87 protein-coding genes, 2 tRNA genes and 1 pseudogene (2 of these 90 only partly in view) are annotated in these 115343 nt (G+C 70.0%); 50 read left to right on the top strand and 40 right to left on the bottom strand.

Annotation, left to right across the window (positions count from 1 at the left end; all coding sequences use genetic code 11):
- Together ACQ4L4_RS03495 and ACQ4L4_RS03490 are read right to left on the bottom strand one after the other, a co-directional pair.
- On the bottom strand, positions 1–1007 hold the 5' portion of the coding sequence (locus ACQ4L4_RS03495; RefSeq protein ID WP_431102802.1) for a hypothetical protein. The gene continues 475 nt to the left of window position 1, outside the view; only the first 1007 of its 1482 coding nucleotides appear in the window; it begins with the start codon at positions 1005–1007; its stop codon lies off the left edge, out of view.
- A 3-nt stretch (positions 1008–1010) separates the two neighbouring features.
- Positions 1011–2459: a putative bifunctional diguanylate cyclase/phosphodiesterase gene (locus ACQ4L4_RS03490; protein ID WP_431102801.1), complete on the bottom strand. Its 1449-nt coding sequence runs from the start codon at positions 2457–2459 to the stop codon at positions 1011–1013.
- 393 nt (positions 2460–2852) lie between these two features.
- Here ACQ4L4_RS03490 and ACQ4L4_RS03485 point away from each other — a divergent pair, with 393 nt between their 5' ends.
- The 4 genes from ACQ4L4_RS03485 (at position 2853) to ACQ4L4_RS03470 (ending at position 7357) form a co-directional block, all read left to right on the top strand.
- Complete coding sequence (locus ACQ4L4_RS03485; RefSeq protein WP_431102800.1) at positions 2853–4838, top strand: OPT family oligopeptide transporter; 1986 nt, start codon at positions 2853–2855, stop codon at positions 4836–4838.
- Positions 4839–5009: 171 nt separating this feature from the next.
- A tRNA-Arg gene (locus ACQ4L4_RS03480) sits at positions 5010–5086 on the top strand.
- 5 nt (positions 5087–5091) lie between these two features.
- Positions 5092–6735: a methyl-accepting chemotaxis protein gene (locus ACQ4L4_RS03475; RefSeq protein WP_431102798.1), complete on the top strand. Its 1644-nt coding sequence runs from the start codon at positions 5092–5094 to the stop codon at positions 6733–6735.
- Positions 6736–6796: 61 nt separating this feature from the next.
- Positions 6797–7357 (top strand): phospholipase D family protein, encoded by a 561-nt coding sequence (locus tag ACQ4L4_RS03470; protein WP_431102797.1) that lies wholly within the window; start codon positions 6797–6799, stop codon positions 7355–7357.
- Between the two features lie 98 nt (positions 7358–7455).
- Here ACQ4L4_RS03470 and ACQ4L4_RS03465 read toward each other — a convergent pair whose 3' ends face one another.
- Positions 7456–7740, bottom strand: coding sequence for a hypothetical protein (locus ACQ4L4_RS03465; protein WP_431102796.1), 285 nt, complete (start codon positions 7738–7740; stop codon positions 7456–7458).
- A 99-nt stretch (positions 7741–7839) separates the two neighbouring features.
- Between ACQ4L4_RS03465 and ACQ4L4_RS03460 the strand changes: the two genes are divergently transcribed.
- The 4 genes from ACQ4L4_RS03460 (at position 7840) to ACQ4L4_RS03445 (ending at position 13132) form a co-directional block, all read left to right on the top strand.
- A complete protein-coding gene (locus ACQ4L4_RS03460) occupies positions 7840–8694 on the top strand; it encodes a metallophosphoesterase (protein WP_431102795.1) in 855 nt (284 codons plus the stop codon).
- A 40-nt stretch (positions 8695–8734) separates the two neighbouring features.
- Entirely contained in the window at positions 8735–9667 is a 933-nt protein-coding gene (locus ACQ4L4_RS03455) for an SOS response-associated peptidase family protein (RefSeq protein WP_431102794.1), read from the top strand.
- A 253-nt stretch (positions 9668–9920) separates the two neighbouring features.
- Positions 9921–11492 carry a polyamine aminopropyltransferase gene (locus ACQ4L4_RS03450; RefSeq protein WP_431102793.1) on the top strand — a complete coding sequence of 524 codons (1572 nt, stop codon included), beginning with the start codon at positions 9921–9923 and terminating at the stop codon, positions 11490–11492.
- Positions 11474–13132, top strand: coding sequence for a flavin monoamine oxidase family protein (locus ACQ4L4_RS03445; protein WP_431102792.1), 1659 nt, complete (start codon positions 11474–11476; stop codon positions 13130–13132). Before ACQ4L4_RS03450 ends, ACQ4L4_RS03445 begins: the two co-directional genes overlap by 19 nt.
- Here the strand turns inward: ACQ4L4_RS03445 and ACQ4L4_RS03440 are convergent.
- The gene (locus tag ACQ4L4_RS03440) at positions 13129–13344 is read right to left on the bottom strand and encodes a Fic family protein (RefSeq protein WP_377155714.1); all 216 of its coding nucleotides are present in this window, start codon (positions 13342–13344) and stop codon (positions 13129–13131) included. The genes ACQ4L4_RS03445 and ACQ4L4_RS03440 overlap by 4 nt on opposite strands.
- Positions 13345–13512: 168 nt before the next feature.
- Complete coding sequence (locus tag ACQ4L4_RS03435) at positions 13513–13683, bottom strand: hypothetical protein (protein ID WP_377155716.1); 171 nt, start codon at positions 13681–13683, stop codon at positions 13513–13515.
- 101 nt (positions 13684–13784) lie between these two features.
- On the opposite strand from ACQ4L4_RS03435, the gene ACQ4L4_RS03430 reads away from it, so the two are divergent.
- On the top strand, positions 13785–14597 hold the full coding sequence (locus tag ACQ4L4_RS03430) for an acyl-CoA thioesterase (protein ID WP_431102791.1): 813 nt from the start codon (positions 13785–13787) through the stop codon (positions 14595–14597).
- 94 nt (positions 14598–14691) lie between these two features.
- On the opposite strand, the gene ACQ4L4_RS03425 is transcribed toward ACQ4L4_RS03430, so the two are convergent.
- From ACQ4L4_RS03425 to ACQ4L4_RS03405, 5 genes are read right to left on the bottom strand one after another with little or no spacing between them, the layout of a single operon-like run.
- Positions 14692–14943, bottom strand: coding sequence for a MoaD/ThiS family protein (locus ACQ4L4_RS03425; protein WP_088408244.1), 252 nt, complete (start codon positions 14941–14943; stop codon positions 14692–14694).
- 26 nt (positions 14944–14969) lie between these two features.
- On the bottom strand, positions 14970–16259 hold the full coding sequence (locus ACQ4L4_RS03420) for a molybdopterin molybdotransferase MoeA (RefSeq protein WP_431102790.1): 1290 nt from the start codon (positions 16257–16259) through the stop codon (positions 14970–14972).
- Complete coding sequence (gene thrC, locus ACQ4L4_RS03415) at positions 16252–17661, bottom strand: threonine synthase (protein ID WP_431102789.1); 1410 nt, start codon at positions 17659–17661, stop codon at positions 16252–16254. Before thrC ends, ACQ4L4_RS03420 begins: the two co-directional genes overlap by 8 nt.
- Positions 17658–18968, bottom strand: a complete 1311-nt coding sequence (locus tag ACQ4L4_RS03410; protein ID WP_431102788.1) for a homoserine dehydrogenase — start codon at positions 18966–18968, stop codon at positions 17658–17660. The genes thrC and ACQ4L4_RS03410 overlap by 4 nt, the downstream gene beginning before the upstream one ends.
- A gap of 27 nt (positions 18969–18995) precedes the next feature.
- Positions 18996–20222 (bottom strand): pyridoxal phosphate-dependent aminotransferase, encoded by a 1227-nt coding sequence (locus ACQ4L4_RS03405; RefSeq protein WP_431102787.1) that lies wholly within the window; start codon positions 20220–20222, stop codon positions 18996–18998.
- A gap of 166 nt (positions 20223–20388) precedes the next feature.
- On the opposite strand from ACQ4L4_RS03405, the gene ACQ4L4_RS03400 reads away from it, so the two are divergent.
- From ACQ4L4_RS03400 to ACQ4L4_RS03390, 3 genes are all read left to right on the top strand, one after another.
- Positions 20389–20763, top strand: a complete 375-nt coding sequence (locus tag ACQ4L4_RS03400; protein ID WP_431102786.1) for an Mth938-like domain-containing protein — start codon at positions 20389–20391, stop codon at positions 20761–20763.
- 205 nt (positions 20764–20968) lie between these two features.
- Positions 20969–21448 (top strand): peroxiredoxin, encoded by a 480-nt coding sequence (locus ACQ4L4_RS03395; RefSeq protein ID WP_067270239.1) that lies wholly within the window; start codon positions 20969–20971, stop codon positions 21446–21448.
- A gap of 384 nt (positions 21449–21832) precedes the next feature.
- Positions 21833–23566 carry a PhoH family protein gene (locus tag ACQ4L4_RS03390; protein ID WP_431102785.1) on the top strand — a complete coding sequence of 578 codons (1734 nt, stop codon included), beginning with the start codon at positions 21833–21835 and terminating at the stop codon, positions 23564–23566.
- A 96-nt stretch (positions 23567–23662) separates the two neighbouring features.
- On the opposite strand, the gene mdtD is transcribed toward ACQ4L4_RS03390, so the two are convergent.
- Complete coding sequence (gene mdtD / locus ACQ4L4_RS03385) at positions 23663–25126, bottom strand: multidrug transporter subunit MdtD (RefSeq protein ID WP_431102783.1); 1464 nt, start codon at positions 25124–25126, stop codon at positions 23663–23665.
- Between the two features lie 93 nt (positions 25127–25219).
- On the opposite strand from mdtD, the gene ACQ4L4_RS03380 reads away from it, so the two are divergent.
- Positions 25220–26068: an HAD family hydrolase gene (locus ACQ4L4_RS03380; protein WP_377155730.1), complete on the top strand. Its 849-nt coding sequence runs from the start codon at positions 25220–25222 to the stop codon at positions 26066–26068.
- Here ACQ4L4_RS03380 and ACQ4L4_RS03375 read toward each other — a convergent pair.
- Both ACQ4L4_RS03375 and ACQ4L4_RS03370 read right to left on the bottom strand, forming a co-directional pair.
- On the bottom strand, positions 26053–28047 hold the full coding sequence (locus ACQ4L4_RS03375; protein ID WP_431102782.1) for a M3 family metallopeptidase: 1995 nt from the start codon (positions 28045–28047) through the stop codon (positions 26053–26055). The two genes, ACQ4L4_RS03380 and ACQ4L4_RS03375, sit on opposite strands and share 16 nt — an antisense overlap.
- Before the next feature lie 112 nt (positions 28048–28159).
- Positions 28160–30055, bottom strand: a complete 1896-nt coding sequence (locus ACQ4L4_RS03370) for a propionate--CoA ligase (protein ID WP_431102781.1) — start codon at positions 30053–30055, stop codon at positions 28160–28162.
- A gap of 291 nt (positions 30056–30346) precedes the next feature.
- Between ACQ4L4_RS03370 and ACQ4L4_RS03365 the strand changes: the two genes are divergently transcribed.
- The 3 genes from ACQ4L4_RS03365 (at position 30347) to ACQ4L4_RS03355 (ending at position 33267) form a co-directional block, all read left to right on the top strand.
- Complete coding sequence (locus tag ACQ4L4_RS03365) at positions 30347–31525, top strand: NlpC/P60 family protein (RefSeq protein ID WP_431102780.1); 1179 nt, start codon at positions 30347–30349, stop codon at positions 31523–31525.
- Positions 31526–31690: 165 nt separating this feature from the next.
- On the top strand, positions 31691–33085 hold the full coding sequence (locus ACQ4L4_RS03360) for a hypothetical protein (RefSeq protein ID WP_431102779.1): 1395 nt from the start codon (positions 31691–31693) through the stop codon (positions 33083–33085).
- A gap of 106 nt (positions 33086–33191) precedes the next feature.
- A tRNA-Ala gene (locus tag ACQ4L4_RS03355) sits at positions 33192–33267 on the top strand.
- A 94-nt stretch (positions 33268–33361) separates the two neighbouring features.
- Here the strand turns inward: ACQ4L4_RS03355 and ACQ4L4_RS03350 are convergent.
- The 6 genes from ACQ4L4_RS03350 to ACQ4L4_RS03325 all read right to left on the bottom strand — a co-directional run bounded on the left by ACQ4L4_RS03350 (position 33362) and on the right by ACQ4L4_RS03325 (position 41089).
- Positions 33362–34657, bottom strand: a complete 1296-nt coding sequence (locus ACQ4L4_RS03350; protein WP_431102778.1) for an HD domain-containing phosphohydrolase — start codon at positions 34655–34657, stop codon at positions 33362–33364.
- Positions 34654–35550 (bottom strand): ATP-binding protein, encoded by an 897-nt coding sequence (locus ACQ4L4_RS03345; RefSeq protein ID WP_431102777.1) that lies wholly within the window; start codon positions 35548–35550, stop codon positions 34654–34656. The genes ACQ4L4_RS03350 and ACQ4L4_RS03345 overlap by 4 nt, the downstream gene beginning before the upstream one ends.
- Positions 35551–35559: 9 nt before the next feature.
- Positions 35560–36411, bottom strand: coding sequence for an HDOD domain-containing protein (locus tag ACQ4L4_RS03340; RefSeq protein WP_431102776.1), 852 nt, complete (start codon positions 36409–36411; stop codon positions 35560–35562).
- Complete coding sequence (locus ACQ4L4_RS03335; RefSeq protein WP_431102775.1) at positions 36408–36548, bottom strand: hypothetical protein; 141 nt, start codon at positions 36546–36548, stop codon at positions 36408–36410. Before ACQ4L4_RS03335 ends, ACQ4L4_RS03340 begins: the two co-directional genes overlap by 4 nt.
- A complete protein-coding gene (locus ACQ4L4_RS03330) occupies positions 36545–39553 on the bottom strand; it encodes an EAL domain-containing protein (RefSeq protein ID WP_431102774.1) in 3009 nt (1002 codons plus the stop codon). Before ACQ4L4_RS03330 ends, ACQ4L4_RS03335 begins: the two co-directional genes overlap by 4 nt.
- 63 nt (positions 39554–39616) lie before the next feature.
- Positions 39617–41089: a PLP-dependent aminotransferase family protein gene (locus ACQ4L4_RS03325; protein WP_431102773.1), complete on the bottom strand. Its 1473-nt coding sequence runs from the start codon at positions 41087–41089 to the stop codon at positions 39617–39619.
- Positions 41090–41748: 659 nt separating this feature from the next.
- On the opposite strand from ACQ4L4_RS03325, the gene ACQ4L4_RS03320 reads away from it, so the two are divergent.
- The 6 genes from ACQ4L4_RS03320 to ACQ4L4_RS03295 all read left to right on the top strand — a co-directional run bounded on the left by ACQ4L4_RS03320 (position 41749) and on the right by ACQ4L4_RS03295 (position 47427).
- Positions 41749–42201, top strand: a complete 453-nt coding sequence (locus tag ACQ4L4_RS03320) for an Hsp20/alpha crystallin family protein (RefSeq protein ID WP_431102772.1) — start codon at positions 41749–41751, stop codon at positions 42199–42201.
- A 30-nt stretch (positions 42202–42231) separates the two neighbouring features.
- Positions 42232–42663 (top strand): Hsp20/alpha crystallin family protein, encoded by a 432-nt coding sequence (locus ACQ4L4_RS03315; RefSeq protein ID WP_431102770.1) that lies wholly within the window; start codon positions 42232–42234, stop codon positions 42661–42663.
- A 508-nt stretch (positions 42664–43171) separates the two neighbouring features.
- Positions 43172–43909, top strand: a complete 738-nt coding sequence (locus ACQ4L4_RS03310) for an endonuclease/exonuclease/phosphatase family protein (protein ID WP_431102769.1) — start codon at positions 43172–43174, stop codon at positions 43907–43909.
- Positions 43906–45270 (top strand): cardiolipin synthase ClsB, encoded by a 1365-nt coding sequence (gene clsB / locus ACQ4L4_RS03305; protein WP_431102768.1) that lies wholly within the window; start codon positions 43906–43908, stop codon positions 45268–45270. The genes ACQ4L4_RS03310 and clsB overlap by 4 nt, the downstream gene beginning before the upstream one ends.
- A complete protein-coding gene (locus ACQ4L4_RS03300; protein WP_431102767.1) occupies positions 45267–46217 on the top strand; it encodes a lysylphosphatidylglycerol synthase domain-containing protein in 951 nt (316 codons plus the stop codon). Before clsB ends, ACQ4L4_RS03300 begins: the two co-directional genes overlap by 4 nt.
- A 97-nt stretch (positions 46218–46314) precedes the next feature.
- The gene (locus ACQ4L4_RS03295; protein ID WP_431102766.1) at positions 46315–47427 is read left to right on the top strand and encodes an alpha/beta hydrolase; all 1113 of its coding nucleotides are present in this window, start codon (positions 46315–46317) and stop codon (positions 47425–47427) included.
- A gap of 83 nt (positions 47428–47510) precedes the next feature.
- On the opposite strand, the gene ACQ4L4_RS03290 is transcribed toward ACQ4L4_RS03295, so the two are convergent.
- The 6 genes from ACQ4L4_RS03290 to ACQ4L4_RS03265 all read right to left on the bottom strand — a co-directional run bounded on the left by ACQ4L4_RS03290 (position 47511) and on the right by ACQ4L4_RS03265 (position 53067).
- Positions 47511–48494: an ATP-binding cassette domain-containing protein gene (locus ACQ4L4_RS03290; protein ID WP_431102765.1), complete on the bottom strand. Its 984-nt coding sequence runs from the start codon at positions 48492–48494 to the stop codon at positions 47511–47513.
- Between the two features lie 17 nt (positions 48495–48511).
- Positions 48512–49372: an aliphatic sulfonate ABC transporter permease SsuC gene (gene ssuC / locus ACQ4L4_RS03285; protein ID WP_431102763.1), complete on the bottom strand. Its 861-nt coding sequence runs from the start codon at positions 49370–49372 to the stop codon at positions 48512–48514.
- 1 nt (position 49373) lies between these two features.
- Entirely contained in the window at positions 49374–50555 is a 1182-nt protein-coding gene (gene ssuD, locus ACQ4L4_RS03280; RefSeq protein ID WP_431102762.1) for an FMNH2-dependent alkanesulfonate monooxygenase, read from the bottom strand.
- A 134-nt stretch (positions 50556–50689) separates the two neighbouring features.
- Complete coding sequence (locus ACQ4L4_RS03275; protein WP_431102760.1) at positions 50690–51673, bottom strand: sulfonate ABC transporter substrate-binding protein; 984 nt, start codon at positions 51671–51673, stop codon at positions 50690–50692.
- 88 nt (positions 51674–51761) lie between these two features.
- Positions 51762–52373, bottom strand: coding sequence for an NADPH-dependent FMN reductase (gene ssuE, locus ACQ4L4_RS03270; RefSeq protein WP_431102759.1), 612 nt, complete (start codon positions 52371–52373; stop codon positions 51762–51764).
- Positions 52374–52464: 91 nt separating this feature from the next.
- Positions 52465–53067 (bottom strand): TetR/AcrR family transcriptional regulator, encoded by a 603-nt coding sequence (locus ACQ4L4_RS03265; protein ID WP_431102757.1) that lies wholly within the window; start codon positions 53065–53067, stop codon positions 52465–52467.
- A gap of 202 nt (positions 53068–53269) precedes the next feature.
- Between ACQ4L4_RS03265 and ACQ4L4_RS03260 the strand changes: the two genes are divergently transcribed.
- Both ACQ4L4_RS03260 and ACQ4L4_RS03255 read left to right on the top strand, forming a co-directional pair.
- Complete coding sequence (locus tag ACQ4L4_RS03260; protein ID WP_431102755.1) at positions 53270–54271, top strand: NADP-dependent oxidoreductase; 1002 nt, start codon at positions 53270–53272, stop codon at positions 54269–54271.
- 83 nt (positions 54272–54354) lie between these two features.
- Positions 54355–55683: an outer membrane protein transport protein gene (locus ACQ4L4_RS03255; protein WP_431102754.1), complete on the top strand. Its 1329-nt coding sequence runs from the start codon at positions 54355–54357 to the stop codon at positions 55681–55683.
- 155 nt (positions 55684–55838) lie between these two features.
- On the opposite strand, the gene ACQ4L4_RS03250 is transcribed toward ACQ4L4_RS03255, so the two are convergent.
- From ACQ4L4_RS03250 to ACQ4L4_RS03210, 9 genes are all read right to left on the bottom strand, one after another.
- Positions 55839–56675 carry an ABC transporter ATP-binding protein gene (locus ACQ4L4_RS03250; protein WP_431102753.1) on the bottom strand — a complete coding sequence of 279 codons (837 nt, stop codon included), beginning with the start codon at positions 56673–56675 and terminating at the stop codon, positions 55839–55841.
- A complete protein-coding gene (locus tag ACQ4L4_RS03245) occupies positions 56672–57523 on the bottom strand; it encodes an ABC transporter permease (protein WP_431104861.1) in 852 nt (283 codons plus the stop codon). The genes ACQ4L4_RS03250 and ACQ4L4_RS03245 overlap by 4 nt, the downstream gene beginning before the upstream one ends.
- A gap of 133 nt (positions 57524–57656) precedes the next feature.
- Positions 57657–58688 (bottom strand): aliphatic sulfonate ABC transporter substrate-binding protein, encoded by a 1032-nt coding sequence (locus ACQ4L4_RS03240; protein ID WP_431102752.1) that lies wholly within the window; start codon positions 58686–58688, stop codon positions 57657–57659.
- Positions 58685–60235: an LLM class flavin-dependent oxidoreductase gene (locus ACQ4L4_RS03235; protein ID WP_431102751.1), complete on the bottom strand. Its 1551-nt coding sequence runs from the start codon at positions 60233–60235 to the stop codon at positions 58685–58687. Before ACQ4L4_RS03235 ends, ACQ4L4_RS03240 begins: the two co-directional genes overlap by 4 nt.
- Positions 60232–61041, bottom strand: coding sequence for a MetQ/NlpA family ABC transporter substrate-binding protein (locus tag ACQ4L4_RS03230; protein ID WP_431102750.1), 810 nt, complete (start codon positions 61039–61041; stop codon positions 60232–60234). The genes ACQ4L4_RS03235 and ACQ4L4_RS03230 overlap by 4 nt, the downstream gene beginning before the upstream one ends.
- A gap of 165 nt (positions 61042–61206) precedes the next feature.
- Entirely contained in the window at positions 61207–61881 is a 675-nt protein-coding gene (locus ACQ4L4_RS03225; RefSeq protein WP_377155778.1) for a methionine ABC transporter permease, read from the bottom strand.
- Positions 61874–62860: a methionine ABC transporter ATP-binding protein gene (locus tag ACQ4L4_RS03220; RefSeq protein WP_431102749.1), complete on the bottom strand. Its 987-nt coding sequence runs from the start codon at positions 62858–62860 to the stop codon at positions 61874–61876. Before ACQ4L4_RS03220 ends, ACQ4L4_RS03225 begins: the two co-directional genes overlap by 8 nt.
- Before the next feature lie 14 nt (positions 62861–62874).
- Positions 62875–64116 carry an acyl-CoA dehydrogenase family protein gene (locus ACQ4L4_RS03215; RefSeq protein ID WP_431102747.1) on the bottom strand — a complete coding sequence of 414 codons (1242 nt, stop codon included), beginning with the start codon at positions 64114–64116 and terminating at the stop codon, positions 62875–62877.
- A gap of 105 nt (positions 64117–64221) precedes the next feature.
- Positions 64222–64434: a hypothetical protein gene (locus ACQ4L4_RS03210; RefSeq protein ID WP_431102746.1), complete on the bottom strand. Its 213-nt coding sequence runs from the start codon at positions 64432–64434 to the stop codon at positions 64222–64224.
- Between the two features lie 155 nt (positions 64435–64589).
- Between ACQ4L4_RS03210 and ACQ4L4_RS03205 the strand changes: the two genes are divergently transcribed.
- The 7 genes from ACQ4L4_RS03205 to ACQ4L4_RS03175 all read left to right on the top strand — a co-directional run bounded on the left by ACQ4L4_RS03205 (position 64590) and on the right by ACQ4L4_RS03175 (position 72826).
- Complete coding sequence (locus tag ACQ4L4_RS03205) at positions 64590–65294, top strand: response regulator transcription factor (protein ID WP_377155787.1); 705 nt, start codon at positions 64590–64592, stop codon at positions 65292–65294.
- A 16-nt stretch (positions 65295–65310) separates the two neighbouring features.
- Complete coding sequence (locus tag ACQ4L4_RS03200) at positions 65311–66834, top strand: sensor histidine kinase (protein ID WP_431102745.1); 1524 nt, start codon at positions 65311–65313, stop codon at positions 66832–66834.
- A 339-nt stretch (positions 66835–67173) separates the two neighbouring features.
- The gene (locus ACQ4L4_RS03195) at positions 67174–68373 is read left to right on the top strand and encodes a maltoporin (protein ID WP_431102744.1); all 1200 of its coding nucleotides are present in this window, start codon (positions 67174–67176) and stop codon (positions 68371–68373) included.
- A 195-nt stretch (positions 68374–68568) separates the two neighbouring features.
- Entirely contained in the window at positions 68569–69822 is a 1254-nt protein-coding gene (locus ACQ4L4_RS03190; protein WP_431102743.1) for an ABC transporter substrate-binding protein, read from the top strand.
- 105 nt (positions 69823–69927) lie between these two features.
- On the top strand, positions 69928–70806 hold the full coding sequence (locus ACQ4L4_RS03185) for a carbohydrate ABC transporter permease (RefSeq protein ID WP_431102741.1): 879 nt from the start codon (positions 69928–69930) through the stop codon (positions 70804–70806).
- Positions 70807–70822: 16 nt separating this feature from the next.
- Positions 70823–71734: a carbohydrate ABC transporter permease gene (locus tag ACQ4L4_RS03180; RefSeq protein WP_431102740.1), complete on the top strand. Its 912-nt coding sequence runs from the start codon at positions 70823–70825 to the stop codon at positions 71732–71734.
- Positions 71735–71746: 12 nt separating this feature from the next.
- Complete coding sequence (locus ACQ4L4_RS03175; protein ID WP_431102739.1) at positions 71747–72826, top strand: ABC transporter ATP-binding protein; 1080 nt, start codon at positions 71747–71749, stop codon at positions 72824–72826.
- Here the strand turns inward: ACQ4L4_RS03175 and ACQ4L4_RS03170 are convergent.
- Positions 72741–73610, bottom strand: a complete 870-nt coding sequence (locus ACQ4L4_RS03170) for a hypothetical protein (protein ID WP_431102738.1) — start codon at positions 73608–73610, stop codon at positions 72741–72743. The two genes, ACQ4L4_RS03175 and ACQ4L4_RS03170, sit on opposite strands and share 86 nt — an antisense overlap.
- A gap of 241 nt (positions 73611–73851) precedes the next feature.
- Between ACQ4L4_RS03170 and ACQ4L4_RS03165 the strand changes: the two genes are divergently transcribed.
- The 10 genes from ACQ4L4_RS03165 (at position 73852) to ACQ4L4_RS03120 (ending at position 86157) form a co-directional block, all read left to right on the top strand.
- Entirely contained in the window at positions 73852–75942 is a 2091-nt protein-coding gene (locus ACQ4L4_RS03165; RefSeq protein ID WP_431104860.1) for an ATP-dependent helicase, read from the top strand.
- A 133-nt stretch (positions 75943–76075) separates the two neighbouring features.
- The gene (locus ACQ4L4_RS03160; RefSeq protein ID WP_431102737.1) at positions 76076–76570 is read left to right on the top strand and encodes a hypothetical protein; all 495 of its coding nucleotides are present in this window, start codon (positions 76076–76078) and stop codon (positions 76568–76570) included.
- A 5-nt stretch (positions 76571–76575) separates the two neighbouring features.
- Positions 76576–77079 carry a hypothetical protein gene (locus ACQ4L4_RS03155; RefSeq protein ID WP_431102736.1) on the top strand — a complete coding sequence of 168 codons (504 nt, stop codon included), beginning with the start codon at positions 76576–76578 and terminating at the stop codon, positions 77077–77079.
- Positions 77080–77210: 131 nt separating this feature from the next.
- Positions 77211–78248 (top strand): serine hydrolase, encoded by a 1038-nt coding sequence (locus tag ACQ4L4_RS03150; RefSeq protein ID WP_431102735.1) that lies wholly within the window; start codon positions 77211–77213, stop codon positions 78246–78248.
- A 157-nt stretch (positions 78249–78405) separates the two neighbouring features.
- Entirely contained in the window at positions 78406–78933 is a 528-nt protein-coding gene (locus ACQ4L4_RS03145) for a hypothetical protein (RefSeq protein WP_431102734.1), read from the top strand.
- A gap of 300 nt (positions 78934–79233) precedes the next feature.
- Positions 79234–81087 carry an ABC transporter ATP-binding protein/permease gene (locus tag ACQ4L4_RS03140; protein ID WP_431104859.1) on the top strand — a complete coding sequence of 618 codons (1854 nt, stop codon included), beginning with the start codon at positions 79234–79236 and terminating at the stop codon, positions 81085–81087.
- Positions 81088–81116: 29 nt separating this feature from the next.
- Entirely contained in the window at positions 81117–81764 is a 648-nt protein-coding gene (locus ACQ4L4_RS03135) for an MgtC/SapB family protein (protein ID WP_431104858.1), read from the top strand.
- 809 nt (positions 81765–82573) lie between these two features.
- Positions 82574–84946, top strand: a complete 2373-nt coding sequence (locus ACQ4L4_RS03130) for a hypothetical protein (protein WP_431102733.1) — start codon at positions 82574–82576, stop codon at positions 84944–84946.
- 157 nt (positions 84947–85103) lie between these two features.
- A complete protein-coding gene (locus ACQ4L4_RS03125) occupies positions 85104–85340 on the top strand; it encodes a hypothetical protein (protein WP_377155808.1) in 237 nt (78 codons plus the stop codon).
- Between the two features lie 118 nt (positions 85341–85458).
- Complete coding sequence (locus tag ACQ4L4_RS03120; protein ID WP_431102732.1) at positions 85459–86157, top strand: hypothetical protein; 699 nt, start codon at positions 85459–85461, stop codon at positions 86155–86157.
- On the opposite strand, the gene pdeM is transcribed toward ACQ4L4_RS03120, so the two are convergent.
- The 3 genes from pdeM to ACQ4L4_RS03105 all read right to left on the bottom strand — a co-directional run bounded on the left by pdeM (position 86115) and on the right by ACQ4L4_RS03105 (position 91488).
- Entirely contained in the window at positions 86115–86792 is a 678-nt protein-coding gene (pdeM, locus tag ACQ4L4_RS03115) for a ligase-associated DNA damage response endonuclease PdeM (RefSeq protein WP_431102731.1), read from the bottom strand. The two genes, ACQ4L4_RS03120 and pdeM, sit on opposite strands and share 43 nt — an antisense overlap.
- A complete protein-coding gene (locus ACQ4L4_RS03110) occupies positions 86789–89602 on the bottom strand; it encodes a DEAD/DEAH box helicase (protein ID WP_431104857.1) in 2814 nt (937 codons plus the stop codon). The genes pdeM and ACQ4L4_RS03110 overlap by 4 nt, the downstream gene beginning before the upstream one ends.
- Before the next feature lie 227 nt (positions 89603–89829).
- Positions 89830–91488, bottom strand: a complete 1659-nt coding sequence (locus ACQ4L4_RS03105; RefSeq protein WP_431102730.1) for an ATP-dependent DNA ligase — start codon at positions 91486–91488, stop codon at positions 89830–89832.
- 193 nt (positions 91489–91681) lie between these two features.
- Here ACQ4L4_RS03105 and ACQ4L4_RS03100 point away from each other — a divergent pair, with 193 nt between their 5' ends.
- A complete protein-coding gene (locus tag ACQ4L4_RS03100; protein ID WP_431102729.1) occupies positions 91682–94840 on the top strand; it encodes a response regulator in 3159 nt (1052 codons plus the stop codon).
- Positions 94841–94959: 119 nt separating this feature from the next.
- On the opposite strand, the gene ACQ4L4_RS03095 is transcribed toward ACQ4L4_RS03100, so the two are convergent.
- On the bottom strand, positions 94960–96060 hold the full coding sequence (locus tag ACQ4L4_RS03095) for a ligase-associated DNA damage response exonuclease (protein WP_431104856.1): 1101 nt from the start codon (positions 96058–96060) through the stop codon (positions 94960–94962).
- Between the two features lie 321 nt (positions 96061–96381).
- Here ACQ4L4_RS03095 and ACQ4L4_RS03090 point away from each other — a divergent pair, with 321 nt between their 5' ends.
- The 8 genes and pseudogenes from ACQ4L4_RS03090 (at position 96382) to ACQ4L4_RS03055 (ending at position 113230) form a co-directional block, all read left to right on the top strand.
- Positions 96382–100152 (top strand): response regulator, encoded by a 3771-nt coding sequence (locus ACQ4L4_RS03090; protein ID WP_431102728.1) that lies wholly within the window; start codon positions 96382–96384, stop codon positions 100150–100152.
- A gap of 35 nt (positions 100153–100187) precedes the next feature.
- Positions 100188–101393 (top strand): response regulator, encoded by a 1206-nt coding sequence (locus ACQ4L4_RS03085; protein ID WP_431104855.1) that lies wholly within the window; start codon positions 100188–100190, stop codon positions 101391–101393.
- On the top strand, positions 101393–104803 hold the full coding sequence (locus ACQ4L4_RS03080; RefSeq protein WP_431102726.1) for a response regulator: 3411 nt from the start codon (positions 101393–101395) through the stop codon (positions 104801–104803). The genes ACQ4L4_RS03085 and ACQ4L4_RS03080 overlap by 1 nt, the downstream gene beginning before the upstream one ends.
- Positions 104803–108918 (top strand): response regulator, encoded by a 4116-nt coding sequence (locus ACQ4L4_RS03075; protein ID WP_431102725.1) that lies wholly within the window; start codon positions 104803–104805, stop codon positions 108916–108918. Before ACQ4L4_RS03080 ends, ACQ4L4_RS03075 begins: the two co-directional genes overlap by 1 nt.
- A pseudogene (locus ACQ4L4_RS03070) lies at positions 108915–109358 on the top strand (response regulator); the annotation flags it as partial. The gene ACQ4L4_RS03075 and the pseudogene ACQ4L4_RS03070, both read left to right, overlap by 4 nt.
- A gap of 68 nt (positions 109359–109426) precedes the next feature.
- Positions 109427–110491: a S1C family serine protease gene (locus tag ACQ4L4_RS03065; protein WP_431102724.1), complete on the top strand. Its 1065-nt coding sequence runs from the start codon at positions 109427–109429 to the stop codon at positions 110489–110491.
- 111 nt (positions 110492–110602) lie between these two features.
- Positions 110603–111607 carry an LLM class flavin-dependent oxidoreductase gene (locus tag ACQ4L4_RS03060; RefSeq protein ID WP_431102723.1) on the top strand — a complete coding sequence of 335 codons (1005 nt, stop codon included), beginning with the start codon at positions 110603–110605 and terminating at the stop codon, positions 111605–111607.
- 165 nt (positions 111608–111772) lie between these two features.
- On the top strand, positions 111773–113230 hold the full coding sequence (locus ACQ4L4_RS03055) for a type II secretion system protein (protein WP_431102722.1): 1458 nt from the start codon (positions 111773–111775) through the stop codon (positions 113228–113230).
- 82 nt (positions 113231–113312) lie between these two features.
- On the opposite strand, the gene purL is transcribed toward ACQ4L4_RS03055, so the two are convergent.
- Positions 113313–115343: the 3' portion of a phosphoribosylformylglycinamidine synthase gene (purL, locus tag ACQ4L4_RS03050; RefSeq protein WP_431102721.1), read on the bottom strand. The gene runs 1995 nt beyond the window's last position; 2031 of the gene's 4026 nt are visible here — the last part of the coding sequence; its start codon lies off the right edge, out of view — the gene reads right to left on this strand; it ends in the stop codon at positions 113313–113315.

Genomic DNA, 115343 nt, shown 5'->3' with positions numbered 1-115343 from the left:
CCGCCGAACGAGGGGTTCTCCGTCGACCAGGCCTGGGACGCGACCTGCCAGCCGTGCAGCCGGCAGAGCTTCTGCATCTGCGTGACGCTCATCTGGAACTGGTCCGGACCCGTGCGCAGCATCGCGGCGACCGCGCCCGGGAACAGCGAGCCCGGGAAGCCGCGCCTGGCCATCTCGAACGAGGCATCGGTCCAGGTGTCGGCCCGGCAGTCGTCGAAGGCGATCACCGCGGCGGCACGGCCCAGCTGCTTGGGACAGATGAACAGCCCGCCCAGCGCGATCCGCGTGCTGACGGTGACACCGCCGAGTCGCGCGCCCGCATGCGTGATCGCCGTGATGTCACTCGGTTGCGCGGCGCCCACGGCCACGAAGTCCTCGATCGCAAATCCCAGCACCTGCCATTCGAGCGTGGCGTTCCAGTTCACGCGCGTGCATTGCAGGTAGTTCCCGCCGCTCGCGTTGACCGTCCCGCCGGTGTAGAGACGCACGCCCGCCGTGATGCTGCCCGGGCCGGACGCGCCGCCCGGCAGCACCTTGAAGGCGAGGTAGACGTTGCAGCCCGTCAGGTCGAGCGCGGCCAGCGGCACCGCGCCCGGGATCGCGGTGACGGCGCCGCCCGAGCCCAGGGTGATGAGCGGGCTCGTGCCCATGTTGGCCGGATAGGCGCTGGACGCGGTGTTGCCGATGTAGGGATCGGTGGTGTCGTTGGTCTTGGTCGCGCCGCCGGTCAGCGCGGTCACCGCGGCGGCGGCCGTCGTGAAGAGCCCGAGGTTGCGCTTCTTCGGCCAGAACGTCGGCGGCGGCGCGGACGGGCCGGAGATCAACGGCATCTCGAAGGCGCCGGCCACGACGTTCGGCGGCGTCAGCAGGGTTCCGGTCGACACCTCGGCCTCGAGCGCGTCGGCGGTCGGCGCGGGGAACGGCATCAACGAGCGCTGCTGCACGCCCACGACCTGACCGAAATCATCGACGACCCATTGCAGTTGGCGACGGGGGTCGTCGGCCATGGTTCAGCGCCTCGCCACGTCCAGCGGCACCGCCGCGGTCTCGACGAAGATCGACGGCCGGAAGCCCTCGGTGTGGCCGCTCGCGGCCTTGCCCGAATCCGAGGCCAGCACCTCGATCGCGAAGGCCGACATCGGCTTCGCGAACAGGAAGCCCTGCAGCTCGTCGCAGCCCATCGCGACCAGCTGGTCGCGTTGCGCGGGCGTCTCCACGCCCTCGGCGACGACCTTCAGGTGCAGCACCCGCGCCATCTCGATGACGGCGCGCACGATGGCCTGCGCCTCCACGCTGGTCGCCACGTCGGCGACGAAGCTGCTGTCGATCTTGAGCTCCTGCGCCGGCAACCGGCGCAGCGCGGCCAGGCTCGAGTACCCCGTGCCGAAGTCATCGATGGACACATGCACGCCCAGCGCGCCCAGCCGCTTGAACGCGCGTCCGGTGACGGTGGCGTGCTCCATCGCGACGGATTCGGTGATCTCGCAGGTGAAGCGCTCGGGCCGCAGACGGTGCTTCTTGAGGCCCTTCTCGAGCCGGAGGATGAAATCGTCCGAGCGCATCTGGTAACCCGACACGTTGATGGCCACGCGCATCCGCAGGCCCATCTCGCGCCAGCGCGCCGCCTGGGCAAGCGCGGTGTCGGCCACCCAGTCGCCGATCGCGTCGATCACGCCGTAGCGCTCGGCGACCGGGATGAAGCGCGACGGGCTCACCATGCCCAGCGTCGGATGCCGCCAGCGCAGCAGCGCCTCCACCGCGGTGACCTGCATCGTCTTCGCGTCCATCTTCGGCTGGTAGACCAGCTCGAGTTCCTTGCTCTTGATCGACTCGCGGAGCTCGCGCGCCATCGTCAACTCCTCGCGGAGTTCCTCTTCCTGCACCGCGTCGAAGAACGCATGGCCGTTGCCCCCGAGGCGCTTCACCGAGCGCATCGCCGTCTGCGCGCGCCGGATCAGCCGGATCGAGCTGCCGTGCTCGGGCGACATCGCCACGCCTACCGACAGCCCCGCGCGCATCGGCGTCGTGCCGATCACGACGGGTTGGCCCAGGCTCTCGAGCACCTGGCGCACCAGTGCATCGGTCTGCGAGGGAGGCACCTCGCTCCAGAGGGCGAACTCATCGCCCGCGAGCCGTCCGACCAGGGCCTTCTTGCCGCCGATCTGCCGCAGGCGCTCGGCGGTGCGGATCAGCAGGTGGTCGCCGAACTCCTTGCCGTGCTCGTCGTTGACGAGGCGGAAGCCGTCCAGTCCGATGTACAGCAGGCAGCCCTGCCCTTCGCGGCGTTGGAGGCCTTCCAGCATGGCGGCGAATTCATCCTCGAAGCGGCGCGCCAGCAGCAGGCCGGTGAGGCGGTCGCGCTGGCGCCGGCGACGGGCACGACCGAGCCGGCCCTGGACCGCCATCAGCAGCGTCAAGGTCAGCGCGACGCCCAGCAGGACGCCCAGGAGAACCCACATCAGCGTCAACAACGGCTCCGGAATCGGCAGGGGAAGTCCGCATGCTAGGCGCTGAATGCGCTTCCGTGCGATCTCAGCACCGGAATGCGGGGGCAGGTCTGACCAGCGGCGACCGGAGGGCGTGACGAACTCGGCGGGGGCCGGGCGTTGCGTGCGAGAGGGGCCGGCGCGGCGCGGCGTGCGCGCGACACCCCACCCGCAGGGGCGATAGGCGCGATGGGCAAGCACCGATAGGTGGAAACCCCATGCGCACGGACCTGTCAGCACGATGTCAGGCAGAGACAATGCGCGCTGTTTTTTTGTTTCAAAACAGCGCCTTTTTCCTGTTCTCCTGGTCACGAGCCGGGAGGCGGGCGGGGCAACGGGAACGAACCCGGAAAGATCGAGCACAGCATGGCGCTACAGCATTTGACCGACGAACAGGTGCAGACCTGGTCGCGCGCGCAGAAGGACGAGTGGTGGTTCAAGAACGTCTTTCGCGGCGACATGGCGCAGCTCTCGCTGCGCTCCGGCTTCACCGGCTTCATGCTGGGCGGCATCCTGGCGGCGACCTCGCTGTACATCGGCGGCAAGACCGGCATCAGCGTCGGCGTGGGGCTGACCTCGGTGATCCTGGCCTTCGCGATGTTCCGCATCTTCGCGACGCTGGGCTGGGCCTCGGACTACACGATCCTGGAGAACAACTGCACCCAGTCGATCGCGACGGCCGCGGGCTACGTGGTGTCGCCGCTGTTCTCGTCGCTGGCGGCGTACATGCTGGTGGTGGACCACATCGTGCCGTGGTGGCAGATGATGGTCTGGATGATCGTGATCGCGATCCTGGGCGTGCTGGTGGCCTTCCCGATGAAGCGGCGCTTCATCAACGAGGACCAGCTCCCCTTCCCTGAAGGCCGCGCCTGCGGCGTGGTGCTGGACTCGCTCTACACCGGCGAGGGCGGCGAAGGCATGTACAAGGCCAAGCTGCTGGCCAAGGTCGCCGGCGGCGCCGCGCTGTACCAGGCCGTGGTGAGCGACGGCTGGATGAAGCTGCTGCAGTTCAAGATCCTGCGCATGGACCAGTGGGCCGGCATGACCGAGCCCTGGACCTTCCACGAGCGGCTGGACCAGTACTACTACGGCCTGGCGGCCAAGGCCGAGATCTGGATCCCGAAGATCCTGGGCACCGACATCCGCGCCCTGGGCCTGCGCCTGACGCTGGACGCCGCGATGCTGGGCGTCGGCGGCCTGATGGGCATCGCGGTGGCGACGAGCTGCCTGCTGGGCGCCTTCGTCAACTTCGTGGTGCTGGCCCCGATCATGATCCAGGCCGGCGACATCGTGCAGCGCGTGGGCCCGACGGGCGCGCTGATCCCGATCTCGCGCGTGGAGATCGTCAACCAGTGGTCGATGTGGTGGGGCGTGGCGATGATGGTCGCGGGCTCGCTGACGACGCTGCTGGCCAAGCCCGACCTGTTCCTGTCGGTGTTCAAGGTCTTCAAGAAGAAGCCCGCGGGCAAGAGCGAAGGCAGCGACCTGCTGAACCACATCGAGGTGCCGCTGTGGATCTCGTACGTCGGCGTGCCGGTCTTCGGCGTGCTGGCGGCGTGGACCTCGCACGCGTTCTTCGGCGTGCCCTTCCTGATGGCGCTGATCTCGCTGCCGCTGATCTTCGTGCTGACGGTGATCTGCACGAACTCGATGGCGCTGACCTCGTGGACGCCCACGGGCGCGCTGTCCAAGATCACGCAGTTCACGATGGGCGCGATCGACCGGTCCAACCCGGCGTCCAACCTGGTGCCGGCGGGCATGACGGCGGAGATCGCGTCCAACGCGGCCAACCTGCTGAGCGACATCAAGCCCGGCTACATGCTGGGCGGCAAGCCGCGCCACCAGGCGATCGGCCACATCATCGGCGTGGTAGCGGGCGTGCTGTTCTGCGTGCCGCTGTTCTTCCTGCTGTTCGTGCCGAAGAACGCCGAGGGCGTGCGCACGACGGCGACGATCATCTCGGACCAGTTCTCGATGCCGGCCGCGGTGCAATGGCGCGGCGTGGCGGAGATCATCGCCAACGGCCTGCACAGCCTGCCGGCGTCGGCGCTGATCACGATGGCGATCGCGGCGATCTGCGCGGTGGTGATCGAGGTGATCAAGATGGCGACCAAGGGCAAGTTCCCGCTGTCGTCGGTGGCGATCGGCCTGGGCGTGGTGCTGCCGCCGGAGTCGACCTTCGCGATGTGGGTCGGCGCCATGATGTTCTTCGTCATGGGCAAGCTCTACAAGACGCCGGGCACCAAGGGCTGGAAGCGCTGGGTCGACGGCTGCGAGCCGATCTGCGCGGGCCTGATCTCGGGCGCGGCGCTGATGGGCATCGGCAACGCGATCGTCAACGTGCTGATCTGAGCTTGAGCTTATCGACAGTCGATCGGACAAAGATCGATATCGAACCATTCCACGGGCGCCGGTAACGGCGCATCGCATGGCACAATTCGGGCCCTTCGGCAGGCGTGGGAACGCCTTCCGAAGGGCCCGAAGTCATTTCCGGACGCGGGCCGTCGGTCTACCGATTTCAGTCTGCCCGTAGCTCAACTGGATAGAGCAGCTGCCTTCTAAGCAGCAGGTCGGGGGTTCGAGTCCCTCCGGGCAGGCCACATTCGTGCCGCAAGCCGGCCTTGTCACGATGTCGGAGCCAGCGCCGATCCCCACTGAGACATGTCTTGCCCCCCCCCGGAGATGCGACATGCTTAACAACCTGAGGATTGCGCAGCGGCTGGCCATCGGATATGGGGCGTTGCTGCTCCTCATCTGCGCGACGTTCATCGTGGCCGTCGTGCAGGCCAATCGCCTGGCCGAGGCCGCCGGGTACTACTCCGAGAACCTGGTGCCGTCCTATCAGTCCGAGTACAGCATCGACACGATGCTCCGGGAGCTCAGGGGTGCCGGGTTCCAGCATGTCCTTGCCTCCACGCCGGCGCAGATGGCATCCATCGAATCCAGGATTCAGCAGATCCGCGGCGACATCGCGAAGGAACTGCACAGGTACGAGAGCGATTTGATCTCCGATGACCAGGACAGGCGCCTGCTGGTCGCCACCAGGGACGCCATCAAGCGCTTCGACGCGGAGTGGGAGAAGGTCCTGCCGGTATCGCGACAAACCGCGGAGAACCCCTCGAAGACCGCCGAGGCCAACGCCATGATGCTGGGAGCGGCCGCCGACGCCTACAACGCCGCCGTCACGTCCATCAAGGCATGGTGGGACTACAACGTCTCGTTGTCCGAAGCGCAGACAAGGGCCGCGAACGCCACGCGGGACACCGCCTTCGTATCGCTGGGCATCATGGTCGTCGCCTCCCTGCTGCTGGGTGTCGGCGCGGCGATCATCACTTCCCGCTCCGTCGTCGGACCCGTCCGGAGAGCCGTGGAAGTGGCTTCCACCGTCGCGCGCGGGGACCTGACATCCAGGATCCTTGTTGAAGGCCGGGATGAGACGGCCCAGCTGATGGAGGCCCTGTCGACGATGAACACGAACCTGTTGGACATCGTCGGGCAGGTGCGGTCCAGCAGCAACAGCATTGCCACCGGCTCCGCGCAGATCGCCACGGGCAATGCGGACCTCAGCCAGCGCACCGAGGAGCAGGCCAGCAATCTGCAAGAGACGGCCGCATCGATGGAGGAACTCTCCAGCACCGTCAAGGCCAACGCGGACACGGCCAGTCGGGCGACCGAACTGGCGTCCTCGGCCAGCGACGCCGCCGAGAAGGGCGGAACGCTGGTGGACAGCGTCGTACAGACGATGCACGGCATTGCCGAGGCCTCCAAGCGGATTGCGGACATCACCGGGGTCATCGACGGCATCGCCTTCCAGACCAACATCCTGGCGCTCAATGCCGCGGTGGAGGCCGCGCGCGCCGGGGAGCAAGGCCGGGGCTTCGCCGTGGTGGCCGGCGAAGTCCGCACGCTGGCGCAACGCTCGGCGGAGGCCGCGAAGGAGATCAAGGTCCTGCTCGAGGTCAATGCGGAGAAGGTCCGGGTCGGCACTGCCCAGGTCGATGCGGCGGGCGCCTCCATGCGCGACATCGTCGACCAGGTTCAGACCGTCAACGAACTCATCCGATCCATTGCGCACGCGTCGTCCGAGCAGACCACCGGCATCGGCCAGGTCGGCGATGCGATCAGCCAGCTGGACCAGGTGACACAGCAGAACGCCGCGCTCGTCGAAGAGAGCGCGGCCGCCGCCGAGAGCCTTCGCGTCCAGGCGACCAAGCTCACCGAAGTCGTGGGCGTCTTCAAGCTCGCGTAGCGGGGGTGCCCGGGCTCGGCCAGAATCCCTCCACGAAAAACACGCGCAGGAGGAAAGTCTCTTGACACCGATCCGATGCCTGACGCTCGCGGCCCTGCTGTGCGTTCCCCTCACCACCTGGTCCGAACCCGAGATCCAGGTCGGCTTTTCACCCGAAGGCTCGGCACGCCAGCTCGTGCTGGAGACCATAGTCGGCGCCAAGGAGCGCATCCAGATCCTGGCCTATGCCTTCCAGGCGCCCGACATCATGCAGGCGCTCGTCGATGCGAGGCAGCGCGGCGTTCAGGTGCAGGTGGTCGTGGACAGGAAGCGCAACCAGAACAAGCCCAGCAAGAAGGCGATGGACTTCGTGACCAGCCGCGGCGTGGAGCTGCGCACCAACGACCACTTCCACATCCACCACGACAAGACGATCATCGTGGACGGGCACACGGTCGAAACGGGCTCGTTCAACTTCGCGCCGTCGGCGGAGACGCTCAACTCCGAGAACGTCGTGGTGATCCGCAACGCGCCTGAGATCGTCCGGCAATACCTGGCGCACTGGCAGTCGAGGTGGGACCTCGGCAAGCCCTATGACGCCAAGGCCTTCTCCGAGAAGTCGGCGTCACCGCCCGTGCCCTGATCACGTGCGCCGCAACTGCGCTGGAACGAGCGTGCGCGATCAGCGCCAGACCCCCCGCCTCATCGATCCCGGGTCGACAAGCCTCGCCGTCCGGCCGATCAATCATCGACATCCGGCAGGCTGGGCAGCTCCTGGTTCTCGTGCGCATTGAGCCATTGACCTTCGGCAACGGCCTCCGCGCGATCCGCGTCGCCCAACCGCCTCGCCGCCAGGAGCGCGATCAGCACGGCGAAGCTCCCGATCGTGTAGCAGCTGAATCGCTCCAAGCCAGTGGCCTGCATCGGAAACAGGTCCACGAGGCACAGCACCAGCACGAACGCGGCAGCGGCGAACACGCGCTTCCAACGTTGGTGGGATCGTTCCAGTTCCTGCAGGGTCTTCATACGTGGCCGCTCCAGATTCGGGCCGGATCATAGGGGCACCGCGGATCCGTCGATACTGTCCCTTCCCTCTTCGATCCACGACGTCCCCGACGCCTCTCGATGCTGCTGTCCGCGCTCCGCAAAGTCTTCAAGTTCCTGCTCGTCCTGCTGCTCGCCCTCGCCTTGCTGGCGGTCTGGGGATTCCTGATCGAGCCCCGCTGGGTGGCGCATCGCGAGATCGCCGTCGAGGTGCCCGGCTGGCGCGGTCCTCCAGCGCTGAAGGTGGCGGTCGCCTCCGACTGGCACATCACGCACGAGTTCAAGCACGTCATGACGATCGCGCGCGCCAACGCCATCGTCGACGAGATCAACGCCGCCAAGCCCGACGTCGTGCTGTTGCCCGGCGATTTCATCTACGGTCGCGGCGAGGACGGCACGACGCCGGAAGACGTGGCCGCCGTGCTCGGCCGCCTGCGCGCCACGCGCGGTGTGTACGCCGTGCTGGGCAACCACGACTGGTGGACCGACGGCCCGAGGTTCAGTCGAGCGCTGGGCGCGGCCGGCATCAAGGTGCTGCTGAACGAAGCGGTGCCGCTGCCCGACACCGACGTGTGGGTGCTGGGCATCGGCGACAGGACCTCGATGCAGAGCGACCCGGTCCGCGCCGCGCGCCAGTTGCCCGCCGGCGCCCAGGCGCTGACGCTGATGCATGACCCCGCCAGCGCACTCGCTCTGCCGCCGGTGCCAGGTCTTGCCGTGGCCGCGCACACGCATGGGGGTCAGGTCTGGATCCCGTTCGTCGGCTCCGCCGTCGCGCCGCACGGCTGGCCGAAGGACAAGACCCACGGGTGGGTGGACGTCGGCGGCCAGCCGGTCTACATCACCAGCGGTCTGGGCGTCAGCATCTATCCGGTCCGCATCAACATGCGGCCGGAGTGGGTGATGTTCAGCGTGAGCGGCACGGCCCGCGATTGAGGGAGGCCGTCGCCGCCATGCCGGCGCTAGCATCGCCGCCATGTGCTACAGCGCCCGCATCCGCCAGGAATGGAAGACCTTCTGCGCCCGCCTGGGCGTGAAGATCTCGCTGGCCGATTACATCGAGCTCTTCTGGGAACGCGCCGACGGCCGCAAGCTGCCCCTGCCCAAGACGATGGAGGCGATGTTCGCGGACCCGCGCACGGACGACGAGCAGCGCGCCTGGGACGCCGTCGTCCGCTACCGTGAGTCACGGACCGGGGAAATCGAGCAGGAGCTTTTCGAGCTGCGCCGCCGTGTCGCCGACGCCGAACGCAAGCTCGCCGCGAAAGCGACCAGGACCGCCGAGGACAGCCGGCGCATCGCCCTGAACAAGATCGACCAGCGCCTGCGCTGGCTCGGCGACCTGCGCCGCGATCTGCCGACCGAGGAACAGGACTCCCGCATCTACCCCGGCTGGTACGTGCCGGTCATCGTCATGGAGAACGGCCAACGCGTGCTCAAGCCGATGCGCTATCAATGCCGCCCTGCCGGCAAGCCCGCGTTCTTCGACACCAGGTTTCCAGGCACGTACAACGCGCGCCGCGACGGCCTCGCCGGCTTCTGGAAGGGCCAGTTCGGCGTGAGCCACGGCGTGATGGTCGCGGACGCGTTCTTCGAGATCGTCGAGCGCGACGGCCGCAAGGTGGTGCTCGAGTTCCGTCCGCAAGGTCACGGGGACATGCTGGTGGCCTGCCTGTGGTCCCGCTGGGAATCGCCGGAGGCGTCCGGCGAGCCGCCGCTCCTGTCCTTCGCCGCGATCACCGACGACCCGCCGCCCGAGATCGCGGCCACGGGACATGACCGCTGCGTGATCCCGATCAAGGAGGCCCACCTCGACGCGTGGCTGAACCCGCAAGGCGATGTGGCGGCCATGCAGCGCCTGCTCGACGACCGCGAGCGACCGTTCTACGAGCACCGGCTCGCGGCCTGATTGCAGGCCGGTGAAGAGCGCCGAGTTCAGCAGCAGGAGCAGCGGGGTAAGCAGCAGCACCGCGGGCACGATCAGGAGGAGCGTCGGCGGCAGCGACGACAGGTCGGGATGGACGACCTCCCGGTAAGCGACGCCCTGCATCTGCATCTGCATCTGCATTGCCACGGCGATGACGATGCCGTCGGCCGGCACCCGCCCGAGGCCGAGCGCCAAGGCTGAGACCACCCTCGCGCGCGTGATAGCCTCGCGCCCCATGTCTCAAGAGCCCACCGTCGACGACGCCCCCGCGCGCGCCTCGCTGCCCGAGGTGCTGCTGCTCGCCAGCGTCTTCGTCATCGCCGCCTGCGGGCTGGTCTACGAGCTCGCGGCCGGCGCGCTCGCGAGCTACCTGCTCGGCGACTCCGTCCTGCAGTTCTCGACCATCATCGGCGCCTACCTCTTCGCGATGGGCGTCGGGTCCTGGCTGTCACGCTACATCGACCGCCAGCTGATCGCGCACTTCCTGCGGCTGGAGCTGCTCGTCGGCGTCATCGGCGGGCTGATGCCCGCGGCGCTCTTCACCGCGCACAGCCTGCTGCCGCCATCGCAGGTCGCCGCCTTCCGCGTGCTGCTGTACGGGCTGGTGCTGCTCGTGGGCATGCTGGTCGGCCTGGAGATCCCGCTGGTGATGCGCATCCTCAAGCGTCACTTCCGGCAGCGCTACGCGCTCAAGGAACTGGTGTCGCAGGTGCTGACCTTCGACTACCTCGGCGCGCTGCTGGTCGCCGTCGCGTTTCCGCTGCTGCTGGTGCCCAACCTCGGGCTGGTGCGCACGGGGCTGTTCTTCGGGCTGCTGAACGTCGCGGTCGCGGTGTGGGCGCTGTGGCTGTTCCGCGCGGAGCTGCGCGGCTGGCGCTCGCACGCGCTGACCTGCGCGGTGGCGATCGGGCTGCTCGCCGCGGCGATGGCCGGCGCCGACCGGCTCAGCACCTGGGCCGAGGACCGCTTCTACGGCGAGCAGATCGTGTTCAAGGAAAGCAGCAACTACCAGCGCATCGTCGTCACGCAGGGCGCGGCGGGCACGCGGTTGTTCCTCAACGGCAACCTGCAGTTCCACTCGCGCGACGAGTACCGCTATCACGAGGCCCTCGTGCATCCCGCGATGGCCGCGCAGGGCGCGCCGCGCAAGGTGCTGGTGCTGGGCGGCGGCGACGGCATGGCGGTGCGCGAGATCCTGCGCTATCCGTCCGTCGAGCAGGTCACGCTGGTCGAGCTCGACCCGCACATGACGACGCTGTTCTCGACGATGCCGCTGCTAAGACAGCTGAACAAGGACGCGCTGCTGAGCCCGAAGCTGCACATCGTCAACGCGGACGCCTTCAGCTGGCTGGAGACGACCGACGAGATATTCGACGTCATCGTCATCGACTTCCCCGATCCGAGCAATTTCGCGCTCGGCAAGCTGTACACGGCCAGCCTCTACAAGATGGTCGACCAGCACCTGAGCGCATCGGGGTACGCGGTGATCCAGTCGACCTCGCCGCTGGTGGCGCCGCGCGCGTTCTGGACCGTCGTGAACACGGTGGAGTCGGTCGGCCTCACCGCGACGCCGTACCACGCCCACGTGCCGAGCTTCGGCGAATGGGGCTTCGTGCTGGCGAGCCGGCGTCCGTGGTCGATGCCGCGCCAGTTGCCGCCGGGGCTGCGCTTCCTGAGCATCGACGGCATCCCGGCGCTGATGAGCTTCCCGCCGGACATGGCGCGACCTGAAGGGCTCGAAGTGAACCGCCTGTCCAACCAGGTGCTGGTGCACGAGTTCGAGCGCGAATGGGGCAAGTTGCATTGAAGCGGCGTGACCTGCTGACGCGCACGCTGGCGGCCTCGCTGGCCACATCGCTGGTGCCGATGCTGTCGGCGAGCGGCCGCGACGCGCGGCCGCTCGCCGATCGGCTGGCCGAGCGCCTCGTGGAACTGCCCGGCGGCTGGACCGGCGCGAACTGGGAGCGCGGCCATCGGCTGCGCGGCGCCCTGCCCGTCTGGTCGGCGGCCACCGGCGCGCCCCAGCGCGCGCAGGTGCTGGTGCTCGGCGCGGGGATCGCGGGACTGGCCTGCGCGCGCCGGCTGCGACTGCAAGGCGTCGATGTCGCGCTGCTCGATCTGGAGGATGTCCCCGGAGGCAACAGCCGTGGGCATCGCATCGGCGCGGGCCCGGCGCTCGGCGGAGGGCTGCGCTGCCCGCTGGGCGCGCACTACCTGCCCACGCCGGGGCCGGAGGCCGTCGAGGTGCGCGCGCTGCTGGAGGACCTCGGACTCGCCCGCCAGGAGCACGGTCGCACCGTCTACGAGGAACGCTGGCTCTGCCACAGCCCGCAGGAGCGGCTCTGGTGGCACGACCAGTGGGTCGACGGGCTGCTGCCGCCGGCCGAGTCGCCGGAGGTGCAGGCGCAGTACCGCCGCTTCGGTGAACTGGTCGACCGGGCGCGGCATGAGGTCGGCTTCGCGATGCCGAGCACCCATCACGCATGGACGCCGGCGCACCAGGCGCTCGACGCGAAGACCTTCGCCGCGTGGCTCGACGAGCACCAACTGACCGCCGCGCCGCTGCGCTGGTACCTGGACTACTGCTGCCGCGACGATTACGGCGCCGATGCCACGCAGGTGTCCGCGTGGGCGGGGCTGCACTACTTCGGCAGCCGCCACGGCTTCATGAGCGGCGAGGAACGCGAGGCCGTGCTGACCTGGCCGCAAGGCAATGGCTGGTTGTCCGAGCGCCTGGCCGCGCCGCTCGGCGAGGCCTTCCACGGCGGACGCACGGCGCTGCGCGTGCGCGAGGAGCGCCATGGCGTGCAGGTGCTTGTCTGGAACGACAGGGACCAGGTGGCGGAGTTGTGGGAAGCCGATCAGGTCGTGATGGCGATGCCGCTGTTCATCGCGGCGCGGCTTCTGGAGCAGCCACCGCCAGCGCTGACCGAGGCCGCGAAAGGCATGCGCTACGCGCCGTGGCTGGTGACGAACCTGTTGCTCGACGCGCCGCCGCTGGAGCGGCTCGGCGCGCCGATGTCCTGGGACAACGTCGCCTACGGCGGCGAGGCCCTGGGCTACGTCAACGCGAACCAGCAGGACCTTGATCCGAGCCGTGGTCCGATGGTGCTGACCGCCTACCGCTCGCTGCGCGAGTCACAGCGCAAGGACCTGCTGCAGGACGACTGGCGCGCGTGGGCGGCACGCGTGCTCGCGGACATGGCGCCGATGCACCCGGACCTGCCGGAGCGGCTGCAGCGCATCGAGCTGATGCGCTACGGACACGCGATGAGCATTCCGCATCCGGGGCTGCGCGGGTCACAGGCGCTGACCGCGCTGCGCGAGCGCCCGCAAGGGCGGCTTCATTTCGCGCATGCGGATCTGGCGGGGTACTCGGTGTTCGAGGAGGCGTTCACGCAAGGTGAGGTGGTGGCGGCGCGCTTGACGCGCCGACCTCCTCGCTAGAAGCGCGGTGCGTGATGCAGCGCTTGCAGAATTTCAGCAAACCCTTTTTCGTCCAAGGATCCCTCCGCAACGCAAACCATAGCCTCTTCAAGTTGAAGACACCTCTGCAGGTCGATTCCCTCCCTGCCCAGATAGGTCAACGCAGCGACGAGGCCGGTCCTCTTGTTTCCGTCATTGAAGACATGCCCCCGAGCGACTGCCACCGCATACATGGCTGCAATCTCTCAAAGACATCTCCGATCTCTCCGTACTGAAGCCGGTGGCTGACGCGTGCCAGCGCACCGTCCAGAGAACCGACATCGCGGTCACCTGGCAAGCCACCCTCATTCAACAGGATGGACTCATGAAAGTCGCGGACCTCTTGTTCGCTGAGCATGACGTCATCGCTTGGCAAGGGCGCGAAGAACGTCGCGATGCACTTCCATGACCTTCTTCGCCGCAGCCATCGTCTCCGGATCGATACCCTCCCGCGGCGTCATGTGCTTGGCGGGATGCATGATCCGTTCCTTCAATGCCGGAATGCCGATCCGCTTCCTGATCGCTTCATCCATCGTCGTCCCTCCTGATGTCGTTGATGAGGGTCAGATCTTGCGTGAGGCCTCCTCGAGCGTCCATGACTCGGATCAGTAAGAATTGGCCTCAAGGAGCCCGCATGCCTCACGACCTCGACCAAGCCATCCTGCTCGCCCCTGCCGGCGGCCACCGCTTCGCCGGTGCGACGAATCCGGCCTACGCCAACATGGTCGGTCCGTTCGGCGGCACGACTGGTGCGGCGATGCTCAACGCCGCGTTGCTGCATTCGGAGCGCATCGGCGAGCCGATCGCGCTGACGATCAACTTCTGCAGCCCGCTCGCCGACGGCGCCTTCGAGGTCGAAGCCCGCCCCGCCCGCACGAATCGGTCGACGCAGCATTGGGTGCTCGAACTCACGCAGAACGGCGAGGTCGCCGCCACCGGCAGCGCCGTCTTCGCGCAGCGTCGCGAGACCTGGTCCGCGAAGGAAGCCGAGCTGCCCGCGGACGTGCCGCCCGCCGCGGAACTCCAGCCGCTGCCGAAGGTCGGCTTCCTGCCCGCCTGGGTCTCGCGCTACGACATGCGCTTCCTGCCCGGCTTCGGTCCGGGGCCGTTCGACGGCCAGGAGCAGCCGCACTCGATCAGCCGCTACTGGGTCCGCGACGAGCCCGCGCGCCCGATGGACTTCCCGTCCCTCGCCGCGATCTGCGACAGCTTCTTCCCGCGCATCTTCGTCCGCCGCCGCAAGCCCGGCGCGATCGGCACCGTCACGCTGACGACCTACTTCCATGCGGACTCGGTCATGCTCGCGCAGCAGGGCGACCGGCACGTGCTCGCGATGGCAAAGGCGCTCAATTTCCGCAACGGCTACTTCGACCAGACCGCCGAAGTCTGGAGCGACGACGGCCACATGCTGGCCAGCACGCACCAGATGGTCTATTTCAAGGAGTGAGGCGGCACTCGCCGTTGCGGCGATCAACGGCGACGTTCATCCGCCGCTCGGCCTAGAACGGCGGCCGAGCCCGTCCGCCGGATCGGTCACCGATTCAACCGCCCGTGACCGGCGGGAAGAACGCCACTTCCGCGCCGTCCTCGACGGGCGTGTCCTCGGGCAGGATCTGCTGGTTCAGCGCGCAACGGATCGCGCGGCCACGCGCCAGCGCCTCCGCGTGCGCCGCGTCGCTGGCGATCAGCGCATCGCGGATCGAGCCCAGCGTCGCGCCGGCGTGGTGAGGGAAGCGTTCGTCGGTCCCCAGGGCCTCGCGCAGCGAGGCGAAGTAGCGCACGGTGATCGTCATCTCGGGTCGATTCGTCAGGACAGCCGTCAGAACAGCTCGTTGAACGGAATGAAGCGCAAGACCTGACCCGGCGCCACCGTGCTGCCGGGCGGCAGGTCGATCAGGCCGTCGGCCCACGCCGCCGAACTCATCACGCCCGAACTCTGGTTGCCGAACAGCTGCAGCCCGCCCGCGTCGCTCAGCTTCGCGCGCAGGAACTCGCGGCGCTTGTCGGCCTTCGTCCAGGTGAACTCGGCCGGCAACGGCAAGGCGCGCGGCGTCAGCTGCGTCGCGCCCTGCATCCGCAGCAGTACCGGCCGCACGAACAGGAGGAAGGTCACGAAGCTCGACACCGGGTTGCCCGGCAGTCCGATGAACCAGGTGCGTCCGCCGGTGCTGGTCACCTCGCCGAACGCCAGCGGCTTGCCGGGCTTGATCGCGATCTGCCACAGGTCCAGGCGGCCTTCGCGCTCGAGCGCGGGCTTCAGGTGGTCCTCCTCGCCGACGGACACGCCGCCGGAGCTCAGGATCAGGTCCGCGTCCTTCGATGCCTCGCGCAAGGCCGCGCGGGTCGCCTCGAGCGAGTCGGGCACGATGCCCAGGTCGCGCACCTCGCACCCCATCGCCAGCAGCAGCGCGTGCAGCGTCGTGCGGTTGGAGTTGTAGATCTGGCCGGGGCCCAGCGGCTGGCCGGGCAGCACCAGCTCGTCGCCGGTCGAAAACAGCGCGACGCGAGGGCGCGCCGCCACCGTCAGCGCCGCCGCGCCGGCCGTCGCGGCCAGGCCCAGCGAGGCCGCATTCAGGCGCATGCCGGCACTCAGCACCGGTTGACCGACGCGCAGGTCTTCGCCTCGACGGCGGATGTGCAGGCCCACTGTCAGCGGCCCGTTGATGCGCACCTGGCCGAGGCTGCCCGCCACGCCCGTGGCATCGGCGATCGCCTCGCACTGCTCCTGCATCAGCACGGAGTCGGCGCCCTCGGGCACGGTCGCGCCGGTGAAGATCCGCGCCGCCGTGCCGGGTTGCAGCGGCTGCGGCACCGAGCCCGCCGCCACGCGCTGCGACACCGGCAATACCGCGCCTTCGCCGCCCAGCGCCGCGACGTCGGCCGCGCGCATCGCGTAGCCGTCCATGGCGCTGTTGTCGTAGGGCGGTACGTCCAGCGGCGAGACCAGGTCCTGCGCCAGCACGCGACCGCGCGCCAGCGGCGTCGTCACCGACTCGGTCCGCCCCAGCGGCGTGACCTGCGAGAGCAGGCGCTCCAGCGCCTCCTCCATCGGCATCATCGGCGCGCGCGGTGTGGCAGCGGCGCCCGGGACGTTCTTCGCGTCAGACATGGTCGACGATGAACTGCTTGACCTGTTCCACCGAGACCGGCATCACGCTGACGCGCTTCGGACGCGTCTCGAGATCGTCGAGCGCGGCCGGACGCGGCGGCACGATGCCGAGCGCTTCTTCGATGGTGACGGCGAACTTGGCCGGCAGCGCCGTCTCCAGCACCAGCATCGGCACGCCCGGCTCGCGCTTCGCGAGCGCGACCTTCAAGCCATCCGCCGTGTGCGTGTCGATGACGACACCGTACTGCTGATGGCACAGACGGATCGTCGCCACGCGATCCTCATGCGTGCTGCGCCCCGAGACGAAACCGTAGCGTTCGCCGATGCGGGCGCGCTCCTCGGCGGTGATCTCGAAGAAGCCCTTCGAGGCCAGTTCCTCGCCGAACAGCCGCTTCACGCGCGAGGCGTCGCGGTCCAGCAGATCGAACACGAAACGCTCGAAGTTGCTCGCCTTGGAGATGTCCATCGACGGGCTGGAGGTCTCCAGCGTGTGCTCGGCGCCGCGCGGGCGATAGACGCCGGTGCGGAAGAACTCGTCGAGCACGTCGTTCTCGTTGGTCGCCACGACCAGGCGCTCGATCGGCAGGCCCATCCGGCGCGCCACGTGGCCCGCGCAGACGTTGCCGAAGTTGCCCGACGGGACGGTGAAGCTCACGCGTTCGTCGTCGGTCTTCGTCGCCTGGAAGTACGCGGCGAAGTAGTAGACGACCTGCGCCAGCAGCCGCGCCCAGTTGATCGAGTTGACGGTGCCGATGCGGTGACCGCGCTTGAAGTCGAGGTCGTTGGACACCGCCTTGACGATGTCCTGGCAGTCGTCGAACACGCCCTGCACCGCGATGTTGTGGATGTTGGGATCCTGCAGGCTGAACATCTGCGCCTGCTGGAACGGGCTCATGCGGCCGTGCGGACTCAGCATGAAGACCTGGATGCCGGCCTTGCCGCGCATCGCGTACTCGGCGGCGCTGCCGGTGTCGCCGGAGGTCGCGCCGAGGATGTTCAGCGTCTCGCCGCGGCGCTGGAGCTCGTACTCGAACAGCTGGCCGAGCAACTGCATCGCCATGTCCTTGAACGCCAGCGTCGGACCGTTGGACAGCGCGACCAACGCCAGGCCCGGCTCCAGCGGCTTCAGCGGTGTGATCTGCGGCGTGCCGAAGACGGCTTCGGTGTAGGTCCGGTGCGCGATCGCCTTCAGGTCGGCGGCAGGGATGTCGTCGATGTAGAGCGACAGGATCTCGAACGCCAGGTCGGCGTACGACAGGCCGCGCCAGCGGCCGAGCGTGGCGGCATCGATCTGCGGATACGCGACCGGCAGATACAGCCCGCCGTCGGGCGCCAGGCCCTCCAGCAGGATGTCGCAGAAGTGGCGCTCGGCCTTGTCGCCGCGGGTGCTGAGGTATTTCACGCCAGCTCTTCCTTGCGCAGCTTCACGATCGGCGCCAGCACGGTCTGCAGCGCCTGCATCTTCGCCAGCGCCTCGCTCATGCGGCCTTCCTGCGTGTCGTGCGTCAGGATGATCAGGTCGGTCTGGCTTTCGCCTTCGGCCGACTCGCGCTGCAGCACCGCGTCGATGCTGATCTCGTGCTCGGCCAGGATGGTCGTGATGCTCGACAGCACGCCCGCCTGGTCCGCCACCCGCAGCCGCAGGTAGAACGCCGTCTGCACCTGCGCCATCGGCAGGATCGGCGTGTTGTTCATCGCGTCCGGCTGGAAGGCCAGGTGCGGCACGCGGTGGTCCGGATCGGCCGTCGCCAGGCGCGTGATGTCGACCAGATCGGCGATCACCGCCGAGGCCGTCGGCTCCGCGCCCGCGCCCTTGCCGTAATACAGCGTCGTGCCGACCGCGTCGGCCTGCACCAGCACCGCGTTCATCGCGCCCTCGACGTTGGCGATCAGCCGGCCCGACGGGATCAGCGTCGGATGCACGCGCAGCTCGATGCCGTTGTCCCGTCTGCGGGCGATGCCCAGCAGCTTGATGCGGTAGCCGAGCTGCTCCGCGTACTTGATGTCGGTCGCCTGCAGCGCCGTGATGCCCTCGACATGCGCCTGATCGAACTGCACCGGGATCCCGAACGCGATCGCGCTCATGATCGTCGCCTTGTGCGCGGCGTCCACGCCCTCGATGTCGAAGGTCGGATCGGCCTCGGCGTAACCCAGCCGCTGCGCCTCCTTCAGCACCGTCGCGAAGTCCAGCCCCTTGGAGCGCATCTCCGACAGGATGAAGTTGGTCGTGCCGTTGATGATCCCGGCGATCCACTCGATGCGGTTGGCCGTCAGGCCCTCGCGCAGCGCCTTGATGATCGGGATGCCGCCGGCCACCGCCGCCTCGAAGGCGACCATCACGCCCTGCTCGCGCGCCGCGGCGAAGATCTCGCTGCCGTGCACCGCCAGCAGCGCCTTGTTGGCCGTCACCACGTGCTTGCCGGCCTTGATCGCGTCCAGCACCAGCGTGCGCGCGATGCCGTAGCCGCCGATGAGCTCGACGACGATGTCGATCTCCGGGTTCGCGATCACGTCGCGCGCGTCGGCCACCACCGGGCAGGCGTCGCCGACGATGCTGTGGGCGCGCTCGACGTCCAGGTCGGCCACCATCGCGATCTCGATGCCGCGGCCGGCGCGGCCGCGGATCTCCGCCTGGTTGCGGCGCAACACCTGGAACGTGCCGCTGCCCACGGTGCCAATGCCCAGCAGGCCAACTTTGATCGGGTTCATCGTCTTGTCTTTCAGAAGGTCGGGAGGTCAGCGTGCGTGGCGTTTGCGGTATTGCGCCAGGAATCGCTCGATGCGGCCGATGGCTTCACGGAGATCGTCCGTGTTGGGCAGGAACACAAGCCGGAAATGATCGGGAGCTTTCCAGTTGAAGCCCGTCCCCTGGACGATCAGCACCTTCTCTTCGGCCAGCAGTTCGTAGGCGAACTGCTGGTCGTCCTCGATCGGATAGATCTTGGGGTCGAGGCGGGGGAACATGTACAGCGCGGCCTTGGGCTTGACGACGCTCACGCCCGGGATCTGCGTCAGCAGCTCGTACGCGAGGTCGCGCTGGTGGCACAGCCGGCCGGTCGGCGCGACCAGGTCCTTGATGCTCTGGTAGCCGCCGAGCGCCGTCTGGATCGCGAGCTGGCCCGGCGTGTTGGCGCACAGGCGCAGCGAGGCCAGCATGTTCAGGCCCTCGATGTAGTCGCGGGCGTGGCGCTTCTCGCCCGACACCACCATCCAGCCGGCGCGGTAGCCACAGCTGCGGTAGTTCTTCGACAGGCCGTTGAAGGTCACGAACAGCACGTCGTCGGCCAGGCTGGCCATGCTGGTGTGGGTGTTGCCGTCGTAGAGCGTCTTGTCGTAGATCTCGTCGGCGAAGACGATCAGCTCGTGGCGCCGCGCGATCTCGATGATGCCCAGCAGCACGTCGTCCGGATACAGCGCGCCGGTCGGGTTGTTGGGGTTGCAGACCATGATGCCGCGGGTGCGCGGCGTGATCTTCGATTCGATGTCCTGCAGGTCCGGCAGCCAGCCCGTGCCCTCGTCGCACAGGTAGTGGACCGGACGGCCGCCCGACAGGCCGACCACCGCCGTGTAGAGCGGGAAATCGGGCGACGGGATCAGGATCTCGTCGCCGTCGTTGACCAGCGCGTTGATCGCCATCTGGATCAGCTCGGACGCGCCGTTGCCCAGGTAGACATCGTCCACCGACACGCCGCGGATGCCCTTCTCCTGCGTGTAGTGCACCACCGCCTTGCGCGGCGCGAACAGCCCCTTGCTGTCGGTGTAGCCGCCGGCGTCGGCCAGGTTGCGGATCATGTCCTGGACGATCTCGTCCGGCGGCGTCAGCCCGAACACCGCCGTGTTGCCGATGTTGAGCTTGATGATCTTCTGGCCCTCTTCCTCCATCTGCCGCGCCTTGTCCAGCACAGGCCCGCGGATGTCGTAACTGACGCTGGAAAGCTTGCTGGACTTGGCGACGGTTCTCAAGATGACTCCGGGCGAGGTTTCACGGGAAGCTCTGCGGAGCTTTCCGAGGGTTCCGCAAAGGGAACGCACAGGGGAAAATCAGGGCCATCGATTTAAACACAGGGTTATCGCGGGTAATCCCACGCCCGCGGGGAGACACCCTCCGTCGCTGCCAGAATCACCCTCAATGAAATTTCAACCCGACCAGCCGCTCGGCGGCAACATGATTTCGGCCCACGACCTGAACCACGTGTGGGTCAACGGCGTCGAGCAGGCCCACAGCGTGCTGGTGCCGTGGCAAGGGCAGCCGGAGAACTGGGACGTCACCCGCTTCGAGGACCTCACCGAGGCGCACTTCGAGCGCATCCTGGCGCTCAAGCCGGAGCTGGTGATCTTCGGCAGCGGATCGAAGCTGCGCTTCGTCAGGCCCGCGCTGTACCGGGGCCTGATCCAGGCCCGCATCGGCATGGAAACGATGGACATCGGCGCCGCCTGCCGCACGTACAACGTGCTGGCCAGCGAGGGGCGCGCGGTGCTGGCGGCCCTGCTGATCGAGCCATGAGCCCGACATGATCGCGTCCTGATCGCGTCCTGATCGCGTCCTGAACGCCCGCCCCGGGCCCCGCGAACCCTGCCGCCGCCGCGGCTTGCCTCCCTCTCTCTGGGAGGCTGCCTACTCGTCCATGTCAGAGGGGGCGAGGAACGACCCATTCAACGTATAATCGCTGGCTATGCCCACCCGGGCACATCTCTCTGAAGAACGCCACATGACGCCAGCGCTCAACAAACCCCTCCCGGACATTGAAGCTCTTGCCACGGGAGGCGTGAAGTTCACTCCCAAGGAATTCCTGGGTCGGGTCGTGGTGCTGTACTTCTATCCGAAGGACAACACCCCGGGCTGCACGACCGAAGCGATGCAGTTCCGTGATCACCACAAGGAATTCGTCAAGGCCGGCGCCGTCGTGCTGGGAGTTTCCCGCGACAACATGGCCTCGCACGACAAGTTCAAGCAGAACCTGGAACTGCCGTTCGAACTGATCGCCGACACCGAAGAAAAACTCTGCCACATGTTCGGCGTGGTGAAGAACAAGATCATGTACGGCAAGAAGGTCAAGGGCATCGAACGCTCGACATTCCTGATCGACGCCCAGGGCATCCTGCGCGAAGAGTGGCGCGGCCTGAAGGTCGCCGGCCACGTCGAGGAAGTCCTGAAGGCCGTCAAGGCCCTCAAGAAGGAAGCCGCCTGATCGTCTGCGCGGCCCGCGCCAGGACGTCCTGAGGGCCGCGGAACTTCGCATCGGACCATCGAATCCGATCGCCGACACCTCGGGTTTGCGCTGAGCCGCGCACGGCGGCGTCTGACAGCAACGCCGCCATGCGTCCGTCACGGGCGGACGCCGCGAATTGTGCATAATCAGCCGCATGCCCCTGTGCCTGATCGCAGCGAATGAATTCCCAAGGACGAGCCGCACCGCCCCCGGTGCGGCTTTTTGTCTTCTGGGATCCGCGTGCGAGTTCGAGGCCCCCGATGCCGCCGATACCTCCGGCATCGCCACCGCCCGTCAGGCCCGGGGCATGACCCCTGGTCCGCATCGACCCAGGCTCATCACGCAAGCCCGTCACCCCCGCACATGCCACTGCCCAAGCCTCCGACCAAGCGCGCCAGCCGCCTAGATTCCGACGCCTTCGCGACCGACCTGTCGCCCAGCAAACGGCTCCCCCAGAACGAGGCCAGACCGTCCGCCCCCCTCGCCGCCCCGATCGCGGCGACCCGGCACGCGCCCGAGGCCAGCCATTCCGCCGCCGCTCCCGCACAGCCGTCCGCGGCCAACGCGCGTGCGCGCACGGAGCCGGTCGAAGCCCGCGGCGGCAATTCGCCGTCGCTGGCGCTGGTGTCGCCGGCCCCGTCCAGGGCCCCCGCGAAGAAAACCGCCCCGACCCGCGCCAAGGCGCGCAAGCCGGCCGGTGACCCCAAGCTGTTCGTGCTCGACACCAATGTGCTGATGCATGACCCGATGTCGTTGTTCCGCTTCGAGGAACATGACATCTACCTGCCGATGATCACGCTCGAGGAGCTGGACGGCCACAAGAAGGGCATGACCGAGGTCGCCCGCAACGTGCGCCAGGTCAGCCGCGATCTGGACGCGCTGGCCACCAGCCTCAAGTCGAGCACGATCGAGGAAATGTCCAAGGGCCTGCCGCTGGACCAGACCGGTCACCGCGAGGCCGGCGGCAAGCTGTTCTTCCAGACGACCCTGTTCGAGGCCCCGCTGCCGCAAGGCCTGCCGCAGGGCAAGGCCGACAACCAGATCCTGGGCGTCGTCCAGGCGCTGAAGCAGCAACAGCCGGGCCGCGAGGTGGTGCTGGTGTCCAAGGACATCAACATGCGCATCAAGGCCCGCGCGCTGGGCCTGCCGGCGGAGGACTACCGCAACGACAAGACGCTGGAAGACTCCGACCTGCTCTACACCGGCGTGCAGGCGCTGCCGGCGGACTTCTGGGAGCGCCACGGCAAGACGATGGAGAGCTGGCAGCAAGGCGGCACCACGTTCTACCGGATCAGCGGCCCGCTGGTGCCGACGCTGCTGGTGAACCAGCTCATCTACCTGGAAGCGCCGGGCGCCGCGCCGCTCTACGCCAAGGTGCAGGAGATCACCGGCAAGACCGCGGTGCTGCGCACGCTGAAGGACTTCGGCCACCAGAAGCATTCGGTCTGGGGCGTCACCGCGCGCAACCGCGAACAGAACTTCGCGCTGAACCTGCTGATGGATCCGGACTGCGACTTCGTCACCCTGACCGGCTCGGCCGGCACGGGCAAGACGCTGATGACGCTGGCCGCCGGCCTGTCGCAGGTGCTCGACGAGCGCCGCTACACCGAGATCATCGTCACCCGCGTGACGGTCCCGGTCGGCGAGGACATCGGTTTCCTGCCCGGCACGGAAGAGGAAAAGATGGGCCCGTGGATGGGCGCGCTCGACGACAACCTGGAAGTGCTGGGACGCGGCGACAGCGCCGCCGGGGAATGGGGCCGCGCGGCCACCAACGACCTGGTGCGCAGCAAGATCAAGATCAAGAGCCTGAACTTCATGCGCGGGCGCACCTTCCTGAACAAGTACGTGATCATCGACGAGGCGCAGAACCTGACGCCCAAGCAGATGAAGACGCTGATCACACGCGCGGGTCCGGGCACGAAGATCGTCTGCCTGGGCAACCTGGCGCAGATCGACACGCCCTACCTGACCGAGGGCAGCTCCGGCCTGACCTTCGCGGTCGACAAGTTCAAGGGCTGGGCGCACAGCGGGCACGTCACGCTGGCGCGCGGCGAGCGCTCGCGGCTTGCGGACTTCGCCTCCGAGGTGCTCTGAGCGGCGGGCCTGCCGGCCCTTCCCGCTCCCGCCAAGCCACCCTTCGGGGTGGCTTTTTCATTCCCGCTTCGATCCCTGCTTTCGGGCGAGCGCGCCCTACTCTTCGGGGGTCAGTTTCGACTGGACGGTCTCCTCGGCGGCACCTTCGTCGCGGCGCAGCTGGTAGAAGATGAACGCCGCCAGCGCAGCCATGGCGCCGAGCGCAAGATAGGTGCCGTGGAAGGCGGGAACGATCGCGGCGCCCTCGGTGCGCGGCAGCCCGTGCGAGAACAGCAGCAGGAAGGCACTCGAGGTCGCCACGCCCAGGCTCATCGACAATTGCATCACCACGGCCAGCAGGCTGTTGCCGGGACTGGCGGTGCGTTCGTCGAGATCGCCCAGCGTCAGCGTGTTCATCGCCGTGAACTGCATGCTGTTGACCATCCCGAACAGCCCGAGGTGGATCGCCAGCCAGACATGCCCGACGCCGCGCGGGATAAGCGCGAAGCTCGCGATCAGCACGCCCAGCAGCAGCGTGTTGACGATCAGCACGCGGCGGTAGCCGGCACGCTTGATCAGGCGGATTGCCAGGGTCTTGGTGAACATCGCGCCGAGCACCGACGGGATCATCGACAGGCCCGCCTCGCTCGGCGAGAAGCCCAGCCCCACCTGCAGGAACAGCGGCGTCAGGAACGGCGTCGCGCCGCTGCCCAGCCGCGCGAAGACGTTGCCCAGCAGCCCGATGCGGAAGGTCGGCACGGCGAAGAGCGCGGGCGTGAAGAGCGGCTCGTCCGTGCGGGTCGCGTGCAGCCAGTAGGCCATCATGCAGGCCACGCCGGCGATCAGCATCACGAAGCACACGGCGACGCTGACCATGTGCTCGCCGAAGCCCTGCAGCGCCAGCGACATCAGCATCAGCCCCACGCTGAACAGCCCGTAGCCGCCCCAGTCGAAGCGCTTGCCGATGGGGCCCTTGATCTCCGGCATGAAGCGGCGGCAGGCGAAGGCCCCGGCCAGGCCGACCGGCAGGTTGATCAGGAAGATCCAGTGCCAGCTGACGAACTCCACCAGCACGCCGCCCAGCGTCGGCCCGAGCAGTGGTCCGACCAGCCCCGGCAGGCTGATGAAGGTCATCACCGCGAGGAACTCGGCCTTCGGGAAGGCCCGCAGCACGACCAGCCGTCCGACGGGCACGAGCAGCGCACCGCCGACGCCCTGCACCACCCGCGACGCGACCAGCACATGCAGGCTGGGCGAGACCGCGCATGCCAGCGACCCCAGGCTGAACAGCCCGATCGCCCACAGGAAGACGGTCCTCGTCCCGAAGCGGTCCGCCAGCCACCCCGACGCGGGGATCAGCAGGGCCACCGTCAGCAGGTAGGCGACGACGGCGGACTGCATCCGCAGCGGGTCTTCGCCGAGGTCGCGCGCCATGCCCGGCAGCGCGGTGTTGAGGATGGTCGTGTCCAGCGTCTGCATGAAAAACGCCAGCGCGACGACCCACGGCAGCCAGCGGCGGGTGGCGTCGTCGAGGACCGGGCGACCGAGCACGTCGAGCGGCGTCGTCGAGGAGGAAGGCATGGGCGGCATCCGGCAAGTATCGGACCCCGGCGGCGTAGGATGTGCGCCTGTCGCGGCGCGCGGACGCGCCCCGGACCTCGCTGCCCAGGACCCATGCGCTTCTACGTTTCCGATCTAGACGGCACCCTGCTCGATCCGCAGGCCCGCCTCTCCGCCGCCACCCGCGCGGGCCTCACCGAACTGCTGGCCGAAGGCCTGGCCTTCACCGTCGCCAGCGCGCGGCATGTGGTGTCGATCGCCCGCATCCTCGAAGGCCTGCCCATCTCATTGCCGGTGGTGTCGTCCAACGGCGCCTACATCAGCGACCTGCGCACCGGCCGACATGAGCTGGTCAACGCGATGGAGCCCGCGCTCGGCCAGGCCATCTTCGCGCTGGTGCGGCGGCACGGCCTGATGCCCTTCATCGCGACGCACGGCGCCAAGGGCGACCAGCTCTTCTGGCAGGAAGTGCAGAACGAAGGCCAGCAGCGCTTCGTCACCGAGCGCCAGCGCAACGCCGATCCGCGGCTGCGCCACGTCGACCGCCTGCAGGACCAGCTGGACGATCCGCTGGTCACGCTGCTGGTGGTCGGCCGCGCGGAGCCGCTGGAGGCGCTGCAGGCCGAGATCCTGAGCACCTGCGGCGACCTCGTCACGACGCACCTGGCCGAGGACCTCTACATGCCGGGCTGGCCCTGGCTCAACGTGCACGACCGCCGGGCCAGCAAGGACCAGGCGATCGCGACGCTGGCGCAGCGCTACGCGTTGCATGAGCGCGAACTCGTCGTCTTCGGCGACCAGGTCAACGACCTGACGATGCTGAAGGCGGCGCATCACGCCGTCGCGATGGCCAACGCCAGCGACGACGTGAAGCAGGCGGCGCACCGCATCATCGGCTTCCACCATGAGGACGCCGTGGTGCAGTTCATCCGCGACGACTGGCGGACCTACTTGCGCAAGTAGTCGTAGAACGCGTTGGCGTTGGCATCGCGACCGAGGAAGTCGCGCACCAGTTCCGGCGCCGGCTTCTCCGCGCCGCGCGACAGCACCGCCTCACGATAACGGCGGCCCACCGCGGCATCGAGCTTGTCGGCCGAGAACGGCGTGCGCAGGTCCATCGCGACGACCAGGCTCCACAGGTAGCCGTAGTAGCCCGCGCCGTAGCTGCCCGCGATGTGCGCGAAGCGAGACGGGAACATCGTGCCCGCCACGTGGCCCAGCGGCGTGTCGCCTTCCATCCTGGCCCACAGCGCGAGCGGATCCTGGATGGCGGCACCGTGCAGCGCGAGGTCATAACTCGCGTACAGATGCTGGCGGCCGAACTTCGTGCCCTTGGCGAAGTCGCGCGCCTCGCGGGCCTTGCCGACGAGATCGTCGGGCACCGGCTTGCAGGTCGGGCAGACCTCGGCCATCAGCTTGAGCACGCGCGGGTCGTAGACCCAGTCCTCGAGCATCTGCGACGGCGCCTCGACGAAGTCGTGCATCACCGCCCATTGCCCCAGCGACACGTCGCGCGTGTGGGCGAGGTTGTTGTGGACCGCATGGCCGAGCTCGTGCAGCAGTGTCTCCAGCTCGTCGAGCGACAGCCCGCCGCGATCGAGGTTGACGACCAGCGCCGCCGCAGGATGGCGCCCCAGGCGCGTGCTGCTGGAGCGCAGCGGCCAGACCGCCGCGTGGTTGTACTTGCCGTCGCGCGGGAAGGGATCGACGTAGAGCGTGCCGAGCGCCTTGCCCGTGGCCGTGTCGCTGACGACGTAGGCCTTGACGTCGGGATGCCAGAGGCCGGGCAGCTTCACCGCGGTGTGCGTCACGCCGAGCAGCCGGTCGACGACGCGCAGCGTGAAGGCGAGACTTTCGGCGGGCGGGAAGTACGGGCGGAAGGCTTCCTGGTCGACGGTGAAGCGCTGCTTGCGGATGCGCTCCGCGTAGTAGACGCCGTCCCATTGCGTCACGGTGGTGGCCTCGACCGCGGTGCCGAGGTGCGCGGCCTTCGCGCGGCGGAGCTCCTCCAGATCGGCGCGTTCACCCTGTTGGACGGTGCCCTTGACCTCGCCGAGGAAACGCGTCGCCGTGGCCCCGTCCTTGGCCATCTGGCGACGCAGGTTGAAGTCGACGTAGTTGTCGTAGCCGAACAGCCCGGCGTACTCCTTGCGCAGCGTGATGATCTCGGTGAGCAGCTTGAGGTTGCCCTCGCCGCCCTCGTTGGTCTTGGCGCGCCAGATGCGCTCGCGCGCGGCGCCGCTCTCGGCGGTCTGCATCAGCGCGGTGTAGGTCGGGTTGTCGACGCCCAGCAGATAACGCCCCTGGTCGTCGCGCGGCTTGTCCTTCCAGACGCCGTCGGGCACGCCGCGCAGTTCCTCGGCGGTGAACGCGACGCGGATGTTGGCGTCGCGGATCGCCTTCGAGAACTGCTGGTCGAGCGCGGAGAGCCGGTCCAGGATCTGCTTGGCGCGCGAGCGCTTGTCCTTCGACAGGCCGACGCCGCTGTCCTCGAACAGCCCCAGCGCGTTGCGCTTGAGTTCGCGGTCGATCGCGTCGGCGGCGGGCGCGGTCTTCAGGCCGCGATAGATCTTCTCGTTCTGCGTCAGCGCGGTCTGGAAGTCGGTCCAGCGCAGCGCGCAATCCTGGGCGGCGTCGCGCACGGCCTTGTCGGCATGCACGTTCTGAACGAATTCGATCGGGAACCGCGCATCCTCGTGATGCGCGATCACCAGGTCGTAGGCGGCGAGCCAGCCCTTGTCGACCTTGCGCCTGGCCAACTGGGCGACCTCGCGGTTCAGCGCCTTCAGACCGGCATCACAGGCCCGGTCCACGGCCTTGCCGTCGGCGAAGCTGGGAAACGCCGGCGTGGGCAGCGCGGGCGCCCGAGCCTCGGATTGAGCGAACGCCGGCGCGGACACGATCGCGCAGGCCGCCAGGATCAACGCATGCGTCGAGGCCATCGGAAACTCTCCAGGAATCGGAATGGCGGGGATTCTCGTCCCCGCCCTCACCCATCCCGAAAGTCGTGCCCGCATCCTGGGGCAGAGGAAACCCGACCCCGCGCTCGCTCCATCACGCCAACAGATCGCGGATCTGCTGCAGCGCAGCCGGATCGTCGAGGGTGATCAGGTCGCCGGGGTCGCGATGCTCGCAGACAGCCTGGATCGCGCGCCGCAGCAGCTTGCCCGAGCGCGTCTTGGGCAGCTGCGCCACGAAGCGCACCCGCGACGGCCGCGCCACCGCGCCCAGGCGCTGATCGACGCGCTTCAGGATCTCGCCTTCGAGCGCCAGCGCGTCCTGCGGCGTCGCGGCGCGCGCCGGGTCCTTCAGCACCGCGAAGGCCATCGCGACCTGACCCTTGAGCGCGTCGGCCACGCCGACCACGGCGACCTCCGCCACCGCGGGATGGCCGGCGATGCATTCCTCGATCTCGCGCGTGCCGAGCCGGTGACCGGCGACGTTGATGACGTCGTCGCTGCGTCCGAGGATGAAGTAGTAGCCGTCCTCGTCGCGCAGGGCCCAGTCGAAGGTCGAGTACACCTGCCGGCCCGGCACGCTTTCCCAGTAGGTGCGGATGAAGCGCTCGTCGTCGCGCCAGACGGTCTGCATGCAGCCGGGCGGCAGTGGATACGCGATCGTGAGCAGGCCCTTCTGGTTCGGCGCCTCCAGCACGTCGCCGGTGCGCTCGTCGAGGAGCTGGACGCGGTAGCCGAACATCGCCACGCCCGGCGAACCGAACTTCGGCTCGGCAGGCTCGACGCCGCGCGCCAACGTCAGGATCGGCCAGCCGGTCTCGGTCTGCCAGTAGTTGTCGACGATCGGTTTGCCGATGGCATCGGCGATCCAGCGCGCCGTCGGTTCATCGAGCGGCTCGCCGGCGAGGAACAGCGCGCGCAGCGACGACAAGTCGTGCCGCGTGAGGCAGGCGGGGTCCTGCTTCTTGAGCACCCGCACCGCGGTCGGCGCGCTGAACATCACCGTGACACGGTGCCGCTCGACGAGCTTCCACCAGATCGCCGCATCGGGGCTCACCGGCGTGCCCTCGTACATCAGCGTGGCCATGCCCGCGATCAGCGGGCCGTAGACGATGTAGCTGTGGCCGACCACCCAGCCGATGTCGCTGGTGGAGAAGAAGGTCTCGCCCGGATGCCCGTCGTAGATGTGCGTCATGCTCGCGGCCAGCGCGACGGCGTAGCCGCCGACATCGCGCTGCACGCCCTTCGGCCTGCCGGTCGTGCCGCTGGTGTAGAGCGTGTAGCTGATGGCGTCGGAGGGCAGCCATTCGCAGGGCACGCGCGTGCCGAGCAACCGCCCGCGTTGCTCCGCGTAGTCGAGGTCGCGGCCGTCGACGCGCTCGAACGCGCTGAGCCCGCGATCGACCATCAGCACCTTCGCCGGCTTGTGCGCGGCCAGACGGATCGCCTCATCGAGCAGCGGCTTGTAGGGCACGATCTTGCCGTTGCGACTGCCCGCATCCGCGCTGACGATCAGCACCGGCTCGGCGTCGTCGATGCGGTTGGCCAGGGCGTGGCTCGCGAAGCCGCCGAACACCACCGAGTGGATCGCGCCGATCCGCGCGCAGGCGAGCATCGCGAAGGCGGCCTCGGGAATCATCGGCAGGTAGATGAGCACACGATCGCCGATGCCCACCCCCTGCTCGCGCAGCATCGCGGCCATGGCCTCGACCTCGTCCTTGAGCGCGGCGAAGCTGAAGACGCGCTCCTGGTCGACCTCGCTCGACACCCAGATCAGCGCGGCGTCGTCCGGCCGCGCGGCCGCGTGGCGGTCGACCGCGTTGTGGCACAGGTTGGTCCGCCCGCCGACGAACCAGCGCGCGAACGGCGGCCGGCTCGTGTCGCAGACCTGATCGAACGGGCGCTCCCAGTCGATCAACGCCGCCTGCCCGGTCCAGAAGCCGTCCGGGTCGTCGATCGAACGCCGGTACATCGCCGCGTAGCTGTCGGTCATCGGGGTCTCCTTGGATGTCGGTATTGAATGCGCGAATTCCGCACGGATCCTCGCATCGGCAGCTTTTCTGAAACTTTCGTTCACAGCCTTGCGTCATGGGGCTGTGGTCCAATCCGGGTTTTCCTGGGAACGGTCACGCGGCCACGCCCGGACTTTCCCTAGCCAAGCGCGGTCCTGCGGGCATTCGCGCTTGACCGGTACGGAGATGGTGCCTAGTCTCCGCGCCCAACACCGATGAGTACTGTTCGTCCTTCCCGCTCTGCTCCCCGACACAAGAAGCTCCAGCGCGCCATGGCCGCACTGGGGCTGATCTGCGTCTTCGCGAGCGGTAGTTGCTGGGCGCAACAGTCGACCTCGTCCACCAACGAGTCGCACGACAAGCCCAAGGCGCAGGCCAAGGCGGCGCCGTCGAAGGCCGCCGCCAAACCGGCCGCGAAGAAGCCCGCCGAGTCGAAGCAGGCCGCCAGGTCCTCGAAGGACGGCAAGGCCTCGAAGCCGGTCGCGGCCAAGGCCACCGGCAAGGACCGCAAGGCCAAGGCCGACGAGGACAAGTCCCCGGCGACCGAGATCGCAGCCGACAAGCCGGCGAGCACCGACAAGATCGCTTCGGCCAAGGCCGAAACGAAGGCCGAGACGAAGGCAGAAACGAAGACCGAGTCGAAGACTGAAACGAAGACCGCGGACAAGGCCGCGCCGGCGAAGGCCGACGTGAAGGTCGCGGATACGAAGACCGACGTCGCGCCGCCCGCCGGCACGATGATGGGCGCCTATGGGCAGAGCCTGATGCGCTCGCCCGCCGGCGCCGCGGCGGTCGCGACGACCGTCGCCGCCGCAGGCACGGCTGCCGCGCTGGTCGCTCCGGCCCTGCCCGCCACGACCACGACCGCCACCCCGACCTCTTCGCTGCCGCCGACCGCCCTGATGGGCGCCGCCGCCGGCAACGCGAACGCCAGCGAGTCCGTCGCCCGTTTCCTGCAGCAGCGCGGCATCGTCGCGCAGGCTCAGCAACTGCCCGCCTCGCCGGGCGCCGACGCTGCCGCGCCGGGCCTGCTGAACCGGGTCCGCGACAACGCCTCGGACCTGGTGCTGTCGGCGATGAACTTCCTGGGCGTGCCGTACAAACGCGGCGGCAACTCGGTCAACAACGGCTTCGACTGCAGCGGCTTCACGCGCCACATCTTCGAGATGAGCGTGGGCCTGGTCCTGCCGCGCCGCGCCGACGAGCAGGCCAAGCTCTCGAGCTTGGTGCCGATCAAGAAGGAAGACCTCAAGCCCGGCGACCTGGTCTTCTTCAACACGATGCGCGCGACCTTCTCGCACGTCGGCATCTATGTCGGCGAAGGCAAGTTCATCCACTCGCCGCGCGTCGGCGGCGCGGTGCGCGTCGAGGACATGCGCGAAGCGTACTGGGCCAAGCGTTTCACCGGCGCCCGCCGCGCCGATCTGAACCAGGCCAGTCCTGGCACCTGAGCCAGCACGCGAGCGGGCCCCTGCGCCCGCCGCCGCCGCCCGCGACACGAGCGCCCCGCGCGCCCTCCGGCGCGATCCTCCTGAAGACAAGTCCTGACACGGCAGCCCGGTGATCCCGGCTATGCTGCGCCCCAGCGCCGTCGCCGCGATCCTCCGCGATCCACCTTGTCCGCCGTCCTCGATCCCGCCCAGACACCGCTGCACCGAGTCTCCGACCAGATGGGTCAGGCCCTGCTGCTGGCCGTGCTGCTGCACGTGCTGCTGCTCGTGGCCATCGGCAACGCGCCCGGCGGATCGGCCAAGCCCGGCGAAGGCGCCTGGGGTCCGCTGAACGTGAGACTTCAGGGCGATCGCTACGAGCCGGGTTCGGGCGAGCCCGCCGTCGTGCTGCCCGAGCGCGGACCGATCGGCGAAGCGAAGCAGCCCCGCTCCGGCGGCGCGGTGCGGGAACGCCCGCCGACGCCGGAAGAACAACGGGCGCCTGGCGCCGCGCGCCAGGGGCAATGGCGGCAACAGCCCGGCGACGAACTGACCGGCGACGCGCCCGCCGACCGCAGCGCACCGCCGGCCACGACGGCTCCGGTGCCCTCGCCGACACCGACTCCGACGCCGACGCCGGCTCCGCTAGCGCCGACACCCGTTCCCGCGCCAACGCCCGCACCCACACCAGCCCCGCCGACGCCGACGCCGCCTCCAGCGCCCTCGCCCACGCCCACCGTCGAGCCTGCGCCTTCGATCACAACGCTCACGACGCCTGTCGAAGCCACCGTGACGGCACCCACGCGCATCGCTCCCGCGCGAGAGGCGACGCCCGCGCGGCCGACAGCGCCGACGGATCCGCTGCAGGCGCCTTCGCCGCTGCAGTTGCCGGAGCGCCCCGCGCCCATCCTCAGCGAGACGCCTACGACGGTGAGACGCATCGACCGCACGCCGATCGAGCGGACACTGACACCCCCCGTGCCATCGGAACTGAAGGCGCCCGCCGAGCTGCCGCCGCTGACGCCAGCGCCTGCGCCGGCCCCTGTGCCCCAACCCGCGCCGACGCCCGTACCGGCGCCGCCAACGCCCGCGCCGCAGGTGGCGCCGCCCGCTCCTGCGCCAACACCCACCGCCGCACCGACGCCGCCCGCGGCGGCCACGCCCGCGCCCAGCCCTGCCCCCACGCCGCAGCCGCGCGTGTCGACCACGCCTTCACCGACACCAGCCAGTCGGACATCGCTCGACGGCTCGACGACGCCTACGACGACCCAACCGAGCGTCGGCGCGCCGGACGCTGGCGCACGCACCGGCCATGACGTGGCGACCCCGGCCTCCACGCCCCCGAACGCGCCGAAGCTGAACCTCGACCTGAACGCCGCGCGGGGTCCGATGCGCCCGCGCGGGACGCCCTCGGGCGTGATCTCGGCGGTGCCGAAGCCGCCGGAGGACAAGGACGCCCTGGCCGAGAAGATGCGCGAGGCCGGCCAGCAGGAATGCCGCAAGGCGTACGCGGACAAGGGCCTGCTGGCGGTCGTGCCGCTGGTGCGCGATGCCGCGCGCGACAAGGGCTGCCGTTGGTGAAGGCCGCGAGCCGCGATGGCCGCACCACGTGTCGTGCGAACTCCGTTCCGGTTTCCGACGCAACGGCGAGCACCGTGAAATCTCTGCTATAGTCGACGTCTTCGTTGGGGGGGTAGCTCAGCTGGGAGAGCGTCGCGTTCGCAATGCGAAGGTCGGGAGTTCGATCCTCCTCCTCTCCACCAACAGATCCGAAAGGGTCGCACCGAAAGGCGCGCCCCGACTCATAAAGCTGCCTATATGGCAGCTTTATGTTTTTCTGGCCTATCAATTACCGTTTCATCGTCCGGCTTCCGCTGGCACTTGCACCGCCAGTGTCAGCGCCCGCCCATGCTTTTTCTCAAAGGCGACGATGCGGGTGATCAGGTCCTCATTCAGCCGCTGGCCGGAAGACAGCAGCAGCACGCCCTCCGGGGAGACGAAGTCCCGCAGGAGGACCTGACCGGCGCGCAGGTCCGCAGTGCGCAAGTGCTGCAGCGGCACTGCGGTCTCGGGTGACGCGATCGAGAACAGGCTCGCGAAGGCATCGACGACGCTCGGGTCGAACTGGCTGCCGCGGCCGGCAAGCACCGCCCGGCGAGCCTCGGACGGACTCAATGCCTCACCGTCGATGCGACCGCCACGCAGGTCCTCGTAGGCATCGGCCACGGCCAGGATGCGGGCGCCGAGCGGAATCGCCGTGCCGCGCAGGCCATCGGGGAACCCCTGCCCGTCCCAGCGCTCGTGGTGCGCGCGGATCAGCGGCGCCACGCCCTGCATGTCGTCGCAGGCCAGCAAGGCCTGCTCGCCGAGCACGGGGTGCTGCCGGTAGCGCCGCAGTTCGTCGGGATCGAGCCGATTCAGCGGCCGCGCCAGCAGCGCGTCGCTGAGGCCAATGTGGCCGATGTCATGCAGCAGCGCGGCAATCGGAAGATCGTGGGCAGTGCCCGCATCCAGCGTCATCGTCTGCGCGATCCGCCGCGCCAGGTCGGCCACCTGACGCGCGTGTCCGACCTGCGTCTTGCCACGCATCTCGATCAGGGCGGTGAACGCCTTGATCGACGTCAGGTAGTTGCGCTTGAGCCTGCCATTGGCGGCAGCCAGCTCCTCGGTGCGCGAGGCGACACGGACCTCCAGTCCGGCGTTCAGTGTCTTCAGCTCGTCGTTCTGCAACTGCGTCAGCCGCTCGAGCGCCTGCTTGTCCGCTTCGAGCTGCTGCCTTTCCTCGACCTGACGCAGCGTCATCACCAGTTCGTCGTCGTTCCAGGGCTTGGCGATGTAGCGGTGAATGCCGCCGCGGTTGACGGCGGCGATCGTCGAACCCAGGTCGGCCTGGCCCGTCAGCAGCAGCCGCGCCGCATGGGGCCAGCCCTGGCTGATCCTTTCGAGCAATTGCACACCGTCCATGCCCGGCATGCGCATGTCCGACAGCACCGCATTGACGGGCTCGGCGGCGAGCAGCGACAGCGCCTCCTCGGCGTGCCCCGCCGTCAGGATGCGCCAGCCCGTGGCGCGAAACAGGCGCCGCAACGCGGCCAGGATGTTCGGCTCGTCGTCGATCGCCAGCAGCGTCCACGGCTGGATGGCCGTTGTCATGGCGCAGTCCCTTCGACGCCGGGACGTCGTACGGGCAGGGTGACGCGGAAGCAGGCGCCGTGGCCGGGTTCGCTGCGCAGGTCGATGCGGCCCTGATGCTTCTGCACGATGCCATAGGCCAGCGACAGGCCCAGGCCGGTACCGCGACCGACCGGCTTGGTCGTGAAGAAGGGGTCGAAGACACGCGCCAGATGATCCGGTGCGATGCCGCAACCATCGTCCTCCACCTCGACCCAGACCTTGTCCCCGGCGTGGCCGCTGCGCACGACGATCAGGCCGCGCTCCGGGCCGACCGCATGGGCCGCATTGACGAGCAGGTTCAGGAAGACCTGGTTCAGTTCCGACGGCAGGCATTCGATGTCGGGCAGGTCGCCGTACTCGCGGCGGACCTCGGCCCGATACTTGATCTCGTTGGCCACGATGTTCAGCGTCGAATCGATCCCCTGGTGCAGCGAGGCCCAGACCCATTCCCGGTTGGTGTCCACGCGCGAGAAGTCCTTCAGGTCCTGGACGATCTGCCGCACGCGCGACAGTCCCTCCTTCGACTCGCCCATCAGCATCGGGATGTCCTGCTTCAGGTAGTCCAGCTCGATGCGCTCACGCAAGGCCGCCAGCCGCGTCGCCACGGCGCTGCCCGCCAACGCAGGCTCGGCCTGTTCGTAGGCTTCGAGCATCTCGAAGACGCGCTCCAGGTAGGCTTGCAGCGTGCCGAAGTTCGAGAAGACATAGCCGATCGGGTTGTTGATTTCGTGCGCCACGCCGGCGGCGAGTTGCCCGATCGACGCCAGTCGTTCGGACTGCAGCAGCTGGTCCTGCGCGGCGCGCAGGCTGTCGTTCAGGGCGCGCAGCTCCTGGTTGGCACGTTGCAGCGAAAAGAGTTCGGAGTTGGTCATGGTGGTCATTCAGTGAAGGATCGCCTCGCAGACGGTCTCGAACTGGGCCTCGGCATGCGCGAACACCCGCATGCAGGCGGCGTCATCCAGACCGCAGGCGGCCCACAGCGACGGCAACAGGGTCGGCACCGCCTCGTCGGCGTCGCCGGCCAGACCCAGCGCATGGGCGATGGCATCGGCCACGTGAGCGATGCTCGTCAGCGTGAGCCCGGCCGCGGCCGGCGGTGCGTGGTGCTCGCGGATGGCGGCGACGATGGCCGGGGCGAAGTTCCAACGGCTCGCGATCAGCCCGCCGACTTCGGCGTGATCAACGCCGAGCACGGCGCGCTCGGCTTCTCCGGCGGCGCAATCCTGATCGTGTCGCCACCGCCGCGCCTCGGCGTAGGCCGGTGCGAACGAGCAGGCCAGCGCCAACTGGCCGACGTCGTGCAGCAGACCCACCGTGAACGCCAGGTCGGCGTCGTCGCGCCGCAGTTCACCGGCCAGCGCTTGGGCACACAAGCCGCTGCCTATCGAGTGGCGCCAGAAGATCTCGTGGTCGAACCCGGGGCTGCGGCGAAAGCTGCCGGCGAGCCCGGCCGCCGTGAGGACACTGCGCACGGTACGCAGGCCCAGCACGCCGATCGCCTCCGCCACCGACCCCACCTGCCGGCCTCGGCCGTAGAAGGACGAGTTGGCCAGGCGCAGGGTCTTGGCGGCCAGCGCCTGGTCTTGCGAGATCTGGGTCGCCAACTGCGTGGCGCCGAGTTCCTCGCGGCCGAGCGATTCAATCAGTTCAAGCACCACCGAAGGAAGCGGAGGCAGGTCGCGCAGTCCCGTGAGCAATTCGTCGTGGGTGATCGGTTGCAAGGCCGTGCTCATCGCGGTGACTCCTGACGGTAGCGCCGCACGAGGTGCAGCAGTGGATGGACCCGTCCGTCGCGCAGGCTGTGGCGGAACAGGTGCGCCAGTTCCGCCGGCGCCACGGGCGCCTTGTCGGGAACGGATGGCGCACTCATTGCGAGCCCCCTGCCTGCGGCAACAGCACCAGCAGCCGCCCCTGCGCGCTGCCGCTCAACAACCGGCTCATCGCCCACCAGCGGCGCCCCGCCAGCCAGACCAGCATCGGATCGCCCTCCACCGCCTGCCGCAAGGCCTGCGGCAGTTGCTCGGACGCGGACGCACCGAGCAACTCCCCCGCCATGCCGCAAAGCGACAGGGCCGGCGCGTTGGCAAACGCCAGCAGGCCTTCCTCGTCGATGCCGAACACGGGCACTGGCATGGCATTCAGGAGCTCCTGCGCCGCCTCACGGCTGCCGATCTCGCGCAGGTTCTGTTCGCGTTGTGCGTTCAACAGCGTCTGGAGTCGCCGGTTCAGTTCGGCCAGTTCGCGATTGGCGGTCTGCACCTCGTGGTCGAGGCGCCGGTTCTGATCGGCCATCTCCTTGAGCGCGAAGGCCTCGCGCAGATGAGCCCGCAATTGCTCGTCGTCCCAGGGCTTGGCGAGGAACTTGTAGATCGCCCCCTCGTTGATCGCGTCGGTGATCGCCTGCAGCTCGGTGTAGCCCGAGAGCACCAGTCGGATCGTCTCCGGGCACAACTGCCTGGCCCGGCGCAGCAGCTCGACGCCCGTCATGCCCGGCATGCGCTGATCGGACAGGATGACGTCGACCTCGTGTCTCGCCATCAACTGCAGCGCCTGCTCGGCGCTGGTGGCGCTGAGCACCAGCCAGTCCTCGACGCGCAGCAGGCGGCGCAAGGCGGCGATGATGTTTTCTTCGTCATCGACCAGCAGCAAGGTGCGTCGACGCGAACGCCGGCCCAGGAGCGACGCATCGATCTGCCGGCCGTCGCGCAGCAGCGTTTCGATCGCTGCCGCCGGCACGGCGGCGCTGAACCAGTAGCCCTGCATCTGGTCGCACCGGTTGGCGGCGAGCAGGGCCGCCTGGCCTTCGCTTTCGACGCCTTCGGCGACCACCTTCATCTGCAGCTGGTGCGCCATCGTGATGATGGCGCGCGTGATCGAGACGTCTTCCGCCGGCGCGCTGACATCGGGCACCAGGGAGCGGTCGATCTTGACCACGTCGACCGGCAAGCGCCGCAGGTAGCTCAGGCTCGAGTACCCGGTACCGAAGTCGTCGAGCGAGACCTCGACGCCGAGCGTTCGCAGCCCCTGCAGATGTTGCACCGCCTGATCGAAGTTGGCGATCAGCATGCTCTCCGTGACCTCGACCCCGAACAGCCTCGGGTCGAGGCCGGTGGCTGCCAGCAGGCCCTCGATGCGCCGGGCCAGGTCCGGCTGGAGCAGTTGGCGCGCCGACAGATTGACCGCCATGCGCAGCGGGGGAAGCCCGGCACGCTGCCATTGCGCGGCCTGCTCGATGGCGCGGCGCAGCACCCAGTCGCCGATGACGACGATCAGGCCGGTCTCCTCGGCGATGGGGATGAAGCGATCCGGCGCGATGCGGCCGAGTGTCGGGTGTTGCCAGCGCAGCAAGGCCTCTACACCGACGATGCGGCCATGCCCGAGGTCGACCTGCGGTTGGTAGTGCAGTTCGAACTGCTCGTCGCGAAGCGCATGGCGCAATGCGGTCTCCAGCGCCAGTCGTTCCGGATCGTCGTCGTGGTGCGCGCCGGCATAGACACTGGCCTGGTTGCGGCCCGACAGCTTGGCCTGATGCAGCGCGGCATTGGCGCGACGCAGCAGGGTGTCGGCGTGGTCGCCGTCATCCGGCGCCGTGGCGACGCCGATGCTGCAGGTGATGTGGATCTCGTGCCCCTCGACGCACATCGGTCGGGCGATGGCACCGAGCAGCGCCTGCGCCGTGTGCAGCTCCGGTATTGAAGGGGCCGGCATCACGATCACGAACTCGTCCCCGCCGCGGCGCGCCACCAGGTCGCTGCTCCGTACGGTGGCGGCGATACGCTGTGCCGCCTCGCGAAGCACCGCGTCGCCGATGTGCGTGCCGAGGCCGTCGTTGATGCGCTTGAATCGGTCGAGTTCCAGCACCAGCACCACGGTCTCGGTGCCGGCCTGCAAGATCGCGCTCAGGCGCTCGAAGAGCAGCTGGCGGTTGGGCAGTCCCGTCAGTTCATCGAACTGCAGCAATTGACGGATGCGGCGTTCGGCGGCGCGGCGTTCGCGCAGGTCGTCGATGCAGACGTGGGCGAATGTCTCGGCGTCGGTCGTCACCAGGCTGACGGAGACGTCGGCCGGAATCTCATGGCCCTCCTGGTGGCGGATGCTGGTCTCGAAGCGCAGCGAACCGCGCTCGCACAACTCGCGCCAGCGATGCGGCCACTGTGTGTCGTCGGTCTGCGTGTCGATGTCGGGCACCCGCAGCCGCAGCAACTGGTCGCGCTCCAGACCCAGCAGTCGGCAGGCCGCCGCGTTGGCATCGCGGAAGGCCCCATCAGGCCCGACCTGCAACAGCGCGTCGTTGGCCTGCTCGACCGCATGGCGGGTCAGCCGCAGCTGATGCTGTGCCTGTTCCCGTTCGGTCACGTCGCGCGCCGAAGGGATCAGCCAGGCCACGCTGCCGTCCGCACCGTAGAGCGGCAACAGCGAAAAGTCCATCGCCAGCGTCGCCCCCGAGCTCGTGGCCACGCGCACGTCGAAGCGCGAAGCCTCCCCGCGCAAGGCGCTTGCCAGCGCCTTCTGCAGCCGCTGCTGCGACAGCTCGCAGGCCTGCCACCAGGGGGTGGCATCGAAGCGCCTGCCCAGCACCTGATCCGACGTGCTGCCGATGGCCTGCAGCGCCGCCTCGTTGGCGTAGCGCAGCACCCCGTCGGTGTCGAGCAGGCCGGCGAAGATGGAAGGCCCCAGCCGGTCCAGGACTTCACGCAGGACGTTCTCGAAGTCTGGTGGCGCAGGATTGACGACCGTCGGCGCCAACGCGGGACGGGCGACCGTCGGCGACAACGCAGGACTGGCGACCGTCGGCGACAACGCAGGACTGGCGACCGTCGGCGCCAACGCAGGACTGGCGTCGCAGCAGGAGTGGAGCAGGTGGGGCTTCGTCATGCCTGCAGTCTGCCGGGCAGCCCGCGGCAGCGGCGTGATCAGTTGCGGCCCCCGACGACAGGATCAGATGGCGGCAGGCGCAGGCAAGACGGCGCGCGCCGCGTCGTCGACCAGGCGCGCCAGCGTGCGCGTGGCGCGCTCGAGCGTCGCGTCCCAGGGCGTGCCGCAGGTCAGCCGGATGTGGTGCTGGAACTCGGCACGCGCCGAGAACATCGGCCCCGGGGCCACGCTGATGCCTTGCGTCAGCGCGGCGCGGTACAGCGCCATCGCGTCGACCCCGACGGGCAACTCGACCCAGATGAAGTAACCGCCGGCCGGCCGCATCAGGCGCGTGCCAGCGGGAAAGTGCCGGGTCACGGCCTCGAACAGGCTGGTCCGCTGCGCCTGCAACGACTGGCGCAAGCCTCGGAGGTGATGGTCATAGCCGCCCTCCTGCAGGTACTCCGCCACGGCGGCCTGGACCGGGATCGAACCGGACAGGCTGGTCATCAGCTTCAGCCGTCGGACCTCCTGCGCCCAACGACCGGGGGCTGCCCAGCCGACGCGGTAGCCCGGCGCCAGACACTTCGAGAACGACGAGCAGTGCAGCACCAGACCGCGTCGGTCGTAGGCCTTGGCAGGCAGCGGCGCCACGTGGCCTTCATAGAGCTCCGCATACACGTCGTCTTCGATCATCGGCAGGTCGTGGCGGGCGAGCAGGTCGACCAGGTCTCGCTTCTTGACCTCGGGCATCAGGCTGCCGAGGGGATTCTGGAAGGTCGTCATCAGCCAGCAGGCCTTGGGACGGTAGAGCTCGATGACCTGCGCCAGGCGGCCGAGATCGATGCCTTCGCGGCTGTGCGTCGGCACCTCGATGGCATGCAGGCCCAGCCGCTGCAACGCCTGCAGCGCCACATAAAAGGTGGGGGACTCCACCACGACCGCATCACCCGGCCTCGTGACCGCGTTCAGGCACAGGTTCAGCGCCTCCATCGCACCGTGGGTCAGCACGATCTCGTCGGCGGCAACGGCAAGACCCTGGCGCAGGTATCGCTTGGCGATCTCACGCCGCAGCCGCAGGTTGCCCGGCGGCAGGTCCTCGACCATGTGCCAGGGCTCGAGCCGCCGGGTACTCGAGATCAGCGCGCGGCGCAGTCGATCCAAGGGGAACAGCAGCGGGCTGGGGAAGGCCGAGCCCAAGGGCACGATGTCGCGTGCCCGCGCCGAGCCGAGGATCCCATAGACCAGGTCGTTGACCTCCACGGTCTGCGAGCCGGCTGGCGGCTCCGAGGTCGCCGGCTCCGCGAGCAGCGCGCCGTCTGCACGCGCGGCAACGAAATAGCCTGACCGGGGTACCGCGCGAATCAGTCCGCGGGACTCGAGCAGGTAGTAGGCCTGGAACACGGTGCTGGGGCTGAGGCCCCGGCTTGCACGCGTCTGGCGCACGGAAGGCAGACGATCCCCGGGGCGCAGCACGCCGGCCGCGATCTGCTGCTCGAGTTCTCGAGCGAGCAGCTCATACCTCGCATCGGAGGCGGTGAGCGGGGGATCGCGCATGGGGTTGGCACCGCGCCTCGGTCGACTGCCGACTTGGTGGGGTGACGTTCAGGCAGTCTAAGGTTTGTGCGGTGCGATGCAAGCGCCGTCGCGCGGCGCGCGCAGGCCTTGGCCCGAGCCATGCGCCATGCGCCATGCGTCATGCGCCTGGCGTCGGCGTCCGCCGTGGCGCCCAGTCGACCAAGGGTTTTCACCTAATCGATCCGCTCTTGAAGTCGCCCCTCCGAATTCCTAAATCCGTGTCGAACCGCCATCTATCGATTCGGATGAGGACTGGATCATGGCCAAACAGCAACCCGACACGTCCAGCGCTCCAGTGGAACGCGCTTCGCGACGCCCCCGGCTCCCATTGAGCCCATCGCAACTTCAAGCCTACCTGCTCGCACGCGAGACGCTGCGACGCCTGAAGTCTTCGACGCGCCCCTGTTTCGCGCGCGACCCCTCAGCGCTGCGGGGCGCCAGCAGGCGCCCGCCCGCCGAACGCTGACTGCTGACTGCTGACTGCTGACTGCTGACCGCTGCGCGGCCAGCACGTGCGCCGCTTGATCGTCGTCGGCGATCTGGCCCGCGCCGCGGCGCCACCCGTCAACGCTTCATCTCGATCGACGCGCGAGCGTCGACGTCCTCCATCGACCATCGACCAAGGAAAGGAGCTTCTGATGTTCGACACCGTGTTCCACCGTCCCCAGGGCCTGCTGGAGCAGCTCGCCCAACTGCAACAGGCGATTTCGCGATCCCGGTCGGCCGACGGATTGCCGGATGGCATCCGGTCCGCGGTGGCCGGGAGCTTTCCGCCGATCAACATCGGACGAACCGAGCGCTCCATCGAGGTCTATGCCTTCGCGCCGGGCCTGGAGGCGCAGGCCATCGACGTCACCGTCGAGCGCGGCGTCCTGCGGATCTCCGGCGAGCGTCCACCGACGGACCGCCGCGCCTCGGATGCCGTGCAGTGGTATGCGGCGGAGCGCTGGCACGGCCGCTTCAGCCGCGCGGTGACCCTGCCCGAAGAGGCCGATACGGGCAGCGTCGAGGCGCAATACCGCGACGGCGTCCTGCGCATCAAGGTCGGCCTGCGCGAAACGGCTCAGCCACAGCGCATCAACGTCCAGTGAGCGGTCGAACCACGATTGGAAGGAACCATCATGTCTGATCACACCCAACTGACCCGCACCGAGGCCGGCCGCTCGCCACTCCCCACGTCCGATGCGAGTTCGCCGACGGCCAAACCGGGGCGTCACTCGCGCGACGTCGCGGAACCCGCCGTTGAGATCTTCGAGGACGCGGGGGGCATCACCCTCCTGGCCGATATGCCGGGCGTCCCGCGGGACGGCCTGGATGTCCGGCTGGACGGCGAGACGCTGGTGATCGAAGGCGACGTGGCCGTCGTGGCGCCCGAGGGCATGCGCGGCATGTGGGCCGAGGTCAATGTGCCTCGCTACCGGCGAGCCTTCACCCTCAGTCGTGAACTCGATACCGCCCGCATCGAGGCCGGGGTGAAGGACGGCGTGCTGACGCTGCGCATCCCGAAACAGGCGCATGCGCAGCCGCGGCGTATCGCCGTATCCACCGCCTGAAGACGGAGCGCCAGACGACGGAGCGCCAGGCGACTGCCGCCCGTCGCGCCATGGCGTGCGAGCGCATCCAGGGACCGCCGCGCGTGCGCCTGGCCTGGGGGGCCAGGCGGCGCCGTGCTCCGCGTGGCCCGCTCCTCCTTGGCGGACGCGTACGGCACGCCGAATGCGCAGGACCGCCCCGGAGCACGGCCGGAAGGATTGCGCAACCCGGGCTCGGAATCCCCCGAACGGGCGGTGGGTCACCGCCGTCCGCGATTGCGGCGGCGGCGCCGACAGGTCTAGTATCGATCGCTCCCACCCGGCCTTCCGAGCCTTGCGCCCGGAGCGCCGGGAGCCCGCCGCGACGCGGCACCGCCATCCAGGAGCACCCCATGCTTGAACTGATCGGCGCGATCCTCGTGGGCGCATTCGCCCTCACCTTCGGGGTCCTGTGCATCGGCCCCATGATGCTCAAGCCCGACGACCTCTGAGGCGATGACGGGCACAGGGCTTGCCGCTAGGGCAAGCCATGAAATTCACCGTCCTCACCGTCAATCTCCACAAGGGTTTCGGCTTCTTCAACCGCCGCTTCATCCTGCACGAGCTGCGGGAGGCGGTGCGAGCCGTCTCCGCCGATGTCGTCTTCCTGCAGGAAGTGCTCGGCGAGCATGAACTGCACGCGGCCCGGATCGCCGACTGGCCGCGGGGTCCCCACTACGAGTTCCTCGCGGACAGCCTGTGGAGCGACTTCGCGTACGGCCGCAATGCGGTCTATCCGCAGGGTCATCACGGCAACGCGCTGCTGTCCAAGTTCGCGATCACGCGACACACCAACCACGACGTGTCCATTGAAGGCCCCGAGCGTCGCGGCCTCCTGCACAGCGTCCTGAAGCTCTCCGACGGCCGCGAGCTGCACGCGATCTGCGTGCACCTGGGCTTGCGCGAGTCGCACCGCCAGCGCCAGGTCGAGCGCCTGTGCCATCTGATCGACAGCCTGCCCCCGGGCGACCCGGTGGTCGTCGCTGGCGACTTCAACGACTGGCGCCAGCGGGCGCACAAGATGCTGAGTCGCTGCGCCGGTCTCGCGGAGGTCTTCGTGAAGTCGTACGGCTCCGCGGCGCGGACCTTCCCGTCTCGCTTCCCGCTGCTGGCGCTGGACCGCATCTACGTGCGCGGTGCGTCGGTGCAGCATCCGATCGTGCTGCCGCGCCGGCCGTGGTCGCACCTGTCCGACCATGCGCCGCTGGCCGCGGAGATCCGGCTGTGAAGCGCCCCGACTGGAGCGCAGGCAACGACCTCGAGCTGCTCGAGAACGGCGAGGAGTTCTTCCCCGCCGTCTTCGCCGCGATCGAGGGCGCGAAGCACGAGGTCCTCATCGAGACCTTCATCCTCTTCGAGGACAAGGTCGGCCTGGCCTTGCGCGAGGTCCTCATCGCAGCCGCGAAACGCGGCGTGCGCGTGGACATGACGGTGGACGGCTTCGGGTCGCCGGAGCTGTCGATGAATTTCGTGAACGGACTCACCGACGCAGGCGTGCGGCTGCACGTCTTCGACCCGCCGCCGAAGCTGTCGCGGCGGCTGAAGCCGTTCCGCAGGCTGCATCGCAAGATCGTCGTCGTCGACGGCGAGACGGGCTTCATCGGCGGCATCAACTACTCGGCGGATCACCTGATCGATTTCGGCCCCGAGGCCAAGCAGGACTACGCGGTGCGCGTGCGCGGGCCGGTGGTCGCGCAGCTGCGGCGCGTGACGGGGGAGATCCTCGCCACCGCGACGCCGCAGACGCCGTCCGCCGGGTCGGCGGGACAGCGTCGCTGGTGGCCGAGCCGCGCGAAGGAACCACGCAAGAGCACCCCCTCGACGGGTCGCGCCGACGCATCGACGGCCGGCCAGGCCAAGGCGGTCGTCGTCACGCGCGACAACCACCGCCACCGCGACGACATCGAGCGCATGTACCGCCTCGCGCTGCACGCATCGCAGCGCGAGGTGATCATCGCCAACGCCTACTTCTTCCCGGGCTTCCTGCTGCTGCGGAGCATGCAGCGGGCGGCGCGGCGCGGCGTGGACGTCCACCTGATCCTGCAGGGACAGCCCGACATCGCGTGGGCGCGCTGGGCGGCGCAGCTGGTGTACGACCAGTTGATGCGGGCCGGCGTCCACATCCACGAATACTGCGAACGACCGATGCACGGCAAGGTCGCGCTGGTCGACGACCACTGGGCGACGGTGGGTTCGAGCAACCTCGATCCGCTAAGCCTGTCACTGAACCTCGAAGCCAACCTGATCGTCGAGGATCGCGCCTTCAACCGCGCCCTGCGCGACAAGCTCCTGCCGCTGATGAAGAACCAGTGCAAGCTGCTCAAGCTCGAGCACACCAATGCGCATCGCTGGTGGTGGCGCCTGGGCATCGGCACGCTGGTCTTCCACGTGCTGCGGCATTTCCCGCGGTGGTTGGCGCGCTTGCCGCGGCAGACGCAGCCGGTGATGCCGGCGGCGGAGACGCCGGTGGTGGTGAGCGCCTCGCAGACACCGGCTGCCGAAGCCTGGTTATGGCAAGACGGGCCAGGCGAGCAGCGCGGGCAAGACGCGCATGGCGTGACACGCTGGAGCAAGGAGACGGCCGAGTGAGTGCGAGGCCGACGCCGGATGCCGCGGCGCAACGCCCGGCGCGCTGGCGCTGGGGCCGATGGCTGAGCGGCGTGTTCGCGGTCGCCGTGGTGGCCCTCCTCGCCTGGGCGGCGCGGCAGGTCGACTGGGACGAGGTCGTCGACGCGCTGCGGCAACTGCCCCTGGGCGTGCTGATCGCCGGCGCGGCGCTGTGCGCGCTCAGCCACCTGATCTACAGCGGCTACGACCTGATCGGCAAACGCTGGGCGCATCATGCGGTGCCGACGCGGCGGGTGATGCTGATCACCTTCATCAGCTACGCGTTCAACCTCAACCTCGGCTCGCTGGTCGGCGGCGTCGCGATGCGATTGCGGCTGTATGCGCGCGAGGGGCTGAGGCACCCGGTGCCGGCGAAGATCCTCGCATTGAGCATGGCCTCGAACTGGCTCGGCTACGGCCTGCTCGCGGGCGGGCTGTTCCTCTTCGGCTGGCTCGCGCCGCCGCCGGAGTGGCGGATCAGCGCCGCCGCGCTGCGCGGGCTGGGTGCGCTGATGTGGGTGATCGTCGCTGCCTATCTGGCGCTGTGCGCGTTCTCCAGACGCCGCGAGTTCCGGCTGCGCGGCCACAACTTCTTCGTCCCGAGCCTGCGCATCGCGCTGATGCAGCTGGCGATCTCGTCGGCCAACTGGCTGACGATGGGCGCGGTGCTGTGGGTGCTGCTGCAGCAGGGCGTCGACTACGGCCACACCCTGTCGGTGCTGCTGGTGGCCGCGGTGGCCGGCGTCATCGCGCATGTGCCGGCGGGCCTGGGCGTGCTCGAAGCTGTCTTCGTCGCCTTCCTGGGCCCGACGCTCGGCCACGGTCAGGTCCTCGCCGCGCTGATCGCGTACCGGGCGCTCTACTACCTCGCGCCGCTGTCGATCGCGGCCATCGCCTACTTCGTGCTGGAGGCGAAGGCGAGGAGGTAGGAGGCTCAAGCGCTCCGCCGAACCCGGGCACCCGCCTTGCTGAGCCCTCCGCGAGCATCCGCATCGGATGCGCGCACCGCTCTACAAGGACGTCGCCATGCCCCATCTCCGCTTCCAGGTCGCGGCACTCAGCGCGCTGCTGTTCACCCTGCCGTTCGTCCATGCCGCCGACGAGGCCGGCAAGGGGACCGGCAACGAGCAGCCCGGCAAGTTCAAGACCGCCATCGCGAAGACCGTGGGCAGGATCCGGCTGGATGGCGACATGCTCGCCGTGCTGAAGGCGCATGAAGGCCTGCGGCCCAAGGCGATCGAGAAGATCGACGTGCCCGCCGCCCGCGCGAATCCCACCGTCGCCGACGCCGTCAACGCGCTGCTGCGCCAGAACGGCCGCAGCACCGATCCCGCGCAGCTCGTGCCCGGCGTGACCAGCATCGACGGCACGGTGCAGGGCGGCGCGGGCATGATCCCGGCGCGTTTCTACACACCGGCCGGGCCGGGCCCCTTCCCTGTGGTCGTCTACTTCCACGGCGGCGGCTGGGTCATCGCCGACAAGCAGGTCTACGACGCCAGCGCGCGCGGCATCGCCAGGCAGGCGCAGGCGGTCGTGGTCTCCGTCGACTACCGGCAGGCGCCGGAGAACAAGTTCCCGGCCGCCTGGGACGACGCGCTGGCCGCCTACCAATGGACGCTGGCGAATGCGGCGAAGTTCAAGGGCGACATCAGCCGCGTCGCGCTGGCCGGCGAAAGCGCCGGCGGCAACCTCGCGCTGGCGACCGCCATCGCGGCACGCGACGCGGGCCTGCAGAAGCCGGCGCACGTGCTGGCCATCTATCCGGTCACGCAGACCAGCCTCAACACCGAGTCCTACCTGGAGAACGCCGCCGCCCAGCCGCTCAACCGCGCGATGGTCGAGTGGTACATCGACAAGCTGCTCGACAACAAGGAACAGTTGAAGGACTGGCGCCTGAACCTCGTCGACGCGAAGCTGACCGGCCTGCCGTCGGTGACGCTGATCAGCGCCCGCGTGGATCCGCTGCGATCGGACAGCGCCAAGATGGAGGACGCGCTGAAGAAGGCCGACGTGCTGGTCGAGCGCCGCGACTACGAGGGCGTCACCCACGAGTTCTTCGGCACCGCCGCCGTGGTCGAGAAGGCCCGCAACGCGCAGGCCTTCGCGGGCGAGCGGCTGCGCAAGGCGTTCGGGAACTGAGCCCTGCCGGATGGCCGCGCCAGGCCGTCGGTGCGGTGGAAGGCCCCCCGGCCCTTCAACCACCGACGGCCCGCGCTGCGCCCTTACACCGCCCAGCGCAACATCGGCGCGGCGACGGAAAGTGGAGCCGGCTGGTGAGCGACGTCGGGCTCGCGACCGGGCGTGCTCAGCACGCGGTCGAGCAGCCGCTGCTCCAGCGACGCGAAGGCCGCGTCGCGACGGCGCGGACGCGGCAGATCGATGCGCAGGTCCAGCGCGAGCCGACCATCCTCGATCAGCAGCACGCGGTCCGCCAGCGCGACCGCCTCGGCCACGTCGTGCGTCACCAGCAATGCCGTGAAGCGATGGCGCGTCCACAGCGTTTCGATGAGGCGCTGCATGTCGATGCGGGTCAGCGCGTCCAGCGCGCCGAGCGGCTCGTCGAGCAGCAGCAGCTTCGGCGCATGGACCAGCGCGCGGGCCAACGCCACGCGTTGCCGCTGTCCGCCGGACAGGCGCGCGGGCCACTCGCCGGCACGGTCCGCGAGACCGACCTGCGCGAGCGCCTGTCGCGCCCGCTCACGCGCATCGGCGCCTGCCAACCCCAGCGCCACGTTGTCCAGCACCCGCGCCCACGGCAGCAGCCGCGCGTCCTGGAACATGAAGCGTGTGTCCTCACGCCCGCCCGCTTCGAGCGCGCCGGCACTCGGCGTCTCCAGCCCCGCGAGCAGACGCAGCAGCGTGCTCTTGCCGCAGCCGCTGCGGCCGATGATGGCGACGAACTCGCCGGGGGCGATGTCCAGGTGGATGCCGTGCAAGACCTGGCGCTCGCCGAAGGCCTTGCCCAGGCTGTCCAGCTTCACGGCCTGCCCATTGGCCTGCCCATTGGTCTGCCCGTTGGCTTGCCCATTCGTCGGCCCATTCGTCGGCCCATTCGCCGGCCCATTCACGGGGTGCGTCGCGACGGCCTCGCGGCGCACCGGCGCCGCGTGCTGTGACGCCGCGTGCTGTGATGCGGCGGGCGGCAGCGCCGCGGGCTGCGAGTCCTGCCATTCGGTCAGGACGTCGATCTCGGTCACGCTCATCATGTCTCACCCATCCTGTGTCAGCCTCGGGCCTGATAGCCCGGATGCCAGCGCAGCCACGCGCGCTCCAGCGCCTGCGCCGCGACGTCGGCCAGCTTGCCCAGCAGCGCGTAGATCAGGATGCCGACCAGCACCACGTCCGTCTGCAGGAACTCGCGCGCATTCATCGTCATGTAGCCGATGCCGCTCTGCGCCGAGATGGTCTCGGCCACGATCAGCAGCACCCACATCAGGCCGAGCGAGAAGCGCAGCCCCACCAGGATCGACGCGATCGCGCCGGGCAGGATCACCTGCCGGTACAGCGACCAGCCGCTCAGTCCGTACGAGCGCGCCATCTCGATCAGGTCGCGGTCCACGCCGCGGATGCCGTGGAAGGTGTTCAGGTAGACCGGGAAGAACACGCCCAGCGCGACCAGGAACAGCTTGGCCGTCTCATCGATCCCGAACCACAGGATCACCAGCGGGATCAGCGCCAGCGGCGGAATGTTGCGCAGCATCTGCAGCGTCGTGTCCAACGCCGTCTCCGCCCAGCGCTGCGATCCGGTCAGCAGGCCCAGCAGCAGCCCGAGCCCGCCGCCGATCGTGAAGCCGACGAAGGCGCGCCCGGTGCTGACGGCCAGATGCCGCCACAGCTCGCCCGAGAGCGCCAGCTCCCAAGCGGCCTTGGCCACCGAGGACGGCGCCGGCAGCACGCGCGTCGACAGCCAGCCCGCCTGCGCGCTCAGCTGCCACAGCGCCAGTACCGTCAGCGGCACGAGCCAGGGCACCAGGCCCTTGAAGGCGACGATGCCGCGGCCCGGTGTCGCCTGGGAATTGACGTTGACGTTGACGTTGGCGTTGGCGTTGGCCCGGGCCTCGGCCTTGATCGCGACGGTGCTCATCTCAGCTCGCCGCGGCCAGCTTGGCCGGGCCGGGCACGAAGTTGTTGGCGACGATCTCGCCGAAGGGGCCGGTCAGTTTCGGTGCGCTGAGCTTTTCGCGCACGTCCAGCGGCAGCAGCGGGAAGACCAGCTCGGCGAAGCGGTAGGCCTCTTCCAGATGCGGATAACCGCTGAGCACGAAGTACTCAAGACCCAGCGCCGCGTACTCCTGGATGCGATCGGCCACCTGCTGCGGATTGCCGACCAGCGCCGTGCCCGCGCCGCCGCGCACCAGGCCCACGCCGGCCCACAGGTTGGGCGAGATCTCCAGCCCGGCGCGGATGTCGTTCTTGTCGAAGCGACCGCCGTGCAACTCCGCCATGCGGCGCTGTCCGACCGAATCCATCGACGCGAACTTGGCCTGCGCCGCGGCGACGACCTCGTCGTCAAGATGCTTGACGAGATCGCCGGCGGCGGCCCAGGCCTCTTCCTCGGTCTCGCGCACGATGACGTGCAGACGGATGCCGTACTCGAGCTTGCGGCCTTTGGCTTCAGCAGCCGCGCGCACCTCACCGATCTTCTCGGCAACGGCCTTCGGCGGCTCGCCCCAGGTCAGGTAGGTGTCGACCTGATCGGCGGCGAGGTCGATCGCCGGTCCCGACGATCCGCCGAAGAACACCGGCGGATACGGCTTGTTGATCGGCGGGTACAGCAGCTTGCCGCCCTTGACGCGCAGCTGCTCGCCGTCGAAGTCGATGGCCTCGCCCTCGTGGCTGGCGCGCAGCACGTCGCGCCAGACGGTCAGGAACTCGGTCGACAGCGCGTAGCGCTCCTCGTGCGGCAGGAACAGGCCGTCGCCGGCGAGTTCATCGGGATCGCCGCCGGTGACCAGGTTGACCAGCAGCCGGCCGCCGGACAGGCGGTCGAGCGTGGCCGCCATGCGCGCCGACTGCACCGGCTGCACCAGCCCCGGCCGCAGCGCGACCAGGAACTTCAGCCGCCGCGTCGCCTCGATGAGACTGGCCGCGACGATCCAGCTGTCTTCACAGCTGCGGCCGGTGGGCAGCAGCACGCCCTCGTAGCCGAGGCTGTCGGCGGCGATGGCGATCTGGCGGTAGTAGTCGAAGTCCGCGACGCGCGCGCCCTTGGAGGTGCCGAGGTAGCGCGAATCGCCGTGCGTGGGGATGAACCAGAGGATCTTCATGGGGGGAAGCTCGTGTGATGAAGTCGCGGCAGGAGCCGTGGTTGGCACCGTCGTTGGCGCCTCGTCTGAAATCGCGGCCGACGCCGCGGCGCAGGCCGATCGCTGACTGCCTCGCGGCGCTGAAGGAAGGGCGCTTACTTGGCGGCCGTGCGGATCGACTTCGGCAGCGCGTCGGCGATGCGGATCGGCTTGGGGATCAGCTTCAGCGCGTGGAACGCGTCGGCGATCTTCTGCTGCTCGGCGGCGATGGCCGGCGTGATCGGCTGGATGCCGTAGGCGAAGCGCCCCGCGGCGACCTCGGTCGTCGCGAGGTCGAGCCCGATCTGCGGCGCGAGCAGCGCGGCCACCGCGGCGCTGTTGTTCTCGGACCAGCGGTCGAGCTTGGCGAGTTCCTCGATGATGGCCTGGACGACTTGCGGGTACTTCTCCGCGTAGCCGCGCTCGGCCAGGTAGAACTGGTGGTTCGCGACGACGCCCTTGCCGTCGGCCACCACGCGCGCGCCGAGCTGGCGTTCCGCCGCGGCCAGGAACGGATCCCAGATCACCCAAGCGTCGACGGCACCGCGCTCGAACGCCGCGCGCGCGTCGGCCGGCGGCAGGTAGACGACGGTGATGTCGGTGTACTTCAGGCCCTGCTTCTCCAGCAGCTTGACCAGCAGGTAGTGGACGTTGGAGCCCTTGTTCAGCACGACCTTCTTGCCCTTCAAGTCGGCCAGCGTCCTGATCGGCGAATCCTTCGGAACGATCAGCGCTTCCGCGGTCGGCGCGGGCGGCTGGTTGGCGACGTAGACCAGGTCCGCGCCGGCAGCCTGCGCGAAGATCGGCGGCGCTTCGCCCACGGTGCCGAAGTCGATGGAGCCGACGTTCAGGCCTTCCAGCAGCTGCGGACCGGCGGGGAACTCGGTCCATCGCACGGCGATGCCTTGCGCGTTCAGCCGCTTGTCCAGATCCCCCTTGGCCTTCAGCACCGTGAGCGTGCCGTACTTCTGGAAGCCGATGCGGACCTCGGCGGGCTTGGCGGCCGTCTGCGCGCTGGCGACGCCGGCGAACAGACTGAGCGAGGTGGTCAACGCGGCGGCGAATGCAAGGGCCCCGCGGCGATCGAGGAAGAACGTCATGGTGGTGGTCCTGGAGAGTGAGAGTCGGAGGAGTCGGGAGGAATCGGAGGCGTCAGGCTCGAAGCGCGCGCGACGCGTTCAGGGACGCTCAGAGCACCAGCGCGGGACGCGAGACCGGCTCGACGGGCCGCGGCGTCGGCACGCGGTCCAGCACCTGCGACGCGCCGGCGAGCAGGCGGCGGGCGATGTCGTCGTTGATGCGGTAGTCGCCGACGGCGTCCTTGGCAATCTGCGCGTCGCAGGCGTAGACGCCGTCGACATGCGAGCGCGCGCCGAGCGCGGACAGGACGGGCAGCAGGCCGTAGTCCAGCGCCAGCAGATGCGCCATGCTGCCGCCGGTGGCCAGCGTCCACACGCTCTTGCCCGCGAGGCCGTCCTGCGGCAGCAGGTCGAGGAAGACCTTCAGCAGCCCGCTGTACGCGGCCTTGTAGATGGGCGTCGCGAGCACGACGACGCGCGCCTCGGCGACGGCGGCCAGCGCCGCGCGGATCTCCGCGTCGTCGAAGTCGGCGTGCAGCAGCGGCTGCGCCGGCAGGTCGCGCAGCCGCAGCGTGCGGGTCGCGAGTCCGTGGTGATGCAGCCGCTCCGCGGCGGCGCCGAGCAGTGCGCCGGAGCGCGATTTCACGCTGGGGCTCGCGGCGATGAGCAGGACGGGCGAGCCCGGAAGATCGGCGGTCGAGGCGGTGGCGGAGGCGGTCATGGCGGGGGGAGGAAGCGGGAACCGCCCCATTCTGCGAACCGCCCCGCCCTCGCCGAACGAAGGAGATCGTCGATGCTTAGGCGCTTTGCGGCTATCGCTTGCGCACGGGTGCCGTCGGCTTCACGGCCGGCGTGAGCGACGCCAGGGCTTCGTTGCGACACGCGACCAGGATCTCGTCCGCCAGCGGCGAGTCGTCCGGACAGGCGCGCGACATCACCATCGCGCCGACCGCCCGCGCGAAGAGGTCCAGCGACTTGGCCCGCGCCTCGTCGGCGCTCGCGTGCTCCAGCACGGTCCCCTCGAGGTTCAGTGCCGCCAGCAGACTCTCGATGCCGTTCGCAAACGTGGCGCGCACCGCGTCCGACTGACGCGCCGCATCACCGCCGAGCGCCGCCATCGAGCACCCCTCGCCTCGCGCGTCGCGATGTTCGCGCGAGAGATAGAACCGGGCGAAGTCCGAGACCGTCACGCCGGCCGCCTGGGCCACCGTCTGCGCGATGCCGCAGGCCGCCGACTCCGCCATCAGCTCGGCCTTGGATTCGAACTGCTTGTAGAAGCCGCCGTGCGTGAAGCCGGCCGCGGCCATCAGATCGACGACGCCGACGCCGTCATAGCCGCGCTCACGAAACACCGTGGACGCCGTCTGCACGACGTGCTCGCGATTGGCCTGCGCCTGTGCCTTGCTGACCTTCATCTGTTGTCCATGCGTGTGGAGAGAGCCACGAGCGTCACTATACATAGATGCTGATCATCATCAAAGTCTTGACTTTTTGGATTACAAACATAATCATTGCCATCGATCCTGCGACGTCCGTCGGTGGACGTAGTCCAGACGAAGACGCCATGTCCACCGATTCAACAGGCCTTCCCGGTCCACCCCAGTCATGAAGACGACGATGAAAGCATTTGTCCTGGAACGCTACGGCAAGCAGAGCACGCTCCAGCCGGTGGAGATGCCGACGCCGGAACCCCGGGATGACGAGGTGCTTGTCGAGGTCCATGCCGCTGGCGTGAACCTGCTGGATTCCAAGATCAGGGATGGCGAGTTCAAGCTGATCCTGCCCTACCGCCTGCCGCTCGTGCTGGGGCACGACGTCGCCGGCGTGGTGGTCCGGGTGGGATCGCGGGTGCGCCAGTTCAAGCCGGGAGACGAGGTCTACGCGCGGGTGGACGATTTCCGGATCGGCACCTTCGCCCACTTCGTGCCGGTGAAGGAGTCGTCGCTGGCGCTCAAGCCCGCGAACCTCACGATGGAAGAAGCCGCCTCGATCCCGCTGGTCGGCCTGACCGCCTGGCAGGCCCTGGTCGAGAAGGCAGGTCTGCAACGCGGGCAGAAGGTCTTCATCCAGGCCGGATCGGGGGGCGTCGGCACCTTCGCCATCCAGCTGGCCAAGCACCTCGGCGCGACGGTCGCCACGACGACGGGCACGACCAATGTCGCGCTCGTGAAGGGACTCGGCGCCGACGTCGTCATCGACTACAGGAAGCAGGACTTCGACGGCGTCCTGCGCGACTACGACGTGGTGCTCAACAGCCAGGATGGCACGACGCTTCAGAAGTCGCTCGGCGTGCTGCAGCGCGGCGGCAAGCTCATCTCCATCTCCGGCCCGCCGGACCCCGAGTTCGCCGAGGGGATCGGAGCGCCCGGCTTCGTGCGACTGATCGTGCGCCTGCTGAGTGCGGGCATCCGCCGCAAGTCGCGCCGCCAAGGCACCGGCTACTCCTTCCTCTTCATGCGGGCCGACGGCGCGCAGTTGCGCGAGATCACCCGCCTCATCGAGGCCGGCGCCATCCGGCCGGTGATCGACCGGGTCTTCCCGTTCGAATCGACCAACGACGCCCTGGCCTACGTCAAGGCCGGCCGCGCCAAGGGCAAGGTCGTCATCAAGGTCAAGTAGATCCCGACACCCCACACGCCTCCGCCAAAGGACGCGGCGGCGCCATCGACGGGCCTGGAAGCCCAAACACAGGAGACAGAAGAATGACATTGATCCCGGCGGTCCATCGCCCCTCCCTGCTCGTGCTCGTCGCCGGCCTGGCCTGCGCCGGCCTGGCTCACGCCGCGGCCTTCAAGCTCAAGGAGCAGAGCGCCGCCGGTCAGGGACGCGCCTTCGCGGGGTCCATCAGCGAAGGCGGGGATGCCTCCGTGATCGCCAACAACCCCGCCGCGATGACCCTGCTCGATGGGCGCCTCGTCCAGGCGGACGGCGCGGTCGTGACCTATTCGGCCAAGTTCGACGGCTCTGGCCGGGATGCGCTGGGGCGTCCCCTGTCCGGTGGGAACGGCGGCGATGCGGGACAGACCGCGGTCATTCCCTCGCTCTACTTCCATGCGCCGGTGACCGACCGGATCCATCTGGGTTTCTCCGTGACGGCACCGTTCGGATTCAAGACCGAGTACGACGACGGATGGGTGGGTCGCTATCAGGGCGTCAAGACCTCGCTGAAGGTGATCGACGTCGGCGTGTCCGGCGCCTACAAGGTCAATGACGTCCTGTCGCTGGGCGCCTCCGTGTTTGCGGAGCGCCTGGAAGTCAAGCTGCGCAATGCCGTCGACTTCGGCGCGCAGTTGGCGGCCGCGCGCGTGCCGGGATTCCTGCCGACGAGCGCGGACGGATACCTGGACGTCGAAGGCGACAACACCGAGGTCGGCTACACGCTGGGCGCGCTGCTGCGTCCCGTCGACGGGACGACGGTGGGCCTGGCCTACCGCTCGGAGGTCAAGCACAAGGCCAAGGGCGTGGACGCGCGCTTCTCGATTCCCGCCGCGGCGAACGCGGTGCTGTCGGCGGCGGCCCCCAACACCTTCGTGAACACTACGGTGGACACCGAGTTGACGATGCCGGCGTCGTGGACGCTCAGCGTCAGCCAGCGGCTGAATCCGCAATGGACAGTGATGGCCGACTACTCGCGCACCGCGTGGCACAAGTTCGACCAAGTGGTCCTGGACTTCGCGTCCAACCTGCCCAGCCAGACGCTGGACTTCGGCTATCGGGATTCGTCGTTCTACTCGGTGGGCGCGGAGTACCGGATGAACGACGCCTGGACCTTCCGCGGCGGCTTCGCCTACGACCAGACGCCGGTCACCGATGCGGTGCGCGATGTCCGCGTTCCCGACGTCAGTCGTCGATGGCTGTCGCTCGGCGCGACGTGGCGGGCCAGCAAGCAGCTGGCCTACAGCGTGGGGTACACGCATCTGTTCATCAAGGACACCAGCGTCAACCTGACCTCGCCCTCCGCGAGCACCCTGCAGGGCTCGTACAAGGTGGGCAGCGACATCCTGGCGGTGTCGGCGCAATACAGCTTCTAGGCGCGTCGACACCCGCGCCGGTTCGCGCCGGTTCGCGCCGGTTCGCGCCGGCCTGCGTCGGTTCGCGCCGCATCGAATCGCACGGTTCCAGGGGTTGTCGTGCATTGGCTTGCACACGACCCATTCGCCTCGGACGGCAACGTCCGGGGCGTTTTTTACGACAGGCGCTCCAACTCCCTCAGCACCTCGCCCCGCAGGTCCGCCACCGCCGCGCTTCCGCGCCCGCGCGGATGCACCAGCGGCACGTCGATGCGCCGCACGATGCGGCCCGGCGCGGCACCGAGCACCAGCACGCGGTCGGCCAGCAGCACCGCTTCCTCCACGTCGTGCGTGACCAGGATCAGGCTGGTGCCATGTCTTGCGGCGACCTCGCGCACGAGGTCCTGCAGCCGCATCCGCGTGAAGGCGTCCAGCGCGGAGAACGGTTCGTCGAGCAGCAGCACGCGCGGCCGCGTGTAGAGCGCCCGCGCGATCGCCGCGCGCTGCGCCTGTCCGCCGGAGAGCTGGCGCGGCAGCGCCTCGCCGAGCTCGCCCAGGCCGACCTCGCGCAGCAGCGTGTTCACCCACGCTTCATCGTGGCCCTGGCCCTGGCCCAGGTCGAAGCCGACGTTCTCGGCCACCGTCAGCCACGGGAAAAGCCGCGGCTCCTGGAACACGACGCCGATGTCGCGGTCCGGTCCGCGACGCGCGCGACCGTCGAGGCGCACGTCCCCGTCGAAGTCCGGATCCAGCCCGGCGGCGATGCGCAGCAGCGTGCTCTTGCCGCAGCCGCTCGCGCCGACCAGGCCGAGGACCTCACCCGCGTTCAGGTCGAAGTGGACGTCCTGCAAGACGGGCGGCGGACCGCCCCCCTCGCGGCGATGGCCGCCATCGCGGCCTTCACGTCCATCACGTCCCTCACGCGCCTCACGGCCTTCGCCGCCATCGCGGCCTTTGTCGTTCCCGTTGGGGGCGAAGCGTTTGGCGCGCACGGACACGGTCAACAGGCTCATGCATGGCCTCCGAAGCTGTCGCGCCAGTGCAGCGCGCGTTGTTCCACCGCGGCCATCAGGCTGTCGGTCAGTTTGCCCAGCAGCGCCAGCAGCACGATCGCCGCCATCACCAGGTCCGCGCGGCCGGTCTCGCGGCCGTCGGTCAGCAGGTAGCCCAGGCCGCGGCTCGCGGCGATCAGTTCCGCGGCCACCATGAACATCCACGCCAGGCTCAGTCCGTTGCGCAGGCCGGTGAGCAACGCCGGCAGCGCGGCGGGCAGCAGCACGCGGCGCGCGAGCGCCACGCGGCCGAGCCCGCGCAGGCGCGCGACCTCCACCAGCTTGCGGTCCACGTCGCGAAAGCCCGAGGACACGCCCATGTAGACGGGGAAGAAGGCCCCGATCGCGATCAGCGCGATCTTGGACGCCTCGTCGATGCCCAGCCAGAGCAGCAGCAGCGGCACCCACGCGAGCGACGGGATCGCGCGCAGCGCCTGGAAGCTCGGCGTCAGCACGGCCGCGGCCAAGCCCGAGAGACCGACCAGCGCGCCGAACAGCACCGCCAGCACCGCGCCGAGCGCAAAGCCCCCCGCCACGCGCAAGGTGCTCGCGAGGACGTGTTGCGTCAGTTGGCCGTCGCGCAGCATCTGCGCCAGCGCCGCGGCCACATCGCTCGGCGCCGGCAGCAGGTTGGGCGCGATCCAGCCGGACCGCACCGCCGCCTCCGCAAGGGCGAGGACTGCCACCGGCGGCAGCGCACCGAGGAGCCACGTCGGCCATCGCCACGGGGCCCGCGTGTGCGTCTGCGTCTGCGTCTGCGTCTGCGTCTGCGTCTGCGTCTGCGTCTGCGTGTGCGTGTGCGTGTGCATGTGCGTCTGCGTGGGCTTGTGCGTGTGCGTCTGCGTTGATCGCGATCGAGCCGTTGCCTGCTCCGGCAAGACCGGCCCGAGCGACGAGACGGCGCGCGCGATGAGGTCGGGGTCTGCGCTCATCGCTCAGCATTCACGCTTTGATCAGGCCGTTGGCGAAGCGCGTGTCGACCAGCTCCGCGATCGTGCGGTTCAGGTCCACGCCCGGCTTCACCAGTTGCTCCGCGCTCAGGATCGGCGCCGCCGCCTGCAGCGCCTTCACATGCTCGTCCGACGGCTGCGGATGCGAGAAGTCGCTGCGCAACTTCACCTGCAGCAGGGCCACCGGCAGGCTGACCTTGGCCTCCTCGGACAGGATCTTCGCGGCGTCCGACGGGTTGGCCAGCGTCCAGGCGCGTGCGCGCTCGTAGGCCGCGATCACGCGCTTGACCGTCTGCGGGTGGCGGTTCAGGACCTCCTCCCGCACGTTGAGGAAGCCGTAGGTGTTGAAGCCGACGTTGCGGTACAGCAGCTTCGATCCGGCATCGAGCTCGCTCGCCGCCATCAGCGGGTCGAGACCGGCCCACGCGTCGACGCGCCCCTGCTCCAACGCCGCGCGCCCGTCGGCGTGCTGGAGCGCGACATGCTCGATGTCGCCGCGCTTCAGGCCCACCGTGTGCAGCGCGCGCAGCAGGAAGAGGTAGGGATCGGTGCCCTTGGTCGCCGCGATCTTCTTGCCCTTGAGGTCGGCGAGCGAGCGGATGCCGGAGTCCGGACGCACCACCAGCGCCGTCCATTCCGGCCGCGAGAAGATGTAGGGCGCGCGGATCGGATTGCCGTTGGCGCGCGCCAGCAGCGCGGCCAGGCCGGCCGTGGAGCCGATGTCGATGCTGCCCGCGTTGAGGTACTCCAGCGCGCGGTTGCTGCCGGCGCTCAGCACCCAGCGCACCGACGTGCCGTCCTTGGCCAGGTCTTCCTCCAGCCAGCCGAAGCGGCGCAGCACCAGACTGGTCGGCGAGTAGTAGGCGTAGTCGAGCCGCAGCTCCTTCGGCGCCGCGGCGCCCTGCGCCCGGGCGGTGCCGGCGACCAGGCCGCCGGCCAGTCCCGTCGCCAGGCCGGCGCCAAGCACCAAGGCGTCTCGGCGCGTCGGCAGGGTGTTCTTCTTCGTATCCATCTTGCGGGTCATGCGACGGGCTCCGTCAGGGGTATGTCCAGGGAAGTGAGCGGGGGATCCCGACCGTCGGCGGTCGTGGTGGTCGTGGTCGTGGTGGTCGTGGTGGTCGCGGATGCCGCGGCGATCGCGGCGACGTCGGCGGCGGTGTCGACAGTCGGCTCGCCGAGGCGGACACGACGCCCGGCGTGCGTCGGCTTGAGGCCGTCACCCGCGCCGAACAGCCGTGCGCGCAAGGTCCTCGGTGCGCTGGCGACGTCGGCGCCCTCGCCTGCTTCCGGTCGATAGCGGCCACGACGGCGAAGCTCCGGCACCACGAGATCGACCACGTCGCGGAAGGTCTCGTGCGCCAGCGCATAGGCCAGGTTGAAACCGTCCAGGCCCGCGGCGTCCTGCCACGCGATCAACTGATCGGCGATCTCAGACGGATCGCCGACGAAGACCGGTCCTCGCCCGCCGAGGCCGATGAACGCGGCCGCCTCGTCCACCGTCCAGCGACGCGTCGGATCCGCGCTGCTGAACGAGGCCAGCGCCGTGCGCCCCGCCTGCGTGTCGAGGTAGTCGATCGTGGCGTCCAGCGGATAGCGGCTGAAGTCGACGCCGGTCCATCCCGACAGCAAGGCCAGTGCGGCCTCGATGTCGACGTGGGACTTCAAGTCCTCGTGCTTGGCGTGAGCCTCGGCACTCGTTGGCGCGGTGACGATCAGCGCCTGACCGTAGATCAGCACGTCGTCGCGCGCCCGGCCCGACTCGGCGACCGCGTCGCGCAGGCCGTTCACATAGCCCTTCACCACGGACGTGCTGGGACCGCTCACGAAGACGCACTCCGCATGCCGGCCGGCGAAGGCGCGGCCGCGGCTCGACGTGCCGGCCTGGAACAGCACCGGCGTGCGCTGCGGCGACGGCTCGCAGAGATGGACGCCGGGCACGCGGTAGTGCTCGCCGCGATGGTGGATGGGGTGGACCTTCGTCGGGTCCGTGAAGACACGCCCCGCCTTGTCGCGCTGGACCGCACCGTCCTCCCAGCTCAGCTCCCACAGCTTGTAGACGACGTCGAGGTACTCGTCCGCCAGGTCGTAGCGCTCGTCGTGCGTGCGTTGCCCGGTGTGGCCGAGGTTGCGCGCCGCGCTGTCGAGGTAGCCGGTGACGATGTTCCAGCCGATGCGGCCCCGCGTTAGGTGATCGAGCGTCGACATGCGCCGTGCGAAGCTGTACGGCGGCTCATAGGTCAGCGCCACCGTCACGCCGAAGCCGAGGTGCTTCGTCACCGATGCCATCAGCGGCACCAGCGCCAGCGGATCGTTGAGCGGCACCTGCACCGCATGGCGCAAGGCCGCGTCGGGTGAGCCGCCGTGCACGTCGTAGACGCCCAGCACGTCGGCCAGGAACACGCTGTCGAAGCCGCCGCGTTCCAGCAGCCGCGCCAGCTCGACCCAGTAGTCCGGGTCGGTGTAGCGATGCGACTCGTCGCGCGGATGCGTCCACAGCCCCGGCGACTGGTGCCCCACCGTGTTCATCGCGAAAGCGTTGAAACGGATCGGCTTCAACCCGCTGGCGCTCATTGCAGGAACGCCGGCCGCGCGTAGCCGGGGAACTTCTGCACCAGCACCGCCTTGAACTCCGGCGCGCGGAAGGCATCGGCCAGCGCCTTCGTCCACGGCTGCTGCTTGTCCTTGCCCTTCACCGCCAACACCAGCATGTAGTGGTCGGGCGTCTTCTCCAGGAGCAGCGCGTCGGTGAGCTTCAGGCCGCTGGAGATCGCGAAGTTGCCGTTGACGATCGCGTACTCCGCGTCGTCGAGCGTGCGCGGGATCTGCGCCGCCTCGATCGGCTGCAGCTTCAGGTTCAGCGGATTGCTGGCGATGTCCTTCTCCGTCACGCGGATCGGATCGGCGCCGGGCTTGAGCGTCAGCAGCTTCTGGTCGGCCAGCAGCGCCAGGCCGTGCGCCAGGTTGGCCGGGTCGTTGGCCAGCGTGATGCGGTCACCGGACTTCACGTCGGCCAGGCTCTTGCGCTTCTTCGAGTAGATCCCGAACGGCGCCATCGGCCCCTGCACCACCTCCACGATGTCCAGCCCGCGGTCCTCGCGGAAGCGGTTGAGGTAGGTGATGTGCTGGAAGAAGTTGGCGTCCAGCGCGCCCTGCGCCAGCGCGATGTTGGGTTGCACGTAGTCGTTGAACTCGACCAGCTTGACCGTGTAGCCGCGCTTCTCCAGCAGCGGCTTGATGCCCTGGCGCAGCACCTCGATGTTGGAGCCGGCGGTCGCGCCGATGATGATCTCCTTCTTGTCCTGCGCGTGGACGGCAGGCGAGGAAAGCGCGGCGGCGGTCAGCGCGAGGGCCAGCAGGGTGCGGCGGGCGAGGGTCATCGGGAAGTCCTTGGAGGTCCGAAAAGAAGGGAGGGCGACAGAAGAGGAAACGAGAAACGGAAAAGAACAGCGGGAAGGAACAGCGGGAAGGAGCAGCGCGAGCGACGAGCGGGAACGATGAGCGGGAACGAACGCGCTCAGCGCTCAGCGCTCAGCGCTCAGCGCTCATCGCTTGTCGAGCCGCCGCGCCACGCGCTGGCCGGTGAACTGGATCAGCTGCACGAGCACGACGAGGATCGCGACCGTCAGCACCATGACGTCGGTCTGGAAGCGGTAGTAGCCGTAGCGGATCGCGAGGTCGCCGATGCCGCCTCCGCCGACGACCCCGGCCACCGCCGAGTACGACAGGAAGCTGATCGCCAGCACCGTCAGCGCGCCCACCAGGCCGGCGCGCGCCTCGCGCACCAGCACGCGCAGGACGATCTGCGTCTCGGAGGCGCCCATCGCGTGCGCGGCCTCGATGACGCCGCGCGGCACCTCGCGCAGGCATTGCTCGACGAGGCGCGCGAAGTACGGGATCGCCGCGAAGGACAGCGGCACCGCGGCGGCCAGCGGACCGATCGAGGTGCCCGCGATCACGCGCGTGATCGGCACCAGCGCGACCAGCAGGATGATGAAGGGGAAGCTGCGCACGGTGTTCACCACCGCGTTGATCAGGCGATGCAGCAGGCCCGCGCCGCGATGCCCTGACAGCGACTGGCCCGGGCTCAGCAGGAACAGCAGCACGCCCAGCGGACCGCCGAACAGCACGGCCGCGCCCAGACCGATGGCGAGCATCAGGCCCGTCTGGCCGAGCGCGGTCCAGATCTCGGGCAGCAGCCCGATGAGGTTCTCAAGCATGGCGGACCTCCCGGCGTCCGATCGACGCGATCACCTCGGAGGTCGCCAGCGCCGAGGCGTCCAGCGCGGCGAGGTTCGCCGCCTGCCGCTGCAGCCGCGCGAGCTCCAGCCCCAGCGGCGAGGTCGCCGCGCGCGTCGCGTCGACGACGTCGAACTGCTCGACCAGCCGGCCTTCCGCGATGACCGCCGCGCGTCGGCACAGCGCCTGCACGACCTCGAGTTCATGCGTGACGATCACGATCGTGACGCCCAGCCGCTCGTTGATGTCGGCCAGCGTGGCGAGCAGCTCGCGCGTGGTCTCGGCATCGAGCGCGGAGGTCGGTTCGTCGCACAGCAGCACGTCGGGTTGCGGCGCCAGCGCGCGCGCGATCGCGACGCGCTGCTTCTGCCCGCCGCTCAGCTGCGACGGGTACTGGTCGGCCTTGTCGGTCAGCCCGACCAGCGCCAGGCACTCGGCAACGCGATCGGCAACGCGATCGGAGATCTCGCGGCGCGAGCGGCCGGCGTGCAGCCGCAGCGGGAAGGCGACGTTCTCCGCCGCGGTCGCGTTCTGCAGCAGGTTGAACTGCTGGAAGATCATCCCGAGCCGCTGCCGCTCGCGGCGCAACTCGGCCGGCTTCAGCGCGGTCATCTCGCGGCCGGCGACATGCACCCGGCCCGCGTCGGGCCGCTCCAGCAGGTTGATCAGCCGCAGCAGCGTGGACTTGCCCGCGCCGCTCTTGCCGATCAGGCCGAGGATCTCGCCGGGACGCACGGACAGGCTCACGTCGCGCACGGCCTCGAAACGCCGCCCGTCCGGCAGCGCGAAGGACTTCGACACGCCGTCGAGGCGGATCAGCGGGTCGCCCTTCTTGTCGCCCTTTTTGTCGCCCTTCGAATCGAACTCCGAATCGAACTTCGGAGCGCTCTGCTGAACGCTCTTCTGCCCACTCTCGGGATCGAACGTCGGGGCGCTCGGGTCGTGCTTCTGGTCGCTCATCGGGACCTCCTCGATCAGGAATACGCCGTCGGATCGGGGATCCGGCCGTCGAGGAAGAAGCGGCCCAGGTCGCGCAGCTTGTAGTCGACCGGGTCGTGCAGCGTGTGCACCCGCGCGTTGCGCCAGAACCGGTCCAGGCCGAACTCGGCCGACGTGCTGCGCGCGCCGGTCAGCTCGAACAGCTGGCTGCCGACCTCGACGCCGGCGCGGTGCGCGAGCACCTTGGCCTCGGCGCCGGCCACCGCGACCTCGCCGCGTTCCTGCGCGGTCAGGGCCTCGCCGCGATCGAGCGCGCGCCGCAGGCGGTCGACGGCCTCGGCCGACACGGCCTGCGCCGCCCTCACCTTCAGCCACAGGTCGCCGTAGCGGTGCTGCACCAGCGGATCGTCGACCGCGCGGGACACGCCCGACGCCGACCAGGCCCGGCCGCGCGTCGCCGTGTAGCGGCGCGCCTCGTCGAAGGCGCCCTCGCCGATGCCCAGGTACAGGTGGGTCATGATCAGCTGAGCGATCTGCGAGCGCAGCGTCGCCCGCGGGGTCGGGCTCTGGCCCGGCACCTGCAGCAGCTCGTCGTCGTCCAGCCGCACGGCGTCGAAGCGCACCGTGCCGCTGTCCGTCTGGCGCTGGCCGAAGGCGTCCCAGTCCTGCTCGACGCGCACGCCCTCGCGCCGCGTCGGCACGACGCCGATCAGGAAGCCGCCCTCGCCCGTCGTCGCCGAGACCGTCAACCGGTCCGAGCCCAGCGCGCCGGAGCAGAAGCTCTTCACCCCGTCCAGGCGCCATCCGGCCCCGTCGCGCACCGCCGTCAGCCGCGTGTCGGCGGGATTGAGCGCATTGCCCCAGAACAGGCGCTGCTCGGCGGTCTCGCGCAGATGGCGCGCGCCATGCGCCGTCGCGGCCGGCCCGCCATACAGCGACACGCCGTAGAGCTGCAGGTGGTGGAAGGCCAGCACATGGGCCAGCGCGCTGTCGACGCGGGCGATCCGCCGCACGGCGTCGAAGAATTCGGAGATGCCGCCGCCCAGGCCGCCATGGGCCTCGGGAATCGTCAGCGCGAGCAGGCCGCTGGCGCGGATCAGCTCGCGCTGCTCGGCGGCGTGACCGCCCTCGCGGTCGCGCTGCACGGCCGTCGCGGCCAGCTGTTCCACGACGCGGTCAAGTCCTGACCCCAGGAGTTGGGCCAGCGGGGATGCGGCAGACGTGGCGGAGGAAGTCGGGGAGGCGTCGTCGAGACGCCGCAGCACGGGAGCAGTCATTGGCGGGGAGGCACTCGGGGGCGGCAATGCGCGATGACGCCGAGTGTTCCTGTCCGACCGCGCGGACCGAAGCGAGAAATTCGTCTGTGCTTATGCGGTGGCGATTCAGCTCGACCAGGTCGATTCGTTCTTCGCCGCCTGCGCGTTGCTCTGGATGCCGACGTCCTGCGAGAGCATCGCGCGCATCGCCTGCGCGCATTGTTCGACGTGTCGCTTGTCGGGATGCCACGGTCCCGCCGCATTGCCGTTGCTCTGCAGGTTGGCGCTCCTGGTGTAGACGACGCGCCAAAGCGTCTGTTTGAGGTCGCTGGCTTGCATGGCGGGGAGTATTCCGAATCGACCGGGCCTTGCGCGAGACGGCATCGCCGTCACCGCCTGTCAGGCGCTGCCCTACATCGGGGCACGCGACACCGAATCTACGCCCCGGGCTTGCCCCAGTCCAGTGCGGGGGCCGGGCTGTTAATCTTCCATTCATGAACTTGCTGCTCGCCGAAGACGACGCGATCCTGGCCGACGCCCTGTGCGAACAGATGCGCGCCAGCGGCTTCACCGTGGAGCACGCGCCCAACGGAGCGGTCGCGCAGTACCTGCTCGCCAAGCAGCAGTTCGACGTGGTGGTGCTGGACCTGGGCCTGCCGATGGTGGGCGGCATCGAGGTGCTCAGACAGCTGCGCCAGACCGACGCGTCGCTGCCGGTGCTGATCCTGACCGCGCTGGACAGCCTGGAGGACCGCGTCGCCGGCCTGAACGCCGGCGCCGACGACTACCTGACCAAGCCCTTCGACTTCCCCGAGCTGGAGGCCCGTCTCCGCGCCCTGCTGCGTCGCAGCCGCGCGCTGAAGGCGAGCACCGAGCTGGGCCAGCTCAGCATGCAGCGCGAGACCCGCAGCGCGCAGGTGCGCGGCGAGATGCTGGAGCTCAGCCCGCGCGAGTTCGACCTGCTCGACCTGCTGCTCACGCACCAGGGCCGCGTGATCACGAAGGAGCAGATCAACCAGGCCTGGTCGGGCGACCGCAACGGGACCGCCGCCGGCGCCGCCAGCCCCGTGGACAGCGGCGCGGCGACCAACGCCGTCGAGGTCTACATCCACCGCCTGCGCCGCAAGCTCGAAGGCTCGCAGGTGGCCATCCGCACCGTGCGCGGCCTGGGCTATCTGCTGGAGCTGGAACGCGCCTGAGGCGCGCGCCCTGCCGATGGCTCCCTCCCGCTTCTCGCTCAAGCGCCAGCTCCTGCTGTGGCTGCTGCTGCCGCAGGTCGTGCTGTGGCTCGCGGGCGCGGTGTTCAGCTACCGCCTCGCGGGCCGCTACGCCAACGAGGCCGTCGACGCCACGCTGCTGCAGGCCACGCGCTCGCTCGCGCGCCAGGTCAAGCCGATGGGCAACGGGCTGCTGATCGACTTCCCGCGCGCGGCGCAGGACGTGCTCGAGGCCGACCCCAGCGACAAGCTGCTCTACACGGTCAGTTCGCCGCCGGGCAAGTTCATCCTCGGCAACCGCAACCTGCCCAGCCCGCCCGCGATGCCCGCCAGCGCGCCGCTGGGCCAGGCGCAGTTCTACGACGGGGAGATCGACGCGCCGGAGGCGGGCACCGCCTCGCCGGTGCGCGTCGCCGCGCTCTACCTGCAGTTCGGCGAGAACCCCAGGGCCCAGCAGACGATGCTGGTGCAGGTGGCCCGCTCCAGCGCCAACCGCGAGCTGCTCGCGCGCCGGCTGCTGATCGACACGATGCTGCCGCTGTCCATCCTCATCGTGCTGATGAGCATGATCGTGTGGGCCGGCGTCGGCGCCGGGCTCGCCCCGATCGCCCGGCTGCGCGGCCTGGTCGAGGGCCGCAAGCCCAACGACCTGCGCCCCATCGAGCTCGACGCCGCGCCGCAGGAACTGCGCTCGCTCGCGCAGGCGATCAACGACCTGCTGGAGGCCGTGCGCCACAACGTCCAGGGCCAGCGCCGCTTCATCAGCGACGCCGCCCACCAGTTGCGCACGCCGCTGGCGGGGCTCAAGAGCCAGAGCGAACTCGCACTGGCCGAAGCGCCCCCCGGACCGCTGACGATGCGCCTCGCCCGCGTGCACGAGAGCGCCACGCGCAGCGCCCACCTCGTGAATCAGCTGCTGGCGCTGGCGCGCACCGAGCCGGAGTCGCTGACGCGGCAGACGCCGGTGCGCTTCGACCTGGGCCGGCTGGCCCGGGAGGTCACCGCCGAACTGGTGCCGCGCGCGCTCCAGCAGAACGTGGACCTGGGCTACGACGGTCCGGACAGCGATCCGGACTGCGCCTCCGCCTCGCAGCTCGAGGAGCCACTCACCGTCCCCGGCCTCTCCCGCGAGGAGCAAGCACGGGAAGATGGGCAGGAACCGGGGCAGGAGGACCGCCCCGTCGAGGTCACCGGCATCCCGCTGCTGCTGCGCGAGGCGCTGGTCAACCTCGTCGACAACGCGCTGCGTTACGCCGGCCGCGGCGCCCGGGTCACCGTGCAGGTGCACGGCGGCGCCGACCGCGCGGAGCTGGTCGTCACCGACAATGGCCCCGGCATCCCCGAGGACCTGCGGGAGCAGGTCTTCGAGCGCTTCTTCCGCGCCACCCACGAGGGCAACGGCTGCGGACTCGGCCTGGCGATCGTCAAGGAGATCGTCGAGCGCCACGGCGGCCGCATCGTCCTGTCGACGGCCCGGCCGCGCGGCCTGCGCGTCTCGATGAGCCTGCCGCTCGCCGCCTGAGCCCCCGGCCGCCCGCCCCTGGCGTGGGCACGACCTGGCCCCGGCCGGTCATCGCATGTCCGTCCTCGCAGGACTTGCCACCGCCATCGCTTCCCCGGACCTGCGCGCTCGGCGGCGTTCCGCGCGCACCAAGACTGCCCCGATCACACGCCAGGCGCCCGACATTGCTGCCATACGCCCGAACTCCCCGCCTTTCATGCACCACAACGCTAGTGGTAAGCACCAATATAGATTCATTAATGAATTATTAAAGTTCAGCCCGCATGCAAGAAAGATAAACGTCCGATTAACGGCGGCACGCCCGGAGCACCGTTGCTCGGAGACAACCGGAGACTGAACATGACACGCACCTCGCGCTTGCGCACCACCACGTTGTCGACGCTCTCGACAGCCGCCGGCCTGCTGATGGCCGCCGGTTCCGCCCATGCCCTGGACTACACCGGCTACTTCCGCGCCGGCCCCGGCGGCACCACCGACGGCGGCGCCAGCCGCGCCTGCTACGCCCTGAACGGCGGCACCAGCGGCATGAAGTACCGCCTCGGCAACGAGTGCGACATCTACGGCGAGTTCCAGCTCGCCCAGGGCTTCAAGAAGGACGGCATCGACTACAAGGTCGTGCTGATGACGGACTACTTCAATCCGCATTCGGACGCGGACGACGCCAAGCACCTGCGCCTGGCGCAGATGTATGCCGAGGCCAAGGGCTTCGACTTCGCGCCGGAAGCCACCGTCTGGGCCGGCAAGGAACGCGGCCGCCGCGGCGACGTCCACATCGTCGACACCTACTTCACCGAGATGGCCGGCATCGGCGCCGGCTTCAAGGGCCTGAACGTCGGCCCGGGCAAGCTCGGCGTCGCGTACTACACCAACGACAAGGACAACAACCAGCGTCCGGCCCACCGCGGCAACGTCGAGTACGTGGACATCAACTCCAACACCGACGGCACGCTGGCCTTCTTCGGCACCGCCACCAAGTCGCAGTTCGCCGGCGGCACCAACGGCTGGGGCCTGACCGCCAAGCATGTCCAGGCCAAGCTGTTCGGCTCGGCCTTCAACAACGTGCTGTGGGTGCAGTACGCGCAGGGCTCCACCGGCCTGAACTCCAACTTCGGCAACCAGACCGACACGTCCGCGGCCAAGAAGTTCCGCGTCGTCGAATCGGTGAACTTCCAGCAAGGCGCCTGGGGCGGCATGGGCATGCTGCTGTGGGCCAACGAAAAGGACAACGCCGGCAAGGCCACGGTGTCCACGTCGGTCGGCGGTCGCCTGTCCTACGGCGTCACCCGCAACTTCAAGCTGCTCACCGAAGCCGGCGTCTCGCAGTACAAGCCCGACGGCGGCCAGCGCGCGCGCCTGACCAAGGTGACCTTCGCCCCCACGCTGTCCACCGGCCCGGCGCTGATGGACCGACCCGAGTTCCGCCTCTACGTCACCCACGCCAAGTGGAACAAGGCGGCCGGCAACGTGACCGGCGTGGCCGGCTACGACGGCGAGACCTCGGGCACCAGCTTCGGTGCGCAAGTCGAAGTCTGGTTCTGAGGCCCGGTTCCGATCGGACGACGACTGAGGGGCGCGACGCGCCCCGCCTCATCCGACATCCCATGACAACATCGCACCCACTCACCGTCCGGCGCGAGCCGGATGCGATGCCCGGAAGGTGATGCCGGACGCGACACGAAACGCGATGCGAACCGTGATTCGAAACCCAATTCCAGACGACATGGAGACCCCCCGATGATGAAGCTCAAGCAACTGTCCCAGGCCGCCGCGCTGTGCGCGCTGATGGCCGCCGGCGCGGCCCAGGCCGGCGAGGTCGAGGTCCTGCACTGGTGGACCAGCGGCGGCGAGGCCAAGGCCGCCACCGCGCTGAAGGCCACCCTGCAGAAGCAGGGCCACACGTGGAAGGACTTCGCGGTGGCCGGCGGCGGCGGCGATTCCGCCATGACGGTGCTGAAGTCCCGCGTGGTGTCGGGCAACGCCCCGGCCGCGGCGCAGATCAAGGGCCCGTCGCTGCAGGAATGGGCGGCCGAAGGCGTGCTGACCAACGTCGACGCCGTCGCCAAGGCCGGCAAGTGGGACGAGGTGATCCCGCCGGCGGTGGCCAGCATCATGAAGTACCAGGGCCACTACATCGCCGCGCCGGTCAACGTGCACCGCGTGAACTGGCTGTGGGTCAACCCCGAGGCGCTGAAGAAGGCGGGCGCCAAGCTGCCCACGACCTGGGACGAGTTCTTCGTCACCGCCGAGGCGCTGAAGAAGGCCGGCATCATCCCCGTCGCGCACGGCGGCCAGAACTGGCAGGACTTCACCACCTTCGAATCGGTGGCGCTGGGCGTCGGCGGCGTGGACTTCTACAAGAAGGCGCTGGTGCAGCTGGACCCGGCCACGCTGACCGGTCCGCAGATGGAGAAGGTGCTGACGACCTTCAAGCGCATCAAGGACTACACCGACAAGAACGCGTCGGGCCGCGACTGGAACCTGGCCACCGCGATGGTGATCAAGGGCGAGGCCGGCATGCAGCTGATGGGCGACTGGGCCAAGGGCGAATGGGTCGCCGCGGGCAAGGCGCCGGGCAAGGACGTGCTGTGCGTCGCCGCCCCGGGCACGCAGAAGGCCTTCACCTTCAACATCGACTCCTTCGCGCTGTTCAAGCTGAAGAACGCCGCCAATGAGAAGGCCCAGCAGGACCTGGCCACCGCGATCATGTCGCCGGAGTTCCAGGAGCTGTTCAACCTGAACAAGGGATCGATCCCGGTGCGCACCGGGATGAAGATGGACAAGTTCGACGACTGCGCCAAGCAGTCCGCGACGGACTTCGCCGCCGATGCCAAGTCGGGCACCCTGGTGCCGTCGATCGCGCACGGCATGGCGGTTCCCGCCGCGGCCGAAGGCGCGATGAAGGACGTCGTGAGCCAGTTCTGGAACAGCGACAGGATGACGGCCAAGGACGCGCAGACCAAACTGGCGGCCGCCGCGAAGACGAAGTAAACCTCCAGCATACGCTGGCCCCGAGGGGGCGGACCGATCGGACCGCCCCCGCTCCGTTTCTCCCGACGCGCCGTCCGCGGCGCGTCCTCAGGTCCGCTCCTCCGCATGTCCGCTTCCCGAGCCCCCCGCAGTCCCTGGCTTCCCAAGCTGGTGGTCGCGCCGACCTTCCTCGTCTCCTTCCTCTTCATCTACGGCCTGATGGCGTGGAACGGCTACCTGTCGCTGTCCGCGTCGCGGCTGCTGCCGAACTACACCTACGTCGGCCTGGACCAGTACCGCGCGCTGTTCGACAACGAGCGCTGGTGGCTGGCCCTGACCAACCTCGGCATCTTCGGCGCGCTGTTCATCGGCGGCGCGATGGCCGTGGGCCTGCTGCTGGCCATCCTGCTGGACCAGAAGATCCGCGGCGAAGGCGTGCTGCGCACGGTGTACCTGTACCCGATGGCGCTGTCCTTCATCGTGACCGGCACGGCGTGGAAGTGGATCCTCAACCCCGGGCTGGGCATCGAGCACCTGATGCAGCAATGGGGTTTCGAGAACTTCAGCTTCGGCTGGCTGGTCGACCCGGACATGGCGATCTACTGCGTCGTCATCGCCGGCGTGTGGCAGTCCGCGGGCTTCGTGATGGCGCTGTTCCTGGCGGGACTGCGCGGCATCGACGACTCCATCATCAAGGCCGCGCAGGTCGACGGCGCGTCCCTGCCGCGCATCTACTGGCGCATCATCATCCCGACGCTGCGGCCGGTGTTCTTCTCGACGCTGATGGTCGTGGCGCACATCGCCATCAAGAGCTTCGACCTCGTGATGGCGCTGACCGCGGGCGGCCCCGGCTATGCCACCGACCTGCCGGCGACCTTCATGTACACGATGGCGTTCTCGCGCGGCCAGATCGGCCTGGGCGCGGCCAGCGCCACGGTGATGCTGGCCACGATCGCCGCCATCGTCGTTCCCTACCTCTATTCCGAGCTCCGCTCGAAGCAGTAACCGCGAGCGCCGCGACATGAGTGCCCTCACCTCCCCTTCCCGTCCCTCTTCCGGTCCTCCCTCCTCGGGGGGATCCCGCAGCCTGACCGTGCAGCACCTGCTGCTGTGGGCCGTGCTGCTGGTCTTCGCCTTCTTCTTCCTGCTGCCGCTGTACGTGATGGTCAGCACCTCGCTCAAGAGCATGGACGAGGTGCGCAACGGCACCCTGCTGTCCGTGCCGATGGCGCCGTCGCTGGCCGCCTGGTCCAAGGCCTGGACCAGCGCCTGCACCGGCACCGACTGCGGCGGGCTGAAGCCCTTCTTCATGAACTCGGTGCTGATGGTCGTGCCGGCGGTGCTGATCTCCACCGCGCTGGGCGCGATCAACGGCTACGTGCTGACCAAGTGGCGCTTCCGCGGCAGCGAGCTGCTGTTCGGGCTGCTGCTGTTCGGCGTGTTCATGCCGATGCAGGTCGTGCTGCTGCCGATGAGCCAGGTGCTGGGCACGCTGGGCATCGCCAGTTCGGTGTGGGGCCTGATCCTGGTCCACATCCTGGCGGGCATGCCGTCCACGACGCTGTTCTTCCGCAACTACTACGCCGGCCTGCCCGACGAGCTGATCAAGGCGGCGACGCTGGACGGCGCCTCGTTCTTCCAGATCTTCTGGCGCATCGTGGTGCCGCTGTCCACGCCGATCCTGGTGGTGACGCTGATCTGGCAGTTCACCTCGATCTGGAACGACTTCCTGTACGGGGTGGTGTTCTCCGGGGCCGACAGCAAGCCGATCACGGTCGGGCTGAACAACCTGGCCAACACGTCCAGTTCGGTCAAGGAATACAACGTGGACATGGCTGCGGCGCTGATCGCCGCGCTGCCGACGCTCGTGGTCTACGTGGTCGCGGGCAAGTATTTCGTGCGTGGGCTGACCGCCGGCGCCGTCAAGGGTTAAGAGGAGTCAAGCATGGGCGCGCTCGCCATTTCTCAAGTCCGCAAGAGCTACGGATCGGCCGACATCCTCAAGGGCATCGACCTGTCGATCGATGCCGGAGAGTTCCTGATCCTGGTCGGCCCGTCGGGCTGCGGCAAGTCGACGCTGCTGGCGATGATCGCCGGCCTGGAGCACCCGACCTCGGGCGCGATCCACATCGGCGACCGGGACGTCACGTACCTGCCGAGCAAGGACCGCGACATCGCGATGGTGTTCCAGAGCTACGCGCTGTATCCGAACATGAACGTCGCGCAGAACATCGCCTTCGGGCTGGAGATGCGCAAGGTGCCGAAGGCGCAGCGCGAGACCACGGTGCAGCGCGTCGCGAAGATGCTGCAGATCGACCACCTGCTGGACCGCAAGCCGGGCCAACTGTCGGGCGGCCAGCGGCAGCGCGTGGCGATGGGGCGCGCGCTGGCGCGCGATCCGAAGCTGTTCCTGTTCGACGAGCCGCTGTCCAACCTGGACGCGAAGCTGCGCATCGAGATGCGCGCCGAGATCAAGCTGCTGCATCAGCGCACCAAGACCACGACGGTCTACGTCACCCACGACCAGGTCGAGGCGATGACGCTGGGCGACCGCATCGCGGTGATGCGCGACGGGCTGGTGCAGCAGTTCGGCACGCCGGAGGAGATCTACACGCGGCCGGCCAACCGCTTCGTGGCCGAGTTCATCGGCTCGCCGACGATGAACTTCGTGCAAGCCGAGCGCAACGGGGGCGGCGCGCTCGCCGCGCAAGGCGTGACCCTGCCGGTGAACGCGGCGCAGCAGGCGTCGATCGACGCGGCCGGCGGCGTGCTCTACGGCGTGCGTCCGGAACACATCCGGCTGGCCGAGACGACCGACGCGGGCGCGGGCGGCATGCCGGGCGTGCTGAAGATGAGCGAGCCGACCGGTCCCGAGACCTACCTGCTGGTGGACACGCCGTCGGGCCCGATGACGGCGCGCGTCTCGGGCAACCCCCACCTCAATGTCGGTGACGCGGTTCGCCTGCAATGGGCGGCGGAGTCGGCCCACCTGTTCGACGCGAAGGACGAGCGCCGCCTGGCCTGAGGCCGTCGGTGGGACCGGCAGGTCTCATCCGCAGCCAGAGGGTCTGCGCCGCGAGCACCGCGGCCAGCACCAGCGCGATCCAGGCGGAACCGTCGGAGCCGCTCATCGGCGAGGCGGTCTGCTTCACGTACACGCCCACCAGGCCCCACACCGCCGCGCCGGCATAACCGAGCGCGGCGGGGCCGGTGCCCGGCGCGTGCAGACGCGCGTTGGCGACCAGCAGCAGCAACGCGGCCAGGGCCCACAGCACCAGCGTCCAGGGCAACTGGTCCTGCGTCGGCAGCATCTGCGCGGCGACGACCGTCTGCGCGGTGTCCAGGAACGCGGCCAGCGACAGCCAGCCCGCGTGCAGCGCCAGCGGGAACACGGCGAGCCAGGACTGCGCGCCGCGCGGCATCGCCCGCGCCACCAGCATCAGCGCCCACAGCAGGCTCGCCAGCGCGGCCCAGATGACGGCAAGCGCCAGGCCGAACCATTGCTGCGAAAACACGATCATCCAGCTCGCCGTCAGCGTGAAACCGATGATGACCAGCCAGTGGCAGCGATGCGAGTCGCGATGCCCTTCCCTGTCCGGGACCGGCTGGCCGCGCAGCAGCCAGGCGGCAAAGACGAGATCGAGCAGGAAGATCACCCCCCAGATCGAGAACGCGTAGCCGTCGGCGACAAGCAGTGTCGGAAAGCGGTCGGAGATCGCGCCGTTGTCGGGCCCGAACACGCCGCGCTGGGACGCCCAGGCCACCAGGGGCATGGACAGCGCGCTGAGGATGACGAGGATCTGGAGCATGCCCCATCATGGGCAAGGCACATGCCTCCGGCAAGCGGGGCGTTTGTACGGGCAGGCCTTTGGAGGCTGAGCGCTTTGTGTGCGACAGCCTTCGGGGGGCCCGGCGCGGGCTCTCCACGACTCAGGGGGCGTCCCTCCGGGAACCCCCAGAGTCATTCCGGCCCCACAAGCACTCGTTGACTCCGCTCCTGCGATTGGCGCGGCGCTCGGCCAAGGGCTGTGAATGCATACAGCTATGATCATGCTCATGTGCTCCGATGCCCTCGCCGATACGCAGATCGACGTCTTCGCCGACCTCAACCCCGAGCAGCGCTCCGCGGTTGAGCACGGATTGGGCGAAGCCTCTTCGGACGGGCACGGGCCGCTGCTGGTGATCGCCGGCGCGGGCTCCGGGAAGACGAAGACGCTGGCGTCGCGCGTGGCGCGCCTGATCCAATCCGGCGCGGATCCGCAACGGCTGCTGCTGTTGACCTTCTCGCGCCGCGCCGCCGGCGAGATGGAACGCCGCGCGGGACGCGTGCTGCATCGCGCGCTCGGCCTGCGCGCGACGCAGGCGCCGCCGCGTTTCCCGTGGGCAGGCACCTTCCACAGCGTCGGCGCACGGCTGCTGCGCGAGTACGCGCATCGCATCGGCCTCGCGCCCAACTTCACCATCCTCGACCGCGCGGATGCCGAGGACCTGATGGGCCTGCAGCGTCAGGCGCTCGGCCTGGCCGAGACCACCGACCGCTTTCCGCTGAAGGCGACCTGCCTGAACATCTACTCGCGCGTCGTCAACAGCGAGGCGCGGCTGGACCAGGTGCTGCAGGAGCACTTCCCCTGGTGCTTCGCAGTCCATGACGAGCTCAAGCGCCTGTTCAAGGCCTACGTCGAGGAGAAGCAGCACCAGCAGCTGCTCGACTACGACGACCTGCTGCTCTACTGGTCGGAGCTGATGAGCGACGACACGCTGGCCGCGGAGCTCGGCGAGCGCTTCCAGCACGTGCTGGTCGACGAGTACCAGGACACCAACCGGCTGCAGGCCACGATCCTCAAGCGCCTCAAGCCGCGCGGCGACCGGCTGACGGTGGTCGGGGACGACGCGCAGGCGATCTACTCGTTCCGCGCGGCGGAGGTGCGCAACATCCTGGAGTTCCCGGCGCAGTTCGACCCGCCCGCGCGCGTGGTCGCGCTGGAGCGCAACTACCGCTCGACGCAGACCATCCTGGATGCCTCCAACGCCGTCATCGCGATGGCGCGCGAGCGCCACGAGAAGCGCCTGTGGACCGACAAGACCTCGAGCGAGCTGCCGCACCTGGTCACCGTCGACGACGAGGCGCGGCAGGCGCAATGGGTCGCCGACAAGGTGCTGGAACGCCGCGAGCAAGGGCTGAAGCTGACGAAGCAGGCGGTGCTGTTCCGGACCTCGAGCCACGCGGCGCCGCTGGAGCTGGAGCTGACGCGGCGCAACATCCCGTTCGTCAAGTTCGGTGGCTTGAAATTCCTCGAGAGCACGCATGTGAAGGACGTGCTGAGCGTGCTGCGCTGGGCGGAGAACCCGCGCGGTCGGCTGGCGGGTTTCCGCGTGGCGCAGTTGCTGCCGGGCTTCGGTCCCGCGAGCGCGAGACGGCTGCTCGATGCGATGGCCCCCGCGGCCGATCCGGCGCAGGCGCTGCGCGATTTCGAGCCGCCACGCGCCGCGGCGTCCTCCTGGGCGGCCTTGCGCGACCTGATGCTGGCGTTGATCGCCGACTCCAGCTGGCCGATGGATCTGGAGGAGGCGGTGCAGTGGTACGCGCCGCATCTGGAGCGGCTCTACGACGATGCGCCGGTGCGTCTGTCCGACCTGGAGCAGATCACGCGCATCGCGCAGGGCTACGGGTCGCGGGAGCGGTTCCTGACCGAGCTGACGCTGGACCCGCCCGACGCGAGCAGCGACGAGTCGGGCGTGCCGCTGAAGGACGAGGACTACCTGATCCTGTCGACGATCCACTCCGCCAAGGGCCAGGAGTGGAATGCGGTGTACCTGCTGAACTGCGTGGACGGCTGCATGCCGTCGGACCTGAGCACGGGCGCGCAGGCGCAGATCGAGGAGGAGCGGCGGCTGCTCTACGTCGCGATGACGCGGGCGAAGGACCACCTCGCGGTGATGGTGCCGCAGCGCTTCTACGTGACGCAGCAGACGCGCAACGGCGATCGGCACCTCTACGCGAGCGTGTCGCGTTTCCTGCCGGGCAAGGTGGTGCGCCATTTCGAGAAGGTCGGCCCCGCCAACCAGGCGCAGGTGCCGCTGCCCGAGCTCGTGAAGCCGGCGATGGACGTCGCCGCGAAGCTGCGCAAGGCCTGGGACTGAGCTCCCCCATCGGGGTGGACTGAATCCCCCGTCGCGATCGATTCAATCCCTCATTGGTGCGCACTCTTCGCGATCGTCGCGGAGCTGCAACTGGATGAATCGCGACGCGCTGGAGCGCTCATAGCATGAAGGCATGCAGTCTTCCGCCCTCGCCACCGCGGCTGCCGCACTCCTCGCGGCCTGCCCGCCCAGCCTGATCCCGCAGTGGATCCAGGACCTCAACACGCTCGTCGGTCTGATCGGCTTCGCGATCACGGTCGCGGTGGGGTGGCAAGTCAGGAACGTCAGGCAGTCGTTTCGGTCTCGAGCCCGTCTTCCTGCCATCACCAAGGACTTGGAGATCAAGGTCCTTGGTCTGACCGCACTACTCGACAGTCCGAAACCTCCATGGATCGTGTTGCGAGCGGCCCTTTCTTCAACTTCTGCGACCTTGGAAATTGCGTTGCCCTTCGCGCCGTCGCGCGCGCGCACCCCCGTTAGGAGGGCCATCCGCTACGCGGCCGAAGCAGTGGCTGATCTTGACGGGGAGAAGGCGGGAGCGTCCAAGGCATCGGCGCGTGCTCGAGATGAGCTGCACCGTGCCCTGCTGCATCTCAACGAGGCATCCGTCAGTCTTCATTTGGAGTAATCACCATGCCCATCAACGAAAAGAATCTTTCTCTGGTTCTCGCTCTCTATCGCCTGACGCTACTCCGCGAGATCGAATGGCACATGGTCCGGCCGACCACCGACCCGAACGGGGACGCCCGTGGTGTGCTTCGCTACGAGACGACACACGAAGGCTTTCATTTCGCCGTGTATCAGTTGGATCACGGCAGCCGCCACCGGTCGATGAACACCGATCTCTGGACATCGCGACATGTCCTTGCCGTGCTGGATGACCAAGGCCTGGAGATTTGGCATGAGTCCGGTTCTTTGACAAGCGTTGATGACCTGTTTCGCCTCGTCCAGCGCCGACTCACCTGCATCGATCAGGTGTTCGCAAAGATCGTTGCCCCCATCGAGGAAGAACGGGCAAAGCTTTCGGCGCAGTACGAGGAAGAGGAACGCGGCGTGCGGGGATTGGTCCTCAGGCTCAAGCGGTCATTGAGGTCCCGATTCGCCTGGGCACGGTGGGCCGCCGCACGCGCCCAATGACGGCAGCGCGCGCGTAACGCACGTTACGGCGAGCCCGGATGCCGGTCCGCCGCGAAGAACTTAAACTTCGCGGCGGTCAACCCCTGACCCCCGCCTCCCTCCGGACCCAGCCGCCAGCCCACCCGACCGCCGTGACGATCCGCGACACCGTTCTCCGCACCCTCGCCCATACCAACTGGAAGCTGGCGCTGCCGGCGCTGATCCTCACCTGCGGTTGCCTGATCGTGCAGGCCGCCAGCGACGACCCCGAGGTCGTCGTCCCGACGACGACCCCCACCACCGCCGCGATCAGCCCGTCCGGCGTCGTGACGCCCGCGCCGGCCGCCCCGGCCAGTGCCGCCTCGCCGGCACCGACGGCCTCCTCGCCCCTGATCGCCAAGTCGCCCGGCAAGGTCGTCGCCCCGACGCCGTCCGACGAGCCGCTGATGAAGCTGCCCGTCAACGCCCGCCACATGCTGGTCGTCGACGACACCGGCCGCGTGCTGATGGCCAAGGAGCCCGACGCCGTCGTGCCCATCGCCTCGCTGACCAAGCTGATGACCGCGATGGTCGTGCTGGACGCGAAGCAGGACATGAACGAGGAAATCAAGATCGACGACGCCGACGTCGACCGCCTCAAGCACAGCAAGTCGCGCGTGCGCGTCGGCGCCACGATGACCCGCGAAGCGGCGCTGGAGCTGGCGCTGATCTCGTCCGAGAACCGCGCCGCGTCGGCGCTGGCCCGCCACTTCCCCGGCGGCCTGCCGGCCTACGAGGCAGCCGTCGCCGCCAAGATCCGCGCGCTGGGCCTGTCGCACACGACACTGGCCGACCCGACGGGCCTGTCGCCCAACAACACCTCGACGGCCGCCGAGGTCGCGCGCATCGCCGCCGCCGCGTCGCGCTACCCGGTGATCGCGCGCATCAGCAGCGACAAGTCCAGCGAGGTCGAGGTCAACGGCCGCCCGCGCGAGCTGCGCAACACCAACCACCTGGTCGGTGCCAAGGGCTGGGACATCCGCCTGTCCAAGACCGGCTACACCGAGGAAGCCGGTCGCTGTCTGGCGATGCGCATGAAGAGCGGCGGCCAGACCATCACGGTCATCCTGCTCGATGCCGACGGCTCCGCGCAGCGCCTGCGCGACGCGGCCGCGATCCGCAAGTCGCTGGCGAAGATCGCGGCGGCCTGACCCCCTCATTACGCCTGGAATCCCCCTCGCGGGGGACGCGAGCAGGTTCTTTGAGGCTGGTCAAACAACCATCAGATTCGGCATTGGCGCCACGCCTTTGGTGTCCGATCACTCCTAGCATCTGCGGCTCCTCTCACCGCATGTCTGGAGTAGACGCATGCACCCTCACTCCCCGCAAATCACCAACGTCACGCCGATCCCGAACGCTCAGCCCGACCTCCATCACGTGATGTATCGGCTCGACCTGCTCTCCGCCGAGACTCACAAGCTCCGCCAGGAAATGCAGGAAGGCTTCACCTCGATTCGGAAAGATCAGGAAGTCTTCAGGAAGGAGCTCAACGACCAACGCCAGGACTTCACAAAGGAGATCAACACGGTGCGTCTCGAGATGAACGCCCAACGCCTCGAGTTCAAGGCTGAACTCAATGCTTGTCGGCACGAGTTCAAGCAGGAACTGCATGACATGCACGAGAAGTCCAGGAAAGAATTCGCTGCCACGCTCGATCGCGCGAGGATCAACGTGAAGGAAATGCTCGACTCGGTGATCGCCACCGTCGACGATCGCATCAAGATGAGCGGACAAGCATCGGACCTCCGCCTCCTCAAATGGTGCGCCCGCGCCGCCATCAGTTCGTCCGCCGCCGCGGGCAGCCTCGCGTACGCCGTGTCGAAGCTCATGCCGTGATCGGCATCCCCGGGAGGCGCCCCACCTCGCGACCACCTCGCGCCTCCCTCCGTCACCCGCAGTAGGCCCCGTCCTACCCGCCCCATGAGCCACCGGAGCTACTGTCGAACCATCCTCGGCAGACTCGGTCCAGCCCTCATGGTTTCTCCCTCCTCCCCCGCGACGGACCTGCCGCCGTCCGCCTCTTCGGGCCCGCGCTCGTCGTCGTCGACCAGCCCGCCCGCGCCTCCGGTCGCGCCCAGGAAGAAGCACAAGCGCCGCCGCCCGCCGCGCCTGTCCGCCGCCGCCTGGCGGCAGTTCATGCAGATCGCCAAACCCTACTGGCTCGGCGACCAGCGCAAGGCCGCCTGGGGCCTGCTGCTGTTGATGATCGTGCTGATGCTCTGCGAGACCCAGCTCGCCGTCATGCTCAACAACAAGACCGGGGAGATGACCTCCGCGCTCGCCGAACGCAACCACGCGCGCTTCTGGCTCGCCGTGCGCGACAGCCTCATCGTGCTGGGCTTCGCGGTGCCGGTGTACGCCTTCTACTACTACATGCGCGACGCCTTCTCCAACCATTGGCGGCGCTGGCTCACCGGCAAGTTCCTCGACGGCTACCTCGACTCACGCAAGTACTACGAGATCGGTGCCGGTACCACGGGTGGGGCGGGCGACATCGACAACCCCGACCAGCGCATCTCCGAGGACATCAACACCTTCACCGGCCGCTCCACCCACTTCATGCTGCTGATGCTGGGCTCCGCGATGCAGCTGGTGGCCTTCTGCGCCGTGCTGTGGTCGCTGTCCAAGCTGCTCGTCGCCTTCCTCGTCGTCTATGCGACGGTGGGCACCTTCCTCGCGCTCTACGTCTTCGGCTCGCCGCTGATCCAGCTCAACTTCTGGCAGTTGCGCCGCGAGGCCGACTTCCGCTTCGGACTCATGCGCCTGCGCGAGAACGCCGAATCCATCGCGTTCTACCGCGGCGAGCCGCAGGAGCGCGCCCACATCGAGAGCCGCTTCGAGTCCGTCTACCAGAACTACTGGAAGCTGATCCGCAAGCAGCGCGCGCTCAACCTCTTCCAGCGCGGCTTCAGCCAGCTGACGCTGGTCGTGCCCGCCGTGATCCTGGCCGAGCGCGTACTGTCCGGCGATCTGGAAGTCGGCGCGGCCGTGCAGGCCGCTGGCGCCTTCGCCGCGGTGCTGACCGCCGTCTCGCTGATCGTCGACAACTTCGAGAGCCTCAGCCGCTTCGTCGCGGGCATCGACCGGCTGCATGCGCTCTCCGAGGTCATGCACAAGCGCAAGCCCCGCGACGAACGCGCCCGCGAGAAGATCGAGACGAAACACGCCGACCAGCTCGCGTTGCGCGACCTGACGCTCTACACGCCGCAGTTCGACCGGCTGCTGATCGAGAAGCTCGACGTCGCGCTCAAGCCCGGCGAAAGCCTGCTGATCACCGGCGTCAGCGGCTGCGGCAAGAGCTCGCTGCTGCGCGCGATCGCGGGCCTGTGGCGCAGCGGCGAAGGCACGATCGAACATCCGCCGCTGGAAGAGGTCTTCTTCCTGCCGCAGCGCCCCTACCTGCAGCCCGGCACGCTGCGCAGCCAGATGATCTATCCGGACACGACGACCGAACTCGACGACGACGCGCTGCGCGCCATCCTCGACGAGGTCTGCCTGCCCGAGCTCGCCGACCGCGTCGGCGGCCTGGACGCCTCGCAGGACTGGGAGAAGCTGCTGTCCATGGGCGAGCAGCAGCGGCTGGCCTTCGCGCGGGTGCTGGTGCGCACGCCGAAGATGGTCATCCTCGACGAGGCCACCAGCGCGCTGGACAGCTGCAACGAGCGCCGTCTCTACGAGCGCCTGTGCCGCGACGGCGTCACGCTGGTGAGCATCGCGCACCGCCACGCGGTGCTGCAGCATCACACGCATGTGCTGCGCCTCACCGGCGGCGGCGCGTGGCAGCTGCATGCCGCCGAAGGCTACGACTTCGACGCGGTCGAGGCGGAGGCGGAGGCCGCGAGGGAAGCCGCGTTGGAGAGCGCGCTCGAAGCCAAGCTGGCCGGTGGCGCGGACACCGGCCTCGTCGCGAAGGCCAGCGGGAAGGGCGACAAGGGCGACAAAGGCGACAAAGGCGACAAGGTCGAGAAGGTCGAGCAGGAATCGCCATGAGCACGACCACCGCCGCCCTCGCGGCCTCCATCAAGGCATCCACCGCAGGCACCACTGCGGCGTCCACCGCGGCCGCTTCCTGGACCGACGAGGTCATCGAGACCGTGCGGTCCGAGTTCTCCGACGTGCCCGACGTCGCGCAGATCACGCGCATCGCCGTGCGCCTGCTGCTGGCGGCGCTGCTGGGCGGGATCCTCGGCTACGAACGCGAGCACCACGGCAAGGCGGCGGGCATCCGCACGCACATGCTGGTGTCGCTCGGGGCGGCGCTCTTCGTGCTGGTGCCGCAGCAAGGCGGCATGGCGCTGGCCGACATGAGTCGCGTGCTGCAGGGCGTCATCGCCGGCATCGGCTTCCTCGGCGCGGGGGCCATCCTCAAGCTGAAGGACGAGGAACAGGTCCACGGCCTGACCACCGCCGCCAGCATCTGGATGACGGCCGCCATCGGCATCGCCTGCGGGCTGGGCCGCGAGGCGACGGCCGTCTTCAGCATGCTGCTGGCCCTGCTGATCCTGGCGGTGCTGCCGCTGTTCACGCGGCCGCATCCCCGGACGGACGAGGACTTGACGGACCAGGGCCTGACGGACGCGCCCCGGAAGGACGAGCCCCGGAACGAGGACGGCCGGACGGCGGATGAGCGGACGGCGGATGAGCGGAAGGCGGACGCCCTTCGCTGATTCGCTTCTCGCACCATGCGCCCCTGCTGACGACCCGCGAACCCGGCTGCTGTCGGAGCGACTGAGCTCGGTGCGATCTTCAAGCTGTGGCGCGACAAGCGGATCAGCGCCGGAGACGCTCGCTCCCTGATGCTCGGTCTCGACCACCGCGGATCGTCCGTGTGGCACGCGGCGCTCCGGCATCCCGTGGACACGTCGAATGTCTCCACCGTCCTGTCCCTGGTGCGGGCCTGGGACGGCGCCATCCGTGCGGGCCTGCTGCCGCCCGGGGCGCTGCGCGACGGGCTGCTCTCGCGAGCGCCCGACGGGGAACGAAGCGAACTCGCCCGCGCATCGGCCGCACGCCATTCCCACTGCCTCTGCGCCGTGTTCAGGGAACTGGGCCGGCTTCAACGCCGAGGCGTCCTGCCGGAAGCCGACCTGCGCCTGATCCTCGACACCACGCTGGATACCGGCGGGTTGGCGGAGGACGCGGCGGCGGAGCCTCTGGTCGGCCTCATCCCGCACCCGGCACTCATCAGGTCGATTGCGCAACGTCAGTTGGCGACCTTCGAACGATTGATGAACCAGTGCCTCCACGCCCGGGTCATCGATGGCGCGTCGGCCGCGCGGCTTCTTCTGGCGCGGCCCGACGGCCAGACCTCGCGATCGGTGCGGGCATCGCCTCCGCATGCTGCCGCCGCATGCCGCCGCCGCATGCCGCCACCGCATGGCACGACCGCATGCTGCCTCCGCACGGCAACTCCACGTGCCACGCGAACCTTGCCCTCACCGGGACGACTGAGGCCTGCCCTGCCTCGAGGACCTGCATGCTCCCCACCAGCACCACCGCGAGCCAGATCGCCGCAGCGATCGACGACGACACGACGATCCCTGCGCCCCTGGCGCTCGCGGGTTCTCCGGGCCCCGGCACCACGCCGCTTGCCGACGAAATCGCCAGCACCAGGAAGGCGCTCCTCGAGTCGATGGCACGCGAGCACCTCGCGCTCTGTCTCATGGTCAAGCGGTTTCCCGACCAGGTGGAGAGCCTGGACGAGCATGAGGCGGACTGCGTCGCCCGGCTGGTGGCGTATGCAACCTCCGCGCTCGCCGCGCTCCCTGGCAAGCCGCCGCCGTATCCGGCGTCATGGGACTGCTCCGCAGCGCACGACATGCGAGCCGCTCTTTTCCTTCATCGCGCGGCCCCGCAGGTGACGGAGGCCGCTGTCTGCCGGGCCTTGGCGCGCCGACTGCTGTGCGAGATCGGTGCCGCCGGTCCGGACGGTCTCCCCGCCGACGCAGGCCTGCTGAAAGCGCGAGCGGCCGGGCTGTCACGGAGGCTGGGGGTGCGGATCCCCGAAGCCTGCGTCCTTGCGACGGACGCCGTGACAGGAACAGTCGGCGCGCGCGGCGACACCACCCTGCTGGGCCAGACCTTGTGGCAGGCGGGACGTCCCGCCGACGCCGCGACGGAGGCAGCCCCGGTCGCCATGCGGCTGCCGGGGCCGTCATCACGGCAACTGCGCATCGACGCGCAGGAATGGGTCCGCATCGTCGGGCCCGACCGCCAGGAGGCATCGGTGCGCGCGGCCGATCTGGCGCTGATCGATCAGGCCGAGGGACGCCGCTCCCGACTGACGACCCGCGAGCGGGAACGGGTGGCGCTCACGGTCATCGACTCGGCGCAGCCCCTCGAACTGATGGCCTTTCCTGCCGGCTGGGTCGGCTCGTCCCGAGTCGCCGCCGCGTTGCTGCAACGGCTCGACGACGATGCGATGTCGCGCTGGATGGCGGGCCAGGCCCTGACGCAGCGGCCGGACGTGGCCGCGAGGATCGCCGCCGCCAGCGTCCTGGCCTGGCGTCATGGGCTGGTGGCGGGCAACGTCGACAGCCTGGGCCAAGCGACCGTCTGGAAGAGCCTGACGGAGAAGCCCAGGCAATGGCATGACGAACGATGCCTGACCTGGGCCAGTTGCCTCGGCGATGCCGGGCGGGTCCACGCGATCACCGCCGGCGTGCTGGGCGGCATCGGCAAGGGGATGACGGCGGACGAGGCCCTGTCCATCCTCTGGCGCACGGAGGACGTCCTGCCGCCATTGGCCAACGGTCACGGGCATCGATGCGCGGCGGCTTTCCTCGACGCGCTGGCGCCTGCGCTGCGGGACGGCCGGCTGTCGGCCGAACAGGTGACCCGGCTGCTCGGCGGCGGCACACCGACGCGGGCCGGCGTCGGCCTGGGGTCCGTGTTCATCGACGGTTACTGCGGCGAGGCCAGACAGTTCCTCGCCGCACTCCGGCAGTGCCAGGGTCCGGACGGGCTCAGCGCGGAGCAGCAAGGCAGGATCATCACGGGGACGGTCCATGGCCGGCCGCCGCCTCGCCTGTCCTTCACGCTCCAGACCGTCATGAAGGGCTCGCCCACGGACATCGCGGACTGGTACGCCGAAATCCTCGCCTTGTGGCGGACGCAGCGGATGCCCGACCAGGACGCCAGGCGCCTGATGCTCGGTCTCGACCGCGACGGATGGTCCGCGTGGCACGCCGCGTTGCGGCGCGAGCCGCGCGGGTCTGATGCCGCCGTGGTGCTCGCCCTGGTGGAGGCCTGGGCCGTCGCCATCCAGCAGAACCTGCTGCCGCGCGGCAGCCTGCGCGACGGATTGCTCTCGCAGTCGCCGCGCACGAGGCAATGCGAACTCGCCCGCGCGGCGGCGAATACCGACACCCGCCGGCTCTCGGAGCTGTTCCGTCGGCTGGGCGAGCTGAATCGCCTGGGCGTCCTGCCAGCCGCCGATCTTGTCGAGATCCTCGACGCGACGGTCGACGTCGATGGATTGACGCAGGCCGTCGCGGCGGAATATCCGCACCTGGACACCACGAGGCGCGCCGGCTGGCGCAGGATCGCCGCACAGCGCCAGCTGATGAGCTTCGAACGAGTGCTCAACGAGTGCCTCGAGGCCGAGGCCCTCGACAGCGCGTCGGCCGCCCGCCTGCTCCTGGCCCGGCCCGACGGCCGGACCTCGCGATCCGTTCGCGCGGCCGGGATGGCCGGCGGTCACAGCGACAGCCATGTGCGCCTGCTCGACGACGCCGAGCGCCGCGGCGACCTCTCCGCCACGCAGAAGGCCGACGCCTTGACCGCGGCCGGGCGCCTGGCCCTGGCGAACCCGGAACATGGCTCCCCGCCGGTGGCGGAAGGCGGCTGAAGGGACGACCGAGCAGCGACTGAACGGCGGCTGCCCCGTCCCATCGCCGCTTCACCCTGCGGCGCGACCTGTTCCGGCGACTTGGGCATGACAGTTGCCGCTCGATGCGCTAGGGTCGCCGATCCGGAGGCCACCCGGAGACGACCCGGAGCTCAGCATGGATCTCGATACCGTCTCATACGTTTTCCAGAGCCTGGACGGCACGTTCACGATCAAGCCGCGGCTGTCGCGGCGCTGGCGCGTGAAACACGACAGCATGCCGTGGGGGGATTCCTTTGCCTCGGCGGAGGAAGCCGCGAAGGCGCTGTCGGCGCGCTTCGCCGTGCCCGCCGACCTCAACGAGTGGACGGAGGTCGGTGACTTCCACACCGACGTCGGGGGCTTCAACCTCTGAATCCGCACATCCCTCGGCGCCCGTTTGACCAGGTACCGATGGCGCACATCGCGATGCACAGGGAACCCGTCGATCCTGGCGACAACTGAGGCTGTCCCTCGGATCGAAACGTCCAGACATGCCTGTGCATCACGCCTCTCCCGCCTTCTCCACCGCGCTGGTCTGCGCGGCCCCCTCGGCTTCGGCGCCCTCCCGTGTGGCTCAGACCGACTTCGAACGTCTGGCCGAGACGCTCTGCTCCGGCACGCTGACCCGCGATGACTTTCTGGAGGCCCTGCTGGCGCGCTCGCCCAACGGACAATCGTTCCTTGGCATGACAGCCACTCAAGCGGGAGGCCTCGATCGGCTCCTCGAAGGCTTCTCGCTTCTGGGTGACCTGTTTCATCGACAGCTGTTGGGCGAGGCTGACGTGGTGCGACTCCTCCAGGCCACGTTGGATCGTCCCGACGAGCAAGGGCAGCGGGCGATGTCGCACGCCCAGTTGGCGGACATGGCGGCTGACCAGTTGGGGGCCTTTGCGAGCCTGCTGAGCGTGTTGGTCCACGACTCAGTCATCAGCCACAAGACGGGCCGCCTGATGCTCTTCGGAGAAGGTCGCGAACAGACGCGCTTCCAGCAGACGAAAGCGCTGGCGGAACGATCGGAGTTCAGCTATCTCCATCTTCGGCTGGCCGGGCTGCCGCGTGAACTCCTGGCTCCCGCTCCTCGGCAAGAAGGCTCGTCGACGCGACGTCCGTGGATGAGTCGGGTGTCAGAGGCCTTTCATGGCCTCGTTCAACGTCGCTCCGACCAGACCCGTCCGCCGCCGATCGCGTGACAGCGTGAGCCTTCGGGCAGCCCGGCCAAGGTGGTGCCGGTGAACGCGCCGAACGCGGGCAGGATCATCAATCCCTCGGATTCGCAGAAACACGGCAGCCGGTGATGCTCGTGCGCCCGCCCGCGCAAGGTCATTGCCGGATGCAGATGCCCGGCGAGCACGTAGGCATCGGCCACGCGGCGCGGATGGTGGCAGGCGGCGAACGGTCCCATCGGATGCGGTTCGTCGACGATCTCGAAGCGCAGCGACGGCGGCGGATCGCCCGCGCGACTGTCGTGATTGCCGCGGATCAGCAGGCAGCTCACGTCCGCGTGTCGCTCGCGCCAGTGGTGCGCGGGATCGAGCACCAGCGGCTGCTGCGCCGCGGCCGCATGCAGGAAGTCGCCGAGCACGACGAGCCGCGCAGCGCCCAGGGCGTCGATCAGTGCGCTCAGGCGGTCGAGGTTGTCGCGCGTCGTCCCGGACGGCACCGGCTGGCCCATCGCGCGGAAGCTCGCGGCCTTGCCCAGGTGCACGTCGGCGACGAACACCGTGCGCGTCGCCGGCCACCACAGCGCGCGCCCGGGCAGCAGGTCGACGCGCTCGTCCGCCAACGTCACCGTGAGCGCGCCCGACCGCGGATCGGCGTCCGTCATCGTCTTCTCCTGCGGCCGGTATCGCGTCGTTTCGCAGGGGCCTCGCCACGCGTCTCCAACGCGAGCGACTCCCGCACCGCCTCGACGGCGAACTGCGGCGAATCCTTCTTCGCGAACACCGCCAGCGCGCGCTCCGCGGGCTCGCGCGCGGTCCCGACCGCGTCGCCGCCGGCGCTGCGTTCCAGCTCCGACACCATGCGCGCGATGCGGTCGCCGAGCGGCTCGTTGCTGAGCTTCTCGCGGAAGCGCTCCACCATCAGCGGAAACGCCAGCGGCGTCGGTCGCTTCAGCGCATGGATCTGGAGCGTCTGCCGGCCCATGCGCTCGAGCGCCGCGGCGAGCTGCCGCACATCCAGCTCCTGCGTCAGCAGCTCCCGCTCCGCCTGCGCCAGCAGACGGTTGCCTGGATCGTGCTGCTGGAACACCTCGAAGAACAGTGTCGCGGAGGCCTGCAGCTGCCGGTTGCTGCGGCGCTCGCCGGGATGGCTCTGGAAGATCAGGCCGGCGATGCGCGCGATCTCGCGGAAGCGCCGCCGCGCCAGCTCGGTGGCGTTCAGGCTCGCGAGCACCTCGCGCAGCAGCGTGTCGATCGGTGGCAGCGTCAGCAGCGACGGCAGCCGCTGCGCCCAGTCGATGGGCTTGGCGCTGAGCAGCTCGATGCCGTAATCGTTCAGCGCGATGGAGAAGGTGCCGGTCTCGGGCTGCGCCGCGCGCCACGCGATCAGGCCGGCCAGGCCCAGGTGCACCTGCCGGCCGGCGAAGGGATGGAGGAAGAGGTGCCAGCCCTCGCGCGACTTGAGCGTCTCCGCCACCAGCACGTCCGGACCGGGCACGCCGGACCAGCGGCGCTGGATGTCGATCAGCGGCCGCACGCACAACATCTCGGGCGAGTCGAAGCGGCCGGCGTCGGCCGCGGCCAGCTCGTCCAGCACCGCGTCGGCGAGCGTGCTCGACAGCGGCATGCGGCCGCCGTTCCAGCGCGGCAAGGCGGCGCGGCCCGAGGTGGCGCGGCGCACCAGCGCCGTCATCTGCTCGACGCGCACCAGCTCCAGCAGCCGGCCGCTGAACATGAACGCGTCGCCCGGCTTCAGGCGCGCGATGAAGCTCTCCTCGACGCTGCCCAGCTTGCCGCCGCTCAGGTACTGCACGCTGATCGACGCGTCGCTGACGATGGTGCCGATGTTGACGCGGTGGCGCCGGGCCAGCCGCGCGTCGGGCACGCGCCAGACCCCCTCCTCGTCGGGCAAGACGCGGTGGTAGTCCGGATACGCCGTCAGCGACGGCCCGCCCTGGCGGACGAAGTCCAGGCACCACTGCCAGTTCTCCGCGCCGAGGTCCTCGTAGGCGACCGTGCCGCGCACTTCCGCGAGCAGCTCCTCCGGCCGGAAGCCGCCGCCCAGCGCCACGGTGACCAGGTGCTGGACCAGCACGTCCAGCGGTTCGCGCGGACTGCGGCGGGCCTCGATCCGGCCGGCGCGGACGGCGTCGCGCGCGGCGGCGGCCTCGACCAGTTCCAGGCTGTGCGTCGGCACCAGCGTGATCCGCGACGGCCGGCCCGGCGCGTGGCCGGAACGCCCCGCGCGCTGCACCAGCCGGGCCACGCCCTTGGCCGAGCCGATCTGCAGCACGCGGTCCACCGGCAGGAAGTCCACGCCCAGGTCGAGGCTGGAGGTGCAGACGGCGGCCTTCACGCGGCCTTCCTTGAGGCCGAGCTCGACCCACTCCCGCACCTCGCGGTCCAGCGAGCCGTGGTGCAGCGCCAGCACGCCGGCCCAGTCGGGCCGCGCCTCCAGCAGCGCGCGGTACCAGCGCTCGGCCTGCGAGCGCATGTTGGTGAAGACCAGACAGCTCGCGCTGGCCTCGATCGCCTCGACCACCTGCGGCAGCATCCGCAAGCCCATGTGGCCCGCCCACGCGAAACGCTCGGCGGTCTCCGGCAGCAGGGTGTCGATGACCAGCGTCTTGTCGGTTTCGCCCTGCACCATCACGGCGTCCGTGGCGGCGTCCGCGCTGCCCTGCAGGGTCCGCATCGCTTCGTCGAGATTGCCCAGCGTCGCCGAGAGCCCCCAGATCATCAGCGTACTTCGCCGGCCGCTGGCCCTCACCCCTGCCCTCTCCCGCAAGCGGGAGAGGGAGTTCGCGGAACCGCCACCGGACTCGGAAGCGGCGCTTGAATGGCTCCCTCTCCCGCCTGCGGGAGAGGGCGGGGGTGAGGGCCAGCGGTCTCCGCAGTGCTCCTGCCTGAAGCGGCGCAGCCGCGCCAGCGCCAGCTGCGTCTGCACGCCGCGCTTGTTGCCCATCAGCTCATGCCATTCGTCGACGACGACCAGGCGCACCTGGCCGAGCTGGTCGCGCGCATCGGCCCGCGACAGCAGCAGCGACAGGCTCTCCGGCGTCGTCACGAGCACGGTCGGCAGACGCCGGTCCTGCGCGGCCCGCTGCGACGACGTCGTGTCGCCGCTGCGCAGCGCGGCGGTCCAGCCGGGACACAGGGCCGCCATCGGCGTCTCCAGCGCCCGCAGCGTGTCTGCGGCCAGCGCGCGCATCGGCGTGATCCAGAGCACCGTCAACGGTGGCGCGATCGACTTGCCGGCGTGCACGCGCGCCTGGGCGCCGACCTCGTCGCGCAAGGCCGCGAGCGCGCCCAGCCACACCGCCAGCGTCTTGCCGCTGCCGGTGCTCGAATGCAGCAGACCGCCACGGCCCAGCGCGATCTCCTCCCAGACGCGGCGCTGGAACGGGAACGAGGTCCACCCCTTCTCCGCGAGCCACGCGTCGATCGCCGCCACGCCCATCGTTGTCACGCCCATCGTTGTCACGCCGATCGCCGCCGTGCCCATCGCCGGTACGCCCATCGCCGGTACGCCCATCGCTGGTACACCCATCGCTGGTACACCCATCGCTGGTACGCCCATCGCTGGTACGCCGACAGCGTCCCTCCTTCGACTCCCTCTCCCGCTTGCGGGAGAGGGTGGGGGTGAGGGCCGGCGTCCGTGCCTGCCCGCCCCGTCGTCGTCGTCGCCGTCGCTCCCGCCGGTCACGCGCCCCCCTCCGGCAGCAAGGCCTGCAGGGTCTGCAAGGTGTCGGCCTCCTCGACCGGCTTGTCCTCGCGCCGGCGCAGCATGCGCGGGAACCGGACCGCAATGCCGCTCTTGTGGCGGCCGCTGCGCGCGATGCCTTCGAAGCCGAGCTCGAACACCATCGTCGGCGTGACGCTGCGCACCGGACCGAAGGTCTCGGTCGTCGTCTTGCGGATCACCGCGTCGACATCGCGGATCTCGGCATCCGTGAGCCCCGAATACGCCTTCGCGAACGGCACCAACTGTCGGGCCGGGTCGTCCGGCGGGCCGTTCCAGACGGCGAAGGTGTAGTCCGTGTAGAGGCTGGCCCGCCGCCCGTGGCCGCGCTGCGCGTAGATCAGCACCGCGTCGACCGACAGCGGATCGATCTTCCACTTCCACCAGACACCGACGTCCTTGGTCCGGCCGACGCCGTATCGCGCGTCCCGGCGCTTGAGCATCATCCCCTCGACGCCGAGCGCACGCGCCTGCTCGCGCTGACGGGCCAGGTCGTCCCAGTCCGCGCCGGCGATCAGCGGACTGGGCTCGAGCCCCGCCAGCGGGTGCGCGGCGACGAGGCGCTCCAGCCGCGCGCGCCGCTCGTGCTGCGGGCGGTCGCGCAGGTCCTCGCCGTCCTCCTCGAGCAGGTCGTAGACGCACAGCGCCACCGGCAGCTCGCCGAGCAGCTTCGCGCTCAAGGTCTTGCGGCCGATGCGCTTCTGCAATTCGGCGAACGGCATCGCGCGGCCGTCGCGCCAGACGAGGATCTCGCCGTCGAGCACGACGCCGTCGGGCAGCGCCTCGCCCATCGCGCGCAGCTCGGGAAAGCGGTCGGTGACGAGCTCCTCGCCGCGCGACCAGATCGCCACCTCGCCGCCGCGCTTCACCAGTTGTGCACGGATGCCGTCCCACTTCCACTCAATGAGCCACTCCGACGCCGGCCCGATCGCGGCGTCGAACTGCCCGACAGCCAGGTTGAACGGATGCGCGAGGAAGAACGGATACGGTTGCAGCCCGCGACCGGCGCCATCGGCGCCGTCGAGGTCCGCGGGCGCGATGAGCGCGGCATAGTCGGCGGCGGTCGGCGTCGCGCCGAGGTGGGTGTAGCCCATCAGCCGCTGCGCGACCAGCTTGGCGTCCAGCCCGCCGACGGCGGCCAGCGCCTGCGTCACCTGCAGCTTCGACACACCGACGCGGAACGCGCCGGTGATCAGCTTGAGGTGGACGAAGCGCTGATCGACCGCCAGCGCGGCCCACTGGCCCTGCAGCAGGACGGCGAGCGACTCCGGCGGCTGCCCGCGCAGCGGCAGCAGGTGCTCCGTCATCCAGACGGACAGCGGCCGCTCGACCACCTGCGCGGGCTCGGGCAGGAGCAGCGCGATCGTCTCGGCCAGATCGCCGACGGCCTCGTAGCTCTCGTCGAAGAGCCACTCGGGCAGCCCGGCCACCAGGCGCGCCTGCTCGCGCAGCAGCCTGGTCGGCACCAGCTGGCGCGGTTTGCCGCCGGCCAGGAAGTACACGGCCCACGCGGCGTCCTCTGGCGGCGCCAGGCGCAGGTAGGCCTGCAGCGCGGACTGCTTCGAGAGGCTGGACGTCGAGGCGTCCAGGTCGCGGTACAGCGCGGCAAAGGCTCTCATGCGGGCGATGCTAGCGAGCGCCGCGGTCCGGCGCTGTAGGACGCGGGCGCGTTCTCGATTGACAAGCGCCGGTCCGCCCTCCAACACTGGGCCGGCTCCCACGCGGCGCAGGCACTCGGCGACGCATCGCCAAGGCAGTCCGGAGCAGCCCGGGCCCGCCCGGAAGAATTCAACCGGTCCGAGGGAGATCGTGATGGCGCAACCGCCGCGGGGCAAGAAGTCGCAGGGCTGGCGGGGAGCGCTGGTGGACCGGCCGCGCCTGGCGTGGCTCCTCATCGGCGCCGCGACGGCGGCGGCGGCCTGGATCGCGCAGTTCGGCTACGCGGCCTGGGTCGGATACGAGACGCGGCGGGAACTGGACCGGTCCGCGCGCGGGCAGGCCTTCCTGCTGAACCGCGTGACGATCACCGGCCCCGGGTCGGGGGCGCTCCTCATGCTCGGACGCCTCGACGACGAGCTCAAGCACGCCGCCCGCCTCGAGCGCGTCGAGCCCCCTCCCGCCGAACCGCTTGCCCGCCGAACGCTCAGCGTCCTGGCCCAGAGCCCGGAAACCGAAGTGGCCTTCGTGGCGAACCGTCGCGGGCTCGTCGTCGAGAGCTGGAGCAATCCGGGGCAGGAATCGCCGCTCGGGCAGGACGTCGCCCTCAGCCCCTACTTCCGGCGCGCGATGACCGGCGAGATCGCGGTGAGTGCCGGCATCAGCGCGTCGAGCAGCCGGCGCGCGTTCTTCACGGCCGCGCCCATCTGGCCGGAGGAAGGCGGCCCCGGATCCGTCGCCGCGGTCAAGCCGCCGGACCGGCCGATCGGGGTCGTCGCCCGGCGCTTCTTCCTGGACGAGGTGGACCGCTTCCTGGCCGACCCGCAGTTCGATCAAGGGCGGTCGGTCTCGCCCGACGCCAGGTACGCCGGCGGCCTGCTGATCTCCCCCGACGGCGTGGTGCTGGCGGCCAGCGAAGCCGGCTGGCGCCTGACGGTCGTCGGCCCCTTCGACACGGCACGCGCCGCGGCGCTGACCGCCAGCCGCCAGTACGGCAACGCCTTTCTCGACCCGGCGCGGGCGCGCCGCCTGTCCTTCGATCCGGAGCAGCCGACGATCGAGGTCGGCCGTCGCCGCCTGCTGACGGGCCGCGCCGACGTGGACTGGAGCGATCCGCGCGGCCCGTGGCGGCTGGTGCTGCTGAAGGACGAGGCCCTGGTCGCCCCGATGGGCGAGCGGCTCGCCGCGGCCGGCGTCATGGCGCTGCTCTGCGGGGCGCTGCTGATCGCGCTGCAGCGCGCGACCGCCCACGGCGTGGCCACGCGCCGCGCGAAGGAAGCCGCCGAAGAGGCCACGCGCGCCAAGTCCGACTTCCTGGCCAACATGAGCCACGAGATCCGCACGCCGATGAACGCCATCCTGGGCATGTCCGAGCTGGCCCTGCGCACCGGGCTCGATCCGCGCCAGCGCAACTACATCGAGAAGGTGCACCGCTCGGCCGAGCACCTGCTCGGCCTGCTCAACGACATCCTGGACTTCAGCCGCATCGAGGCGGGCAAGCTCCAGCTGGAGTCGGTCCCCTTCCGGCTCGACGACGTGCTGAGCCACCTCGTCGACCTGATCGCCCTGCGCATCGAGGACAAGGGCCTGGCCCTGCGGCTGAGCGTCGCGCCCGACCTGCCGCCGCGGCTGCTCGGCGATCCGCTGCGGCTCGGGCAGGTGCTCGTCAACCTGGGCAACAACGCGGTCAAGTTCACCGACCAGGGCGAGGTCGTCGTGGCCGTGGAGCGCGCGGACCAGACGCCGGATCGCGCGGCGTCGGACGGCACGACGCGCAATGGCATGACGCGCGACGGCACGACGCACGATGGTCCGACGCACGACGGCAAGATCACGCTGCGCTTCGTCGTCCGCGATTCCGGCATCGGCATGAACGCGGCCACCTTGTCCCGGCTGTTCAGCAGCTTCAGCCAGGCCGACTCCTCGACCACCCGGCGCTACGGCGGCAGCGGCCTGGGACTGGCGATCTGCCGCCAGCTGGTGGAGCTGATGGGCGGTCGCATCGAGATCGAATCGGCGCCCGGCCTGGGGACGATCGTCCGCTTCACGGCCCGGTTCGGCGTCGTCGCGGCCACGGAGACGGCGCCGGTCACGCCCTTGCCGGGCCGCCGCCGCGCCCCGGGCGAGGCGATGCGTCGCCTGGCCGGCGCACGGGTGCTGGTGGTGGAGGACAACGAACTGAACCAGGAACTCGCGGCCGAGCTGCTGCGGGACGTCGGCGCGACGGTCACGCTGGCGGACCACGGCGCCCAGGCGCTGGCCTTGCTGGAGATGGCGCCGCAGGGATTCGACGCGGTGCTGATGGACTGCCAGATGCCGGAGCTGGACGGCTACGAGACCACGCGGCGGCTGCGCGCCGATCCGCGCTGGCGGACGTTGCCCGTGATCGCCCTGACCGCCCACGCGATGGCCGGCGACAGCGATCGCATCCTGGCCGCGGGCATGGACGCGCACCTGGCCAAGCCGCTGGACATCGAGCTGCTGTATGCGACCCTGGCCCGCTGGATCGCGATGTCCCGCGGCGAGACGCCGCCGGTGGCGGACAACGGCGCGCCGGTGGCGGCGGGCGACGGCGGCGACCGACGCGACGACCCGGCGACCGCCGAGGACGGCGACGCCGGCCTGTCCTCGCAGGACCTGCGCCTGATGCGCGCCGGCCTGGCGGGCGCGGACGGGCGGATGCCGCTGTACCGTCGGCTGATCGCCACCTTCCTGCGCACGCGTGACGACATCGACGCGCAGCTGGTGGCCGTGCATGAGGGCGGCGACGCGCGGGCGACCGCGATGCTGGCGCATGCGCTGCGGGGAGCCGCCGGCGCCGTCGGCGCGCACGAGGTGGCGGAAGCGGCGGCACGGCTGGAGCGCGCCTGCGACGAGGGCCTCCCGACGCAGGACCGGTCGGTGCTGCTGTCGCGGCTGCGGGAACTGCTGGGCGACCTGCTGCCGGCGCTGCGACGCCTCCAGGCCTGGTCCGATGCCCGGTTCGACGTCGGCTCCGGTGACGCCGCCGCCCATGACGCCGCCCATGGCGTCGCTGTCGGCGCCGCTGTCGGCACTGCGGGCGACGCGGCCAGGCCTGATGTCGCCAAGCTTGACGCCGCGGATCGGGAGCGACTCCTGCGCCTGCTCGACGACGACGATGGCGCCGCCGTCGAGCAGGCCGAGCGGATGCGCGGCGCACTCGAGCGTCGGACGGCACTGGACGACGATCAGCGCGCGCAGCGGGCCGCGCTGCTGGACGCGCTCGACGCCGTGCAGCGCTTCGATTTCAGCGACGCCCGCGAGCGCCTGCGGAACGGGACGCGGACCGGTTGAGCCTCACGGACGCGGACCGGTTCGAGTGAGCCTCGCCGACCCCCGACCCGGATTGGCGCGCGGGAGCCGACGTCCGCGGCTCGGCGCCAGCGTTTCTACGGAGGCAGCTCCGGCGCCTCTCACGCCGGCTGATCCGGCGCCTCTTTCGGCGGCAGATCCGGTGCCTCGCTCGGAGGCGGCTCGGGCGTCGCGGCGACGGTCGTGTCGGCATCGCCGCCCGCTTCCTCGTCGCCGTACTCGGTCGCGAAACCCTGCGCCCGCAGGCCCTGCTCGCCCAGCCAGCGCACCATCGTCGCGACGCTGCCGTGCGTGACGAAGACGCGCTCCGCGCCGGTGCCGCGGATGGCCGCCATCAAGCCCGGCCAGTCGGCATGGTCGGACATCACGAAGCCGCGGTCGACGCCGCGCCGCCGCCGCGTGCCGCGCAGCTGCATCCAGCCGCTGGCGAACGCGTCCGCGAGGTCCGGCCCGAAGCGCTTCAGCCACGGCGAACTCGCGGCCGACGGCGGCGCGATGACCAGCGCGCGCGACAGCGCGGCCTTGTCCAGCGCCGGATCGCCGGCATGCCGGGTGGGCGGCAGGCTGACGCCGGCCGCGCGGTAGACGGCGTTCAGCGGCTCGACGGCGCCGTGCGCCACGATCGGGCCGATGGATGCGTCCACGCCGTGCAGCAGCCGCTGCGCCTTGCCCAGCGCATAGGCATAGAGCACCGAGGCGCGACCCGCCTCGGCGTTGCGGCGCCACCAGGCGTCGATCTCGGCGAACAGCGCCGGCTGCGACGGCCAGCGGTAGATCGGCAGGCCGAAGGTCGATTCGGTGATGAAGGTGTCGCAGCGCACCGGCTCGAACGGCGCGCAGGTGCCGTCGGCCTCGAGCTTGTAGTCGCCCGACGCGACCCAGACACGTCCCCCGTGTTCGAGCCGCACCTGCGCCGACCCCAGCACGTGACCGGCCGGATGCAGCGACACGCGCACCCCGTGATGCACGATCGCCTCGCCGTAGTCGAGCGTCTGCAGCGTGATGTCCTCGCCGAGCCGGCGCCGCAGGATCGCGGCGCTGTCGCGATGCGCCAGGTAGTGCGCATGGCCCATGCGGGCGTGGTCGCTGTGGCCGTGGGTGATGACGGCGCGGTCGACCGGCCGCCACGGGTCGATGTAGAAGTCGCCGGGCGGGCAATACAGTCCCTCGGGCCGCGCGACGACGAGGTCGCCGGCCGCCATCCCGCCAGCGTCCATGCCTGCCGTCCCCCGGGCGTTCGCGATGTCCATGTCGACCGATGCTAGCCACGGCGCGACGCCCTCCGTGTAGGACGAGCCCGCGTCCGGCGCCGGGCATCCGGCATCCGGCATCGCAATCGCCATCGGCATCCAGCAATTCGATCGAACCGAAGCGCCGGGGGCGCAACAAAGTAGGTCTACCCTCACCTCGCGACCTTGCCGCCTTCGCGGGGCTTGCGCCCCGGGCCACCTCCCCTACACTGACCCGGCGTTCATCCACCATCACCCGGCGCACGTACGCCGGGGGTTCCAGGGAGGAAAGGGATGGGTCGTGTTTCCGACTGGCTGCTGGGACATCGCCGGGTCGCGTGGCCGCTGGCCGCCGTGGCGGCGCTCGCGCTCGGCGTCGGCGCGAGCGAGCTGCACCGCCGCTCGCTCGAGCACGACTTCCAGCGCAACCTGGACAACGCCGCCCAGCGCGAGGCGCTGGCGCTGCAAGGCCTGACCCTCACCGGCAAGGGCATGGGCGCGGTGGTGCTCGCCGGCCAGCTCAATCCGGCGCTCAAGACCGTCGCCACCCTCACCGACACCGACGAGGCCCGCCGCACGCGCCCCGCGGCCGACACGCTGGAAGTGATCGGCAGCAGCGTCGGCGCGCAGCTGGCCTATGTCGTGAATGCGCGCGGTCGCATCATCGCGGGCTGGGACGACGAGGGCTCGCCCCCGATCGGGCTGGACGTCGGCTTCCGCCAGTACTTCCACCAGGCGATGCGCGGCCAGCCCAACGTCTTCGCCGGCATCAGCATCAGCACCGGCCAGCGCGCCTACTGGCTCTCCGCGCCGATCTACCGACATCCCGGCCAGGAGGGCGAGATCGTCGGCGTGATCGCCGCCCGCCTCTACGCCGACGCGCTGGACCACTTCCTGGACACCCGCAGCTACGCGGGCGCCCTGCTGGTCTCGCCGTCGGGCGTGGTGCTGGCGGCCAGCCGGCCCGGCTGGCGCATGAGCCTGGACGGCCCCGCCACGCCGCAGCGCGCGAAGACCATCACCGCGGCCGGCCAGTTCGGCAAGCTCTTCGAGGATCCCGCCCGATCCCACAGCCTGCCGTTCACGCTGCACGGTCCCACGGCCGAGATCGACGGCGTGCGCCATGCCGTCGCCCATGCCGCCGTGGCCTGGAACGATCCGGCCGGTCCGTGGCGCCTGGTGCTGCTGGGCGACCTGGACGCGCTGGAGCCCACCGCGACGCGGCTGGGGATCGCGGCGCTGGTGGCACTGCTGGCCTTCGGGCTGCTGGCCGCGACCTTGCGCAGCCTGGCGCACGGCGCGTCGCGCGACCGCAAGGACCTCGAGCTGCAGGCGCAGCATCGCCAGCTGCAGTCGCTGCTCGCGGAACGCGAGCGCGCCCAGGACGCGCTGCAGCAGGCCAAGGACGACGCGGAAAGCGCCACCCGCGCCAAGTCCGACTTCCTGGCCAACATGAGCCACGAGATCCGCACGCCGATGAACGCGATCATCGGCATGTCCCACCTGGCGCTGCAGACCGGGCTGGACGCCCGCCAGCGCAACTACATCGAGAAGGTGCACCGCTCGGCGGAGAACCTGCTCGGCGTCATCGACGACATCCTGGACTTCAGCCGCATCGAGGCCGGCAAGCTCAGCCTGGAGTGCGTGCCCTTCCGGATGGAGGAGGTGCTGGACCACCTGGTCAACCTGATCGGTTTCCGCGTCGAGGACAAGGGCCTGGAGCTGCTTCTTAACGTGCCGCCCGACCTGCCCACGGCGCTCATCGGCGACCCGCTGCGCCTGGGCCAGGTGCTGGTGAACCTGGGCAACAACGCCGCCAAGTTCACCGACCACGGCGAGATCATCATCGGCATCGAGGCCGTGCCGCTCACGCCGCTCACGTCGCCCATGCCGGCCCTGGACGCCGACCCGCCGGGCGTGGCCTGCACGCCGGAGGTCGAGCTCCACTTCCAGGTCCGCGACAGCGGCATCGGCATGACGCCGGAGCAGCAGGCGCGGCTGTTCCGCAGCTTCAGCCAGGCCGACAGCTCCACCACGCGCAAGTACGGCGGCAGCGGCCTGGGCCTGGCGATCTGCAAGCAGCTGGTGGAGATGATGGGCGGCCGGATCTGGCTGGAATCGACGCCGGGCGAGGGCTCGACCTTCCATTTCACGGCCCGCTTCGTGCTGCAGTCCGAGGGCTCGGACCTCCCCGCGCGCCGCGCGCTGATGGCGCATGAGCTGGCGCAGATGCGCACGCTGGTCGTCGACGACAACCGCGCCGCGCGCGAGATCCTGTCCACGCTGGGCGCGGGCTTCGGGCTGGAGGTCTCCACCGCCGCCGACGGCGCCCAGGCCGTGCGCGACGCCGAGCGCGCGCAGGCCGACGGCCGGCCCTACGCGCTGGTGCTGATGGACTGGCAGATGCCGGTGCTCGACGGGATCGAGGCCACGCGCCAGCTCGTCGACGGGCGGCTGCGCGTGCCGCCGGCCGTCGTGCTGGTGACCTCGTTCGGGCGCGACGACTCCTTGACCGCGGCGCTGGCCGCCTCCGGGCCGGCGCGCCGGCCGGTGCTGCTGACCAAGCCGGTGACCGCGTCGTCGATGCTCGGCGCCATCGGCGAGGCGCTCGGCCACGTCGACCTGCCCTCCCCCGCGGCGCAGCGCCGGCGCGATTCCGCGCGCGAGGCGATGCGGCAGGTCGCCGGCGCCCGGCTGCTGGTGGCGGAGGACAACGAGCTGAACCAGGAACTCGTCACCGCGCTGCTGGACGAGGCCGGGGTCCATGTGACCCTGGCCTGCAACGGACGCGTCGCGCTGGACATGCTGGAGGCCTCGCCCGACGGCTTCGACGGCGTGCTGATGGACTGCCAGATGCCGGTGCTGGACGGGTACGCCGCCACCCGCGCCCTGCGCGCCGTGCCGCGCTGGGCGGACCTGCCCGTCATCGCGATGACCGCCAACGCGATGAGCGGCGACCGCGAGCGCGTGCTCGAGGCCGGCATGAACGACCACCTCGCCAAGCCCCTCAACGTCGACCATCTGTTCGAGATCCTCGCGCGCTGGGTGCACCCGGCGATGCCGGCGGCGGACGTGCCGATGGACACGCGCTCCGGCGCGGGGCGTCGCGTGGACACGCAGCACGGGCGCAGCGAGGTGCTGGAGCCCGGCATCCCCGACGCACGCGACGCACGCGGCGGCGGCACCGCCTCCGCCGGCCCGGGCGACGGCCGCAGAGACGGCCGGAGCGATGGCCGGAGAGACAGCCGGAGAGACAGCCGGAGCGATGGTCAGACCGACCGGCCCCAGGGCGACGCCGGCAAGCCGGACGGCCTGCCGCAGATCGCCGGGCTGGACGTGCAGGCCGGGCTGGCGACGGCCGGCGGCCACCTGCCGCTCTACCGCAAGCTGCTGCGCACCTTCCACGACACGCAGACGGGCTTCGCCGCCGACTTCGCCGAAGCCGCTTCGGCGGGCGACGCGATCACGATGACGCGGCTCGCGCACTCGCTGCGCGGCGCGGCGGGCACGCTGGGCGCCCGCCCGCTGGCCGCGGCGGCCGGCGCGCTCGAGCAGGCCTGCGCCCAGCGCGCCTCCGCCGCCGAGCGCGACCCGCTGCTGATCCGCGCGCAGTCGCTGCTGGCGACCTTGCTCGTGTCGCTGGGCCGACACCTCGCGCGCGAGGCGATGACGCAGGCGATGGCACAGGGGATGACGCAGGGGATGTCGCAGGGGATGTCGCAGGGGATGTCGCAGGCGATGCCGGCGTCGCCACACCCGCCCGCCCCGCCCGCCCCGCCGGCCCCCTGGCCCGGCGGCGGCGCCTCGCCGGCCCTGGACGACGCCTCGCGCGAGCGCCTGGACGCGCTGCTGGCGCGGCTGACCGCGCTGCTGCGCGACAGCGACTCCGCGGCCACCGACGCGGCGCAGGAACTGAGCGAGCTGCTCGACCGCGTGCCGCTGCCGACCGCCCGGGCGCGCCTGCTGCGCCGCGCGGCGGACTCCGCGGCCCGCTTCGACTTCGACGGCGCGCTCGACTGGCTGCACGACGATGAACGCGCCACGTCCTCCCGGAGGCCCGCATGAGCAACCCCTTGTCCCCTGCCGGCGCCACGCCTCCCATGACCCCCATGGACCGCGCCGCCAGTCTTCCCGACCCGACCGACGGCGCCACCGTGCTGGTCGTCGACGACACGCCCGACAACCTGCTGCTGATGAGCGAGCTGCTGCGCGACCGCTATCGCGTGAAGATCGCCAACCATGGCGAGAAGGCCCTGGCCATCGCGCGCGCCGAGCACCGCCCCGACCTGATCCTGCTCGACGTCATGATGCCGGGCCTGGACGGCCACGAGGTCTGCCGGCGCCTGAAGGCCGACCCGGCGACGCGCGACGTGCCGGTGATCTTCCTGACGGCGAAGTCCGACGTCGCCGACGAGACGCGCGGCCTGGCGCTGGGCGCCGTCGACTACATCACCAAGCCGATCAGCCCGCCGATCGTGATGGCCCGCGTGCGCACCCACCTGCAGCTCAAGGCCAGCGCCGATTTCCTGCGCGACAAGGCGGACTACCTCGAGGCCGAGGTGGCCCGCCGCAGCGAGGAGCTGGCCGCCATCCAGGACGTCACCATCCTGGCGATGGCCTCGCTGGCCGAGACGCGCGACAGCGACACCGGCAACCACATCCGCCGCACCCAGCACTACGTGCGGGCGCTGGCCGAGGCGCTGCGCGAGCACCCGCGCTGCCGCGAACTGCGCCAGCCCGGCGTCATCGCCACGCTGTTCAAATCGGCGCCGCTGCACGACATCGGCAAGATCGGCATCCCCGACCGCATCCTGCTCAAGCCGGGCCGGTTCACGCCGGAGGAGTTCGAGGTCATGAAGTCGCATCCGGCGCTCGGACGCGACGCCATCGAGCAGGCCGAGGCGCAGCTGGGCACGCCGGTGGCTTTCCTGTCGACGGCCAAGGACATCGCCTACTGCCACCAGGAGAAGTGGGACGGCTCGGGCTATCCGCAGGGCCTGAAGGGCGAGACCATCCCGCTGTCCGCGCGGCTGATGGCGCTGGCCGACGTCTACGACGCGCTGATCAGCCGGCGCGTCTACAAGGACGGCATGCCGCACGAGCAGGCGGCGGCGATCATCGCCGAGGGCGCCGGCACGCATTTCGACCCGGACGTCGTCGAGGCCTTCCTGCGCATCCAGCCGGAGTTCCAGTCGATCGCGCGGCGCTTCGTCGACGACGACGCGGCGCTTGCGCGCAAGCGGGCCTGGATGGAGACGGTGAGCCCGCCCGACCTCACGCCGCTGGGCGTCGAGCGGGGGCGTTGATGCCTCGCCCGGGCGATCGCGGCACGCCGGGCTGGCGCGATCGACCGGTTATCTTCTGGAGCGTCGCCGCCGCCGTCGCGATCGCGGCGGGCTGGGGACTGAGCACCGCGCAGCGCTGGTACCTGGAGGCGGACCTGCGCCGCGCCTTGCGCTCGGCCGCCGACCGCGAGGGCGTCTCGCTGGTCCAGCTCACGCTGTCGGGCAAGGACATGGGCGCCATCGAGCTCAGCGGCCGGGTCGATCCGCTCGTCAAGGCGATGACGCTGGAGACGGACCTCGAGCGGGCGCGCCTGGTGCGGCCCGGCGCGGCACACCTGCGGGCCATCGCCGACGCGCTCGACAGCGAGGGCGTCCTCGTCCTCGACGCCAAGGGCGTCGTGGTGGCCGAGTGGGGACCGGACGAGAAGAAGGAGCGCTTCATCGGCCGCGACCTGTCGATCCGCAGCTACGTCCAGCAGGCGCTGAAGGGCCGGCCGTCGATCTCCACCGGACTGAGTCCCGACCTGCGGCGCCGGTCGCTCATCTTCTGCGCGCCGGTCTTCGGGAGCCGGGAGTCCACCAGCGCCGTCATCGGCGCCATGGTCGCGCGCAACTCGTCGGCGGTGCTGGACCGCTTCTTCGAATTCCAGGGCCATGCGGGCGGGCTGCTGATCTCGCCGCAAGGCGTGGTCATCGCGGCGAGCCGGCCCGACTGGCTCATGACGCTCGTGGGCCCGCTCAGCTCGGAGCGCGCCGCGTCGCTGACGGCGACGCACCGCTTCGCGGACCTCTTCCAGGATCCGGACCGCTCGCGCGCGCTGCCGTTCAATCCCGTCGACGGCGCGGTGGTCGAGGTCGACGGCCGGCGCATGGCCGCCGCGGAGACCCGGATCGAGTGGAACGATCCCGAGGGCCCCTGGCGCCTGGTGCTGCTGGAGGACCTCTCCGGCGCGATGGGCGCGCGGTACCCGCTGGGGGTGGCGGCGCTGACGGCGGCGCTGCTGCTGGGGGGCTGCGGGCTGCTGCGGCTGATGGCGGCCCATCGCCGCCTTCGCGCGCGCAACAGCGCCGAGATCGCCGCCCGCGCCGACCAGGTCCGCACCATGTTCCGCATGGCGCCGATCGGCGTCTGCCTGATCGTCAACGACCGGATCGAGTTCCTGAACCCGGTGCTGGCCGACCAGCTGGGGACGGCGCTGTTCCAGGACTGGCCGCATCGCTACGCGGACGACGCCAGCCGCGAACTGGTCGACGCGGTGCTGCGCGAACGGCGCCGCACGCTGGACGTCGAGGTCGGCCTGCTCGACGCCCGGGGGGAGGCGCGCAGCTTCGCGCTCTCGTCGATGCCCTTCGACTACGAGGGCGACAAGGCCGCCGTGGTGCTGTGGCTGGTCGACATCACCCGGCGCCAGGAGGCCACGCGCGAGGCGCGCCGGGCGATGGAGGCGGCCAAGGACGCGGCCCGCGCCAAGTCCAGCTTCCTGGCGGGCATGAGCCACGAGATCCGTTCGCCGATGAACGTGATCGTCGGCATGTCCGACCTGGCGCTGCAGACCGGCCTGGACGCGCGCCAGCGCAACTACCTGGAGAAGGTGAACGGCGCGGCGCTCAGCCTGCTCGACCTGATCGACGAGATCCTGGACTTCAACAGCATCGAGTCCGGCCGCATCGCGCTGGAGCGGGTGCCCTTCCAGCTCGACCACGTGGTGGACCGCCTCATCGACCTGATCGGACTGCGCGCCGAGGACAAGGGCGTGGAACTGCTGATCCATCGCCCCGCCGACGTGCCCAACGCGCTGATCGGCGACCCGATGCGGCTCGGCCAGGTGCTGATCAACCTGGGCGCCAACGCCGTGAAGTTCACGGACAGCGGCGAAGTCATCATCGCCGTGGAGCGCGTGACGGCGGGCGCGGCCGAGCGGGGCAACGGCAACGGCAACGGCAACGGCGACGGCGATGGCGATGGCGATGGCGATGGCGACGGCGACGGCGACGGCGATGAGGTCGAGCTGCGCTTCAGCGTCACGGATTCCGGCATCGGCATGACGGAGGCGACGATCTCGCGGCTGTTCCACAGCTTCAACCAGGCCGACACGTCGACGACGCGCCAGTACGGCGGCAGCGGACTGGGCCTGGCGGTCAGCCGCCAGCTGGTCGAGATGATGGGCGGGCGCATCCAGGTGCGCTCGCGCCCGGGCGAGGGCTCGACCTTCTCCTTCACCGTGCGGCTCGGCCTGCGGCAGGGGAGTCGCCTGGCGGCGACGTCCGCCTCGGCGGCCTCCGCGGCGATGGCCGACCTGTCGCGGCTGCGCGTCCTGGTGGCCGACGACAACCGCGCCGCGCGGGACATTCTGGGCGCGTTGTGCGCGGGCTTCGGCATGCGCGTGGACACGGCGGTCAACGGCGCGAACGCCGCGCAGTGCGTGCTGGAGGCCGAGGCCGAGAAGCGCCCCTACGACCTGGTGCTGATGGACTGGCAGATGCCCGTCCTGAACGGCCTGGAGGCGACGCGGCTGATCGCGGCCGGCCGGCTGGCCTCGCCGCCGGCGATCCTGCTGGTCACCGCCTTCGGCCGCGACGCGACGCTGGCCGCCGCGCTGCTCGAATCGGACCCGCGCCACCGGCCGCAACTGCTGAGCAAGCCGGTCACCGCCTCGACGCTGCTGTCGGCCATCGGCGAGGCCACCGGGCGGGCGGTGGCCCCCACCCTCGCCGCCCCGCGCCGCGGCGGCGCGACGCGCGCGGCGATGGCGCGGCTGACCGGGACGCGGCTGCTGGTCGTCGAGGACGATCCGGTCAGCCGGGAACTGGGCGCCGAGCTGCTGCGCGCCGCCGGCCTGGACGTGACGCTGGCCCCGGACGGCCCGACCGCGCTCGACCTGCTGGCGCTCCCGGATCCCGGCATCGACGCGGTGCTGATGGATTGCCAGATGCCGGTGATGGACGGCTACGAGACCACGCGCCGCCTGCGCCAGGACCCGCGCTGGCGCGCGCTGCCCGTCATCGCGCTGACCGCCAGCGCGACGCTGGAGGCGCGCGAACGCATCCTCGCCGCCGGCATGAACGGCTGCCTGAGCAAGCCGCTGAGCGTGGACCGCCTCTTCGAGGCGCTGGCGCGCTTCACGCGCGGCGGCCCGCCCGATCCGGCGGCCGCCGGTGACGGGAGCGCGACGCCGACCGCCGACGCGGCGCCGGACGCCGAGCTGGAGGCGCTGCTGTCGCGCCTGAGCCAGCTGCTGCAGGCCAGCGACGCGACGGCCGTGGAGATCGGCCGTCTGCTGGCCGAGACGATCGATCGGCGGCCGCCGCCGCCGGCCCGCGCCCGCCTGCTGCGCCGCGTCGCGGCGGCGGCCTCGGGGTTCCGCTTCGAGGAAGCGCTGGCGCTGCTGAGCTGGGATGCCGGCGCGCCGGCCGGAGGGCCGACGTCATGATGCGCGCGGCGCTCCGGCTGTCGCGTCATGCGACGGCGGCGTGGATCGTGGTGGCGGCGCTGTCGCTGCTCGTCGGCGCGCTGGTCGCCCGGCAGGCCCGGAGCGTCCTCGACGAGCGCTTCCGTGCCCGGATGACGGCCGAGATCGATCGGGAGGTGCTGCAGTTCCGCGGCCTCACCGAGGAGAGCAAGGCGATGGGCGCGTTGCGGCTGGCGGGGCGCCTGGATCCGGACCTGAAGGCGGCGGCGCTGCAGACCGACCTCCCGGGCGCGCTGCACAGGCGTCCGGCCGCCGAGATGCTGTCCGCGATGAACGACCAGCTCGGCGCGGACGTCAGCTTCGTGGTCAACCGCCAGGGCGTGATCGTCGGGGAATGGAACCGCGGCCTGCAGCGCTCGCCCCTGGGGCAGGACATCAGCCATCGCGAGTATTTCCGCGAGTCCATGGCCGGACGCACCGCGGTCTCGATGGCGATCAGCCTGGCCACGTCGCGCCGCGCCCTGTACCTGAGCGCGCCGGTCTTCCAGGACGTCGACGCCCGCGGCCCCGTGATCGGCATCGTCGCCACGCAGTTCTACGGACCGTCGCTGGACCGCTTCCTGACCGAGCGCGCCGACATGGCGTCGCTGGTCCTGTCGCCCGAGGGCGTGGTGATGGTGTCGTCACGGCCCGAGTGGCTGCTGATGGTCGCGGGGCCCGAGTCGGCCGAGCGCAGCCGGCGGCTCGCCGAGGGGCGCCGCTACGGGCGCCAGTTCCTGGATGCGGCACGCGTGCCGATGCTGCCCTTCGACCCCGGCGCGAGCGTCGCGATGATCGACGGACACCCGCACGCGCTGGTGGCGCGCGACCTGGGCTGGCGCGACAGCGCGGGCGTCTGGCGGATGGTCCTGGTAGCCGATCTCTCGGCCGCGCTCGGCGGACCGGCGCAGGCGGGCGTCGGTCTGCTGTCCGCGCTGCTGTGCTTCGCCGCGCTCGCCGCGCTGCTGCGCGGCCTGCTGCTGCGCGCCGCGCGGCACGCGCAGGAGACGGCGCTGCGGCGCCAGGGCGAGCGCTTCATGACCCTCATCGAGCACACGCCCGCGGGCATCGGGCTGATCACGGACGGCGTGGTGGGCATCGCCAATCCGGCGCTGCGGCGCCTGGTCGACGTGCGGATCGGCCAGCCCTGGCCCGACGTCTACGCGGACGACGCGAGCCGGGCGCGCGCGCAGGCGCTGCTGGAGAACAGCGGGACCGGCGGCAACGGCCATGGCGGCACCAGCGACGGCACCAGCGACGGCGACGGCGACGGCAGCAGGGGCGGCAGCAACGGCAACGGCAACGGCAACGGCAACAGCAGCAACAGCAGCAGCACCGGCAGCGATGTCGAACTGCAGATCGTCGATCGCGAGGGCGCGCACCATGCCTGCCTGGCGACCTTCCTGCCGGTGGCCTTCGGCCAATCGGGGACGCTGATCTGGCTGACGGACCTGACCGACCGCCTGTCCGCCGAGAACGAGATCCGCGCGGCGCGCGAGTCCGCGGAGGCCACGACCCGCGCCAAGACCGACTTCTTCGCCAACATGAGCCACGAGCTGCGCACGCCGATGAACGCGATCATCGGCATGTCCGAGCTGGCGCTGCAGACCGAGCTCGACGCGCGGCAGCGCAACTACGTGGACAAGACCTGCCGCGCCGCGGAGACCCTGCTCGGCGTGATCGACGACATCCTCGACTTCAGCCGCATCGAGGCCGGCCGGCTCGCGCTCGAGCACATCCCGTTCGAGCTCGACGAGGTGCTGGCGCATCTGGTGCAGGTGATCGGCCTCGGCCTGGAGGAAAAGGGCGTGGAGCTGCTGCTGAGCGTGCCGGCCGGCCTGCCGCGGACGCTGGTCGGCGACCCGTTCCGCCTCGGCCAGGTGCTGGCCCATGTCGGCAAGCATGCGGCGCGGCGCAGCGAGCAGGACGAGGTCGTCGTGGCCGTGGCGCAGGACCACCGCCCCGCCGACGACGAGATCGTGCTGCGCTTCAGCATCCGCGACAGCGGCCCCGCGCTGTCGCCGTCGGAGCTGGCGCGGCTGGGCCGGCGGCCGGCGGAGGTCGACGCGGACACCCCCGACCGCGGCGACCTGGCGCTGGCCGTGTGCCGGATGCTGGTGGAGATGATGGGCGGCACGCTGCGCGTGGACTCGATGCCCGGCGCGGGCCTGACGCTGCATTTCACCGCGCGGCTGGGCATCGGGCGGGACGATGGAGACGTTGCAGGCGGGGCCGACGCCGACGCCGGCGCCGAGACCGACGGCGATGTCGATGTCGATGTCGATGGCGATGTCGATGTCGATGTCGATATCGATATCGCCGCCAATGAGAGCGACCGGGGCGACAGGAGCGATATCGACGCTGATGAGAGCGACGGAGGCGACAGGGGCCATGACGACGATGAGCATGCCCAGGACGATGAAGGTGCCCGGAACGATGACGACGCGCGGCCGGCGGCGCTTCGCGGCCGGGTGCTGATCGTCGACGACAACCGCGTCGCCCGCGAGATCCTCGCAGCCCTCTGCCAGGGCCTGGGGCTGCAGGTCGAGCAGTGCGTCGACGGCGCGCGCGCCCTGCGGGCGGTGCATGCGGCGACGCGGGAACACCGCCCGTTCGACTGGGTGCTGATGGACTGGAAGATGCCGTCGCTGGACGGCGTGGCCACGGCGGCCCGGCTGCTCCAGGAGGCGACCCCGGTGCCGCGCATCGTCATGGTGACCGCCTTCGGCAACGACGACGGGCTGTACGAGGCGATGACGGCGCTGCCGACCGGGCAGCCGCTGCCGGTGCTGGGCAAGCCGGTGACGGCCGCCACGCTGGTGGCGACCCTCGACGGCTCGGCCGCGTCCGGCGCGCACCCGGACGCGCAGGCCCGCCGCGCCGCGACGACGGCGATGATGCAGTCCCTGGCGGGGGCGCGGCTGCTGGTCGTGGAAGACAACCCGGTCAACCAGGAACTCGCCGGCGAGCTGCTGACCAACGCCGGCATCGCGGTCACCATCGCGGGCAACGGCGCGATCGCGCTGGAGCTGCTGCGGCAGTCGCCGGACGGCTTCGACGGCGTGCTGATGGACTGCCAGATGCCGGTGATGGACGGCTACGACGCAACCCGTTGCCTGCGCCAGGACGCCCGCTGGCGCGAGCTGCCCGTCATCGCGCTGACCGCCAACGCCACCGGCGCCGACCGCGCGCGCATCCTGGCCACCGGCATGAACGACCATGTCGCCAAGCCGCTGAACGTCGACACGCTGTTCGATGTCCTGGCGCGCTGGATCCGCCCCGCCGGGGGCGCGGCGGTGGCGCCGGCGGGCCTGGTCGCCGGAGCGCGCGTCGCGCCGGGGCTGTCCCCCTCGTCCGCCACGCCGGTCCCGCCGTCCTCCTCCGCCGGATCCCCCAGGACGCGTCCGGACGTCCCGGCGGTGCCCGTCGTCGACGGCCTCGAGGCGCACTCCGGCCTGGCCTCGGCCTCGAACAACGCCGGGCTGTACCTGCGCCTGCTGAAGATCTTCCTGCACTCCCAGAAGGAGACCGGCGCGCGGCTGGACCAGGCCGCCGCGTCGGACCAGCCGCAGGTGATGGAGAAGATCGCCCACTCGCTGCGCGGCTCGTCCGCGACCATCGGCGCGCTGCCGTTGAGCGAGGCCGCCGCGGCGCTGGAAAGCGCCTGCCGCTCGCCGGCGACGGCGGCCCGGCGCCGCGAGCTGGCGTTGGCCGTCCGTGTCGCGCTGGACCGCCTGTTGCACGCGCTGGCGGAGACGCTGGCGGACGACGTCCCGCCGACGCTGCCGGGCCCGCTGGACGACCTGTCGCCGCCGGGCATCCCGCAGCTGGACGAGCGCCTGGCCCGTCTGCGCCGGCAACTGGACGAGGACGACGCCGCGGCGGTCGACACCGCCGAGCGGCTGAAGGAGGAGATCGACCGCGGTCGGCACGGCCTGGACGACCGGCGCGCCGCCGCCCTGCGCGAGATGCTGGCGGCCGCGACGCGATTCGACTTCGAGACCGCGCGCCGCGGACTGGACAATGATGAAGCCAGTGCCCCGCCCCTGCCCCTACCATCTCCCGGCGCCCGATCGTTGGAGGACCCCCTGCCATGAGCATCTCGAACGGAGATTCGCGCCCGACGATCCTGATCGTGGACGATTCGCCCGAAGTCCTGTCCCAGCTGTACGAGCTGCTCAAGGAACGGCATCGCGTCAAGGTGGCGACCACCGGCGACCGCGCGCTGCGCATCGCGGCCGAGTCGCCGCGGCCCGACCTCATCCTGCTGGACGTGCTGATGCCCAACATGGACGGCTACGAGCTCTGCCGCTGGCTCAAGGCGGACGCGGCCACGCGCGACATCCCGGTGCTCTTCCTCACCGCGCGTTCCGATCCCGCGGATGAGAGCCACGGCTTGTCGCTCGGCGCGGTCGACTACATCACCAAGCCGATCAGCCCGCCGATCCTGCTCGCGCGCGTGCGCACCCACCTGCAGCTCAAGGCCACCGCGGACCTGCTGCGCGAACGCGCGGCGCACCTCGAGGCCGAAATCGCCCGATGGGCCGGCGGCGCCGACGGCTGAGCTTCCATAATCGTCCGGTCCTCTCCGCTTCCGTCCTCGTCATGCAACTCCGGCCTTGGTCCCTCGCTCTCATCGCCCTGCTCGTCGGGTCGGGCAACACCTGGCCCCAGCCGCGGCCGGTGACGCCGCGCGGTCCGCTCGACGCGCAGGAGCAGAACAACATCGCGGTGTTCCGCAAGGTGTCGCCGTCGGTGGCCCACATCACGACGCTGGCGCAGCAGCGCGACTTCTTCTCGCGCAACGTGACGGAGGTGCCCAGCGGCACCGGCAGCGGCTTCCTGTGGGACGAGCAGGGCCACATCGTCACCAACTTCCACGTGATCCGCGGCGCCTCGGCGGCGAAGGTCACGCTGTCGGACCAGAGCGCGTACGACGCGACGCTCGTCGGCGTCGATCCCGACCGCGACCTGGCCGTGCTGCGCATCGTCGCGCCGCGCGAGAAGCTGACCCCCGTGCCGATGGGCAGCAGCCGCGACCTGCTGGTCGGGCAGACGGTCTATGCGATCGGCAACCCGTTCGGGCTCGACCAGACGCTGACGCGCGGCATCGTGTCGGCGCTGAACCGCGAGATCGAATCGATGACGCAGCGCACGATCCGCGGCGCGATCCAGACCGACGCGGCCATCAACCCCGGCAACTCGGGCGGTCCGCTGCTGGACTCCGCGGGCCGGCTGATCGGCGTCAACACGTCGATCTTCAGCCCGAGCGGTGGCAGCAACGGGATCGGTTTCGCGATCCCGGCCGACGAGGTGAACCGCGTCGTGCCGCAACTGATCAAGCACGGCCGCGTCATCCGGCCGGCGCTGGGCCTGACCGCCGGCAGCGAGCAGCTGCGCCAGGTGCTGCGCCTGCCCAAGGGCGTCGTGCTGATCGGCCTGCAGCCCGGCGGCGGCGCGCAGCGCGCGGGGCTGCAGCCGTTCATGCGCGGGCGCGACGGCCGCATCGTCGGCGGCGACCTCATCACCGCCGTCAACGGCAAGCCGGTGGCCGACCTCGACGAGCTGCTCGGCGAACTCGAGGAACGCCAGGTCGGCGACAAGGTCACGCTGACCGTCTGGAACGGCGGCAAGACGCGGCAGGTCCAGGCCCAGCTCACCAGCGACTGATCACGAGCGACTGATCGTCAGCAGCCGATCGCCAGCCGCCGTTCGCCTACTCCATTCCCCGATAACCCTCCCGGGACCCCGGTCCGGACGGCGCGCCTAGACTCGGCGCCCATGCAAGCCCGACTTTCGATCCTCGACCTCGCCTTCATCGTCGAAGGCGGTTCCGCCGCCCAGGCGCTCCACGAGAGCATGGCGCTGGCGCAGCACGCCGAGCGCCTCGGCTACACCCGCTACTGGGTCGCCGAGCACCACAACATGGACGGCGTCGCGTCGTCCGCCACGGCCGTGCTGATCGGCCAGATCGCCGCCGCGACGTCGACGATCCGCGTCGGCTCGGGCGGGATCATGCTGCCCAACCATGCGCCGCTGACCATCGCCGAGCAGTTCGGCACGCTGGCCACGCTGTTCCCCGGACGCATCGACCTGGGACTGGGCCGCGCGCCGGGCACCGACGGACCGACGATGCGCGCGCTGCGCCGGCACCTGGCGACGGCACACGAGGACCGCTTCCCCGAGGACGTGCTGGAGCTGATCAGCTACCTCGCCCCCGCGCAGGAGGGTCAGGTCGTGCGCGCCGTGCCCGGCCAGGGCACCGAGGTGCCGGTCTGGCTGCTCGGGTCCAGCCTGTACGGCGCACAGCTGGCGGCCTACCTGGGGCTGCCGTTCGCGTTCGCCTCGCATTTCGCGCCGGCGATGCTGATGCAGGCGCTGGAGATCTACCGCGCCCAGTACCGGCCCAGCGCCCGGAACCCGGCGCCCTACGCGGCCGTCGGCCTGAACGTGGTCGTGGCCGACACCGACGCGCAGGCGCAGCGCCTGTTCACCTCCATCCAGCAGCGATTCCTCGGCATGCAGCGCGGCCAGCGCGGCCTGCTGCCGCGGCCGATCGACAGCATGGACACGCTGTGGACAGCCGGCGAGAAGCTCGGGGTCGAGCGCATGCTGTCGGAGTCCATCGTCGGTTCGCCGCGCACCGTGCGCGAGGGGCTGCTGGCGACGCAGGAGCGCACCGGCGCCGATGAGTTCATCGTCGCCTGCGCAGTGCACGATCCGGCGGCCCGGCGGCGTTCGTACGAATTGCTGGCGGGCATCGCAGCGGGCACGGACGCCGGCTGACGGCGGGCCGCGGCGTGCGGCTGGCGCAGGCCGGTGACGGAAACAGGGGAGCCACCTGCCGCGAATCGATGAGCGCCGACCGCTGGGCGCTCAACTTCGCGGATTGGCACGAACACCGGGGGCGGGGACCATGACGGCCCTCACCGCCCAGGAGTTCCTCCCGCAATGTCCGCCCGCGCCCGCCCCCTCTCCAACACGCCCGCGGGATCCGCGACACGGCAGTCGGGCTTCAGCCTGATCGAAGTCTCGATGGCGCTGGTGCTCCTGGGTGCGATGTCGCTCGGCGCGTTGCAGGTCCAGCAGTTCCAGCAGACCGTCGAGGGCGGACGCCAGGCCGGATTGCGGCTGGCTGAACTGCGCGACGGCGTCGCGCGTTATGTGCGCGATCACAGCGCGGATCTCCTGAAGGTGCAGGCCGCCCCCCAGTCGACCTGCGCGAACGTCGCCTTGTCAGTGGCGCCCTCGGCGGGGACGCCGACGCCCAAAGACTGCGAACTGAAGGCGACGGCCGGCGGCAAGCCCCTGGCCGTCAACGCGCTCCAGCCCTCGCTGCAGGAGTTGCAGGACCTCGGCTACATCACCTTCAACGACACCTTGCCCTTCCCTCACGGGAACACCATCGTCGACGGCCGCACCGGCGAGATCGCCCGGGCGCGCTGGGCGGTCTCCGTGAAGTGCAAGGCGAAGTGCCTGCCCGTCGACGGCCAGCGGCCCGCGGCGACCTTCGAGGTGATGCTCTACAACACGCAGCCCTTCTTCGCGCAGGCCGATCTGCCCTTCGGCTACGGCGCGCAACTGAAGGCGGCCCTGCAGGCACTGGGGCCCGATGCGATGGTCTCGCTGCCGGGCGAATCTCCACGGGTGGCGGCCCAGTTGCGCGGCAAGGGCGCCCTGCCCGTCGACAACCCGCTGCGGGGAGAGAGCGCCGATACCGGGGTGCCGGGCGTGCTGGCGTCGTTCCGGCTGATCCACCTGGACGGCGGCGCAACGACCGGCGGCGTCGCCTGCGGCGTCCCCACCGGCGCCACCGGCCGCGGCGCCAGCGGGTCGGCCTGCCGCGACGGCTCGGCGACGCCGACGGACCGGTGGGACTTCGACGGCCATGACCTCGTCGGCGTGGGCCATCTGGCGGCCGCCAAGGCGAAGATCGCCGGCACGCTGCAGGTCGACGATACCGTCCACGCCAACGGCGGAATGGTGGTCCGGCATCCGCAGGGTGGCCGGAGAACACTGCAAGGCGCCGGGGGGTCCCGCGACGTCGTGGATCCGGCCATCGACATCCACGGCCACGCTGTCGTGCGCAAGCGCCTCATGGTGGGCCACAACAGCCACTGGGACTTCGCGGGTCAGGACCAGGACGGCATGTCGCTGTCGGGCGTCCTGGTGACGTCCGACGGCTACATCGACACCGTGTCGGGCCAGGCGGGCGGCCCCGGGTTCGACTCCCGTCTGAATGGCATCCGCATCCCCCGCCGCGACCCGGACACGCCTTGCAATGCGCAGGACATCAACCCGAAGACCTCCGGCGGCAACATCGCCCTGTACCAGCCCTACCGGGGCCAGCAGGTCTACGTGATGGCCTGCAACCGGGAGGGCAAGTGGGTCAAGGCCACGGGCGGATGAAACGCGAAGGGCCGCTTGCGCGGCCCCTCCTCAGCGATGCGCCCTCATCGACGCATCACGGCGCGGCGCACGCCGCCCGGTCTCACCCCACCCACTTACGCGCATTGCGGAACATGCGCATCCACGGGCTGAACTCGCCGACGTCGCCGCCGGTCCAGCTCATCTGGATGTTGCGGAACACGCGCTCCGGATGCGGCATCAGCGCGGTGAAGCGGCCGTCGGCCGTGGTCACCGCGGTCAGGCCCTGCGGGCTGCCGTTGGGGTTCAGCGGGTACTGCTCGGTCGGCTGGCCGTCGCCGTCGACGTAGCGCATCGCGCGCAGCACCTGGTCCGGGTTGCCGCGCTGCGAGAAGTCCGCGAAGCCCTCGCCGTGCGCGACCGCGATGGGCAGGCGGCTGCCGGCCATGCCGGTGAAGAAGATGCTCGGCGACTCGACGATCTCGACCTGCGCCAGGCGGGCCTCGAACTGCTCGCTGCGGTTGCGCACGAACTTCGGCCAGTGCTGCGCGCCGGGGATCATCGGCGACAGCGCGGCCAGCATCTGGCAGCCGTTGCACACGCCCAGCGCGAAGCTGTCGGAGCGCGCGAAGAAGGCCTCGAAGGCCGCCTTCAGCACCGGGTTGAAGAGGATGGAACGCGCCCAGCCCTCGCCCGCGCCCAGCGTGTCGCCGTAGCTGAAACCGCCGCAGGCGACGAAGCCCTTGAAGTCCTTCAGGTCGACCGCGCCGGCCTGCAGGTCGCTCATGTGCACGTCATAGGCGTCGAAGCCGGCCTGCGCCATCGCGTAGGCCATCTCGACATGCGAGTTGACGCCCTGCTCGCGCAGGATCGCGACCTTCGGACGGACGCCGCTGGCGATCAGCGAAGCGGCGACGTCGTCCTTCACGTCGAAGCTCGGCGACCAGTGCAGGCCCTGGCCGGGCGCGCCGGCCAGCGCATGTTCCTGGTCCGCGCAGGCGGGGTTGTCCCGCTCGCGGGCGATGCGCCACGAGACCTGGTCCCACTCCTGCTGCAGTGCGCTCAGCGGGGCGGCGAAGACCTTCTTCGCGTCGCGCCAGACTTCCGCCTGCTTCGTGTCATTGGTCTTGCCGACGACGTGCGAGATCTTCGACAGGCCGTGCGCGCGCAACGTCTGCAGCACCGCGTCGCGGTCGCCGGTCGCGACCTGGAGCACGACGCCCAGTTCCTCGTTGAACAGCGCCTTCAGCGTCAGTTCTTCGCGGCGGGCGCTGACCTGCGAGGCCCAGTTCTTCGAGTCGCCCACCTCGGCGCGGCTGTCGCTGATGCCGTCGCCTTCGGTGACCAGCATGTCGACGTTGAGGCTGACGCCGCGCTGGCCGGCGAAGGCCATCTCCAGCGCCGCGGCGAACAGGCCGCCGTCGCTGCGGTCGTGGTACGCCAGCAGCTTGCCTTGACCGCGCAGGTCGTTGACCGCGGCGACCAGCGCCTTCAGCAGCGCGGGATCGTTCAGGTCGGGGACCTCCGGACCGAACTGGTTCAGCGTCTGCGCCAGGATCGAGCCGCCCATGCGCATGCGGCCCTGGCCGAGGTCGACCAGGACGAGCGTCGTGTCGCCGCCCTGCAGCTGCGGCGTCAGCGTGCCCCGCACGTCGGCCAGCGACGCGAAGGCGGTGATGATGAGCGACACGGGCGCGGTGACCTGCTTCGTCGCGCCCTCGTCGCTCCAGCGCGTGCGCATCGACAGCGAATCCTTGCCCACGGGGATCGAAATGCCCAGCGCCGGGCACAGGTCCATGCCGACGGCCTTGACGGTGTCGTACAGCGCGGCGTCCTCGCCGGGTTCGCCGCAGGCGGCCATCCAGTTGGCCGAGAGCTTCACGCGCGACAGCTCGATCGGCGCGGCCAGCAGGTTGGTGATGGCCTCGGCCACGGCCATGCGGCCCGACGCGGGCGCGTCGACGGCGGCCAGGGGCGTGCGCTCGCCCATGCTCATCGCCTCGCCGGTGAAGCCCTTGAAGTCGGACAGCGTGACGGCGACGTCGGCCACCGGCACCTGCCACGGACCGACCATCTGGTCGCGGTGGTTCAGGCCGCCGACGGTGCGGTCGCCGATCGTGACCAGGAAGCGCTTGCTGGCCACCGTCGGGTGGCG

It is taken from the genome of Roseateles noduli, from assembly GCF_050626985.1.
Lineage (GTDB): Bacteria > Pseudomonadota > Gammaproteobacteria > Burkholderiales > Burkholderiaceae_C > Roseateles > Roseateles noduli_A.
The sequence above is the reverse complement of the archived record's forward strand: the minus strand, read 5'-3'. Positions and strand labels throughout refer to the sequence as shown.

What these genes read in the sequence shown, in the direction of transcription:
- ACQ4L4_RS03055 (WP_431102722.1), top strand. Translation starts at nt 111,773, where the DNA reads ATGTCCGCCCGCGCCCGCCCCCTCTCCAACACGCCCGCGGGATCCGCG.
- ssuD (WP_431102762.1), bottom strand. Translation starts at nt 50,555, where the DNA reads ATGAAGATCCTCTGGTTCATCCCCACGCACGGCGATTCGCGCTACCTC.
- ACQ4L4_RS03220 (WP_431102749.1), bottom strand. Translation starts at nt 62,860, where the DNA reads ATGAGCGACCAGAAGCACGACCCGAGCGCCCCGACGTTCGATCCCGAG.
- ACQ4L4_RS03485 (WP_431102800.1), top strand. Translation starts at nt 2,853, where the DNA reads ATGGCGCTACAGCATTTGACCGACGAACAGGTGCAGACCTGGTCGCGC.
- ACQ4L4_RS03445 (WP_431102792.1), top strand. Translation starts at nt 11,474, where the DNA reads ATGGGGCAAGTTGCATTGAAGCGGCGTGACCTGCTGACGCGCACGCTG.
- ACQ4L4_RS03145 (WP_431102734.1), top strand. Translation starts at nt 78,406, where the DNA reads ATGCACCCTCACTCCCCGCAAATCACCAACGTCACGCCGATCCCGAAC.
- ACQ4L4_RS03215 (WP_431102747.1), bottom strand. Translation starts at nt 64,116, where the DNA reads ATGACTGCTCCCGTGCTGCGGCGTCTCGACGACGCCTCCCCGACTTCC.
- ACQ4L4_RS03325 (WP_431102773.1), bottom strand. Translation starts at nt 41,089, where the DNA reads ATGCGCGATCCCCCGCTCACCGCCTCCGATGCGAGGTATGAGCTGCTC.
- ACQ4L4_RS03240 (WP_431102752.1), bottom strand. Translation starts at nt 58,688, where the DNA reads ATGACCCGCAAGATGGATACGAAGAAGAACACCCTGCCGACGCGCCGA.
- ACQ4L4_RS03275 (WP_431102760.1), bottom strand. Translation starts at nt 51,673, where the DNA reads ATGACGTTCTTCCTCGATCGCCGCGGGGCCCTTGCATTCGCCGCCGCG.
- ACQ4L4_RS03110 (WP_431104857.1), bottom strand. Translation starts at nt 89,602, where the DNA reads ATGGGCGTGACAACGATGGGCGTGGCGGCGATCGACGCGTGGCTCGCG.
- ssuC (WP_431102763.1), bottom strand. Translation starts at nt 49,372, where the DNA reads ATGAGCACCGTCGCGATCAAGGCCGAGGCCCGGGCCAACGCCAACGCC.
- ACQ4L4_RS03365 (WP_431102780.1), top strand. Translation starts at nt 30,347, where the DNA reads ATGGCCGCACTGGGGCTGATCTGCGTCTTCGCGAGCGGTAGTTGCTGG.
- ACQ4L4_RS03315 (WP_431102770.1), top strand. Translation starts at nt 42,232, where the DNA reads ATGTCTGATCACACCCAACTGACCCGCACCGAGGCCGGCCGCTCGCCA.
- ACQ4L4_RS03180 (WP_431102740.1), top strand. Translation starts at nt 70,823, where the DNA reads ATGAGTGCCCTCACCTCCCCTTCCCGTCCCTCTTCCGGTCCTCCCTCC.
- ACQ4L4_RS03225 (WP_377155778.1), bottom strand. Translation starts at nt 61,881, where the DNA reads ATGCTTGAGAACCTCATCGGGCTGCTGCCCGAGATCTGGACCGCGCTC.
- ACQ4L4_RS03120 (WP_431102732.1), top strand. Translation starts at nt 85,459, where the DNA reads ATGCCTGTGCATCACGCCTCTCCCGCCTTCTCCACCGCGCTGGTCTGC.
- ACQ4L4_RS03060 (WP_431102723.1), top strand. Translation starts at nt 110,603, where the DNA reads ATGCAAGCCCGACTTTCGATCCTCGACCTCGCCTTCATCGTCGAAGGC.
- ACQ4L4_RS03425 (WP_088408244.1), bottom strand. Translation starts at nt 14,943, where the DNA reads ATGACGATCACCGTGCGCTACTTCGCCTCGCTGCGCGAGGCCCTGGGG.
- ACQ4L4_RS03175 (WP_431102739.1), top strand. Translation starts at nt 71,747, where the DNA reads ATGGGCGCGCTCGCCATTTCTCAAGTCCGCAAGAGCTACGGATCGGCC.
- ACQ4L4_RS03245 (WP_431104861.1), bottom strand. Translation starts at nt 57,523, where the DNA reads ATGCACACGCACACGCACACGCAGACGCAGACGCAGACGCAGACGCAG.
- ACQ4L4_RS03255 (WP_431102754.1), top strand. Translation starts at nt 54,355, where the DNA reads ATGACATTGATCCCGGCGGTCCATCGCCCCTCCCTGCTCGTGCTCGTC.
- ACQ4L4_RS03380 (WP_377155730.1), top strand. Translation starts at nt 25,220, where the DNA reads ATGCGCTTCTACGTTTCCGATCTAGACGGCACCCTGCTCGATCCGCAG.
- ACQ4L4_RS03410 (WP_431102788.1), bottom strand. Translation starts at nt 18,968, where the DNA reads ATGAACCCGATCAAAGTTGGCCTGCTGGGCATTGGCACCGTGGGCAGC.
- ACQ4L4_RS03085 (WP_431104855.1), top strand. Translation starts at nt 100,188, where the DNA reads ATGACCCCCATGGACCGCGCCGCCAGTCTTCCCGACCCGACCGACGGC.
- ACQ4L4_RS03440 (WP_377155714.1), bottom strand. Translation starts at nt 13,344, where the DNA reads ATGTATGCGGTGGCAGTCGCTCGGGGGCATGTCTTCAATGACGGAAAC.
- ACQ4L4_RS03195 (WP_431102744.1), top strand. Translation starts at nt 67,174, where the DNA reads ATGACACGCACCTCGCGCTTGCGCACCACCACGTTGTCGACGCTCTCG.
- ACQ4L4_RS03320 (WP_431102772.1), top strand. Translation starts at nt 41,749, where the DNA reads ATGTTCGACACCGTGTTCCACCGTCCCCAGGGCCTGCTGGAGCAGCTC.
- ACQ4L4_RS03450 (WP_431102793.1), top strand. Translation starts at nt 9,921, where the DNA reads ATGTCTCAAGAGCCCACCGTCGACGACGCCCCCGCGCGCGCCTCGCTG.
- ACQ4L4_RS03265 (WP_431102757.1), bottom strand. Translation starts at nt 53,067, where the DNA reads ATGAAGGTCAGCAAGGCACAGGCGCAGGCCAATCGCGAGCACGTCGTG.
- ACQ4L4_RS03290 (WP_431102765.1), bottom strand. Translation starts at nt 48,494, where the DNA reads ATGATGAGCGTGACCGAGATCGACGTCCTGACCGAATGGCAGGACTCG.
- ACQ4L4_RS03400 (WP_431102786.1), top strand. Translation starts at nt 20,389, where the DNA reads ATGAAATTTCAACCCGACCAGCCGCTCGGCGGCAACATGATTTCGGCC.
- ACQ4L4_RS03390 (WP_431102785.1), top strand. Translation starts at nt 21,833, where the DNA reads ATGCCACTGCCCAAGCCTCCGACCAAGCGCGCCAGCCGCCTAGATTCC.
- ACQ4L4_RS03185 (WP_431102741.1), top strand. Translation starts at nt 69,928, where the DNA reads ATGTCCGCTTCCCGAGCCCCCCGCAGTCCCTGGCTTCCCAAGCTGGTG.
- ACQ4L4_RS03460 (WP_431102795.1), top strand. Translation starts at nt 7,840, where the DNA reads ATGCTGCTGTCCGCGCTCCGCAAAGTCTTCAAGTTCCTGCTCGTCCTG.
- ACQ4L4_RS03455 (WP_431102794.1), top strand. Translation starts at nt 8,735, where the DNA reads ATGTGCTACAGCGCCCGCATCCGCCAGGAATGGAAGACCTTCTGCGCC.
- ACQ4L4_RS03340 (WP_431102776.1), bottom strand. Translation starts at nt 36,411, where the DNA reads ATGAGCACGGCCTTGCAACCGATCACCCACGACGAATTGCTCACGGGA.
- ACQ4L4_RS03435 (WP_377155716.1), bottom strand. Translation starts at nt 13,683, where the DNA reads ATGGATGAAGCGATCAGGAAGCGGATCGGCATTCCGGCATTGAAGGAA.
- ACQ4L4_RS03430 (WP_431102791.1), top strand. Translation starts at nt 13,785, where the DNA reads ATGCCTCACGACCTCGACCAAGCCATCCTGCTCGCCCCTGCCGGCGGC.
- ACQ4L4_RS03465 (WP_431102796.1), bottom strand. Translation starts at nt 7,740, where the DNA reads ATGAAGACCCTGCAGGAACTGGAACGATCCCACCAACGTTGGAAGCGC.
- pdeM (WP_431102731.1), bottom strand. Translation starts at nt 86,792, where the DNA reads ATGACGGACGCCGATCCGCGGTCGGGCGCGCTCACGGTGACGTTGGCG.
- ACQ4L4_RS03205 (WP_377155787.1), top strand. Translation starts at nt 64,590, where the DNA reads ATGAACTTGCTGCTCGCCGAAGACGACGCGATCCTGGCCGACGCCCTG.
- ACQ4L4_RS03200 (WP_431102745.1), top strand. Translation starts at nt 65,311, where the DNA reads ATGGCTCCCTCCCGCTTCTCGCTCAAGCGCCAGCTCCTGCTGTGGCTG.
- ACQ4L4_RS03165 (WP_431104860.1), top strand. Translation starts at nt 73,852, where the DNA reads ATGCTCATGTGCTCCGATGCCCTCGCCGATACGCAGATCGACGTCTTC.
- ACQ4L4_RS03075 (WP_431102725.1), top strand. Translation starts at nt 104,803, where the DNA reads ATGCGCGCGGCGCTCCGGCTGTCGCGTCATGCGACGGCGGCGTGGATC.
- ACQ4L4_RS03130 (WP_431102733.1), top strand. Translation starts at nt 82,574, where the DNA reads ATGCTCCCCACCAGCACCACCGCGAGCCAGATCGCCGCAGCGATCGAC.
- ACQ4L4_RS03105 (WP_431102730.1), bottom strand. Translation starts at nt 91,488, where the DNA reads ATGAGAGCCTTTGCCGCGCTGTACCGCGACCTGGACGCCTCGACGTCC.
- ACQ4L4_RS03350 (WP_431102778.1), bottom strand. Translation starts at nt 34,657, where the DNA reads ATGACAACGGCCATCCAGCCGTGGACGCTGCTGGCGATCGACGACGAG.
- ACQ4L4_RS03295 (WP_431102766.1), top strand. Translation starts at nt 46,315, where the DNA reads ATGCCCCATCTCCGCTTCCAGGTCGCGGCACTCAGCGCGCTGCTGTTC.
- ACQ4L4_RS03230 (WP_431102750.1), bottom strand. Translation starts at nt 61,041, where the DNA reads ATGACCCTCGCCCGCCGCACCCTGCTGGCCCTCGCGCTGACCGCCGCC.
- ACQ4L4_RS03065 (WP_431102724.1), top strand. Translation starts at nt 109,427, where the DNA reads ATGCAACTCCGGCCTTGGTCCCTCGCTCTCATCGCCCTGCTCGTCGGG.
- ACQ4L4_RS03330 (WP_431102774.1), bottom strand. Translation starts at nt 39,553, where the DNA reads ATGACGAAGCCCCACCTGCTCCACTCCTGCTGCGACGCCAGTCCTGCG.
- ACQ4L4_RS03370 (WP_431102781.1), bottom strand. Translation starts at nt 30,055, where the DNA reads ATGACCGACAGCTACGCGGCGATGTACCGGCGTTCGATCGACGACCCG.
- ACQ4L4_RS03345 (WP_431102777.1), bottom strand. Translation starts at nt 35,550, where the DNA reads ATGACCAACTCCGAACTCTTTTCGCTGCAACGTGCCAACCAGGAGCTG.
- ACQ4L4_RS03155 (WP_431102736.1), top strand. Translation starts at nt 76,576, where the DNA reads ATGCCCATCAACGAAAAGAATCTTTCTCTGGTTCTCGCTCTCTATCGC.
- ssuE (WP_431102759.1), bottom strand. Translation starts at nt 52,373, where the DNA reads ATGACCGCCTCCGCCACCGCCTCGACCGCCGATCTTCCGGGCTCGCCC.
- ACQ4L4_RS03100 (WP_431102729.1), top strand. Translation starts at nt 91,682, where the DNA reads ATGGCGCAACCGCCGCGGGGCAAGAAGTCGCAGGGCTGGCGGGGAGCG.
- ACQ4L4_RS03090 (WP_431102728.1), top strand. Translation starts at nt 96,382, where the DNA reads ATGGGTCGTGTTTCCGACTGGCTGCTGGGACATCGCCGGGTCGCGTGG.
- ACQ4L4_RS03490 (WP_431102801.1), bottom strand. Translation starts at nt 2,459, where the DNA reads ATGTGGGTTCTCCTGGGCGTCCTGCTGGGCGTCGCGCTGACCTTGACG.
- ACQ4L4_RS03235 (WP_431102751.1), bottom strand. Translation starts at nt 60,235, where the DNA reads ATGAGCGCCAGCGGGTTGAAGCCGATCCGTTTCAACGCTTTCGCGATG.
- ACQ4L4_RS03095 (WP_431104856.1), bottom strand. Translation starts at nt 96,060, where the DNA reads ATGGCGGCCGGCGACCTCGTCGTCGCGCGGCCCGAGGGACTGTATTGC.
- ACQ4L4_RS03250 (WP_431102753.1), bottom strand. Translation starts at nt 56,675, where the DNA reads ATGAGCCTGTTGACCGTGTCCGTGCGCGCCAAACGCTTCGCCCCCAAC.
- ACQ4L4_RS03335 (WP_431102775.1), bottom strand. Translation starts at nt 36,548, where the DNA reads ATGAGTGCGCCATCCGTTCCCGACAAGGCGCCCGTGGCGCCGGCGGAA.
- ACQ4L4_RS03190 (WP_431102743.1), top strand. Translation starts at nt 68,569, where the DNA reads ATGATGAAGCTCAAGCAACTGTCCCAGGCCGCCGCGCTGTGCGCGCTG.
- ACQ4L4_RS03310 (WP_431102769.1), top strand. Translation starts at nt 43,172, where the DNA reads ATGAAATTCACCGTCCTCACCGTCAATCTCCACAAGGGTTTCGGCTTC.
- ACQ4L4_RS03260 (WP_431102755.1), top strand. Translation starts at nt 53,270, where the DNA reads ATGAAAGCATTTGTCCTGGAACGCTACGGCAAGCAGAGCACGCTCCAG.
- mdtD (WP_431102783.1), bottom strand. Translation starts at nt 25,126, where the DNA reads ATGCCTTCCTCCTCGACGACGCCGCTCGACGTGCTCGGTCGCCCGGTC.
- ACQ4L4_RS03170 (WP_431102738.1), bottom strand. Translation starts at nt 73,610, where the DNA reads ATGCTCCAGATCCTCGTCATCCTCAGCGCGCTGTCCATGCCCCTGGTG.
- ACQ4L4_RS03080 (WP_431102726.1), top strand. Translation starts at nt 101,393, where the DNA reads ATGCCTCGCCCGGGCGATCGCGGCACGCCGGGCTGGCGCGATCGACCG.
- ACQ4L4_RS03160 (WP_431102737.1), top strand. Translation starts at nt 76,076, where the DNA reads ATGCAGTCTTCCGCCCTCGCCACCGCGGCTGCCGCACTCCTCGCGGCC.
- ACQ4L4_RS03375 (WP_431102782.1), bottom strand. Translation starts at nt 28,047, where the DNA reads ATGGCCTCGACGCATGCGTTGATCCTGGCGGCCTGCGCGATCGTGTCC.
- ACQ4L4_RS03395 (WP_067270239.1), top strand. Translation starts at nt 20,969, where the DNA reads ATGACGCCAGCGCTCAACAAACCCCTCCCGGACATTGAAGCTCTTGCC.
- ACQ4L4_RS03125 (WP_377155808.1), top strand. Translation starts at nt 85,104, where the DNA reads ATGGATCTCGATACCGTCTCATACGTTTTCCAGAGCCTGGACGGCACG.
- ACQ4L4_RS03140 (WP_431104859.1), top strand. Translation starts at nt 79,234, where the DNA reads ATGCAGATCGCCAAACCCTACTGGCTCGGCGACCAGCGCAAGGCCGCC.
- ACQ4L4_RS03420 (WP_431102790.1), bottom strand. Translation starts at nt 16,259, where the DNA reads ATGTCTGACGCGAAGAACGTCCCGGGCGCCGCTGCCACACCGCGCGCG.
- ACQ4L4_RS03210 (WP_431102746.1), bottom strand. Translation starts at nt 64,434, where the DNA reads ATGCAAGCCAGCGACCTCAAACAGACGCTTTGGCGCGTCGTCTACACC.